At 61.0% G+C, this 113374-nt stretch carries 107 protein-coding genes and 1 tRNA gene (1 of these 108 cut by a window edge); 56 read left to right on the top strand and 52 right to left on the bottom strand.

Annotated features, from left to right (window positions below; genetic code table 11):
• Positions 1–915: the beginning of a DUF1989 domain-containing protein gene (locus ACR0AO_RS17005; protein ID WP_480605930.1), read on the bottom strand. 1401 nt of this gene lie to the left of the window's left edge; only the first 915 of its 2316 coding nucleotides appear in the window; it begins with the start codon at positions 913–915; the stop codon falls past the left edge of the window.
• A gap of 112 nt (positions 916–1027) precedes the next feature.
• Between ACR0AO_RS17005 and ACR0AO_RS17000 the strand changes: the two genes are divergently transcribed.
• Positions 1028–2080, top strand: a complete 1053-nt coding sequence (locus ACR0AO_RS17000) for a substrate-binding domain-containing protein (RefSeq protein WP_480605928.1) — start codon at positions 1028–1030, stop codon at positions 2078–2080.
• A gap of 1292 nt (positions 2081–3372) precedes the next feature.
• On the opposite strand, the gene ACR0AO_RS16995 is transcribed toward ACR0AO_RS17000, so the two are convergent.
• Positions 3373–6570: an ATP-binding protein gene (locus ACR0AO_RS16995; RefSeq protein WP_480605925.1), complete on the bottom strand. Its 3198-nt coding sequence runs from the start codon at positions 6568–6570 to the stop codon at positions 3373–3375.
• Positions 6571–6745: 175 nt separating this feature from the next.
• Here ACR0AO_RS16995 and ACR0AO_RS16990 point away from each other — a divergent pair, with 175 nt between their 5' ends.
• From ACR0AO_RS16990 to ACR0AO_RS16950, 9 genes are all read left to right on the top strand, one after another.
• A complete protein-coding gene (locus ACR0AO_RS16990) occupies positions 6746–7138 on the top strand; it encodes a DUF1348 family protein (protein ID WP_480605923.1) in 393 nt (130 codons plus the stop codon).
• 313 nt (positions 7139–7451) lie between these two features.
• Entirely contained in the window at positions 7452–7913 is a 462-nt protein-coding gene (locus tag ACR0AO_RS16985) for a DUF2946 family protein (protein WP_480605920.1), read from the top strand.
• Positions 7910–10081 (top strand): 4Fe-4S binding protein, encoded by a 2172-nt coding sequence (locus ACR0AO_RS16980; RefSeq protein WP_480606025.1) that lies wholly within the window; start codon positions 7910–7912, stop codon positions 10079–10081. The genes ACR0AO_RS16985 and ACR0AO_RS16980 overlap by 4 nt, the downstream gene beginning before the upstream one ends.
• A gap of 14 nt (positions 10082–10095) precedes the next feature.
• Positions 10096–12003: a TAT-dependent nitrous-oxide reductase gene (nosZ, locus tag ACR0AO_RS16975; protein WP_480605918.1), complete on the top strand. Its 1908-nt coding sequence runs from the start codon at positions 10096–10098 to the stop codon at positions 12001–12003.
• 3 nt (positions 12004–12006) lie between these two features.
• Positions 12007–13263 carry a nitrous oxide reductase family maturation protein NosD gene (locus ACR0AO_RS16970; RefSeq protein ID WP_480605915.1) on the top strand — a complete coding sequence of 419 codons (1257 nt, stop codon included), beginning with the start codon at positions 12007–12009 and terminating at the stop codon, positions 13261–13263.
• Positions 13253–14146, top strand: a complete 894-nt coding sequence (locus tag ACR0AO_RS16965; protein WP_480605913.1) for an ABC transporter ATP-binding protein — start codon at positions 13253–13255, stop codon at positions 14144–14146. The genes ACR0AO_RS16970 and ACR0AO_RS16965 overlap by 11 nt, the downstream gene beginning before the upstream one ends.
• Positions 14143–14964, top strand: coding sequence for an ABC transporter permease (locus tag ACR0AO_RS16960; RefSeq protein ID WP_170495347.1), 822 nt, complete (start codon positions 14143–14145; stop codon positions 14962–14964). The genes ACR0AO_RS16965 and ACR0AO_RS16960 overlap by 4 nt, the downstream gene beginning before the upstream one ends.
• Entirely contained in the window at positions 14961–15476 is a 516-nt protein-coding gene (locus ACR0AO_RS16955; RefSeq protein WP_480605909.1) for a nitrous oxide reductase accessory protein NosL, read from the top strand. Before ACR0AO_RS16960 ends, ACR0AO_RS16955 begins: the two co-directional genes overlap by 4 nt.
• The gene (locus ACR0AO_RS16950; protein ID WP_480605906.1) at positions 15473–16375 is read left to right on the top strand and encodes an FAD:protein FMN transferase; all 903 of its coding nucleotides are present in this window, start codon (positions 15473–15475) and stop codon (positions 16373–16375) included. The genes ACR0AO_RS16955 and ACR0AO_RS16950 overlap by 4 nt, the downstream gene beginning before the upstream one ends.
• A 23-nt stretch (positions 16376–16398) precedes the next feature.
• Here ACR0AO_RS16950 and ACR0AO_RS16945 read toward each other — a convergent pair whose 3' ends face one another.
• Positions 16399–17241: a LysR family transcriptional regulator gene (locus ACR0AO_RS16945; RefSeq protein WP_480605900.1), complete on the bottom strand. Its 843-nt coding sequence runs from the start codon at positions 17239–17241 to the stop codon at positions 16399–16401.
• Between the two features lie 99 nt (positions 17242–17340).
• Between ACR0AO_RS16945 and ACR0AO_RS16940 the strand changes: the two genes are divergently transcribed.
• Positions 17341–17943, top strand: a complete 603-nt coding sequence (locus tag ACR0AO_RS16940) for an HD domain-containing protein (RefSeq protein WP_480605897.1) — start codon at positions 17341–17343, stop codon at positions 17941–17943.
• Positions 17944–17962: 19 nt separating this feature from the next.
• On the opposite strand, the gene speB is transcribed toward ACR0AO_RS16940, so the two are convergent.
• From speB to speA, 4 genes are all read right to left on the bottom strand, one after another.
• Positions 17963–18805 carry an agmatinase gene (speB, locus tag ACR0AO_RS16935; RefSeq protein WP_480605894.1) on the bottom strand — a complete coding sequence of 281 codons (843 nt, stop codon included), beginning with the start codon at positions 18803–18805 and terminating at the stop codon, positions 17963–17965.
• Positions 18802–19971, bottom strand: a complete 1170-nt coding sequence (locus ACR0AO_RS16930) for a carboxynorspermidine decarboxylase (protein ID WP_480605891.1) — start codon at positions 19969–19971, stop codon at positions 18802–18804. The genes speB and ACR0AO_RS16930 overlap by 4 nt, the downstream gene beginning before the upstream one ends.
• A gap of 112 nt (positions 19972–20083) precedes the next feature.
• Positions 20084–21307 (bottom strand): saccharopine dehydrogenase family protein, encoded by a 1224-nt coding sequence (locus tag ACR0AO_RS16925; protein ID WP_480605888.1) that lies wholly within the window; start codon positions 21305–21307, stop codon positions 20084–20086.
• A 22-nt stretch (positions 21308–21329) separates the two neighbouring features.
• Complete coding sequence (gene speA, locus ACR0AO_RS16920; RefSeq protein WP_480605885.1) at positions 21330–23219, bottom strand: biosynthetic arginine decarboxylase; 1890 nt, start codon at positions 23217–23219, stop codon at positions 21330–21332.
• A gap of 407 nt (positions 23220–23626) precedes the next feature.
• Here speA and ACR0AO_RS16915 point away from each other — a divergent pair, with 407 nt between their 5' ends.
• On the top strand, positions 23627–23806 hold the full coding sequence (locus ACR0AO_RS16915) for a hypothetical protein (protein WP_480605882.1): 180 nt from the start codon (positions 23627–23629) through the stop codon (positions 23804–23806).
• Between the two features lie 172 nt (positions 23807–23978).
• On the opposite strand, the gene ACR0AO_RS16910 is transcribed toward ACR0AO_RS16915, so the two are convergent.
• The 14 genes from ACR0AO_RS16910 to ACR0AO_RS16845 form a co-directional block, all read right to left on the bottom strand.
• Entirely contained in the window at positions 23979–24779 is an 801-nt protein-coding gene (locus ACR0AO_RS16910; RefSeq protein ID WP_480605880.1) for an NAD(P)-dependent oxidoreductase, read from the bottom strand.
• Positions 24776–26083 carry an ATPase gene (locus ACR0AO_RS16905; protein WP_480605877.1) on the bottom strand — a complete coding sequence of 436 codons (1308 nt, stop codon included), beginning with the start codon at positions 26081–26083 and terminating at the stop codon, positions 24776–24778. Before ACR0AO_RS16905 ends, ACR0AO_RS16910 begins: the two co-directional genes overlap by 4 nt.
• 118 nt (positions 26084–26201) lie before the next feature.
• The gene (locus tag ACR0AO_RS16900; RefSeq protein ID WP_480605875.1) at positions 26202–26747 is read right to left on the bottom strand and encodes a prepilin peptidase; all 546 of its coding nucleotides are present in this window, start codon (positions 26745–26747) and stop codon (positions 26202–26204) included.
• 3 nt (positions 26748–26750) lie between these two features.
• Positions 26751–27599, bottom strand: a complete 849-nt coding sequence (locus ACR0AO_RS16895) for a tetratricopeptide repeat protein (protein WP_480605872.1) — start codon at positions 27597–27599, stop codon at positions 26751–26753.
• A 30-nt stretch (positions 27600–27629) separates the two neighbouring features.
• Positions 27630–28208, bottom strand: coding sequence for a tetratricopeptide repeat protein (locus ACR0AO_RS16890; protein WP_480605870.1), 579 nt, complete (start codon positions 28206–28208; stop codon positions 27630–27632).
• A gap of 2 nt (positions 28209–28210) precedes the next feature.
• Positions 28211–29197, bottom strand: coding sequence for a type II secretion system F family protein (locus ACR0AO_RS16885; protein ID WP_480605867.1), 987 nt, complete (start codon positions 29195–29197; stop codon positions 28211–28213).
• A 10-nt stretch (positions 29198–29207) separates the two neighbouring features.
• Complete coding sequence (locus tag ACR0AO_RS16880) at positions 29208–30176, bottom strand: type II secretion system F family protein (RefSeq protein ID WP_480605865.1); 969 nt, start codon at positions 30174–30176, stop codon at positions 29208–29210.
• Between the two features lie 10 nt (positions 30177–30186).
• A complete protein-coding gene (locus ACR0AO_RS16875; protein WP_480605862.1) occupies positions 30187–31629 on the bottom strand; it encodes a TadA family conjugal transfer-associated ATPase in 1443 nt (480 codons plus the stop codon).
• A 23-nt stretch (positions 31630–31652) separates the two neighbouring features.
• Entirely contained in the window at positions 31653–32888 is a 1236-nt protein-coding gene (locus ACR0AO_RS16870; RefSeq protein WP_480605859.1) for a CpaE/TadZ family protein, read from the bottom strand.
• A gap of 195 nt (positions 32889–33083) precedes the next feature.
• Complete coding sequence (locus tag ACR0AO_RS16865; RefSeq protein WP_480605855.1) at positions 33084–33716, bottom strand: OmpA family protein; 633 nt, start codon at positions 33714–33716, stop codon at positions 33084–33086.
• Between the two features lie 17 nt (positions 33717–33733).
• The gene (locus tag ACR0AO_RS16860; protein ID WP_480605853.1) at positions 33734–35176 is read right to left on the bottom strand and encodes a type II and III secretion system protein family protein; all 1443 of its coding nucleotides are present in this window, start codon (positions 35174–35176) and stop codon (positions 33734–33736) included.
• A gap of 192 nt (positions 35177–35368) precedes the next feature.
• Positions 35369–36226: a Flp pilus assembly protein CpaB gene (gene cpaB, locus ACR0AO_RS16855; protein ID WP_480605851.1), complete on the bottom strand. Its 858-nt coding sequence runs from the start codon at positions 36224–36226 to the stop codon at positions 35369–35371.
• Between the two features lie 159 nt (positions 36227–36385).
• Complete coding sequence (locus ACR0AO_RS16850; RefSeq protein WP_480605848.1) at positions 36386–36592, bottom strand: hypothetical protein; 207 nt, start codon at positions 36590–36592, stop codon at positions 36386–36388.
• Positions 36593–36674: 82 nt separating this feature from the next.
• Positions 36675–36899 (bottom strand): hypothetical protein, encoded by a 225-nt coding sequence (locus ACR0AO_RS16845; RefSeq protein ID WP_480605846.1) that lies wholly within the window; start codon positions 36897–36899, stop codon positions 36675–36677.
• Between the two features lie 347 nt (positions 36900–37246).
• Between ACR0AO_RS16845 and ACR0AO_RS16840 the strand changes: the two genes are divergently transcribed.
• Entirely contained in the window at positions 37247–38098 is an 852-nt protein-coding gene (locus ACR0AO_RS16840; protein ID WP_480605843.1) for a lytic transglycosylase domain-containing protein, read from the top strand.
• 46 nt (positions 38099–38144) lie between these two features.
• On the opposite strand, the gene ACR0AO_RS16835 is transcribed toward ACR0AO_RS16840, so the two are convergent.
• The 5 genes from ACR0AO_RS16835 to tldD all read right to left on the bottom strand — a co-directional run bounded on the left by ACR0AO_RS16835 (position 38145) and on the right by tldD (position 45224).
• Positions 38145–38771: a 3-oxoacid CoA-transferase subunit B gene (locus ACR0AO_RS16835; RefSeq protein WP_480605840.1), complete on the bottom strand. Its 627-nt coding sequence runs from the start codon at positions 38769–38771 to the stop codon at positions 38145–38147.
• Positions 38771–39475 carry a CoA transferase subunit A gene (locus ACR0AO_RS16830; RefSeq protein WP_480605837.1) on the bottom strand — a complete coding sequence of 235 codons (705 nt, stop codon included), beginning with the start codon at positions 39473–39475 and terminating at the stop codon, positions 38771–38773. The genes ACR0AO_RS16835 and ACR0AO_RS16830 overlap by 1 nt, the downstream gene beginning before the upstream one ends.
• 130 nt (positions 39476–39605) lie before the next feature.
• Positions 39606–42233 carry a type I DNA topoisomerase gene (gene topA, locus ACR0AO_RS16825; protein WP_480605834.1) on the bottom strand — a complete coding sequence of 876 codons (2628 nt, stop codon included), beginning with the start codon at positions 42231–42233 and terminating at the stop codon, positions 39606–39608.
• A 183-nt stretch (positions 42234–42416) separates the two neighbouring features.
• On the bottom strand, positions 42417–43571 hold the full coding sequence (dprA, locus tag ACR0AO_RS16820; protein WP_480605831.1) for a DNA-processing protein DprA: 1155 nt from the start codon (positions 43569–43571) through the stop codon (positions 42417–42419).
• Positions 43572–43802: 231 nt separating this feature from the next.
• Positions 43803–45224 (bottom strand): metalloprotease TldD, encoded by a 1422-nt coding sequence (tldD, locus tag ACR0AO_RS16815; RefSeq protein ID WP_480605828.1) that lies wholly within the window; start codon positions 45222–45224, stop codon positions 43803–43805.
• A 177-nt stretch (positions 45225–45401) separates the two neighbouring features.
• On the opposite strand from tldD, the gene coxB reads away from it, so the two are divergent.
• From coxB to ACR0AO_RS16760, 11 genes are all read left to right on the top strand, one after another.
• A complete protein-coding gene (coxB, locus tag ACR0AO_RS16810) occupies positions 45402–46238 on the top strand; it encodes a cytochrome c oxidase subunit II (protein ID WP_480605826.1) in 837 nt (278 codons plus the stop codon).
• Between the two features lie 89 nt (positions 46239–46327).
• The gene (gene cyoE / locus ACR0AO_RS16805) at positions 46328–47272 is read left to right on the top strand and encodes a heme o synthase (protein ID WP_480605823.1); all 945 of its coding nucleotides are present in this window, start codon (positions 46328–46330) and stop codon (positions 47270–47272) included.
• Positions 47269–47430 (top strand): hypothetical protein, encoded by a 162-nt coding sequence (locus tag ACR0AO_RS16800; RefSeq protein ID WP_480605820.1) that lies wholly within the window; start codon positions 47269–47271, stop codon positions 47428–47430. The genes cyoE and ACR0AO_RS16800 overlap by 4 nt, the downstream gene beginning before the upstream one ends.
• Complete coding sequence (locus tag ACR0AO_RS16795) at positions 47430–48005, top strand: cytochrome c oxidase assembly protein (protein ID WP_480605818.1); 576 nt, start codon at positions 47430–47432, stop codon at positions 48003–48005. The genes ACR0AO_RS16800 and ACR0AO_RS16795 overlap by 1 nt, the downstream gene beginning before the upstream one ends.
• A 22-nt stretch (positions 48006–48027) precedes the next feature.
• On the top strand, positions 48028–48843 hold the full coding sequence (locus ACR0AO_RS16790) for a cytochrome c oxidase subunit 3 (RefSeq protein ID WP_480605815.1): 816 nt from the start codon (positions 48028–48030) through the stop codon (positions 48841–48843).
• Positions 48844–49051: 208 nt separating this feature from the next.
• Positions 49052–49720, top strand: coding sequence for an SURF1 family protein (locus tag ACR0AO_RS16785; RefSeq protein ID WP_480606023.1), 669 nt, complete (start codon positions 49052–49054; stop codon positions 49718–49720).
• Between the two features lie 5 nt (positions 49721–49725).
• A complete protein-coding gene (thrC, locus tag ACR0AO_RS16780) occupies positions 49726–51117 on the top strand; it encodes a threonine synthase (protein ID WP_480605810.1) in 1392 nt (463 codons plus the stop codon).
• Positions 51114–52376: a M16 family metallopeptidase gene (locus ACR0AO_RS16775; RefSeq protein ID WP_480605807.1), complete on the top strand. Its 1263-nt coding sequence runs from the start codon at positions 51114–51116 to the stop codon at positions 52374–52376. The genes thrC and ACR0AO_RS16775 overlap by 4 nt, the downstream gene beginning before the upstream one ends.
• On the top strand, positions 52376–52960 hold the full coding sequence (locus ACR0AO_RS16770; protein ID WP_480606020.1) for a GNAT family N-acetyltransferase: 585 nt from the start codon (positions 52376–52378) through the stop codon (positions 52958–52960). The genes ACR0AO_RS16775 and ACR0AO_RS16770 overlap by 1 nt, the downstream gene beginning before the upstream one ends.
• Before the next feature lie 146 nt (positions 52961–53106).
• Entirely contained in the window at positions 53107–53925 is an 819-nt protein-coding gene (locus ACR0AO_RS16765) for an MBL fold metallo-hydrolase (RefSeq protein ID WP_480606017.1), read from the top strand.
• A 38-nt stretch (positions 53926–53963) separates the two neighbouring features.
• Positions 53964–55382 (top strand): FAD-binding oxidoreductase, encoded by a 1419-nt coding sequence (locus ACR0AO_RS16760; protein ID WP_480605805.1) that lies wholly within the window; start codon positions 53964–53966, stop codon positions 55380–55382.
• A 4-nt stretch (positions 55383–55386) separates the two neighbouring features.
• Here the strand turns inward: ACR0AO_RS16760 and ACR0AO_RS16755 are convergent, their stop codons facing one another.
• From ACR0AO_RS16755 to ACR0AO_RS16745, 3 genes are all read right to left on the bottom strand, one after another.
• Entirely contained in the window at positions 55387–55926 is a 540-nt protein-coding gene (locus ACR0AO_RS16755) for an adenine phosphoribosyltransferase (protein ID WP_480605802.1), read from the bottom strand.
• Between the two features lie 115 nt (positions 55927–56041).
• Positions 56042–56671, bottom strand: a complete 630-nt coding sequence (locus tag ACR0AO_RS16750; protein WP_480605800.1) for a LysE family translocator — start codon at positions 56669–56671, stop codon at positions 56042–56044.
• Between the two features lie 74 nt (positions 56672–56745).
• Entirely contained in the window at positions 56746–57585 is an 840-nt protein-coding gene (locus ACR0AO_RS16745; protein WP_480605797.1) for a hypothetical protein, read from the bottom strand.
• Positions 57586–57940: 355 nt separating this feature from the next.
• On the opposite strand from ACR0AO_RS16745, the gene ACR0AO_RS16740 reads away from it, so the two are divergent.
• Positions 57941–58606, top strand: a complete 666-nt coding sequence (locus tag ACR0AO_RS16740; RefSeq protein WP_480605794.1) for a hypothetical protein — start codon at positions 57941–57943, stop codon at positions 58604–58606.
• 2 nt (positions 58607–58608) lie between these two features.
• Here ACR0AO_RS16740 and ACR0AO_RS16735 read toward each other — a convergent pair whose 3' ends face one another.
• The 3 genes from ACR0AO_RS16735 to ACR0AO_RS16725 form a co-directional block, all read right to left on the bottom strand.
• Positions 58609–59481 carry an S-methyl-5'-thioadenosine phosphorylase gene (locus ACR0AO_RS16735; RefSeq protein ID WP_480605792.1) on the bottom strand — a complete coding sequence of 291 codons (873 nt, stop codon included), beginning with the start codon at positions 59479–59481 and terminating at the stop codon, positions 58609–58611.
• Between the two features lie 126 nt (positions 59482–59607).
• On the bottom strand, positions 59608–60486 hold the full coding sequence (locus ACR0AO_RS16730; protein WP_480605789.1) for a DMT family transporter: 879 nt from the start codon (positions 60484–60486) through the stop codon (positions 59608–59610).
• A 49-nt stretch (positions 60487–60535) separates the two neighbouring features.
• The gene (locus ACR0AO_RS16725) at positions 60536–61096 is read right to left on the bottom strand and encodes an invasion associated locus B family protein (protein WP_480605786.1); all 561 of its coding nucleotides are present in this window, start codon (positions 61094–61096) and stop codon (positions 60536–60538) included.
• A 163-nt stretch (positions 61097–61259) separates the two neighbouring features.
• Between ACR0AO_RS16725 and ACR0AO_RS16720 the strand changes: the two genes are divergently transcribed.
• On the top strand, positions 61260–62894 hold the full coding sequence (locus ACR0AO_RS16720; protein ID WP_480605784.1) for a SulP family inorganic anion transporter: 1635 nt from the start codon (positions 61260–61262) through the stop codon (positions 62892–62894).
• 39 nt (positions 62895–62933) lie between these two features.
• Here ACR0AO_RS16720 and ACR0AO_RS16715 read toward each other — a convergent pair whose 3' ends face one another.
• Positions 62934–63752: a cysteine hydrolase family protein gene (locus ACR0AO_RS16715; protein WP_480605783.1), complete on the bottom strand. Its 819-nt coding sequence runs from the start codon at positions 63750–63752 to the stop codon at positions 62934–62936.
• A gap of 93 nt (positions 63753–63845) precedes the next feature.
• On the opposite strand from ACR0AO_RS16715, the gene ACR0AO_RS16710 reads away from it, so the two are divergent.
• A complete protein-coding gene (locus tag ACR0AO_RS16710; protein ID WP_480605780.1) occupies positions 63846–64793 on the top strand; it encodes a helix-turn-helix domain-containing protein in 948 nt (315 codons plus the stop codon).
• 10 nt (positions 64794–64803) lie between these two features.
• Here the strand turns inward: ACR0AO_RS16710 and ACR0AO_RS16705 are convergent, their stop codons facing one another.
• Positions 64804–65409: a flavin reductase family protein gene (locus tag ACR0AO_RS16705; protein ID WP_480605778.1), complete on the bottom strand. Its 606-nt coding sequence runs from the start codon at positions 65407–65409 to the stop codon at positions 64804–64806.
• Between the two features lie 73 nt (positions 65410–65482).
• On the opposite strand from ACR0AO_RS16705, the gene ACR0AO_RS16700 reads away from it, so the two are divergent.
• The 5 genes from ACR0AO_RS16700 to ACR0AO_RS16680 all read left to right on the top strand — a co-directional run bounded on the left by ACR0AO_RS16700 (position 65483) and on the right by ACR0AO_RS16680 (position 68544).
• Positions 65483–65977 (top strand): GNAT family N-acetyltransferase, encoded by a 495-nt coding sequence (locus tag ACR0AO_RS16700; RefSeq protein WP_480605775.1) that lies wholly within the window; start codon positions 65483–65485, stop codon positions 65975–65977.
• 57 nt (positions 65978–66034) lie between these two features.
• Positions 66035–66784 carry an EcsC family protein gene (locus tag ACR0AO_RS16695; RefSeq protein WP_480605773.1) on the top strand — a complete coding sequence of 250 codons (750 nt, stop codon included), beginning with the start codon at positions 66035–66037 and terminating at the stop codon, positions 66782–66784.
• A 130-nt stretch (positions 66785–66914) separates the two neighbouring features.
• On the top strand, positions 66915–67397 hold the full coding sequence (locus tag ACR0AO_RS16690; protein WP_480605772.1) for an NUDIX hydrolase: 483 nt from the start codon (positions 66915–66917) through the stop codon (positions 67395–67397).
• A 52-nt stretch (positions 67398–67449) separates the two neighbouring features.
• Positions 67450–67902 (top strand): DUF1178 family protein, encoded by a 453-nt coding sequence (locus ACR0AO_RS16685; RefSeq protein ID WP_480605768.1) that lies wholly within the window; start codon positions 67450–67452, stop codon positions 67900–67902.
• A gap of 3 nt (positions 67903–67905) precedes the next feature.
• Positions 67906–68544: an SDR family NAD(P)-dependent oxidoreductase gene (locus ACR0AO_RS16680; protein WP_480605766.1), complete on the top strand. Its 639-nt coding sequence runs from the start codon at positions 67906–67908 to the stop codon at positions 68542–68544.
• Here the strand turns inward: ACR0AO_RS16680 and ACR0AO_RS16675 are convergent.
• Positions 68538–68894, bottom strand: a complete 357-nt coding sequence (locus ACR0AO_RS16675; protein ID WP_480605764.1) for a hypothetical protein — start codon at positions 68892–68894, stop codon at positions 68538–68540. The two genes, ACR0AO_RS16680 and ACR0AO_RS16675, sit on opposite strands and share 7 nt — an antisense overlap.
• A 166-nt stretch (positions 68895–69060) precedes the next feature.
• On the opposite strand from ACR0AO_RS16675, the gene ACR0AO_RS16670 reads away from it, so the two are divergent.
• The 5 genes from ACR0AO_RS16670 (at position 69061) to eda (ending at position 77188) form a co-directional block, all read left to right on the top strand.
• Entirely contained in the window at positions 69061–70296 is a 1236-nt protein-coding gene (locus ACR0AO_RS16670) for an aspartate kinase (protein WP_480605761.1), read from the top strand.
• Between the two features lie 44 nt (positions 70297–70340).
• Positions 70341–72584 (top strand): phosphoenolpyruvate--protein phosphotransferase, encoded by a 2244-nt coding sequence (ptsP, locus tag ACR0AO_RS16665; RefSeq protein WP_480605759.1) that lies wholly within the window; start codon positions 70341–70343, stop codon positions 72582–72584.
• 712 nt (positions 72585–73296) lie between these two features.
• Positions 73297–74742, top strand: coding sequence for a glucose-6-phosphate dehydrogenase (gene zwf, locus ACR0AO_RS16660; protein ID WP_480605756.1), 1446 nt, complete (start codon positions 73297–73299; stop codon positions 74740–74742).
• A gap of 1 nt (position 74743) precedes the next feature.
• On the top strand, positions 74744–76549 hold the full coding sequence (gene edd / locus ACR0AO_RS16655) for a phosphogluconate dehydratase (protein ID WP_480605753.1): 1806 nt from the start codon (positions 74744–74746) through the stop codon (positions 76547–76549).
• A 3-nt stretch (positions 76550–76552) separates the two neighbouring features.
• Entirely contained in the window at positions 76553–77188 is a 636-nt protein-coding gene (gene eda / locus ACR0AO_RS16650) for a bifunctional 4-hydroxy-2-oxoglutarate aldolase/2-dehydro-3-deoxy-phosphogluconate aldolase (RefSeq protein WP_480605750.1), read from the top strand.
• An 11-nt stretch (positions 77189–77199) separates the two neighbouring features.
• Here eda and ACR0AO_RS16645 read toward each other — a convergent pair whose 3' ends face one another.
• Positions 77200–79089 carry an ABC transporter ATP-binding protein gene (locus tag ACR0AO_RS16645; protein WP_480605748.1) on the bottom strand — a complete coding sequence of 630 codons (1890 nt, stop codon included), beginning with the start codon at positions 79087–79089 and terminating at the stop codon, positions 77200–77202.
• Between the two features lie 209 nt (positions 79090–79298).
• Here ACR0AO_RS16645 and ACR0AO_RS16640 point away from each other — a divergent pair, with 209 nt between their 5' ends.
• Positions 79299–80522: a pyridoxal-phosphate-dependent aminotransferase family protein gene (locus ACR0AO_RS16640; RefSeq protein ID WP_480605745.1), complete on the top strand. Its 1224-nt coding sequence runs from the start codon at positions 79299–79301 to the stop codon at positions 80520–80522.
• Here ACR0AO_RS16640 and ACR0AO_RS16635 read toward each other — a convergent pair.
• The 3 genes from ACR0AO_RS16635 to ACR0AO_RS16625 all read right to left on the bottom strand — a co-directional run bounded on the left by ACR0AO_RS16635 (position 80519) and on the right by ACR0AO_RS16625 (position 82284).
• Positions 80519–80698: a hypothetical protein gene (locus tag ACR0AO_RS16635; protein ID WP_480605743.1), complete on the bottom strand. Its 180-nt coding sequence runs from the start codon at positions 80696–80698 to the stop codon at positions 80519–80521. The two genes, ACR0AO_RS16640 and ACR0AO_RS16635, sit on opposite strands and share 4 nt — an antisense overlap.
• A 72-nt stretch (positions 80699–80770) precedes the next feature.
• Positions 80771–81877, bottom strand: coding sequence for a pyridoxal phosphate-dependent aminotransferase (locus tag ACR0AO_RS16630; RefSeq protein ID WP_480605741.1), 1107 nt, complete (start codon positions 81875–81877; stop codon positions 80771–80773).
• A gap of 266 nt (positions 81878–82143) precedes the next feature.
• Complete coding sequence (locus ACR0AO_RS16625; protein ID WP_480605737.1) at positions 82144–82284, bottom strand: hypothetical protein; 141 nt, start codon at positions 82282–82284, stop codon at positions 82144–82146.
• Positions 82285–82685: 401 nt separating this feature from the next.
• Between ACR0AO_RS16625 and ACR0AO_RS16620 the strand changes: the two genes are divergently transcribed.
• Positions 82686–83468 (top strand): crotonase/enoyl-CoA hydratase family protein, encoded by a 783-nt coding sequence (locus ACR0AO_RS16620; protein ID WP_480605734.1) that lies wholly within the window; start codon positions 82686–82688, stop codon positions 83466–83468.
• 11 nt (positions 83469–83479) lie between these two features.
• Here the strand turns inward: ACR0AO_RS16620 and ACR0AO_RS16615 are convergent, their stop codons facing one another.
• The gene (locus ACR0AO_RS16615) at positions 83480–83743 is read right to left on the bottom strand and encodes a YjiS-like domain-containing protein (RefSeq protein ID WP_480605732.1); all 264 of its coding nucleotides are present in this window, start codon (positions 83741–83743) and stop codon (positions 83480–83482) included.
• Positions 83744–83782: 39 nt separating this feature from the next.
• Here ACR0AO_RS16615 and ACR0AO_RS16610 point away from each other — a divergent pair, with 39 nt between their 5' ends.
• Positions 83783–84676, top strand: coding sequence for a winged helix-turn-helix transcriptional regulator (locus ACR0AO_RS16610; RefSeq protein WP_480605729.1), 894 nt, complete (start codon positions 83783–83785; stop codon positions 84674–84676).
• Between the two features lie 58 nt (positions 84677–84734).
• On the opposite strand, the gene ACR0AO_RS16605 is transcribed toward ACR0AO_RS16610, so the two are convergent.
• From ACR0AO_RS16605 to ACR0AO_RS16580, 6 genes are all read right to left on the bottom strand, one after another.
• Positions 84735–85067: a DnaJ family domain-containing protein gene (locus tag ACR0AO_RS16605; protein ID WP_480605725.1), complete on the bottom strand. Its 333-nt coding sequence runs from the start codon at positions 85065–85067 to the stop codon at positions 84735–84737.
• A 38-nt stretch (positions 85068–85105) separates the two neighbouring features.
• On the bottom strand, positions 85106–86269 hold the full coding sequence (locus tag ACR0AO_RS16600; RefSeq protein WP_480605722.1) for a benzoate/H(+) symporter BenE family transporter: 1164 nt from the start codon (positions 86267–86269) through the stop codon (positions 85106–85108).
• A gap of 133 nt (positions 86270–86402) precedes the next feature.
• Positions 86403–89564: a valine--tRNA ligase gene (locus ACR0AO_RS16595; RefSeq protein ID WP_480605719.1), complete on the bottom strand. Its 3162-nt coding sequence runs from the start codon at positions 89562–89564 to the stop codon at positions 86403–86405.
• A gap of 131 nt (positions 89565–89695) precedes the next feature.
• Positions 89696–90586, bottom strand: coding sequence for a phytanoyl-CoA dioxygenase family protein (locus ACR0AO_RS16590; RefSeq protein WP_480605716.1), 891 nt, complete (start codon positions 90584–90586; stop codon positions 89696–89698).
• Between the two features lie 21 nt (positions 90587–90607).
• A complete protein-coding gene (locus ACR0AO_RS16585; protein WP_480605713.1) occupies positions 90608–90757 on the bottom strand; it encodes a hypothetical protein in 150 nt (49 codons plus the stop codon).
• Entirely contained in the window at positions 90754–91752 is a 999-nt protein-coding gene (locus tag ACR0AO_RS16580) for a sterol desaturase family protein (RefSeq protein WP_480605709.1), read from the bottom strand. The genes ACR0AO_RS16585 and ACR0AO_RS16580 overlap by 4 nt, the downstream gene beginning before the upstream one ends.
• Before the next feature lie 121 nt (positions 91753–91873).
• On the opposite strand from ACR0AO_RS16580, the gene ACR0AO_RS16575 reads away from it, so the two are divergent.
• From ACR0AO_RS16575 to ACR0AO_RS16565, 3 genes are all read left to right on the top strand, one after another.
• Complete coding sequence (locus tag ACR0AO_RS16575; protein WP_480605706.1) at positions 91874–92761, top strand: LysR family transcriptional regulator; 888 nt, start codon at positions 91874–91876, stop codon at positions 92759–92761.
• An 82-nt stretch (positions 92762–92843) separates the two neighbouring features.
• Positions 92844–95135 carry a xanthine dehydrogenase family protein molybdopterin-binding subunit gene (locus ACR0AO_RS16570; RefSeq protein WP_480605703.1) on the top strand — a complete coding sequence of 764 codons (2292 nt, stop codon included), beginning with the start codon at positions 92844–92846 and terminating at the stop codon, positions 95133–95135.
• Positions 95113–96189, top strand: coding sequence for a DUF2235 domain-containing protein (locus tag ACR0AO_RS16565; protein ID WP_480605701.1), 1077 nt, complete (start codon positions 95113–95115; stop codon positions 96187–96189). Before ACR0AO_RS16570 ends, ACR0AO_RS16565 begins: the two co-directional genes overlap by 23 nt.
• Before the next feature lie 7 nt (positions 96190–96196).
• Here the strand turns inward: ACR0AO_RS16565 and ACR0AO_RS16560 are convergent, their stop codons facing one another.
• Positions 96197–96682 carry a PaaI family thioesterase gene (locus ACR0AO_RS16560; RefSeq protein ID WP_480605698.1) on the bottom strand — a complete coding sequence of 162 codons (486 nt, stop codon included), beginning with the start codon at positions 96680–96682 and terminating at the stop codon, positions 96197–96199.
• A 61-nt stretch (positions 96683–96743) separates the two neighbouring features.
• On the bottom strand, positions 96744–97610 hold the full coding sequence (gene metF, locus ACR0AO_RS16555) for a methylenetetrahydrofolate reductase [NAD(P)H] (RefSeq protein WP_480605695.1): 867 nt from the start codon (positions 97608–97610) through the stop codon (positions 96744–96746).
• Positions 97611–97707: 97 nt separating this feature from the next.
• Between metF and ACR0AO_RS16550 the strand changes: the two genes are divergently transcribed.
• Both ACR0AO_RS16550 and ACR0AO_RS16545 read left to right on the top strand, forming a co-directional pair.
• The gene (locus ACR0AO_RS16550; RefSeq protein ID WP_480605692.1) at positions 97708–98613 is read left to right on the top strand and encodes a LysR family transcriptional regulator; all 906 of its coding nucleotides are present in this window, start codon (positions 97708–97710) and stop codon (positions 98611–98613) included.
• 97 nt (positions 98614–98710) lie between these two features.
• Positions 98711–99496 carry an inositol monophosphatase family protein gene (locus tag ACR0AO_RS16545; protein WP_480605689.1) on the top strand — a complete coding sequence of 262 codons (786 nt, stop codon included), beginning with the start codon at positions 98711–98713 and terminating at the stop codon, positions 99494–99496.
• A 76-nt stretch (positions 99497–99572) separates the two neighbouring features.
• Here the strand turns inward: ACR0AO_RS16545 and ACR0AO_RS16540 are convergent, their stop codons facing one another.
• From ACR0AO_RS16540 to putA, 3 genes are read right to left on the bottom strand one after another with little or no spacing between them, the layout of a single operon-like run.
• Entirely contained in the window at positions 99573–99938 is a 366-nt protein-coding gene (locus tag ACR0AO_RS16540; RefSeq protein ID WP_480605685.1) for a GFA family protein, read from the bottom strand.
• A complete protein-coding gene (locus ACR0AO_RS16535; RefSeq protein WP_480605682.1) occupies positions 99935–100678 on the bottom strand; it encodes a rhomboid family intramembrane serine protease in 744 nt (247 codons plus the stop codon). Before ACR0AO_RS16535 ends, ACR0AO_RS16540 begins: the two co-directional genes overlap by 4 nt.
• 41 nt (positions 100679–100719) lie before the next feature.
• On the bottom strand, positions 100720–104124 hold the full coding sequence (gene putA, locus ACR0AO_RS16530; RefSeq protein WP_480605677.1) for a bifunctional proline dehydrogenase/L-glutamate gamma-semialdehyde dehydrogenase PutA: 3405 nt from the start codon (positions 104122–104124) through the stop codon (positions 100720–100722).
• Between the two features lie 103 nt (positions 104125–104227).
• On the opposite strand from putA, the gene ACR0AO_RS16525 reads away from it, so the two are divergent.
• The 7 genes from ACR0AO_RS16525 (at position 104228) to ACR0AO_RS16495 (ending at position 110143) form a co-directional block, all read left to right on the top strand.
• The gene (locus tag ACR0AO_RS16525) at positions 104228–104716 is read left to right on the top strand and encodes an Lrp/AsnC family transcriptional regulator (protein ID WP_480605672.1); all 489 of its coding nucleotides are present in this window, start codon (positions 104228–104230) and stop codon (positions 104714–104716) included.
• Between the two features lie 30 nt (positions 104717–104746).
• The gene (locus tag ACR0AO_RS16520; RefSeq protein ID WP_480605668.1) at positions 104747–105313 is read left to right on the top strand and encodes a tetratricopeptide repeat protein; all 567 of its coding nucleotides are present in this window, start codon (positions 104747–104749) and stop codon (positions 105311–105313) included.
• 88 nt (positions 105314–105401) lie between these two features.
• Positions 105402–105487 (top strand) — tRNA-Leu (locus ACR0AO_RS16515).
• A 134-nt stretch (positions 105488–105621) separates the two neighbouring features.
• Complete coding sequence (locus ACR0AO_RS16510) at positions 105622–108120, top strand: hypothetical protein (protein WP_480605665.1); 2499 nt, start codon at positions 105622–105624, stop codon at positions 108118–108120.
• An 88-nt stretch (positions 108121–108208) separates the two neighbouring features.
• Entirely contained in the window at positions 108209–109228 is a 1020-nt protein-coding gene (locus tag ACR0AO_RS16505) for a helix-turn-helix domain-containing protein (protein ID WP_480605662.1), read from the top strand.
• A gap of 258 nt (positions 109229–109486) precedes the next feature.
• Positions 109487–109879, top strand: coding sequence for a rhodanese-like domain-containing protein (locus ACR0AO_RS16500; RefSeq protein ID WP_480605660.1), 393 nt, complete (start codon positions 109487–109489; stop codon positions 109877–109879).
• Between the two features lie 81 nt (positions 109880–109960).
• On the top strand, positions 109961–110143 hold the full coding sequence (locus ACR0AO_RS16495) for a hypothetical protein (RefSeq protein ID WP_480606015.1): 183 nt from the start codon (positions 109961–109963) through the stop codon (positions 110141–110143).
• Positions 110144–110150: 7 nt separating this feature from the next.
• On the opposite strand, the gene ACR0AO_RS16490 is transcribed toward ACR0AO_RS16495, so the two are convergent.
• A complete protein-coding gene (locus tag ACR0AO_RS16490) occupies positions 110151–110951 on the bottom strand; it encodes an alpha/beta fold hydrolase (protein ID WP_480605657.1) in 801 nt (266 codons plus the stop codon).
• A 50-nt stretch (positions 110952–111001) separates the two neighbouring features.
• Here ACR0AO_RS16490 and ACR0AO_RS16485 point away from each other — a divergent pair, with 50 nt between their 5' ends.
• The 4 genes from ACR0AO_RS16485 (at position 111002) to ACR0AO_RS16470 (ending at position 113140) form a co-directional block, all read left to right on the top strand.
• Positions 111002–111376: a hypothetical protein gene (locus ACR0AO_RS16485; protein ID WP_480605655.1), complete on the top strand. Its 375-nt coding sequence runs from the start codon at positions 111002–111004 to the stop codon at positions 111374–111376.
• A gap of 57 nt (positions 111377–111433) precedes the next feature.
• Positions 111434–112024 (top strand): TetR/AcrR family transcriptional regulator, encoded by a 591-nt coding sequence (locus ACR0AO_RS16480; RefSeq protein ID WP_480605652.1) that lies wholly within the window; start codon positions 111434–111436, stop codon positions 112022–112024.
• 90 nt (positions 112025–112114) lie between these two features.
• Positions 112115–112831 carry a PspA/IM30 family protein gene (locus tag ACR0AO_RS16475; RefSeq protein WP_480605649.1) on the top strand — a complete coding sequence of 239 codons (717 nt, stop codon included), beginning with the start codon at positions 112115–112117 and terminating at the stop codon, positions 112829–112831.
• 24 nt (positions 112832–112855) lie between these two features.
• The gene (locus tag ACR0AO_RS16470; RefSeq protein ID WP_480605646.1) at positions 112856–113140 is read left to right on the top strand and encodes a YiaA/YiaB family inner membrane protein; all 285 of its coding nucleotides are present in this window, start codon (positions 112856–112858) and stop codon (positions 113138–113140) included.
• The last annotated feature ends 234 nt before the right edge of the window (positions 113141–113374 follow it).

Here is a 113374-nt window from a genome sequence, read left to right as displayed (position 1 = left end):
CCAGGCCGCCCGCCGAGCCACACCGTAGGGCGCCAGCGCATGGGACATGTTGTCGGAGCAGTTCACATGGCCCGGAAAGCCGCGCTCCTCATAGCCGCGCGCGGTGCAGGCAAGGCCAAAGGTGTCATGCCGCCCGCAGGTGTCCTGGACCACGTTCAGCAAGGGGCGCATGTCGCGGTCAAAGAATTTGTCTAGCAATCCCGGCCCGGGATAGGCACGCCGAACCATCGACCGGGTGGCGGTGCTGTCGATCATCAGCTCCTCGCCCCGGTCCAGCCCATCGGCGCGGAAAGCGGTGAAGTCTGAGCACTGCTGCCCCTCGACATCGATGATCTGGATAATCTCGCCCTTCATAACCTCATAGGCAAACCCGGTGCCGCGGCCGACTGTGAATTCATCGCGGGTATCCCCCAGCATAGGCGGCAGTAGCGGTGCGCGGCTTTCAGCAGGCTGCCACGTGATCTCCATCCCGCCGGAAACAGTGCCGTGCACCAGGTCGTGCGGCAATGCGGTGCGAAAGATCCAGACCGTGACCCTGGCGGCGGCTTTCAGGATCAGCGGCTCATTCGCTGCAGTCAGGGTGCAGGCCGGAATTTTGGCGGCGCTGTTGCCGCCATGGGCATCGATCCAGCCCAGAAGCGCGGCGAGATCGCAGTCCGCCGGGTGCAGCGTGCCGTCTGCCATCAGCCCCAGCGCATTCAGCGCCGGGCCGCCCGCCGCATTCAAGGCTGCGACCTGGCATTCCGACCCGGTCAGCGACAGCAGGTCCCCCGGTCGCATCTCCTGCATTAGGCCTTCGCGCGGAGCAAGGTTGTGCGTCACGCCTTCGCTGGGCTTGGGAAAGCCTGGAAAGGACCGGGCGGGGGTTCTGAACCCCATGTTGTCGAAGTCGCGAAGGACTGCGTAGCGGGTCATTATTTTGCCGAATCTGGTTATGTAACTGGTTACATGATTGATGAAACTAGTTACATGTGTCAAGAATTTCATTTAATACGAACCGGAACTGGCAAAAAGGGAGGCAGGCGGAATGCAAGGGAGCACCAACCGGAAACGTGCCAATCTGCGAGATGTTGCGGCTGCGGCCGGCGTCTCAGTCGCCACGGTCTCCCGCGTCATGAACGCACCGGAAACCGTGGCCGAGGCGACCCGGAAGAAGGTCGAAGAGGCGATGAACAGCCTGCACTGGGTGCCGAGCGCCGCCGCCCGCGCGATCAATAGCGGGCGCACGCGGTTTGTCGGGGCCCTGGTGCCAACGCTGGACAACGCCATCTTTGCCCGGGTTCTGGCCAGCATGGAAAGCCGGCTGGCTACGCACCGGCTGTCGCTGGTGGTGGCCACAACCGACAATGACCCGGATCAGGAGGCGGAGAAGGCCAAGGGGCTGGTTGATATCGGCGCAGAGGGGCTGATCGTCTCTGGCATCACCCACGCGCCACAGTTCTACAGCCTGATCGAGCGCGGCCAACTGCCGGTGGTTTCCACGTCGTTCTATGATCCGGGCTACCGTCTTCCCACCATCGGATATGATAATGCGGCAGCGGCCCGTACCGCCCTCACCCATCTGACGGATCTGGGCCATCGCCAGATCGCGGTGGTGCATGGACCAAGTGCCAACAACGACCGGACGCGGGCGCGTATTTCCGGGCTCGAGGGCCACAGCCCAAAGCCCGATCTGAGTTTCTATGAAGTTCAGTTGTCCATTGCCGGCGGCTGCAAGGCGGGCCTTGCGATCCTGCAGGCGGCGGTGAAGCCAAGCGCCGTTCTGTGCCTGTCGGATGTGTTGGCCTCTGGCGTGCTGTTCGAGTTTCAGCGCCAGGGTGTGTCCGTGCCGCAGGAGAAATCGGTGATGGGTCTCGACGACCTGGCTGGGTCAGCCCATTTGTTTCCTGAACTGACCACCGTTCACCTGCCGGTTTCGCGGATGGGTACGATGGCGGCGGATGCGATTGCTTCCTGGGTCGAAACCCAGAAAGTGCCTGAGCCAAGCCTGTTAAATTCGGATCTCGTTGTCAGGGCATCGACAGCCAGTTCCGGGGCAATTGGGGACAGCGTGTTGCCAGAAGAGCGAGGACGGATTTAGGCAAATAGGCCATTCTATGATCCACCTGACACCTTCGTTCACAGCGGGAACCTGGGTAATCTACTCAATCGACGTCCGGCTATTGTTCACATTGAGACGCCGCTGAGCTTCTAGCGAAGATCTTTCAGGCTGGTGTCTCTCAACACAAGAAAGGTGGGCAAACCTGCCCCCTACTTTCCGTGCCGTCGCGCCAACCGAAGCTTCCCGCAGGGAGATATTCAAGGAATCGCCTCTGCGATGATGCTGTTCGTGCATTCTGCAGCATCCGTCACTTTGGGCTCCAATCAGACCTTTGCTACATTTTGATCGAATGCTTGTTTTGTTCGGAACCGGCGCCACATCGCATCAAGACTTCCACTTTCGAAGGTAGGGTTACTGGAAACAGCTCTTGTGGCGATACCTCCACTGCAAAAGACTTGCGAAAACTTGTGCCTATCTCATGCAGCGGGTAGGGCGAATCAAACTACCAAAACCCAAAACTTCACACGCGGTTCGGGCGCTGACCTTTGAGGATATTTTCAGCGATGGACTGCCAATCGTTGCAGACTTCAATCCCACGAGCGCGGTTGTAGTGTTTCTGGGCCATGTCGAGGGCGCTGTGGCCAAGGATATCCCGAATGATGTTTGCGTGTTCCGGGTCGGCCTCCGCGATGGTCGTAGCCGCAACGTGTCGAAACGCATGCGGGCGCAATTCGACACCACCAGTCGCTTCGGCAATGAAAATTCGCGTGTTTTCTTGTCCTTCATGTCAGATGCGCCAAAGCGAATGTCAAACCCGCCTGACACGTTGATCACAAGTTGGCCCAACCGCATCGCCGGAAAAGCGCGCCGACGCACCGGGCGCGAGATCAGGAAAGCAATCATGAGTGCCTGTCTGTAGTGCACCGCTTGTGCCATGGGCATGAGTTGGACGCGATCCTCAACCTCGATCATGCGTGTGATAGCTCCGCCAGAAAAGCTCTTACGCGTCGCCCGAGTTCGATGGTATCGCATTCGTGTTTCACACGATACGAAGGATCAAAATGAGGACGATGAGTCCATGGACTGTCATCCCCATTCTGAATTAGCTGATCCCGGAAGCAGGTTTTCTTAACGTCTATAAATGTTAATTGTGTCTATTTTTTCTTCCAAAGAGCATGGTGATTTCGCCAAACTCTAAATCCTGCTCCCGCAGCCAAAAAAAACAAAACAGCTACAACACGCTAACGCCCAAGAGGCACTCCCTGCGTTCGAGATCCCAAGTGCCGGTGCTGCGCCGCCAATGACCAGCCGGGTATTCGCAGATGCCGTACCTATCCTGAAAGGCCCGATATTTCCCTGGATTTGCGTGCGCGGGCTTCAAGAACCGGCGCTTTCCGTTCCCGGGCGATCGAGACAGCCCGTTCAAAAGCGCGTTTCGCCCCTTCACCATCGCCCCGGGCCACGCGGATTTCGCCCTTGACCCTGTGCAGTTCCGCTTCCGCCCACCGTTCACCGGTTGCTTCCTGCTCGCAAAACGCGCGTTCGATCGCCTGTTGCGCGGCATTCGGGTCACCGGCCCTCAGCAAGGCTTTGGCCTGTTCAAGCAGGTAGAGCGTGACCCACAACCAGCACCCTTTCGCACGGTATTCCTCCAGCGCATTATCCAGCCTGGCATGGGCGCCTGCCTCGTCGGTCATGCAGGCCAATACCGCGTCGTGGATGACAACGAAATCCTGCCACAATGTCATGTCGTGATCCCCGGAGACCGCGCGCATTTCATCGTTGATCCTGCGCACCCGGGCGATGTCGCCAGCCCAGATGGACAGGGTGACATCGTGAAGACCGGCATAGCAGAGCGTGTTCGCATGCTTCAACTCGCGCGCCCGGGCCATCGCCTTGTCGGCGGTCTCCCTTGCTCCGGCCTCGTCGCCTGTCATCCATTGCGCCAGCAGGATATAGCACCAGATCTGAACACCGGGATCCTGCGCGAACTTGGTTGAGAAATCCACGATGTCAGCGGTCTGATACGCCGCATATGCGGTTCTCAGATCTTCCAGTGCTTCAGGTGCCCGGCCCATCGCGAGCAGCGTCGCCGCCCGCATTCGCCGCGAGATCAACAGTGGGATTGGATCGGCCTCGTCCGCCATCTCCGCAACAAGCCGGGTCACAAGGTCAAACGCGCGGCGCAGGTCGTTTCCGATATATGGCCCGATCCAGGTGCCGTAATAGATCGCGATCTTCAGCTCGGAATCCGAAGTGGCATCGATCCGGTCCAGCGCCTGAGAGAATGCCTTGCTGGCTTTGGCGGAGGCATAGCCTTCTTTCGCGATGTGAATCTGGGCAAGCTGCACGAGCAGCGCCAGTTCCTTTTCCTGCCACTCGGGCCTGTCCAGCAAATGCCGGACCAGCTTCAGCGCCGTTCGCAAGTGGTTGGCCGCCTCGACATAGGCAGGGCGGGCCTGCGCGTTCTTAGCAGCTTGCGCCCACAACAATACGGCCTTTTCCGTCAAACCGGCTTCGGTGGCGTGATGGGCCACAAGTTCAGGCGGCACAGTTGGATCGGCTTCGAAAAGATCCGTGAGGCGATGGTGAATTTCCGCCCTGCGGCGTTTGAGCAAACTTTCATAGGCCACGTCGCGCACCAGCGCGTGTTTGAAAACATAGGTGGCGTCCGGCGGTGTGCCCCGCCGGAACACAAGTTCGCTGCGTTCCAGCTGCTTCATCGCGTCGTCGAGTGCCCGATCATCGACCCGCGCGATTTTCGCCAGCGCGGCGCGGCTGAAGTCGCGACCGATGCAGGCCGCCATCTGGGCAATTTCCTTGATTGGTTGCAGCCGGTCAATGCGCGCCATGAGAGAATCGTGCAAGGTCGAGGGGATGCTCACACGGCTGAGCGGGCCTGCCAGCTCAAAGCCGTTTTCGGTTTCGATCAATTCACCGGATTCGACGATCGTCTTCGTCAGCTCTTCGATGAATAGCGGAATACCGTCGGTCCGGTTGATGATTTCCGCGACAAGCTCGTCCGGCAGGCTCTTGCCGCCGGTAATTTTTTCAAGAATGCCTTCGGTCTGGCCCGTGCCAAGCCGGTTCAGCGTCAGCTTAGAGACGATTGGATGACCGCCAAACCCGTAGGTAAAGCTGGGTCTTCCGGTAATCAGTATCATGACGCGCTCGCCCGAGATCTGATCCAGACAGGCCTCCAGCATTGCAAGCGTCGATGCATCGCTCCAATGCGCATCCTCGACCACCATCAGAACCGGCTTTTCGCGCGACAAAGCCCGCACTTCAGCGGCGGTTTCCTCCATGATCCGAAGCCTGAGTTGCTGTGGGGTCAGTTCCGGCGTGCCATCCGGCGCGGGCACGTCGATCTGCAACAGCCCGGCAATTATTCCGGGATCGGCTGCGCGCAGCTGTTTTTGCAGCTTTGCGAGTTTCTGTTCCGCCGTATCGGTTTCACGAATGTGCATTGCGTGCGAAAGCTGCCGGATGACCGGATAAAAGCTCGAATCCGTGTGGTATGGCGAGCAGTGGTAGCCGATCCGGTAATGATCCTGCGACTTTATCTCGTCCATTATGGCTCGGGAAAGTCTTGATTTTCCGATCCCGGCCTCGCCGGTCAGAACGGTTACCTGTCCCTCGCCCGACAGGGCGCGGTGCCAGCGCTCCATGATCAGCCCCAATTCGTGACTGCGTCCGATCATGGGGGGCACGGGAGCGGTTTCCTGTTCCGCGAACCAGCTTTCCAGACTGCGCTCGGATGCGATGCGCCACGCCGGCACGGGGTTTTCAAGACCCTTGATGTCGAGTTGGCCGAGCGGGGTAAGCTCGAACGCGCCTTGAATGAGTTGTTTCGTGGTGTCGGACACAACGACCTGACCCGGTTCGGCGCCCGCCTGCAAACGGGCGGCCAGGTTGGGTGTGTCGCCGACAACCGTTTCCTCCTGCGCCGTTCCCTCACCGATCAGGTCGCCAACAACGACCATGCCCGTGGCCGCCCCGGCGCGGGCGGCCAGGGGGCTTCCGTCAGGCGCCTGCATTTCGGCCACCGACCGGGTAATTTCCAACGCCGAACGCGCGGCGCGTTTGGCATCATCCTCATGGGCTTCCGGCCATCCGAAATAGCACAGCACGCCATCGCCCATATATTTGGCGATATGTCCGTTATAGCGTGTGACGATGCCGGCGACGGTATTTTGATACCGCTTGATGATGTCGCCCATATCTTCGGGGTCCAGTCCGGCCGACAGGGCCGTTGACCCTGCAAGATCGACGAACAGGGTCGTCAAATGGCGCCTTTCTGCCCCGCGCGCGCCATCGGTTGAACCAGGCACATCGTTTTGGGGCCGATCGGTTTCAAATGCGTTGATCGCAGCGCGCAACCTTTTGCGCGCGCCCAGAGACAGGCCGATTTCGCGTAGGTCGTCATCCGTCAGATCGAACAAAACATCCAGATCGATATCGTTGTCGACAAGGCTTGCCTCGAGGTTTCCGAGGTTCCGTTGCTCCAGCCATTCGCGAATTTCAGACATTGCTGAATGAAACCTTTTTTCCGACCCTACCGCCAATTGTTTTTTCGACCCAGTCAATTTCAATCCGGTCAATTCCGGATCGGGCCTTCAAATTAAGACCCATGCGAATACACGTAGACACCGGGCAAAGTTGCCAACTAGGCTGGCCCGGAACACCAATCACTCGGAGGCAAAAATGGGCATGTGCGCAGCGACATATGAAAAGATGACCGAAGCGTATACTGCGGCGTGGAACTCGGGCAACCCCGAAGCGGTTGCAGATTTTTTTGCTCCCGGCAAAGGCATCACGATCAATCGGGGCGAAAAGCAGTTTGGCCGCGAGGCGATGATCGCCATGGCGGGCGGGTTCATGTCGTCTTTCCCGGACCTGGTCCTCAAACGGGATTTCTTTCGCGTGGCCGGAGATCGCGCGATATTCGGCTGGACGCTTGAAGGCCATCACTCGGATACCGGCAATTTTGTCAGGGCCAGCGGTTGGGAGGAATGGGAACTGGCCGAAAACGGCGCGATTGCAAACTCTCTGGGCTGGTTCGATGCCCAGGATTTCGAACGTCAGGTCACCGGATAGGGGCCGCCGAATTTGACGAGGCAGGCGCATTTTTTCGTGCGTCCATTGCTGCCGGGGTCATTCAAAACTGCGCACTTGGCCGAAACTCGTGATGTTGAACGGCACACATCCGGTATTCACCAAGGCCCCGACGGCCTCTCCCCGGCACTTTTCTCCTGACAACGAGTCCAGCCCTGCTGACGCTTTCTTCGTTCAGGATGCGGCCAATGCGCATCTGCGTGTGTCTCCTCCGTTCACCTGACCTAAGTCAAGTTCCCCATGTTGAAATCGGCGTAGGACTCGGGGCGAATACCAACCCCGAGTCGGATGTTTCATGTTCACCCGTCGCCCTAACCCCTTCCGCACCGCCCGCGCGTTCCAAGCGGTGGCTGGGGTTTTGGGCATCCTCCTGTTGCTGTTGCAACTCATCGCTCCGTCGCTGGCGAGCGCGGAGCAGGGCGAATGGATGGAAATCTGCTCGGAGGCAGGGGCGGTGTGGGTGCAGGTGACTCCTGAAGAAAATGAACCCGACACCGGCCCCTGCCAAGAATGCGCGAGCTGCGCTTTGTGTGCCATAACAGCCACTGCGCCGCTGCCCCGGATGCCGGAAATCGCCCCGCTTTTCTTTGTACGAAACGAACAATTGGCGGGTCCTGACCTTTATAGTTCGGACAAGTCGCTTCGGCTTTGGCCCGCTGGCCGTGGCCCCCCTTGCGCGCCCCAAGACAGAACCGAACGCGCCCCACGCGCGTCCATGGCGTCAATCCAAGTTACCGGAGGTGCGCCGTGGTCCTGAAACGCGCAATCCATTTTTTTCTGGCATTTGTCTTTTCCTGCCTTTGCACGCTGAGCGCGCAGGCCGACAGCCTGGCCAGCTTCCTTCCCGAACTTGAACCCGCCGATCTAGCCCCCGGTGCCGATGCCTTTGGCCCGGTACGGCAGGACGTCAAGGTTGCCCCCGTCTTGAAAGGCGGCGAAACCGTGGCCTGGGCCTTTCTGACCTCAGATTTCGTTGGCACAACCGGCTATTCCGGCAAGCCGATCCATGTGGTGGCGGCCATTGACGCCGATGCGGTTTTGACCGGTGTGCAGTTGGTCAAGCACTCGGAACCCATTGTTCTTATTGGTATTCCCAATTCCCGCATGGTTGAGCTTACAGAAGGCTACGCCGGTCTGGACCTCAAGCGTGAGGTCGAGACCGGGGGCGAAGGGCATGACCTCGACATCATCTCGGGAGCGACCGTGACCATCATGGTGATCGACGACAGCCTTGTGCGCGGCGGCATCAAGGTGGCCCGTGCGCTGGGTCTGGGCGGCCTGTCGCCGTTGCAGGCCGATGGACCCAAGCGCGAAGTCGATATGGCGAAGAATGCCATCTACGACTGGTCGACCCTGTCTGGCGACGGCTCGATCCGGCAGCTGACGCTGGATGTCGGGCAGGTTAATGCCGCCTTCGAGGAAACCGGCGACCAACGCGCCATCAAACGCCCCGAACCCGGTGAGCCGGATGATACGTTCATCGATATGCATGTGGCGCTGGTCTCGGTCCCGTCGATCGGCAAGTCCCTGTTGGGCGAGGCCGAGTATCAGAACCTGACCGAATGGCTGGACGAAGGCGAACAGGCCATTCTGGTGCTGGGTCGCGGGGCTTACAGCTTCAAGGGCTCGGGCTATGTCCGCGGCGGCATTTTTGACCGCATTCAGCTGATCCAGGGCGACAATTCGGTTCGGTTCTTCGACAAGCAGCAAGAGCGTTTGGGCAAGGTCGCGGCTTCGGATGCACCGAGTTTTACCGAATTGGATATCTTCAAAATCCCGGCCGAGGCGGAGTTTAACCCAGCCGAGCCATTCCGCCTGCAACTGCTGGTGCAGCGGGCCGTGGGCGCGGTGGAAAAGACATTCCTGACCTTCGACCTGGGCTATAAACTGCCCGAGCAGTATTTGCTACCCGTTGCCGCCCCGACTGTGGTCGATGATGCCACCGGCGAAGCCGCCGCCAAGGCCGCTTTGTGGAAGCGTATCTGGAAGGACCGCACCGTTGAAATCGGCGTTCTGGGCGTCATGCTGTTGGTATTGACCGCTACCTTCTTCTTCCAGTTCCACGCCACCATGAACGCGCGGGTCTTTTACTGGTTTCGCATCGGGTACCTGACCATGACGCTGTTCTTCATTGGTTGGTACGCGAATGCACAACTGAGCGTGGTGAACCTGATGGCACTGGCCGGTAGCTTGCGCACAGGTTTCTCATGGGATGCCTTCCTGCTGGATCCGCTGGTCTTTATCCAATGGTTCGCCGTTGCTGCGGCCCTGCTGTTCTGGGGACGTGGCGCCTATTGCGGCTGGCTATGTCCGTTTGGTGCTTTGCAGGAGCTGACCAACAAGATTGCCCGCGCGCTGAAAGTGCCGCAATGGACCCTGCCCTGGGGGCTGAACGAACGTCTCTGGCCGGCAAAATACATGATTTTCCTGGGTCTCTTCGGCCTCAGCTTCGTCTCGATCCCGCTGGCCGAGAAATATGCCGAAGTCGAGCCGTTCAAGACCGCCATCATCCTGAAATTCATGCGCGACTGGCCCTTCGTGGTCTTTGCGCTGACCCTGCTCGGGATTGGACTGTTCATCGAACGGTTCTATTGCCGCTATCTCTGCCCGCTTGGCGGAGCGCTGGCAATCCCCGCCCGCATCCGCATGTTCGACTGGTTGCGCCGCTACAAGGATTGCGGTACCCCCTGTCAGACCTGCGCCAACGAATGCCCCGTTCAGGCGATCCACCCCACCGGTGAGATCAATCCGAACGAGTGCGTCACGTGCCTGCATTGTCAGGTGCTCTACCAGTCCGAGACGAAATGTCCCGTCGTTATCCGCCAGTTGAAACGGCGGGCCAAGACAGGGTCGGTCCAGACGAAGACCCCGCTCGGACAACCACCGGCGAACCATCCGAACGCCAAACCGCAAGAAGTTTCCTAAAAGGAGGAACGATCATGTCGGAACACGATAAGAAACTGAATCTCACGCGCCGCGGGATGTTGGGTGCAACAGCAACCGGCGCAGTACTTGCCGGGACCGGTCTGGGCTCGACCTTGATGACCGCGAAGCAAGCCAGCGCTGCGGCAAATGCCAACCTGGAGCCCGGCGAGCTGGACGAATATTACGGCTTCTGGTCCTCGGGTCAGACCGGCGAACTTCGTATTCTGGGCTTCCCGTCCATGCGCGAACTGATGCGGGTACCCGTGTTCAACCGCTGCTCGGCCACCGGCTGGGGTCAGACCAACGAGTCACTGAAGATCATGACCGACGGCCTGCTGCCGGAAACCAAAGAGTTTCTCGCCAAGCGCGGCATGAAAACCTATGACAATGGCGACCTTCACCACCCGCATATGTCGTTCACCGACGGCACCTATGATGGCCGTTACCTGTTCATGAACGACAAGGCCAACACGCGCGTCGCCCGCGTGCGCTGCGATGTGATGAAATGCGACAAGATAATCGAGATCCCGAACGCCAAGGCGATCCACGGTCTGCGCCCGCAGAAATTCCCGCGCACCGGCTATGTCTTTGCCAATGGCGAGGATGAAACTCCGCTGGTCAATGACGGCAGCGTGCTGGATGATCCGTCGCAATACGTGAACATCTTCACCGCGCTGGACGGCGACACAATGGAAGTGGCATGGCAGGTGATCGTGTCGGGCAACCTCGACAACACCGACTGCGACTATCAGGGTAAATATGCCTATTCGACCTCGTACAACTCGGAAATGGGTATGAACCTGGCCGAAATGACCGAGAACGAACTGGACCACGTCGTTGTCTTCAACCTTGCCGAAATCGAAGCGGGTATTGAAGCCGGTGACTATCAGGAGCTGAAAGGCGTCAAGGTTCTGGACGGACGTAAGGGTCAGAACAAGAAGTACACCCGCTACATCCCGATCCCGAACTCGCCGCACGGCATCAACACCGCGCCCGACGGCAAGCACGTCTGCATCAACGGTAAGCTGTCGCCGACCGTATCGATCATGGACGTCACCAAACTGGACGCCCTGTTCGAGAGCGATGCTGATCCGCGGTCCTGCATCGTGGGTGAGCCGCAGCTGGGTCTTGGCCCGCTTCACACTGCCTATGACGGTCAGGGCAACGCGTTCACCACGCTGTTCCTGGACAGCCAGATCGTGAAGTGGAACATCGACAAGGCTATCGAGGCTTACGGTGGTGCCGATGTGGACCCGATCATCTCGAAGGTCGACGTTCACTATCAGCCGGGTCACAACTCGACCTCCATGGGCGAAACCAAGGATGCCGACGGCAAGTGGCTGATTTCGATGAACAAGTTCTCGAAAGACCGGTTCCTGAACGTGGGTCCGCTGAAGCCCGAGAACGAGCAGCTGATCGACATCTCGTCCGACGAGATGAAAGTGGTTCACGACGGCCCGACTTTCGCCGAACCGCATGACTCGATCATCGTGCGCAGCGACATCGTCAACCCGGTCAACGTCTGGGATCGTAACGACGTCACATGGGAAGACGCCCGCAAGCAGGCCGAGGCCGATGGCATCGATCTGGAAGAAGGCGCTGAAGAACCCATCCGGGACGGCAACAAGGTGCGAGTCTATATGACATCGCAGGCCCCGACCTTCAGCCTTGAGAAGTTCACCGTCAAACAAGGTGACGAGGTGACGGTTTACATCACCAACCTGGATGACGTGGACGATGTGACCCACGGCTTCTGCCTGGGCAACTACGGTATCGCGATGGAAGTGGCACCGCTGGCAACCGCCTCGGTCACCTTCACCGCTGACCGTCCTGGTGTGCACTGGTTCTATTGCCAGTGGTTCTGCCACGCGCTGCACATGGAAATGCGCGGCCGGATGTTTGTTGAACCGCAGGGAGCATAACCCATGCGTTGGTCCCTGCTCGTACCGCTCCTGCTCGGCTCGCCCCTTTGGGCGGCGGACTGGGATGTGCCCAACCGGGCGGGGGCCATCAGTGAAATACTGGCACAGGCGGCGGATGGAGACACCCTCCGCCTGAGTCCCGGTGTCTACACCGAATCTCTGATTCTGGACCGGCCCGTCACCATTGACGGGTTGGGACAGGCCACAATCGACGGACAAGGCGCGGGCAGTGTCATCACCGTGACCGGGCCGGGCGTGACAGTGCGCGGGCTGACGGTGATCGGCTCTGGCTCTGATCACGACGGGATCGACAGCGGCATCCAACTGACCAAGACGGCCAAAGCGCCGGTGGTCGAGGACAATGTGTTGCTGGGCAACCTCTATGGCATCGACATTCACGGCGCCAAGGACAGCATCGTACGCGGCAACCGGATCGAAGGGCGGCAGGACCGGCGGATGAACGACCGCGGAAATGGCGTTTATGTCTGGAACGCGCCGGGTGCGGTGGTCGATGGCAATGACATCCAGTACGGGCGTGACGGGATCTTTGTGAACTCGTCCAAGAAAAACACCTTCACCAACAACCTGTTTCGCGATCTGCGTTTTGCCGTGCATTACATGTATGCCGACGACTCGGTCGTCAGCGACAATGTCTCGATCGGCAATGATCTGGGCTATGCGGTGATGTTCACGACCAATGTGACTGTCGCCAACAATGTCTCGATCAGCGACCGCGAACACGGCGTGATGCTGAACTACGCCAACAAGAGCGTTATCACAGGAAATGTGGTGAAAGGCGCCAAGGAAAAATGCACCTTCCTCTATAACTCGAACAAGAACGAATTCACCGACAACTGGTTCCAGGGTTGCGGCATCGGCATCCACTTTACCGCCGGCAGCGAACGCAACCGCATTGTTGGCAACTCTTTCATAGGGAACCGGACACAGGTGAAATACGTCTCGACCAAATGGGTCGAGTGGTCCGAGGAAGGCCGCGGCAATTACTGGTCCGATTTTGCCGCCTACGATGTGGATGGCGATGGCATCGCCGACGCCCCCTATCGCCCCAATGACAGTATGGACCATGTGCTGTGGACCCAACCCTCAGCCAAATTGTTGCTCGGCTCCCCTGCCGTGCAACTGGTGCGCTGGTCGCAATCGGCCTTCCCGGCGCTGCTGCCGGGGGGCGTGATAGACAGCAATCCACTGATGCAAGCCCCTGAACCCCCAGCTATGAAAAAGGTGCCTCATGACGGATAAGGCCCTGTCAATTGACCATGTATTCAAGGACCGGGGAAAGATCCGCGTTCTTGACGATATCACCCTGTCCCTTGCCCCCGGTCAGCGCGTTGCGCTGCTGGGTCATAACGGCGCGGGCAAATCGACCCTGATCAAATCCATCCTCGGCCTGACACCGATCCACGGCGGAGCCATTCGGATCGGAAACGCCACCCCCGGCAGTGCGCAGGCGCGGCGGGAAACGGCATATCTGCCCGAAGCGGTGTCCTTCCACCCGGCCCTGACTGGACGGGAACAGTTGACGCTGTTCGCGCAATTGTCCGGGGCCAAAGCCGACGTGCCCGGCCTGCTGGACCGTGTCGGCCTCAGTGATGCGTTGGATCGCCGGATCGGAGCTTATTCCAAGGGGATGCGGCAACGTCTGGGTCTGGCGCAGGTGCTGCTGGGTCAGCCGAAAGTGGCGCTGTTGGATGAACCCACAAGCGGCCTTGACCCGATCTCGCGGCAGGATCTCTATGCCATCATCGACGAACTGGCCGCGCAGGGTACCGCCGTTCTGATCGCCTCTCATGCGCTGACCGAGGTCGAGGCCCGCACCGACCGCATCGCGATCATGCGCAAGGGGCGGATGGTGGCCGATGACACACTGACCAACCTGTCGGCGCTGGCTGGTTTGCCGATCCGCCTGAAGGTGCGCGCCAGCGCCAATCCGGAGGCCCTGGCCGCGGAACTGGGCGGCAACCGGATCAACGGCGCGTCGGTGGAACTGCTCTGCACCCCCGAAGACAAGATGGAGGCCCTGCGCCGTATCGCCGGATTGGGCGACGCGGTGGCGGATGTGGAAATGACCCCACCCAAGCTGGAAGACCTCTATCGCCACTACGCTCAGGAGGATTTGCAATGACCCGCTTCCTCGCCATCACCCGGACCGAGATGCTGATCCTGCGCCGCAACCGCTGGCTGCTGGTCGCCACGCTGATCATGGTGCTGTTCGCGCTGGCCTTGACCTTTGCAGGCAGCGCACCGACCGGCACGCTGGGGGTCGATATGCTGACCGTCTCCGTTGCCTCGATGACCACACTGTCGGTTTACCTCGCGCCTCTGCTGGCGCTGATGATTTCCTTTGACGCCATCGCCGGCGACGTGGACCGGGGCAGCCTGTCGCTGCTGCTGTCCTACCCGGCGGGGCGTGGAGAAATCCTGTTGGGCAAATTCACCGCCCACCTCGCGGCGCTGGCTTTTGCCATGACCGTGGGCTTTGGCACCGCGGGTGCCGTGGCCGCGTTCTTTGGTGGTGCCGGACCCGAGAGCCTCATGGCGCTGGTCCGCCTCATCCTTACATCCATCCTGCTGGGCGCCGTGTTTCTGGCGCTGGGATACCTGCTGTCTGCTCTGGCACGGGGCGCCACGGCGGCGGCAGGTCTGTCGGCCGGGCTCTGGCTGGTCTTTGTCGTCCTCTATGATCTTGGGCTGTTGGGAGCCGTCGTCATGGACAAGGGCGGCACCTTCACCCAATCCGTCTTTCCCTGGGTGATGGTGGCCAACCCGGCCGACGCATTCCGTTTGTGGAACATCGCGGCGACCGAGGGCGTTGCAATGGCATCGGGCATGACCGGCGCCGCCCAGGCGCTGCCTGTCTGGGCCGCGCCCGCGTCGCTGCTGATTTGGCCGGTGCTGGGTTTTGCCCTGGCGCGCGCCGCATTCCGGAGGGTTGAGCCGTGAAACGTCTCGCCCTGATCGCGCTGATCGCACTTTCAGCCTGTAAGGAAGAGGTAGCGGTTGCCCCCGACCCAATCGACCTGACGCCGGATGCGCTCAGCTTTTTCTGCCAGATGAACGTCGCCGAACATGGAGGCCCCAAGGGTCAGATCCATCTGGAGGGATATCCGGCACCGCTGTTCTTCGCGCAGGTGCGCGACATGGTGGCCTATCTGAAAAGCCCCGAACGCGATGCGGACATTACCGCCATCTATGTCAGTGATATGGGGGTTGCACCCAGTTGGGATCAGCCCGGCATCGGCAACTGGATCGCTGCCGATGGTGCCACATTCGTGGTCGGGGCGAACGTGGCGGGCGGCATGGGAGCGCCGGAAATCGTACCTTTTGCCGATCCGGCTGCGGCATCCGGCTTTATCGATCAATATGGCGGCGACGCTCTGCCGCTGTCCGATATCCCCGAGGCCGATGTTCTTGGCCCCGTTGACCTGGACCTGACCCTGGAGACACCGGCATGACCTGCCTTTCGCGCCGCCGCTTTCTGACCATTTCCGCCGCCTGCGCGGCGCTGCCCACGGTTGCGCTTGCCGCACCGGTTGCCCGGTGGCGCGGAACCGCGCTCGGTGCTGGGGCCAGCCTGCGCCTTGAAGGACTGAACGAGGTGCAGGCTGCGCCCATCATCACGGCGGTTGAGGCGGAACTAGAGCGGCTTGAGCGGATCTTCAGCCTGTATCGCCCGGATTCGCAGCTCAGTCGGCTGAATGCCCGGGGGCATCTGCAAAATCCCGCGCCCGAATTGCTGGATGTCCTTGGCCTTTGTTCCTCACTGAACGAAGCGACCGACGGCGCGTTCGATCCCAGCGTGCAGCCTCTTTGGGTAGCGCTGGCGCTGGGCAAAGGGCAGGCCGATATTGACGCCGCCCGTGCAGTCATCGGCTGGAACACGGTTCACGTCACACCGCATGAGGTACGGCTGGCCCGGCCTGGACTGTCCGGGCTGACGCTCAACGGCATTGCGCAGGGCGCGATCACCGACCGCGTCGCCGATTTGCTGAAGGCGCTCGGGCTGCGCGATGTGCTTGTGGACATGGGGGAAATTGCCGCGCTGGGCGCGCATTCCGACGGTTCGGCCTGGAGTGTCGGGCTGCTGGGCGCGGACAAGACCATCCGCCAGAGGATTACCCTGCGCGACCGGGCCGTGGCGACCTCGGCCCCGAACGGAACCCTGTTGAACGCGGATCGGGGCCATATCCTCGACCCGCGCGGCGGATACCCTGTTCATCAGACGGTCTCGGTCTCGGCACCTCGTGCCGCCGTGGCGGATGGGCTTTCGACCGCACTGTGTTTGTTGCCAAAGGAACAGGCGGTTGCCGTCCTCGGCCGTTTCCCGCAAGCCAAACTGGAATTGATCATCTGAGATCCCGGTCTTATCGCCGGGTTTCAAACCTGACGCAATGCGTTGAGGCAGCTTAGGATTTCGTCAAGTTGCCGCTGTTGCGGCACATCCGGGCGGGTGACGAGATACATGGGCAACAACAGATCGCGGGCTTCTGCAACTTTGGTAAGCCGGCCCGAGCCAAGATGCTCATGGATGACGTAATCGGGAAAATATCCGCGCCCGCCCCGTTTCAGCACATACCGGAGCGCCATTATGCAGTTACCCAGAAAAATCGTCTGTCCTGTCGCCTGACGCGCAGCCGAACGGACATGATGCTGATAAAGATCGCCGAGTTCGAGATTGACGAAAACCGCATCATCGCCTGCCGCGTGACCGGGCGTTTCCACCAGCAGCAATCGTTCGGGCGACAACTCCTCGAAGGCGATCTGTTTGCCGCGAGGTTTTTCATGCGTCACGGCGGCATCGAGCACATTTGACGACACCGCCTCGATCATGTTGAGGTCGTGATCATAGTTCAGCGTCAACAGAAGCTTGCCGAAATTCTGTTCCAGACTGACGGCGAGATCAACCAGAAGCGGATCCCAGATGCTCAGTTGCGCGCCCAGCCGGATCGACAGGCGATCGAGTGTCTGACTGGCGAGGTCCTGCGTTGCGAAATGCCACAGCGCGACCATCTGTTCGGCATATGGACGGAACTGATGGCCGAAATCCGACAGTGCCGTGCCTCCGGCACCGCGTGTAAACAGCTCTTGCCCCAGCGCCTGTTCAAGTGTGCGTATCCTGGCGCTTACGGCGGTCTGTGTGACGTTCAACTTGCGGGCCGCCGCATGAAACCCGCCGGAATCGGCCACAGAAAGAAAGGTTTTCAGTGCATGAATCTGCATCTGAAAACATTTTCGTATCAGCGTGATGAAATCAATTCGTTTTTTTGCTCTCGAAGCTGCTGCTAGAGTGTTTTGGCACTTTAGCATCAGGGAACCGCCATGCTGGACAAAAGCCACAAACCCACCTGGACCAGTTTCGAGAACGCCACCAAGGAAGATTTCCTGGCGGTGATGGATTACGAGGAAGCGTATAACGCGGCCCTGCCGGATCGCATTCTGGAGGCCATCCGCTCGCTCGACGAGGAATGGACGCCTTATCCGATCAATCGCTATCAGCACTGCCTGCAGGCCGCGACCCGGGCCTATGAAGATGGCGCGGACGAAGAAATCGTGATCGCCGCGCTGGTGCATGACGTGGGCGACATCCTCTCCCCCTATAACCATGGCGAGCTGTCGGCGGCGATGATGAAGCCTTACGTCAGCGAGCGGACCTATTGGATTCTCAAGCACCACTGCGTGTTTCAGGGTTATTACTACAATCACTTCCTGGGCGGTGACCGCAACGCGCGCGACAAATATCGCGACAGCCCGTATTGGGAAGATTGCCGCGATTTCTGCCACAAATACGATCAGTGCGCCTTTGATCCGGATTACCCGACCAAACCGCTGGAGTTCTTTGAACCAATGTTGCGACGCCTGCTGAGCAAGGGCGACGGGCATATGGAACTGAACGAAACCGCCGAGGACGGCAAGACTGATTGAAAAATTGGACTGCCTGCGATCAGCAGGCAGCCATCAGGCGATAGACAATCTGTGCCGCCGTGAAATCCCAGGCGGCATTGCCATCGGGGGCCAGTTCGACCACGTCGAACCCCACGCATTTACGCCCTTTCAAGGCGTGTTCGACCAGTCGCAGCGCCTGATAATAACCCAAACCGCCGGGGACGGGCGTGCCGGTTGCTGGCATTTGTGACGGGTCCAGACCATCGACGTCAAAGCTAACATAGACCAGCTCGGGGAAATCCTCGGGCAGGTCGACGGCGTGGATATTGCCGGTGACCAGGTCCTCGGCATCCACGTGGAAGACGTGGTTCTTCAAACGGCTTTTGGCCTCTTCGGTTGAAAAGGCCCGCACACCGAACTGGGCCAGCCGGACGCCTTCCTGAGCCAGCAGATGCATGACAGAAGCGTGGCTGTGTTTCTCGCCCTGATAAGCATCGCGCAGGTCGGCATGCGCGTCGATCTGAACGATACCGATGGGCTGACCCAACGCGCGGGCCACACCCATCACGGCGCCGTAGCTGAGCGAATGCTCGCCGCCCAAAGTGACCGGCACTTTACCCGCGCGGATGGCGGCTTCGGTGCGTTGGGCAAGACGCTCCATGATCTCGGGCAGGGTGGCGTCGCAGTCCAGCGGTACTTCGGTAAAGATGCCTTCGGCGCAGGGTTCGGCATGGCCGGTGATGCGTTCCAGTTCATTGCTGGCCTCGATGATCGCTTCGGGGCCTTTGGCCGTGCCCGAGCCGTAGGACACGGTGCGTTCCAGCGGCACCGGGATCACGCGGAACCGGGCGTCTTCGGTGCGCTCGGATGCGGTCAGTTCACTGTCGAGAAATATGCTCATGAGAGTCTGTCCCTGAAGTCGTCATAGCCGAACTGTTTGATGATTTTCAGTTCGTCCGTTTCGCTGTTCCACAGGGCGATGGTGGGCAGCGGCACGCCGTTGAACGTGTTGGTCTTGACCATCGAATAATGCGCCTGATCGAGGAAAGCAAAGCGCTGGCCGATTTTCAGCGGTTTGTCCCACGTGTAGTCGCCGATCACGTCGCCCGCCAGACAGGATGGCCCGCCCAGACGGTAGGTATGGCCTGTCTCGGCCTCGTCCATAAGGGCGGGGCGATAGGGGGCCTCGATCACGTCGGGCATGTGGCATGTGGCTGAGATATCGGTGATGGCAAGGTTCATGCCATTGGTCGGCAGATCGAGGATTTCGCCGACCAGAATGCCCGCGTCCAACGCCACGGCCTCGCCGGGTTCGAGATAGACGTCGATGCGGTATTTGCTGCGGATGCTCTTGATGAGCTCCACCAGTGCATCGCGGTCGTAATCGTCGCGGGTGATGTGGTGGCCGCCGCCGAAGTTCAGCCATTTGAGGCCGCCGATGAAGGGCGCGAGTTTGGGTTCGACCGACGCCCATGTGCGTTGAAGCGGTTCGAACCCCTGTTCGCAGAGCGTGTGCATGTGCAGGCCGTCGACGCCGTTCAGAGCCTCAGGCGTCAATTGGCTGACCGGGGTGCCGAGGCGCGAACAGGGCGCGCAGGGGTCGTATTTCGGCACCTCGCCTTCGGAGTGTTCGGGGTTGATGCGCAGGCCCACCTGTTTGCCCGTGGCGCGGGCATTGGCGAGGAAGCGGTCTTTTTGCGCGGGGCTGTTGAAGATGATGTGGTCCGACAGGGCGAGGATCTCGTCGATGTCGCTGTCCTTGTAGCCGGCGCAGAAGGTCGCGACCTCGCCGCCATATTCCTCGCGGCCCAGACGTGCCTCGTAGATGCCGCTGGCGCAGGTGCCGCCGAGGTGTTGGCGGATCAGGGGCGCGAGCGCGAACATCGAAAACGCCTTGAGTGCGCTCAGCACATGCGCACCCGAACGATGACCGATATCCGCCAGCACCAAAAGGTTCCGCTCGACCGCCTTTTCATCCACCACGAAACAGGGTGTGGGCACGCGGCTGAGATCGAAGTTGCGGAAGGCTCCGGCATCGCCCGCCTGAGTGGTCATCATGTCTGCCATTTGGTGTTCCCTGTGAGATGCGTTCCGCCCGGCGGCACGCCGGACCGCGCCGGCCCGCCCCCATGGGGCGGCGCGATTGCGCCACCCCGCGGGTCTATGCGGCCCTCATCGCTTAAAACTCGACTGGTCCGTCCAGTTCATGCACCTGCCAGGGCAGGCCATGTTCGTTGAGCATGTCCATGAAGTTGTCGGGGTCGAGCTGTTCCATATTCCACACGCCGGGCTGCACCCAGTTGCCTTTCAGCACCTGAGCCGCACCGATCATCGCGGGCACGCCGGTGGTGTATGACACAGCCTGCGAGCCCACCTCGGCATAACATTCCTCGTGATCGCAGATGTTGTAGATGTAATAGGTCTTTTCGCCCGAGCCGCCCTTGGCCTGACCCGTGGCGATGTCACCAATGCAGGCCTTGCCCTTGGTTTCCTGCCCCAGATCGCCGGGATCGGGCAGCAGGGTTTTCAGGAACTGGATCGGGATGATTTCCTTGCCGTCATGCATGACCGGGTCGATGCGGGTCATGCCGACATTCTGCAGCACCTTGGCGTGGGTGATATAGGCATCCCCGAAGGTCATCCAGAAGCGGGCGCGCTCGATCTCGGGGAAGTGGGTGCTGAGGCTCTCCAGTTCCTCGTGATACATCAGGTACATGTTCTTGGGCCCGATGGCGGGGAAGTCGAATTCGACCTTGTGGGTCATGGCCGGGCTGTGGTGCCATTTGCCACCTTCCCAGTGGCGCACCTCGGCCAGCACTTCACGCAGGTTGATCTCGGGGTTGAAGTTGGTGGCGAATTCCTGATCGTTGGTGCCGCCATTAGCGTCCAGCACGTCGATCTGGCGGATGGTGTCCAGCTTGTGTTTCTTGAGCCAGGTGGCGAAGACGGATGTCACGCCCGGATCGAAGCCGGATCCGAGGATGGCGGTCAGGCCTGCCGCTTTGAACCGCTCCTGGTAGGCCCACTGCCAATGATACTCGAACTTGGCCTCATCTTCGGGCTCGTAATTCGCGGTATCCAGGTAATGAATGCCGGCCTCAAGACAGGCATCCATCAGCACCAGATCCTGATAGGGCAGGGCGAGGTTCACGAGGATTTCGGCCCCGGTGTCCTTGATCAGCTTGACCGTGTCTTCGACCTTGTAGGCGTCCAGTTCCGCTGTGGCGATATCAACGCCCACGCGCTCTTTCACCGCTTTTGCGATGGCATCGCATTTCGACTTGGTGCGGCTGGCCAGAGTGATTTCGGTGAAAATGTCCGAATTCATCGCCATCTTGTGCACGGCGGCGTGGGATACGCCGCCTGCGCCGACAACCAGTGTTTTGCCACTCATAGTTCCCATGGGGGTAATCTCCTCTCTGGGGTTATTCGTAATAGGTGTAGCCGTTGATCGAGTCGCGATAGGCGCTCATCAGGGTTTTGCGGTCCTTGGCTTGCAGAGTACCGGTCGAGATCGCCTCGTCCACCATTTTGCGGAAAGCGGCGACGCAGTCGTTGGGGTCGAACTCCACATAGGACAAGACTTCAGAGATCGTGTCGCCTTCCTGTTCGTGCAGCAGGTCAAAGCCGCCGTCTGGGCGTAGATCGATGGTGACGACATTGGTATCGCCGAACAGGTTGTGCAGATCGCCCAGCGTTTCCTGATAGGCGCCGACAAAGAAGACACCCATATAGTATTCGTCATCTTCGGGCAGCGTATGCACCGGCAGGCTGGGTGAGACGCCGTCGGCCAGAATGAATCGGTCGATCTTGCCGTCGCTATCGCAGGTGATGTCAGACAACACCGCGCGGCGATCGGGGGGCTGGGTCAGGCCCTGCAGCGGAACGATCGGGTGCAGCTGGTCGATGGCCCACACATCGGGCAACGACTGAAACAGAGAGAAGTTGCAGTGGTAGATATCGGCGACCTTCTCAAGCTGGTCGTCCAGATCCGTTTCCAGATCATCGCTGGCGGCCAGCGCCTTGAGGCGGGACATCAGCGACAGATAGATGCGTTCGGCCCGTGCCATCTGGCGCAGGTCCACGTAACCGCGGCGGAACAGGGCGCGCAGCTCGTTGCGATAGAAAGTGGCGTCGTTCCAGCATTCCTGCAACCGGTCGCTGCTCAGATAACCGTGCACGGCGGCCAGGTCCGAGACCAGATGGTGATCGTCCGGTTCCACTTCGGGGCCGTTGGGGGCGTCATAGAGCGTGCTTTCCAGCACGTTGAACAGCAGCATCGAAGAGGTCGCCACCACCGCACGGCCGCTTTCAGTGACAAGGGTCGGGTGGGCGACTTCGGCCTCATCCATCGCGTAGGCGACGGTTTCAACGACGTTGGCGCAGTATTCCTCGACCGTGTAGTTGATCGAGTTCTCGGCGGCCTTTTTCTCACCGGTATAGTCCACGCCCATGCCACCACCGAGGTCCAGATGGGTCAGCGGCACGCCCTCACGGGTCAGTTCGGTGTAATACCTACAGGCCTCGCCCACGGCGCGGCGCACGTCGTTGACGTCCTGCACCTGAGACCCCAGATGCGAATGCTGCAGTCTTAGGCAATGCAGCAACCCCGCCGCTTTCAGCTTGTCCACCGTCGTGACCAGTTGATCCGTGTTCATGCCAAAGGCCGAGCGGTCGCCTGAGCTTTCCTCCCATTTGCCGCTGATCTGGTTGGTCAGCTTCACCCGCACGCCGATCAGTGGCTCGATGCCAAGCTCGTTATAGACCTCTATAACCGTATCGGCCTCCTTCGGGCTTTCCAGCACGATGACGGTGTTGAACCCGATCTTGCGGCTTAGGATCGCCAACTGGATGAATTCGGCATCCTTGACGCCGTTGCAGACGATCAGGGCTTCGCTGGCCAGACGATGGGCCAGCGCGATGACCAGTTCGGGTTTCGATCCTGCCTCAAGCCCATAATTGTACTTCTTGCCGAACTCGACGATCCGGTCGACAACCTGCGCCTGCTGGTTCACCTTGATCGGGAACACGCCGCGATAGTTGCTTTTGTATCCGGTGCGGGCAATCGCCTCGGCAAAACTTTCGTTGATATGCGCGATCTCGTTTTCCAGATATGAGCTGATGCGCAGGATCATCGGTGATTTGATGCCGCGCTGATCAAGATCGTGCAGAATGCCCGGCAGGCTAATGGCGGCCACGTCGGGCGCAAGGGGGTTGCGCAGGCCGATCTCACCGTCCTCTGTCACCTCGATGAGGCCCTTGCCCCATTTCTCAACCCCATAGATGGAATGCGGCGCATCAGACGTCTGTTTCAATCAACCATATCCCCCGTGGTTCGAAACCTTTGGATGTGCGCCGCCCTTTACGGGAGGTGTTTGATTCGTCCAAGCGTAAACTCTTGCCATGACGAATTTTGCTGCAGGAGTACGCGTTTTTCCAGCAGGCTTGACGGTGGTTTGAAGGTATACGCAATCCGCCCTGCCGTTAGTGGAGCTTTGATTGAAACCTCGTGCAATCGGAATGTCAAATCGCCCCGACGAGTTGTGAGATTCCTGAATGTATCCGCAGCAGCAAGGCAACGCCGGTGCGCATGCGGGGAACTTCAGTGATGAAGAATTCACGAACGTGAAGAAAATTTAACCATCAAACCAGATTTCGATCAGACCCGCGCGACATATATCCTTTGTCCAGGGCGCAACTTTTGAAGAGGGTGGATAAGGTCATGAAAGTGAACACCAGGTTCATTTCGGCAATTGTCGCCGCCGCCGTGTCTGTAACTGTAATCACGCAGTCGGTGGGTACCACCCGTTCTCCGGTCGATCAGGCGATCCAGACCTCGGGGATCAAAACCAGCGCCGTCAAATTGCCCGAGGCCAATCCGTATATCCGGGTCAAGCTTTGATTGGAGGGCGTGAACCGGGATACCGCAATTCATGACCGGCCGGGTCAAGCAGCGACAGCCAAACCAACTCCTCTGCGGCTGAACCAAGACTTGCGGAGGGAGGCGCCCTGCGCGTTTCAGGGAGGTCGCGCAGGGCGCTTTTGGCCATGCTGTCAACCAAGCCGGTATTGTGCTAATCGCGCGGTTTTAGATGCAGCAACAACCCCCGGACCGCGCGGAACAATTCGGTTTCCGCTCCTTGCGGTGCGGCGTCCAGCGCACTTTCGACATCCTTAACCAGAATGCCGATCGAGTTGTCGTCGCGATACCCGTCCCGCGCGAATTCGATCTGTTCGAAGCCGGAGGCGAACCAGTTTTGGCCCGAACTTGTGTGAATGAGATCCAGCAGCTTTCGTTCATCCAATCCGTCTTGCCGGGCCCATTCGAGAACAAGACGGGTGACAGTGGTATTGGTCGCGGCCAAAAGATTGTTGAGAACCTTGGCCTGCATTCCCGCGCCATACGGGCCCATCCGGTGAAAGAAACGGCCCATCGCATCAAAGAGCGGCTGCGCCGCGTCCAGATCCCTCGCATCGCCGCCCAGCATGAAGGACAAGCGCGCCTCTTGCGCGGCAATTTGCGCCCCTGACATCGGGGCGTCGATCAGGGTGATCCTGTCGGCGATCCGCGTGCGCAAGTTGCGGACATGGCGGGGGGACAGCGTCGAACAAACGATGATGCGGGACAGGTTCGGCGCACGGGCGAAGCCTTGGGCCTGAAACAGAACGTCCTCGGTTTGCGGCACATCCCGCACCACCGTCAGCAGGGTTTCCAGATCGGCGGCAAAGGCGGTCGGATTATTGGTCACGAAAGGCTGCAAAGCCCCGAATTCGGACGGATCGCAGACATCGAACCCCCGGGCGTTGAACCCGGCGCGTCGCAAGGCGGCCAGCATGGGCGCGCCCATCCGGCCACAGCCAGCCAGGCCGATCATTTGACGATCACTTCGTCCTTCACGAACATGTTGGCCCAGGCCCGGTCGATCAGATCCGGGGACATCTGATAGGGAATGCCCTCGAACTCGCAAATGGCGATCATCTGGTCGATCAAAAAGATCGGCTGATAGTTCGCATAGACATTGTTGATCGTCGGGTACCTGACCTTGAGCAGATGCACCAGCGCCGCCTCGTCCAGCGGCATTCCGCGCTTGCGGGCGACCATGGCAAAGATCTTGAGGAAGTTCTCCTGATCCGGCCCGTCGATCTTGATCTTGAAGAAGATCCGGCGCAACGCCGCCTGGTCGAAGATTTCGTTCGGGTGGAAGTTGGTCGAAAAGATCACCAGCGTGTCAAAGGGAACTTCGAATTTCTCACCTGATTGCAGGGCCAGGATATCCTTGTTTTCTTCCAGTGGAACGATCCAGCGGTTGACCAGCGCCTGCGGCGGTTCGGTCTGGCGGCCAAGGTCGTCCACGATGAAGATGCCGCCCGTGGATTTCAACTGAAGCGGTGCCTGATAGGTGCGCGCCGTCGGGTTATAGACCAGATCCAGCATGCTGAGGGACAATTCACCGCCGGTGATAACCGTCGGCCTTTCACACATCACATAGCGGGTGTCGAAACGCTTGCGGCGGCGCAGTATGTTGGGGTCGTCCGGTTCCTGCTCGATCATGTTGTGTACGATCGGGTCATAGACCGTGATGACCTGTCCGGCATACTCGATCGCGCGCGGAACATAGACGTGATCGCCCAGAGCGTCACGAATTCCGTTTGAAATTGAGGATTTACCGTTGCCCGGCGGACCATACATCAGGATCGAGCGGCCCGCGCTGACCGCGGGGCCGAGGTGATCCAGCAGGCTGTCCGGCAGGACCAGATGCCCCATAGCGCCGGTCAGCTGGTCGCGGGTGACCTGAATGTTGCGGATCGACTGCCGTTTGACCTGCTCGCGATACACTTCCAGCGGCACCGGCATTGCGCCGAAGTATTCCGATTGGCTGAGCGCGTCGAGCGCGCGTGCCTTGCCCGCATCGGTCAGCTGATACCCCATCTCGTTGCCTGCGTTGGCGGTGAGGGTGCCGGTTGCTTCCAGCAGTTTCTGTTCGCGCGCGATGTCCACCAGTTCCTGCGTCACCGAGCCTGGCAGGCAGATCGCCTCGGCAATCTCGCTGACAAGATTGGCGTTTTTGCGAAAGATGGTCTTGAGAAGAATATCCCGCATCATGACCAGCGGAAGCTGCATTTCGGCCAGTCCCTTAGGGGCGGGCGGGGCCATCACGGTGGTGGTCTGCATGTTCATGAGCGGCGCTCGTTCGTTCGGATTCGCTGGTATTGTTTCGCGGTTGGAACCGCACAGGGTCAAACTGGCCCAGCAATGTGGCAGCACAAAGGCAGAGCCGGGGCGCGCAGGTGATCACTCACGCCCCATAAAACACCCCGAGAATCAAGTAGATGGACAGGCTTCCGGCCAAAGTCAGCCCCATTGGGAAAAGCTTTCCCGCCTCCCAGCTTTTCCACCCGGGCGCGATGCGGCGCAGGGCGGTGTATTTGGCCAGCCGATGAGTGCAGAACGCCCCCAACAGCCCGGCGGCCAGAATGGCCAGCACAAGCCTCAGATCCGATGTCCAGACAAACGGCGCGGCAGCGGCGGCAAACTTGGCGTCTCCGGCACCGACCGCTCCGCCAGCGCTCAGCAGAAATCCGATCACCAGCACGACCAGCAGGTGAAGAAACTGCCAGGCATAGATCGGAAGCGACAGGGTGAAGGGGCCGATGGTCCCGGTCGGCCATTCGGTCGACCACGGGGGCAGGGCGACCAGCCCGACGACAAGAAAAATCAGGCACAAGGCCATGTTGGCCTGGTTCTTGATCTTCATCTCGCGCAGATCGGTAAACGCCACATAAAGGCACACCGGCAACACGAATGGCAGGAACCAAAGGGCCGCCGTCGACGGAATCGCCATTCCTCAGGCGCTTTCCAGCGCGTCCAGCGATCTCACGGCTTCCTCGAAATGCTGCGGATGCGTCGAAATCGCGTCCCGCAGAAGGGTCTTGCCGGTTTCCACGTCGCCCTGCTTGATCGCCGACAGCGCCATCGTGTGCAACAGCGTGGCCCGTTCGACCTGATCCATCGGAATGACCGGCAGCGTATAATTGCGCTGCGCGCCGCGGGCCAGAACAAGGTTGTTCTTGGCGGTGAACATCGATTTGTCGTGTTTGATGGCCTCGTTGAACAGGCGCTCGGCATCTGCGAACTGGCCGCGCGTCAGCTTGGAATATCCCCAGTTGTTCATCACGCCGGCCGGGCGTGTGGTCAGACCGATTGCGGTTTCATAGAACGTATCCGCGCGCTTCCAGTCCTTGTTCGCGTCGGCCACCATCGCCTCAAGCCGGTAGCGGCTGAAGGTTTCATGTGTCGGGGGAATGGAATCCAGAACGTCTTCGGCCTTGTTCCAATCGCCCGATCGGATCAGCGCATCGGCATAGCCGACCTTGTCGTCAGTAGTCGAGCCGTTCATCTTCACCAGATTGGACCATGCCACGGCGGCTTCGGTGTTGCGTTTAGCACGGCCCAGAGAAAAGGCGAGACCGCGTTGCAGGTCGGCGCGACCAGGATTGGACGCCGAGGCGCGCTGAAAATATGCGACCGCCTCGTTAGGGTCGGCGACGCTCAGCATGACGTCATTGAGGTTGGTTTCGTCGATGACGTTGATGTCTTGCAGGGTCTTGTCGACGGTCTCTTCGCCCTTATCGGTACAGGCCGACAAGGTCACTCCGCACACAAGCATGGTCGGAATCAGGATTGAGTGGCGCATTTTTTGCGTCCCTTACTGCTCTTGCCTCGATCACGGTGTTCTGCGCAGGACAAAATCGCCCTGTCCACGCTGCACCAGCTTGAATTCTTCTTTTTCCGGGATGGTAGCAGGACTTTCCATTTTTGCGAGAGCTAACTGTAAATTGTCGCGTATTGCGTCACTTTTGCCATTGTCCAGGGCATAGGCCTTTTTGAACACCAGCGCGGCTTCGGGATACTGCCCGGTTTCCACCAGGACCACACCGAGATTGTTCCAGGCCTCGGGCCAGTCAGGAGCTTCCTCGACCGCACGTCTGAGCAGTTTTTCTGATTGCCCAAGCCGCCCGAGTCCCAGATTGGCCGTTCCCATTCCGGTCACGATCTCGGTTGTCATTCCTTCCTTGAGCGCCGCGCGGCTAAAGGCGTTCAGGGCCAGTTCGTATTCACCGGATTCCATGAGCCGATGTGCCACGACAAGCGGATCCACCTCTTCGCCCCACGGATCAAAGCCGGGTGGATAGGGGGAGTCGGGCAGGTCGTTGGACGTGCACGCGGTCATCGCTGTCAAAACGACGACGACCGCGAACATACTTCCAAAATTTCTGGGCCCGTCCACGCCCGTTTCGATCATGTTTAGTTGCCTGCCCCGATATTCTGCAAGTTTGCGATGCCTTGTGCCGAGGGTCCGACCAGGATGACCAGAAGTGGCGGAACCGTCAGCATCATTGTGGCGAGGGTCATTTTGGTTGGCAACTTGTTTGCCGCTTCTTCCGCGCGCATCACGCGTTTATCGCGCATCTCGTCGGAATATACGCGCAGCGCTTCCGCGATCGACGTGCCGAAAGTCGCGGATTGGATCATCACAGTTACGAACGAAGACACGTCCTGCACGCCGCAGCGCGTTCCCATGTCTTTCAGGACCTTGTCTTTTTCTTTGCCGGCTTTCATTTCATGCGCGACAATTTCAAACTCTTCGGCAATGTCGGGATAGGAGGCATGCATCTCGGCGGCAACCCGGACGATGGCCTGATCCAGCGACTGACCAGCTTCGACACAGACCAGCATCATGTCCAGGGCGTCGGGAAAACCGGAAGTAATGTTTTCCTTGCGCGTGGCGACCCGGCGGGTAATCCAGTATTTTGGCAGAAAATATCCCACGAATGCCGGGGCGAGAACACGAATGGCAATCTGTTGACCACTGAATTCCTGCCCATTCGCCAATACCGTCACCAAAGAAGTACCAATCAGCAGGCCAAGGATAGCCAACGCGAACTGGGCGAAATGGAAAAAACGTACCGCGTCTTTCGAGCGATATCCGGCCTGACGCAGCTTGAGCTGCATTGCGGACAGTTCTTCGGCGTCTTTCGGTTCAAGAAAACCGGCGAATTTTTCAAGCTGCTCGTTTCGACCAGCGTGGCGAAGCTGCTCCTTCTTTCCTTTTTTTGGCGCTTTTGGCGATGCGTCGCGCTTGAGCTTGTTGAGGGGGTCCTCTTTCTGGTTCAGCAGAACCGGAATCGTCAGCAGGATCATGAACAATCCAAGCACACCGACGGCGATCAGGGGGCCAAACTCGCCAAGGTGTTCGGTCAGCAGATCATTGATCTTGGTCAGGAATTCCATGTCGATCCCCTTATACTTTGATGTTCGTCAGCGCGCGCATGACCACAAGGTTGAGCGTCAGCATGATACCGACAAAGAAACAGGCCGGAATGAACCACGGATGATCGAGAACCACGTCATAGTAATTCGGGTCTTTCACCATGATGAACATCAGGCAGAACAGTGGAAATGCCGACAGGAATTTGCCTGACCATTGCGCCTCGGCAGTGATTGCCTTGACCCGCCGGAACAGACGGAACCGGGCGCGGATCACCTTGGCCAGACCGGCAAGGATTTCCGCCAGGTTACCGCCGGATTGCTGCTGAATTGCGACGGCCACGGCGAGAAACCTGAGATCCTGCATGTCAAGGCGATGTGCCATCTCTTTCAGGGCATCGCCCACGTCGCGCCCATAGGCGCTTTCGTCCGCAATGATGCCGAACTCGGTTGCGATCGGGTCGCCAACCTCTTTCGCGACGATCTGGATGGCCGAGACGAACGGGTGACCCACCCTCAGCGACCGGACCATCAGTTCAACCGCGTCCGGAAGCTGTTCTTCGATAAGGCCCATCCGTTTTTTGGCTTTGTGGTTCACCCACATGTAAACCCCGCCGACACCGAATGCGACGGAAATTGCGGCGCGAATCGGCGTTTCGGTGTTGGTTCCGACACTGAGGGCGACGAAGGCAAATGCCGACACGAAGACCATGATCATGATCAGTTGCGTTGGGGTGAATGCGATGGCCGCTTTCTGCGCCTTTTCGGACAAAAGCGAATAAAGCGGAATGGATTTGGTCTTCATGTGCTGCTGCATTTCCTTGCGCAGCTGCTCAAGTACCTGTTCGCGCCCCTGGCCTTTGTCGAGCATTTCCAACCGGCGGTTCACACGGCTGTTCTGGCTGATCGACTTGCCGAAGGCCACCAGGTACAGACCTTCTACCAAAAACAGGACGCCTATGAAAATGGCGCCATAGATGAACGGCTCCAGGCTGAGTTGCATGGCGTGATCCTCACATCGTGGTTGGGTCGTAGATGGACGGCGGCAGATCATAGCCCCAAAGGCGGAACCGCTCGGAAAAGTGACTGCGCACGCCCGTCGCCGTGAAATGACCGATGATCTTGTTATCGGGCGTCAGCCCGACACGCTGAAAGCGGAATATTTCCTGCATCGATATCACGTCGCCTTCCATGCCGGTAATCTCGGTGATCGAAATCATCCGGCGCGAGCCGTCCTGCAGACGGCTGGCCTGCACGATCAGGTTCACAGCCGATGAGATCTGGCTGCGCACGGCTTTGATCGGCATCTCGATCCCCGCCATCGCGATCATGTTCTCCAGACGCGAGATGCCATCCCGGGCCGAGTTGGCGTGAATTGTCGTCATCGACCCGTCGTGGCCGGTGTTCATGGCCTGCAGCATGTCGATCACTTCGGCGCCGCGCGTCTCGCCCACGATGATGCGGTCGGGGCGCATGCGCAGAGCGTTTTTCAGACAGTCGCGCGGGCTGACTTCGCCTTTGCCTTCGACGTTGGGCGGGCGGCTTTCCATCCGGCCCACATGGGTCTGCTGCAGTTGGAGTTCTGCCGTATCCTCGATGGTCAGAATACGTTCCGAGTTGTCGATGAAGCTGGACAATGCGTTGAGCGTGGTGGTTTTGCCCGAACCCGTACCCCCCGAAACGATCACGTTCAGTCGGGTGGCGACGGCCGCCTGGAGATAGGCTGCCATCTCTTCGGTGAAAGCGCCGTAACTGACCAGATCGTCGATGTTCAGCTTGTCTTTCTTGAATTTCCGGATTGATACCAGAGAACCGTCAACCGCAATAGGCGGTACCATTGCGTTGAAACGCGAACCGTCCGCAAGGCGGGCGTCGACATAGGGGTTTGATTCATCGACCCGACGGCCCACGGCGGATACGATCTTGTCGATGATCCGCATCAGGTGCTTTTCATCCTTGAACGAAATATCACTCAGTTCAAGTTTGCCAAATCGTTCGACAAACACCTGTTGCGGGCCGTTTACCAGAATATCGTTGACACTGTCGTCCTGCAAAAGCGTCTCAAGCGGGCCAAGCCCGGTGACTTCGTCATAAAGCTCCTTGTTCAGCTGCGTTCGGTCATCGCGATTGAGAACGACGCTTTTTTGTTCAAGAACCTCGGTGGCAATCGAACTGATCTCGGCCCGAAGCTCGGCTTCCGAGGCGCGTTCAAGTGCTGCGAGGTTCAGGTTTTCCAGCAGTTCGCGGTGCAACTCGATCTTGAGTTCACCCAACCGTTCCTTGCGTTTCCGGTCCCGATCCGCGCCTGCCGCAGCGGCGGGGCGCAATTGAACGGGCTTTCGCATTGTGGCGGTCGGGGCGGCCGCCTGCTTTGGATCCTCGACCGCCGCACCGGGGGTTTTTTCTTTCGTGCCGACCGGTACAGCCCCCGGTTGTTTCTTGTACCTGGAAAACACAGTGAATCCCCTTCAGGTTGTGGTCAGGCGGCTTCGGCGTCGTTGCTGCTAAGGGCATGCAAAGACTCAGCCAGTTTCGAGATTTCCTTGCGCAGCGGGTTTTTGGCCGCCGACGAGGCCAGCGGCAGGCCATGATCGCAGCCGTGCATGACCTGCTTGCCGCCGTCCGGCAACTGCAGGTCGATCGAGATGCCCAGGCTCTCTCCCATCCGTTTGACACGGCTTTTGCCGGTCAGATCCGTGAATTTCGGGGCGCGATTGAGAGCGAAACGCAACTTGTTGAAAGGCAGGTCTTCCGCTTGCAGGGCACGTTTCAGGCGCAACGCGTTCTGTGCCGAACGCATGTCCAGCTCGATCAAAGCGAAATACACGTGTGCAGCCTGCAATACGGTTTCAGACCAGTGAACCAACGTGGACGGCATGTCGACGACAACATAGTCGAAATGCGCCCGGGCAATGTTGATTACGCGCTGAACGTCTTCCTGAGTGATAATGTCGAGCGGGACCAGATCCGCCGGGGCGGTCAAAACCTGCAACTTGTCCTCATAGGTTTGCAGCGCCTGGCCAAAGGCGTCTTCGTCCATGGAGGTGGTATCGGAAAGCATCTCGAAAACCGCTTCCCGGCGTGGCAGATCAAGATAGGTCGATGCGGTGCCGAATTGCAGATCCAAATCCAAAAGGCATACGCTTGGCGATTCCTTTTTGGACACTGTGGCCAGTTCCCAGGCCAGATTGACCGCCAGCGTGGTCGCCCCGACGCCGCCCGCGAGGCCGTGAACCACCAAAAGAGCGCCCTCTTTGGAGTTCTGGGAGTCCAGCTGCGGCGATGAACTTTGGGCAACAAGTTTCGGCTCGGGCTTTCTGATTCGGTGAACCGCGTCCTGAAGCTCGTTTTCGGGCAAAGGGTAGGGGACGAATTCATCCGCCCCCTCCCGCAAAAGCTTGTGCAGGGCGGCCGGAGTGACATCTTCGGCAATCAGGATAACCTTGATCCCGCGCGATTTGGCCTGAGCGATGAGTCCGCGCAACTGGTCAAGGTCGTTTTCGTCCTCGCCATCGATGGCGAGCGCAATGAATTCAAGCGTTTCGGCTTCGGGTTGCTCTAGGAAAACCTGTGCCTCGGCAAATCCGAGATCACCCCAGTTTTCGCCCATTGCCCCTTCCATATCTTCGATGAGCAGATCGAAATTCTGAACATCACGGCTGACCGTGCAGGCTTTTAGCGAATTTTCCTCGGAGTGCGGCGAAACGCTGCTCATCATAAAGATCCTTTGTTGCATGAGCGCAGGTCAGAGGATCAGCGTTTTCGCCTATTCTGGCCTGAGATCGCCCGATTGCGGTCGAATCTGCCCGCAGATCACATATTGATGACAAGATTGCCGTGAAGTTGGGCGAGATTGGGGCCGAAACGAATTAATTGTAGGGAATTGGGCGACGATGTCGCCCAATGCCATTTATTGTCCTGCCTCAATGGCGCCCGTGTAGCTGCCGGTCCTCAGCGGGTTCGGCGGGATGGCGCTGCCGATATACTCGCGGTACACGATCCGGGCATATTTACCGTCCAGAACGTTGGCGTGCCGGCTGACAAAGCCGGAAACTTCCGTGACCGTGCGGCGGTTGCGGCGGTCGCGATCCGTAGTTTGTACCAGCGGCTGGGTTTCGCCATAGGAAACAACGGCCTCCAGGCGTGAACGTGAGATACCCTGCCGCGCAAAGAAGTTAACGACAGCTTGCGCGCGGCGCAGGCCCAGGCTTTTGTTATAGGATGGCGAGCCGACCAGATCGGTATGGCCATAGACCCGGAAGCGAACCTCGGGGAATTGTTTGATCCAATCTGCTTGCCTCAGCAGAATCTGCTGCGCCGACGCATCCAGCTGAGCGCTGTCAAAGGCAAAGTTGATTTGGTTCGGCACTTCCTGAGCGAAGCGCTCGGCCAGGATCTGGCCATAGCTGCGCTCACCGTTCATGACCTGAACGTTATTAAGTGTCGCATTTCCGAAAGTGCCGGTGTCGACATCATACCCCGCTTCGCGTCCGCAGGCAGCGACAGCCAGCATCAGACCCAGGGTGAGTACCTTGTTTTGCATTGGTCCCATCCTTCCAATCAATCCAGAACGTAGCCGTAGGAGCCGGTGAAGTCCTGTTTGGCGACCTCCGAGGCAGCGCCGCTTCCGGCGCGCACAGTGCGCGTAGTGTGACCATTCAGGAACAGGTCGGCTTCGCTTGGCGGTTTGACGCGATCCGTCGGCAGGGTCAGGGCCTCTCCGATCGTTGGCGACACAAGATGTGCGGTCACGATGATCACCAGTTCAGTCTGGTTCCGCTGATAGTTGGAGCTGCGGAACAGGCTGCCAAGGATCGGAACATCACCAACCCAGGGAATTTGCGACGCGCTATCCTGGAAATCGTCCGAGATCAGGCCGGCGATTGCAAAGCTTTCGCCATCACGCAGTTCCACCGTGGTCGCGGTCTCGCGTGTGATGAAAGACTGAATGTTGAAGCCGCTGATCGTGATCGAGTTGTTCGGATCCAGCGCCGACACACCAGCCACCATCTCGAGATTGATCAGATCGCCATCCACAACCCGCGGGACGAATTTCATTTCGACACCAAACGGCTTGTATTCGATCGTCGTCACGCCTTCTTCCTGCTGAACGGGGATCGGATATTCGCCGCCTGCAAGAAAGTTGGCCTCTTGCCCGGACAGCGCCGAAAGGTTCGGTTCGGCCAGCGTGCGCACGGCCCCCTTTTGCTCCAGGGCTTCGATCAGAAGCCGGACCTGCGTCGAACCTGCACCAAATCCGAACAGGAAGGCGCCGGTATTCGTCTGTGTTGCCGGAATCTGGCTGCCGAGACCCGGGGTAAAGTTGCCCAGAGCGGCGTTCAATGCGCCGGCTGTATTCAGTGCTCCTGTACCACCGGCCGAATTGCTGGGATTGCCGGCTGTGCCGCCATAGCCCCACGAGACACCAAGCGCCTTGGACACCGAACGCTGCATTTCGGCAAAACGGACTTTCAGCATCACCTGCTGCACACCGCCTACGCTCATCAGGTTGGAAACCCGTTCCGGCGCATAGCGTTCCGCCAGCTCCAGCGCGCGGGCCAGCTTGGCCGAGCTTGAAATCGTACCGGACAGGACGATGCCATCATTGGCGGTCCGAACTTCGATCCGCTCGCCTGGCAGGATCTGCTGCAGACGCTCTTTGAATTCGGTGACATCCGGTGCGACCCGAACTTTAACGTTCGTTATCAGATTGCCGGCCCCATCGAACAGCGACAGTGTCGTCAGACCGGGCGACTTGCCAAGCACATATATCGTGCGGTCGGACAAAGACGAAATATCCGCGATGCCGGCATTGGCAATGCTGAGCTCAGCAAACGGTTCTTCGCTTTCCACCACGATTGCGCGGTTCATCGGAACGTTCAGCGTTTCCGACGTGCCGTTTTTCACCACACGCAAATCTTGCGCCCACGCGGATTCTCCCACGTGGCTCAAAACAAGAGCCAGCCCCAGCAGGGCTGGTTTCATCCAGGAACTAATTTTCATGTGACCTGCCTTTCCGATCACGCCTCGTTTCGGGTCTTATGCCCATGCTTTTAAGTTACTCTGCGTGAGTTCCCGTTTTATTGCAATAATCAATGGTTTCCGGAGTTTTCTTTATGTGGAGAAATGGCAACAACCAAAACGCGAAGACCGCGCAATTGCGCGGCCTTTGTCCGTTAACGATTTGATTTCCGGTCAGTTTGTGCAGGGGATCGGAATGACTGCAACTTCGGCACCACGGCGGGTACGGATCGTGCAAACTTTTTCCTTGACGATTTCGGGTGCGGCTTGAATTTCGCCAAGCCCAAGGAGTTTGCGCTGATTGACCTCCACGGCTGCGGAAACCGTATCGTCGCCGGCTCCGACCAGTGCCAGCGACATGCTGCCGGTGTTTTGAGCTTGCGCGAGTGAGGCAATTTGTTCCGGCGTCGCTGCGACGGTGACGGTTCGCGCAATTGTCGCCCCGGTCAGATCCTTACCGGCAGTCTGGTCCACGGCAATGACCTGGATATTGTTCTGGATCAGGCGGGTTATCTCGCCACGACCACCCTCGACTGCACCATTGAGGCGCCCTGTCCAATACACGTCTACGTTGTCTCCCGGCCGCAAGAACCCGGACACGCCCGAAGCGACGTCCACCCGAATCGCAAAGGCCCGCATTCCCTTCGACAATTGCGACGTCAGGCCTGCATCCTCGCCGGGGTTGGTGACCTTGACGGTCATGACGGCCTCATCCTTTTCCATCGCGCGAAGGACAAACCGATTGTCTTCTGCATTTTCGGGAAACAGGACAGCGGGATCTGTAAAAGCGCCTTCGGGGATCGCATTTTCGGGCCATTTGACGATACGAACGTCATCCTTGTTCAATCGCTGCCCATAACGAAGCGCCTTGTTCGTGACAATGACATCTACGGTTGGAACGATGAGTGCGCGAGCCTGACGCTCTTTCGCGAGTTCAGCCTGATACGCCGTAATATAATTTTTGGCCATCATGACCGCGCCACCTGCGAGTGCCACGCCCACAACAAGGACAAGCCCGAAGACAACCCTCATATCTGCACCTCTTATTCGCTTATCCGGGGATGCAGTGTCGGCGCATCCCAGCTCTCAGTGAAGAACGGTAAATCTTAATTGTGTCGAAAACAGGGACAAAATTTGCGAGATTTCAATTTGTCCCAAAATCGGAAAAAGCCTTGCTTTTGCCCAATTCTTTCATTCCTGCGGGAACGGATTAAGACCGGTGGCAACTTGTTCGTCGGAAAGCGCTTTGCCAATTTTTTCACCGACTGTGCCGGTTGGGCCGGTTACCGCGGAATAGGCAACAGCGGCCAGTGCTACAACAGCTGCGGTTAACACCACCCAGTCGACGGTTACGGCCCCGTCATCTGCGGAACAGAACGCTTTTAATTTGACAAACACGGAGCCATCCCCCGGCTAAAAAAAGACCGCGCCCTCGCTGACGAGGCGCGGTCTGGCAATTCTAGATCAGACGGACTTCAGCTTATTCAGCGGGTGCGGTACCGCTGCCGCCACCGCTGATGCCGCCAGTGGAAACGTTCACGGTCGACAGAGCGGTGCTGATGTTGCCGGCGATGGTGCTGGTGCCGCCCGAAATCTGGTTATATGCGATTGCTGCCAGGGCAACCACGGCCGCGGTCAGCACGACCCAGTCAACGGTTACGGCGCCGTCTTCGTCTTTGCGGAAGTTCTTGATGAACTTGATCATTGTATGTCCCTCCTAAGGATCAAAACTTAAAAACTACCTCGGCGTCGTCTCAGAACCACCTCTCATCGGTTCATGTCCGTCGCGGTATGGGTATATGATTGCCTGTGCCCCATGGCAGGAATTGGGCCAAATCACGGATTTTTTGCCCTGAGGTTAACTTTTCAGTCATTCTTTCCGTAAAGCATTGAAGTGACAGTGAAAAATTTTTGTCCCCCTTGACTGAAACTGGCAGGCACGATGCAATTTGGTATCAAATTGGGCAAAACCGCCCCAATTCATTGAGAATTTCTGGCTTTGACGGCAGGATTCGGCGAGAAATCACTAAAAACAATATGTGAGGCAGGCAGATGATCCTCCGGAGAGCAAGGGCATGCGCCGGCGCGTTGGCGATTCTGGCCTTTGGCGCTATGGCGACCCATGCGAACGAGCCCGCATCGGGTGGTGCGCTCAAAAGAATCAAGGCGCCGCCCCCCGGGGCCCGGCCAAAGGTGACGGTGCAGATCTCGCCCGAGGAACATGCGGCCCGTCCCTTTGCAAAAAGCACGGGCGGGGCCCTGGACATTCCAACGGTCATTGCGCGGGCCGAACCCGCCCCCGATGTGAAACCGCCCGGCAAGGCGGGCCGGTACAGTCGCTTCTGGGAAACGGTGTCCCCGGATATTGCCAAGGCCGGTTCCGGTCGGCTGGACGAAGCCTATCGCGCGCTCAGCAGTATCGGCGCAGGCGGGCCGCGGTTGCAGGCCCTTCAGGACATCGCGAAAGAGCGCGGCATCGACATTCTGCGCTCGACCGTGGGAACCAACGTTTCACCTGCACTCGTGCTGGCGGTGATTTCGGTTGAATCCTCCGGCCGGGCGGACGCGGTCAGCTCGGCCGGGGCACAGGGGCTGATGCAGCTCATGCCTGCGACTGCCAGGCGGTTCGGGGTCAGCGACAGTCTTGTGCCCGGACAGAACATCGCCGGCGGTGTGAAATATCTGAACTGGCTGATGAACGAATTCGGCAATGACCCGATTCTGGTGCTGGCCGGATATAATGCAGGCGAAGGCGCGGTGCGCAAACATCAGGGTGTTCCACCTTATACAGAGACGCGGGACTATGTGCCCAAGGTGCTTGCGGCGTTTCAGGTTGCGCGCGGTTTGTGTTCGACGCCGCCGGAACTCATTTCGGATGGCTGCGTGTTTGCCGCGATGCAATGAAAAAGGCCCGCCGGATCAGGCGGGCCTTTTCAGATCAGAGATCCGATCAGTTAACGATCGTGGCCTGCGTGGCCGCGCGCATCTCTTCGTCCGAGACACCGTCGGCCAGTTCGACGATCTTCAGCCCGCCTTCGACCACGTCCAGAACGCCCAGATTGGTGATGATCCGGTCGACCACGCCCTTGCCGGTCAGCGGCAGGGTGCATTCCTTTAGCACTTTGCTGTCGCCGTGTTTGTTGGTGTGGTCCATCACCACGATCACGCGGCCCACACCGGCCACCAGATCCATGGCGCCGCCCATGCCCTTGACCAGCTTGCCCGGGATCATCCAGTTGGCCAGATCGCCTTTCTCATCCACTTCCATCGCGCCGAGGATGGCCGCGGCGATCTTGCCGCCCCGGATCATCGCAAATGACGTGGCGCTGTCGAAATAGGCAGTGCGGGCCAGTTCGGTGATGGTCTGCTTGCCCGCGTTGATCAGGTCGGGGTCTTCTTCGCCCTCGAACGGGAAGGGGCCCATGCCCAGCATGCCGTTTTCGGATTGCAGGGTGATGTCCTTGTCACCCACATAGTTCGCCACCAGCGTCGGAATACCGATGCCGAGGTTCACATACATGCCGTCTTCCAGCTCTTCCGCCGCGCGGGCGGCCATCTGATTGCGGTTCCAGGGCATTATGCGTCCTCCTTCTTGCGGGTGGTGCGCTGTTCGATGCGCTTTTCGTGCTGGCCCTGAATGATACGGTGCACATAGATGCCGGGCAGGTGGATGCCATCCGGGTCAAGCTCGCCACGCGGGACGATTTCCTCGACCTCGGCAACACAGATCCTGCCGCAGGTGGCGGCGGGCACGTTGAAATTGCGCGCGGTCTTGCGAAAGATCAGGTTGCCGGTGTCGTCGGCCTTCCAGGCCTTGACGATGGCCAGATCGGCAAAGATACCGTTTTCAAGAATATAGGTCTCGCCGTTGAAATCCTTGTGCTCCTTGCCTTCGGCGATCACGGTGCCCACACCGGTCTTGGTGTAGAAGCCGGGAATGCCCGCACCGCCTGCGCGCATACGTTCGGCCAGGGTGCCCTGCGGGTTGAACTCCAGCTCCAGCTCGCCGGAAAGGTACTGGCGCATGAACTCGGCATTCTCGCCCACGTAAGAGCTGATCATCTTTTTGACCTGCCGGGTCTGCAGCAGGATGCCGATGCCGAAATCGTCGACGCCCGCATTGTTGGACGCAAAGGTCAGATCCTTGGCGCCCGACTCTTTGATTGCGTCCAGCAGCAGTTCGGGAATGCCGCACAGGCCGAAACCGCCCGCGGCGATGAACATCCCGTCATGCAGCAGACCGTCCAGTGCCTCGGCGGCATTGGCGTAGACTTTCTTCATGGAAAACTCTCCCAATGACTTGGTGATGGCGCAGGTTGTGCCGTCGCGTCACGGGGAAGTCAATGAATGCATGGGGAAATGGTATTAATACGTAACGAACGGACCCGGCACAGATGCCGGACCCGAAGCACTACTTTGCGCCTGTCTTTTTGGCGGTCTTTTTCTTTGCCGGAGATTTCTTTTTGCCCCCCTTCTTGGCGGCTTTCTCGGCGACCAGTTCAACGGCCATTTCCAGGGTCACATCGGCGGGTTCCACGCCCTTGGGCAGGGTCGCGTTCACCTTCTCCCATTTCACGTACGGGCCATAGCGGCCTTCCATCACGTTGATAAGCCCGCCGTCGGGATGCTCGCCAAGCTCCTTCAGCGGCTTGGCGGCGGTCCTGCCGCGCCCTCCGGGATTGGCGCGTTTTTCGGCCAGCAGCTCGACCGCCCGGTTCATCCCGATTTCAAACACGTCGTTGGGGTCTTTCAGATTGGCATAGACCGGTTTCGCCTCATCCGGCAGTTGATGCATGATGTAGGGTCCGAACCGGCCGAAGTTGGAACTGATCACGCCGCCGTCGGGATGCTCGCCAATCCGGCGCGGCAGGGACAGCAGTGTCAGCGCCTTTTCCAGATCCATGTCATCCTTGCTCCAGCCGCGCGGCAGCGAGGCGCGCGGGGGCTTCTTGTTCTCGGGCGTGGGTTCGCCGCGCTGGACGTAGGGGCCGAAACGGCCGGACTTCAGCCAGATCTCGTCGCCTGCATCCTCTCCCAGCAACTTCTCGTCTCCGTCCGCACCCTCACCCGCGATGGGGCGGGTATAGTTGCATTCGGGATAGTTGCCGCAACCGACGAACCCGCCGGTGCGCGAGGTTTTCAGGTGCAAACGCCCGAGGCCGCATTTCGGGCAAACGCGCGGATCGGACCTGTCCTCGCGGGGCGGGTAGAGCTGCGGGGCCAGCACCTCGTCGAGTTTTTCCAGAACTTCCGAAATCCGCAGTTCCGATGTTTCCCCGATCGCCGCTGAAAAATCCCGCCAGAACCTGCCCAGCAGGTCCCTGTAGTCACGATCGCCAGCACTGACGTCATCCAGTTCCTCCTCCAGATTTGCGGTGAACTCATAGCCCACATACTGGCGAAAGAAGTTCAGCAGGAAGATGGTGACGATCCGGCCCTTTTCCTCGGGGATCAGCCGGTTCTTGTCCTTGCGCACATATTCGCGGTCCTGAATCGTGGTCACGATCGAGGCATAGGTCGAGGGCCGCCCGATACCGAGCTCTTCCATACGTTTGACCAGCGTCGCCTCGGTATAACGTGGCGGCGGCTGGGTGTGGTGCTGCAATGCCAGAACGGATTCGTTTTCGGACAGAATGGCCTCTTTCGCGATCTTGTCGCCGCCATCGCTGGCCGCCTTGACGAACTGGTCGCGCAGCGACGTCTTGGCAAAGCGCGCCGGGTCGCCCTGCATGATCTGCGGCAGGCGCTTTTCGTCATCGTCGGTCACATCATCGCGACCTTCTTCATAGACCCGCATGAAACCGTCGAACATCACCACCTGACCGGTGGCGCGCAGACCGACCTGACCGTCCTCGCTGCCGATCTCGACGGTGGTGCGCTCCAGCCGCGCAGCAGCCATTTGACATGCAATGGTACGTTTCCAGATCAGATCATACAGCTTGCGCTGATCCTCATCCGTGACCTTCAGCGCCTTGGCGTCCCGGGTCATATCCGTGGGGCGGATACATTCATGCGCCTCCTGCGCGTTCTTGGCCTTGTTTTTATAGATGCGTGGGCTGTCCGGAACATATGCCGCGCCATATCGATCAGTGATGGCATCCCGCGTGGCAGCGACAGCTTCGGGTGCCATATCAATGCCGTCGGTCCGCATATAGGTAATGTAGCCGGCTTCATACAGCCGTTGCGCCACCTGCATCGCGTGGCGCGCACCCATGCCGAACTTGCGGCTGGCCTCCTGCTGCAGGGTCGAAGTCATGAAGGGGGCGCTGGGGTTGCGCGCCGCCGGTTTTGCTTCGACCGAAGTCACGCTTAGCGCGCGGCTGATGATGGCTTGAACCGCCAGTTCAGCCTGCGTGGCGTTGGTCAGATCGTGCTTGTCCAGCTTCTTGCCGGCCAGAGTAACAAGACGCGCCTCATAGGTTTGACCGCGCGGCGTTTCGAACAGCGCCTTGACCGACCAGTATTCCACCGGTTTGAACGCCTCGATCTCCATCTCGCGCTCGACGATCAGGCGCAGACAGACGGATTGCACCCGGCCAGCGGATTTTGCACCCGGCAGTTTGCGCCACAGAACGGGCGACAGGTTGAAGCCCACCAGATAATCCAGCGCGCGGCGGGCCAGATAGGCCTCGACCAGCGGCATGTCGACCTGGCGCGGGTTCTGCATCGCCTGCGTCACCGCCTCTTTGGTGATGGCGTTGAAGGTGACGCGGCTGACCGGCGTATCCTTCTTGATCGAACGGCGCTTGGTCAGCGCCTCTTGCAGGTGCCAGCTGATCGCCTCACCCTCGCGATCGGGGTCGGTGGCGAGGATCAGCGCGTTGTCTTCCTTGAGTGCGTCGGCAATGGCCTTGACATGTTTACGGCTGTCATTGCCAACCTCCCATTTCATCGAGAATTCATGGTCGGGATCGACCGATCCGTCCTTGGGAGGCAGGTCACGCACATGCCCGTAAGACGCCAAAACCGTGTAGTCGGGGCCAAGATATTTGTTGATCGTTTTGGCCTTGGCAGGAGATTCTACAACAACTACAGGCATTTAAAGGAAAACCTCTTTTATCGGATGCGGCGCTTTCTATGGCGGTGCAACATGTGGAGTGCAAGGGCGGATTGTCAATCCGTTCCTTTATGACCTGAAATCATGCCATTTTTCGGACACGAGAACCGACCCGCCAAGGGCAGGGTTGCGAGGAATGAAGGACAGGTGAGTCGTTGCGCAATGTCAGCCGATGCGCGACAACAAGCCCCCGGGCTGCCTTTGGATCCGGCCATCCATTTCCAGGTCGATCAAAACCGGGCCAACCTCGCCAGCACTGGCGGAAAGGTCACGGATCAGTTGATCTTCTGCCAGAGGCGAGGGGCCAAGCCGTTCGAGAATCTGCATATGCAGCTTTTCGGGTTCGAGCGGAGTGTGCTTTTGAGGCCGGGCGGGTGGCCGGGCATTCAGGTGGTCCTGCAAGGGTGGGGGCATCTGCGCGTCCTGCGGGGCTGGCAGGGCCTCGATTACATCCTGCGCATTGCGGATCAGATGCGCACCGTCCCGGATCAGCAGGTTGCATCCGGCCGCGCGGGCGTCCAGCGGATGCCCGGGAACGGCCAGCACTTCGCGTCCCTGATCCAGCGCATCACGGGCGGTGATCAGGCTGCCGGATTTCGCTGCCGCCTCGACCACGACCACGGCCTGCGCCAGACCCGATATGATGCGGTTGCGGCGCGGAAAATGCCGCGCCTGCGGTGTGGTGCACAGCGGTTGCTCCGACAGCCGCAGGCCCTTCCTTGCGATATCGGCCGCGAGATGGGCGTTTTCCGCCGGATAGACGACATCGACACCTCCGGCCAGAACCGCGACGGTGCCGGTGTCGAGCGTTGCCAGATGCGCCGCCGCGTCGATGCCGCGCGCCAGCCCCGAGACCACGACATATCCTTCGGTCCCCAGATCACGCGCCAGCGCCCGGGCCATGCGGGTGCCGAGCGAGGAACAGTTGCGGGCCCCGACCAGCGCGATCATGGGCCGTTGCAACAATCCTGTATCGCCCATCGCCCACAGAACCGGAGGCGCATCCGGAATATCCGTCAGCGCTTTGGGATAGGCAGCATCGCCCAGGCACAAAAGCTGCGCTTTGGCGGCTCTCGCGGCCCTAAACTCTGCTTCGATTACCCCGGGTGGGCAGATTTCATAGCCCTCGACCCCCGCGGCACGCGCCACTTCGGGCAGTGCGGCCAGCGCGTTCTGCGCCGTACCATGCTCGTTCAGCAGCCGCCGGAAGGTTGCCGGCCCGACCCTGCGCGAGCGCAAAAGACGAAGCCACGAAAACCGATCCTCTTCCGTGGTGGGTGGGAGTGGGGGGTGAATGGAAGAATGATGCTTCTCGGTCATCCGTCGCTCCGCCTGTTTGCAAAACTGGTTTACGCAACGGCGCCTTAACAGGCGGTGAATCGCGCAGATTTTATTTCACTTTTTCAGGGGTCAATCGGAGCAAAAGGCCATAAGCGATTGAAAAACAAAAGTTTCAAACCGCGCCGCAATGCCGGAAAGCAAAGAGCCGACACGGATGTTATCAGAATCGGACCCGCCTCGTATTAACCCTGAGCCAGGCCCGTTTCTGTCTCAGGCCGCCGATCCGCCCACGGTCAGCCCGTCCATCAGTACGGTGGGCTGGCCGACACCGACCGGCACCCACTGGCCGTCCTTGCCGCAGTTTCCCATTCCGGGGTCCAGTTCCATGTCGTTGCCCAGACCGCGTATCCGCTGCAACGCCGACGGCCCGTCACCGATCAGCGTGGCGCCTTTGACCGGCGCACCGATCCTGCCGTTCTGAACGCGATACGCTTCGGTGCACGAGAACACGAACTTGCCGTTGGTGATGTCCACCTGTCCGCCACCGAATCCGACCGCCCAGATGCCATCCTTGATCTCGGCCACCAGTTCGCCCGGGTCGGCATCACCGCCCAGCATGATCGTGTTGGTCATGCGCGGCATCGGACTGTGGGCATAGCTCTGCCGCCGCCCGTTGCCGGTCGATTCCGTACCCATCAGGCGTGCATTCTGACGGTCCTGCATATAGCCGGTCAGAATGCCATCCTCGATCAGCACCGTACGTGATCCCGGTGTGCCCTCGTCGTCCACCGTGATCGATCCGCGCCGGTCGGGCAGGGTGCCGTCATCCAGCACCGTGACGCCTTTCGAGGCGATCCGCTGACCCATCAGCCCGGCAAAGGCCGAACTGCCCTTGCGATTGAAATCACCCTCCAGGCCGTGTCCGATGGCTTCGTGCAGCAGGATGCCCGGCCAGCCGGGTCCAAGCGCCACTTCCATCACGCCTGCCGGGGCGGCAACGGCATCGAGATTGACCAGCGCGATGCGCAGCGCCTCGCGCACCTTGGCCTGCCAGTCGGCGGGGTCGATCAGCCCGTCCAGCCCGACACGCCCGCCGCCGCCTGCCGAGCCGCTTTCGCGCCGCCCGTCCTTTTCAACGATCACCGACACGTTGAGCCGGGTCATCGGCCGCACGTCGCGGACGTGCACCCCGTCGGGGCGCAGGATCTCGACCTCCTGCACCGACGCCGCCAGGGACGCGCTGACCTGCACGACGCGCGAATCCAGGTCGCGGGCAAATGCATCGATTTCGCGAAGGGTTTCGATCTTGACCGGAAAGCTCGCCGATTCGATTGGATCGTCATCGCCATAGAGCCGCCTGTTCGTGGCCTTTGGCGGTTCGGCGAGCGTTCCGCCGCCATCGCCCACCGCAAGGCGTGCGGTCTCGGCTGCCCGTTTCAGCGCGGGAATCGAGACGTCCGTCGAATGGGCATATCCGGCGACCTCGCCCTTGACCGCCCGCAGCCCAAATCCTTCCGAGGCGTCATAGGACGCACTGCGCAAACGGCCGTCGTCAAAGACCAGCGCCTCGGATTTGCGCCGTTCCACGAACAGCTCTCCGTCATCCGCCCCCAGGGCCGCGGATTGTAAAACCGCAAGCGCTTCATCGTGCGGAATCGCGGTCTCGAAGGGGCGAAACGGGTCTTTGGGCATGGGCCGGAACCTTTCCGATTTGATCCAGATCAAAAATAGCGTCCGTTTGACGCAAGCATTTTGCTTTAACTAGTCTCCGGAATATGGTTTTTAACGCGGTCAAAGACAACGGGAGAGGTGCGACCTGATTCATACCTCCCTGTCAGGGACGCAAAGATCAAACGATCAGGACAGAAAATGAAGAATGCTTTGACGCTTTCGGGGCTTATCGCCGCCCTTTCCAGCCTGCCCGCCATGGCTCAGGAGCTTGAACCCATCGGTAAACCCACACCCGGCGGGCTGGGCTTTCAGCCGGCCGCGACGGAACTTGCCCGTGATCTGCAATCTCTGGACGGGCTGATTCTGGTCATCATCACATTGATTTGCATCCTCGTTGGATGTCTGATGCTCTACAGCTTCGTGCGCTTCAACAAACGCGCGAACCCGACACCGGCAAAATTTTCGCACTACACCCCGGTCGAGATCGCGTGGACAGTCGGCCCGATCATGATCCTGGTTCTGATCGGATCGTTCTCGCTGCCGGTCCTGTTCAAACAGCAGGAAATCCCGGAAGGTGATATCTATATCAAGGTCACCGGCTATCAGTGGTACTGGGGTTACGAATACACCGACGAAGGGTTCGAGTTCGAAAGCTTCCTTCTTGGCAAGGAAGCGCTGGCCGAGAACGGTTACAATCAGGACGAATACCTGCTGGCCACCGACAACGCCGTCGTTGTTCCGGTTGGCAAGATCGTCGTGATGGACGTCACCGGCGCCGACGTGATCCACTCGTGGACCATCCCGGCTTTCGGCGTCAAACAGGATGCGGTTCCCGGCCGTCTGGCGCAACTGTGGTTCCAGGCCGACAAGGAAGGCGTCTATTTCGGCCAGTGTTCCGAACTGTGCGGCAAGGATCACGCCTATATGCCCATCACCGTAAAGGTCGTGAGCGAAGAGGAATACGATCGCTGGCTGACCGGAGCCAAGGAAGAATTCGCGGGTATCCCGCAATCCTATCAGGTCGCCTCGAACTGACGTGACGCGCGGCGGGGGAACCTCCGCCCAACCGAAAATGATGCAGGGTGCGTGGTTTCCACGCGCCTTTCGCCCCCAAAGGACCCGAAATGAGCGACGCAAGCATCAATGCAAGCACAGTCCGCGAGGACGAGGCCAGCTTTGGCGATTATTTCGCCCTGCTGAAGCCGCGAGTTATGTCGCTCGTCGTTTTCACGGCGCTGGTCGGTCTGTTGGCCGCGCCGGTGCCGGTGCATCCTTTCGTCGGCTTCTGCGCGATTCTGTTCATCGCCATCGGCGGCGGCGCTTCGGGCGCGCTGAACATGTGGTGGGATGCCGATATCGACCGCGTGATGAAGCGGACCAAAAAGCGCCCGATCCCCGCCGGCAAGATTCAGGAAGGCGAGGCGCTGGCCTTTGGTCTGACGCTTTCGGGTTTCGCGGTGGTCATGCTGGCGCTGGCGACCAATATCCTGGCCGGGGCCTTTCTGGCCTTCACCATCTTTTTCTACGTTGTGGTTTACACGATGTGGCTCAAGCGCTCGACGCCGCAGAATATCGTGATCGGCGGCGCGGCGGGCGCGTTTCCGCCGGTCATCGGCTGGATTGCGGCCACCGGCACCATGTCGGTCGAGCCCTGGCTGATGTTTGCGCTGACCTTCATGTGGACGCCGCCGCATTTCTGGGCGCTGGCCCTGTTCATGCGCTCGGACTATGACGATGCCGGCGTGCCGATGCTGACGGTGACGCATGGGCGCCGGGCCACACGCGTCCATATTCTGGTCTATACCGCACTGTTGGCGCTGTTGGCGGTCGGTACGGCATTCTCCGATATCGGTGGCCCGGTCTATCTGGCTGTTGCCCTGATCCTCAACGCCCTGTTCCTGCGCGGTGCATGGAAGATCTCGCGCCGTGACGAGGATGTGTCCGAGGCAGACAATTTCAAGGCTGAGCGCGCTTTCTTCAAGCTGTCGCTTCTTTATCTCTTCCTGCACTTCGGTGCGATCCTGGTTGAGTCGCTTCTGAAACCCTATGGGCTGGGAGGCTGGGGATGAGTCTGCGCAAGACGCATGAACTGCACAACCGCCGGTTCGGCCGCAATCTGGGCGTGGCCCTGACACTGGTGGCATTTATCGTCATCATTTTCGGCCTGACCGTCGTCAAGGTCAGCCGGGGCGATTTCGAAGCGCCGCGCGGAGAGGTGCAGAACTGATGGCGCTTCGGGGACCACAAAAAACGGTTCTGCATCTGGTCGGCGTCGTCGTGGTCATGGGCGCGCTCGCATGGGCCGCCGTGCCGTTTTACAACTGGTTCTGCCGGGTCACCGGTTTTGGCGGCACCACCGGCGTGGCCGAGCAAAGTTCGGAAACGATGCTGGACCAGACGGTCACGGTGCGTTTCGACGCCTCGAAAGAACGCGGCATGCCGTGGGAGTTCAAGCCGGTCGAGCGCGAGGTCACCCTTCGTGTCGGCGAGACCGGCCTGGCCTTTTATGAGGCCTACAACCCGACCGACAGGCCCATCGCAGGGCAGGCGTCATATAATGTGGCGCCCTATTCGGCGGGGGGATATTTCCAGAAAATCGCCTGTTTCTGCTTTGACGAACAGGTGCTGCAACCGGGGGAACGGGTTGAAATGCCCGTGACTTTCTTTGTCGATCCGGAAATCGTCAACGATCCGGAGGCACAATACGTGCATACGATTACTCTGTCGTATACATTCTACGAAATCGACCTGCCCGAGGGATACGCAGCCTTCGACGCGCAGGCGGCAACAACAACGAACTAATGCCTGTAGGTGAGGGACGCTGATGGCACACGCTAAGAACCACGACTACCATATTCTGAGCCCGTCGATCTGGCCGCTGATCGGCGCGTTGGGCGGCTTTGTGATGCTGTTTGGCGCAGTGCTGTGGATGCACGGTATCACCGCATACATGTTCTGGGCCGGATTGGTCGCCGTACTCTACACCATGTTCGCATGGTGGTCGGATGTGGTGGCCGAAAGCCGTGCCGGCGATCATACACCGGTGGTGCGGATCGGCCTGCGCTATGGTTTCATCCTGTTCATCACCTCCGAGGTGATGTTCTTCTTCGCCTGGTTTTGGTCCTTCTTCAAGCACCGCATGTACCCGATGCAGGACTATGTCGGCACGGAGTACGTTGCCCCCAGCATCCACGCGGTTGACCCGTTCCACCTGCCGCTCATCAACACTCTGGTGCTGTTGCTGTCGGGGTGCGCCATAACCTGGGCGCACCATGCGCTGGTGCACAACAACGACCGCAAGGCCCTGATTCAGGGTCTCTCCATCGGTATCGTTCTCGGCGTCGCCTTCACTTTCCTGCAGGGCTATGAATATGCCGAGCTTCTGATGCACGAGGGCTGGGAATTCGGCGGCGATCAGTTCTATTCGAACTTCTTCATGGCGACCGGTTTTCATGGTGCGCACGTCATCATCGGAACCATCTTCCTGACCGTCTGCCTGCTGCGCGCATTGCGCGGCGACTTCACGCCTGAAAAGCATATCGGGTTCGAGGCAGCGGCCTGGTACTGGCACTTCGTGGATGTCGTCTGGCTGTTCCTGTTTTTTGCCGTCTATATCTGGGGTCAGGCACCCCTGTTCTGAAACCTGACGTCTCGCGAACAAGGCGTTTGAAAACGCCTTGTTCAAGCGGCTCGGAAGCCGCTTGAAAGCCGCTTCCAAGCGGCTTTTTACGTTCCGTGACCCGTCGGATTGCCCTGCATACAATTGATCGGTTGCAATCCTGCGTCCTGCGGCCTTAACAAGGCACCGGTTCGCGGACATCCCGCAGCCCATGACGACTGGACCCCAAATGCGCCGTATCCTGTTCCTGCTGATATTCGGTCTGACCGGACTGGCGATATTGTTGTCGCTAGGCACCTGGCAGGTCCGGCGTCTGGCCTGGAAAGAGGCGCTGCTGACCGAAATCGACACCCGGATTGCTGGCGAAGCGGGCGGTTTGCCGGACCAGCCCGACGTGCTGACGGACCGTTTCCTGCCGGTTGCGGTTTCTGGTGAAATGCTGACCGGCGAAGTGCATGTTCTGGTGTCGGTCAAACAGGTCGGGCCCGGATACCGCGTGATCTCACCGTTCCGGATCGCAGACCGCACGATATTGGTGGACCGGGGATTCATTCCCACCACCGCCAAGCTGGACACGCGAAAGGGCGGTCCGATGGACGTCATCGGCAACCTGCACTGGCCGGACGAAATCGACGGCTACACGCCCGAGCCGGACCTGAACAGCAATATCTGGTTTGCCCGCGACGTTCCGGCCTTGGCCAACCATCTGGAAGCCGAGCCGGTGCTGCTCATCGCAAGGCAGGCAACCGATCCGGATGTAATGCCTCTGCCCGTCGACGCTGCGGGCATCCCGAACGATCACCTGCAATATGCAGTCACCTGGTTTGGTCTGGCCGCTGTCTGGGCCGCCATGACTGCCTATTTCCTGTGGCGCAGCCGCGCCAAAGACGAAAGCTGAGAGCGATGAAATATATTTCGACCCGCGGGCAGGCGCCCGAACTGACATTCGAAGACGCGATGCTGACAGGTCTCGCTCGCGACGGTGGCCTTTATCTGCCTGCCGAAATCCCGCAGATGACACAGGCAGAGATCGCGGCGCTGGCCGGGCGGCCTTATGAGGAGATCGCATTCCGCGTCATGTGGCCCTATGTCAGCGGCTCCTTTGCCGAGGACGAGTTCAGGGCGATCATCGCACGCGCCTACGACGGTTTCGGCCACGCCGCCCGCGCGCCGTTGAAACAACTGAACGAGAACCACTTCCTGCTCGAACTGTTCCACGGTCCCACACTGGCCTTCAAGGACTTCGCCATGCAGCTGATCGGCCAGCTGTTCCAGGTAGCGCTGAAAAAGCGCGGCGAACGGGTGACCATCGTGGGCGCGACCTCCGGCGATACCGGCTCGGCGGCGATCGAGGCGTTCCGGGGGCTCGACGCGGTGGACGTCTTCATCCTCTTCCCGCATGGCCGCGTCTCCGAGGTCCAGCGCCGCCAGATGACCACGCCCTCCGACAGCAACGTGCATGCGCTGGCGCTCGACGGTGATTTCGACGATTGCCAGGCCGCCGTGAAGGACATGTTCAACGATTTCGACTTCCGCGACGGGGTCAAGCTGGCGGGCGTGAACTCGATCAACTTCGCTCGGGTGCTGGCGCAGGTGGTCTATTATTTCTCGGCCGCCACCAGCCTTGGCGCGCCGCACCGCAAGGTCAGCTTTACCGTGCCCACCGGCAATTTCGGCGACATCTTCGCAGGCTACATCGCCAAGCGCATGGGCCTGCCCATCGACCGGCTGGTGGTGGCAACCAACCAGAACGACATCCTGCACCGCTGTCTTTCAGGCGAGGGGTACTACAAGGGCGACACCATCCCCTCGATCAGCCCGTCGATGGACATTCAGGTCAGCTCCAATTTCGAACGCGCGCTTTACTATGCCTATGGCGAGGATGGCGGCGCCGTGGCGCAGCTGATGGATGAGCTGAAACAGGGCGGCTTTGACGTCAGCCAGGGCGCTATGGAAGCGCTGCGCGAAAGCTTCGATTCCGGCCGCGCCTCGGAAGAGGAAACGCTTGCCGCGATCAAGACGACGCTGGCGACCAGCGGCGAGCTTCTTTGCCCGCATTCGGCGGTCGGCGTGAAAGTGGCCGAAGAGGCCCGCCGGGCCGATGAGGTTCCGATGATCACGCTCGCCACCGCGCACCCGGCAAAATTCCCCGCAGCCGTGGAACAGGCCAGCGGCGTGCATCCGCCTCTTCCCTCGCGCATGTCTGATCTGTATGAACGTCCGGAACGGGTGACCCGCATCGCCAACGATCTGGGCGCCATTCAGGATCATATCAAAGGGCAGATTTCTGCGTGACAGTAATTCAGGACCAACTGGCCAACGGCTTTCGTGTCGTCAGTGAGCACATGCCGGGGCTGCAATCGGCAGCCATTGGCATCTGGGTGGCCGCCGGCGGCCGCCATGAACGCATCGAACAGAACGGCATTGCCCATTTCCTCGAACACATGGCGTTCAAGGGAACCGAGCGGCGCTCGGCGCTTGAAATCGCCGAAGCGATCGAGGATGTGGGCGGCTATATCAATGCCTATACCTCGCGCGAAGTGACGGCGTACTATGCCCGCGTACTCAAGGACGACGTGGCGCTGGCGCTGGATGTGATCGGCGACATCGTGATGAACCCGGTGTTCGATCCGCGCGAAATCGAGGTCGAGCGCGGCGTGATCCTGCAGGAGATCGGACAGGCCCATGACACGCCCGACGACGTGATCTTTGACTGGCTGCAGGAAGAAAGCTATCGCGACCAGCCTCTGGGCCGCACCATCCTGGGCCCGACCGAACGGGTGAGCGCCTTTTCGCGCGAGGATCTGTCCGCCTTTGTCGCCGAACATTACGGCCCGGAACAGATGATCCTGTCCGCGGCCGGGGCCGTCGACCATGACGAACTGATGAGACTGGCCGAACAGATGTTCGGCCACCTGCAATCCCGCAAGGGACTGATTGCCGAACCCGCCCGCTTCATCGGCGGCGAGGCGCGTCACGAAAAAACGCTGGAACAGGCTCATTTCGCGCTGGCTTTCGAAAGTCCGGGCTATCGCGATGACGCCATATATACCGCGCAGATCTATTCTTCGGCGCTGGGCGGCGGCATGTCCTCGCGGCTGTTTCAGGAGATCCGCGAAGTGCGCGGCCTCTGCTATACGATTTTTGCGCAGGCCGGGGCCTATGCCGATACCGGAACCACCACGATCTATGCCGGCACCTCCGCCGCCCAGGTTGCCGAGCTGGCCGGAATCACCATCGACGAGATGAAACGCGCCGCCGAAGATATGACGCCCGAAGAGGTCGCCCGCGCCCGCGCCCAGATGAAGGCGGGGATGCTGATGGGGCTGGAAAGCCCCTCGAACCGGGCAGAACGCCTGGCCCGGCTGGTGCAGATCTGGGGGCGGGTGCCCTCGCTGGAAGAAACCGTGGCCAAGATCGATGCGGTCACCACCGCCGACGTCCGCCGGTTCGCCGAGGACATGGCCGTCAGGGCCCCGGCGGCGCTGGCGCTTTACGGGCCGGTTAATGCGGCGCCCTCACTGGCGGACCTGCAGGAGAGGCGCGCGGCGTGATGCTGCTGGGCAAGCGTAAGCTGAAACTCGAGACCGAGCGGCTCAGCCTGCGCCCGCCCGCGCATTCCGATTTCCACGACTGGGCCGCGCTCCGGCGCGCCTCGAAAGACTATCTGACCCCATGGGAGCCGGTCTGGGCCGAGGATCACCTCAACCGGAAATCCTTTACCAACCGGGTCTATTGGGCACAGCGTTCGATCTCGAACGGCTCGGCCGTTCCGCTGTTCCTGTTCCGTCGGACCGATGAAGCGCTGGTGGGGGCGATCACACTGGACAATATCCGGCGCGGCCCGGCGCAGGCCGGGACGCTTGGGTACTGGACCGGGCAGGCTTTTGCGCGGCAGGGTTTCATGCGCGAGGCCATCGGAGCGGTGGTTCACTATGCCTTTGCCCGCCTTGATCTGAGCCGGATCGAAGCCGCATGCCTGCCCGAAAACACCGCCTCGCGCGGGCTGCTGGAAGGTTCGGGCTTCAAATACGAAGGCGTGGCGCAGTCTTATCTGCAGATCAACGGGCGCTGGCGGACGCATGTTCTCTATGCCAGCCTGCGGTCCGACCGGCGCGGCCGGACGGATGCGGGGTAGGTAACCCTTTAGGAGCGGGCATTGGGGCGCTGCCCTTCACCATCGGGTCTTGAACCGATGGCGTTCCAACAGCGATCCCCGAGCAATTCTGAAAAGTTGAAAATCTGAAACGTGACTTGGCGCAGGAGTGCGCTACACTTGGGCTCATGTTGCGGGTTGTTCTGGCCTTGATTGTGATCGCGGGGGGCGTGGCGGCGCAGGAGCGGCGGCCTAGCCATTGTATCGCGATTGCCGATGCCGCGCCGGGGCTCGAATATGTGCACAAGGCGGCTTGGCAGGATCCGGTGCCGGAATATTCGGTGCGGCTGAGTTATATTGCGCATGCCTCGTTCCTGATCCAGACGCGCGGCGGGCTGAACGCGGTCACCGATTTCACCGGCTTTATCGGCGGTGCCGATCTGATCCCCGATATCGTGACCATGAACCACGCGCATGAAACCCACTGGACACAGTTTCCCGATCCGGCGATTCCCCATGTTCTGGAAGGCTGGGGGCCTTTCGGAGAGGGGATCGAGCATCATCTGGATCTGGGCGAGATGCTGATCCGCAATGTCTCGACCGATATCCGTTCGGTCTATGGCGGGGTCGAGGAGCGCGGCAACTCGATCTTTGTTTTCGAGGTCGAGGGGCTGTGCATCGGCCATCTGGGACACCTGCACCATGTCCCCAGCGACGCGCAGTTTGCGGCCCTTGGGCGGCTTGACGTGGTGATGGCCGCCGTCGATGGCGGCACCACCATGCCGCTGCCCCAGATGATTTCGGTTCTGCAACGCCTGAAAAGCTCGGTCATCGTTCCGATGCACTGGTTTTCTGGCTATTCGCTGGAACGATTTCTTGCAGGCGTCCGCGGCGACTTCGCCATCCGCAGGGACGGGGTGTCCGAGATCGAGGTGTCACTGCGGTCTCTGCCGGATCGGCCCACGGTCGTGGTGCTGGAGCCGCGCTATCTCATTGATCGCGATTAGGACTTGCCCGACGCATGCGAGTTGGGCATGGGTGAGGGATGATCCTGAATCCCGCCGATGACAGCTTTGCCACGCGCCTCGAAAGCGAAGTTCCGCAAGATGTGCTGCGCCCTGTGGAACCGCGCTATCTGGAAGAACCGCGAGGGCGCTATGCCGGACAGGCCGGAGTTCTGGCCATGCCGCGAAACGTGCAGCAGGTCGCCACGCTGGTCCGCTGTGCGGCAGAGGCCCGTGTGCCGGTCATTCCCTATGGCGGCGGTACCGGCCTGGTGGGCGGGCAGGTGATGCCCGAGGGACCGGCGCCACTGGTGATCTCGCTGGAACGGATGACTGCGATCCGGACGGTGCAACCGGCTGAGAACGTCCTGGTGGCCGAGGCCGGCGCCATTCTGGCCGACGTTCAGGCGGCGGCGTGCGCGGCGAACCGTCTGTTTCCCCTGTCGCTGGCTTCAGAGGGGACCTGCCGGATCGGCGGCAACCTGGCGGCCAACGCGGGCGGGGTGAATGTGCTGCGCTACGGAAACGCCCGCGATCTGTGCCTGGGGCTGGAAGCGGTGCTGCCCAGTGGCGAAATCTGGAACGGTCTGACCCGGTTGCGCAAGGACAATACCGGATATGATCTGCGCAACCTGCTGATCGGCTCCGAGGGGACGCTGGGCGTCATTACCGCGGCGGCGCTAAAGCTCTATCCCGTCCCGGCGGGCACCAGCACCGCAATGGTCGTGGTGCCGTCCCCTGAGGCGGCGCTGGAACTGCTGGCCTGCACCCGTGATCGCGTCGGTGAGGCGGTCAGCGCCTTTGAGTTGATCTATGGGCAGGGGCTGGAATTTCTCGCCGAGGTGCTGCCCGGAATTCGCCAGCCCTTCGATCCCAGACCCGAATGGTGCGTCCTGATCGAGCTTGGCTTGCCTCATGGGCTTGACCCCGCAGGGACCATGGAGGCGCTGTTCGAAACGGCGTTGGATCAGGGCTGGGTACTGGATGGTGTCGTGGCGCAGTCCGACGCGCAGCGGCAGGAATTGTGGTCGGTCCGCGAACATATCCCCGAAGCCAACCGGCTGATCGGTTCGGTGTCGAGCCACGACATCTCGCTGCCACTGTCGGTTATTCCTGAGTTCATCCGCCGCGCCACCGGGGTTGTTGCGGAGCTGGGCGAGTTTCGCATCAACTGTTTCGGCCATCTGGGTGACGGCAACCTGCACTACAACCTGTATCCGATGCCGGGCGTCGACCGTTCGGCGTTTGACGGCCAACTCGAAGCCGTCAAGCGGGCCGTGCACGATCTGGTGCGCGAGTATGGCGGATCATTCAGTGCCGAACACGGGATCGGGCGAATGAAGGTCGACGATCTGGAACGTTATGGTGATCCTGTGAAACTGGCGGCCATGCGGGCGATCAAGGCGACGCTGGACCCGGCCGGGATCATGAATCCCGGCGCCGTTCTGCGTGTCGGATGACGCCTCAGAGGCCTTCGAATTCGCACAACGCATGCACATCCATGCCCATGCTTTCCAGCACCTTGCGGCCGCCCAGCTCGGGCAGGTCGATGATGAAGGCGCAGGACACGATATCGCCGCCCAGCCGCTCGATCAGCTTGATGCCGGCTGCCGCCGTTCCGCCGGTGGCCAGCAGGTCGTCGACGACCAGTACCTTTTCGCCCGCCCGGATGGCATCGTCGTGGATTTCGACGATGGCCTCGCCATATTCCAGCTTGTAATCCTGACTGATGGTCGTGCCCGGCAGCTTGCCCTTCTTCCGGATCGGCACGAACCCGACGCTCAACTGATGGGCAATGGCACCGCCGAGGATGAACCCGCGCGCTTCCAGCCCCACCACCTTGTCGATGCGCTCGCCCGCATAGGGGTGCAGCATCTGGTCGATGGCCATGCGAAACCCGCGCGCATCGGCAAACAGCGTGGTCACGTCGCGGAACATGATCCCTTCGTGCGGGAAATCGACGATGGTCCGGATATAGTCCTTGACCGAGGTGCTTTTGGGCATGCGGCCCCCCTTGCTGACATGGTTCACTTGGGGGGTTTGACCCATCGGGCCGCGCCGATCAAGGGGGGGAAATCGACCCCGACGCTTGGGAAGCGAATTCGGCAGGCAGAATAGCTTAGACCGGACGGCGCAGCAGCGCGGTCGCCACCCCCATGCCCATCAATGTCACCCCACCGGCACGGGTGATCCCCGTGATCACCTTCGGACGCGCGATCAGCCGCCGCAACCGGTCCGCGAGCAGGGCGTAGGCGAGCGCGTTGAGCCAGCCGAGACCCACAAAGGTGGCGATGAGAATGGCGAATTGCGGCGTCAGCGCCACATCGGGTTTGATGAATTGAGGCACGAAGGCAATGAAAAACGCGATGGATTTCGGGTTCAGCGCCGTCACCGCCGCCGCATGACCGAATACGTTGCCCGCCGTCACGTTCCGTTCGGTGCGCACGGTTCCCAGCCCCTCCGACGGGGCGCTGCGCAGCAGTTTCCAGCCCAGCCAGATCAGATAGGCGGCCCCGGCCCATTTCAGCACCATGAACATTTCGGCCGAGGCCAGCACCAGTGCCCCCAGCCCCAAAAGCGAGGCGGTCATGGCCACAAGATCCCCCAGGGCCACGCCGGTGGCCGAGGCCACCGCAACGCTGCGCCCCTTGGACAAGGCATAGCTCAGCACCAGCAGCACGGTCGGGCCGGGGATCAGCAGCAGCGCGGTCGAGGCGGCGACAAAGGCAAACCAGAGGTCGAGGGGCATGGAATCACACCAAATCTGAAACGTCCGCGCATCAAACAACGTCTACGCGCAGGCGTCCATAGCCGGAGGGCCAGCTAGGGCAGTTTGATGGCCTGCACATGCATCCAGTCAAAGTTCTTTTCCCGACCAAGCGACACCCAGCCCTCTTCTTCCCAGAAGCGCCAGAAATCCAGACAGTCGGCGCGGGCCAGCCGGGCTTTCTTCCAGCCCCAGTCCAGCTTGTTGCGCGACGGGTCCCAATCGATGGCGGCAGCGAAAGAGTGCGTGGACCATGTCGAGCCATTGCGCTTGCGCCGCACCGCCTTGCACCCGCCATAGATGTCCAGCCCCATATCGACACGGGCATCGTGGTCGTAGCGGGCCGCGATGTTGGCCAGCACCCGTTCGAGGCTCTGCGCCACCTTCGGGTGACAGCCGATCTTGCTGGTCTTGACCGAACGGTCCCAGTCCAGCTTCATCGTCCACGGCACGGTCACGATCGTGGTGGCCGGCTGCCCGCCCGAATTCGGATTGAAGCCGAAGAAACTGAACAACTCGGATTGACCGCTCCTGTCAGTGGGCCAGCCGTTGGGGTTGACGTCCAGCGGCTCGATGTCCCGGAAATCCATCGGCAATTCTCCGGTTTCCCGGAAAAAGCGGAAATCGCTATAGGCCGCTTCCGTCAGGCTTCCCCAAAGGCCGTCTATGACACCCGGATCGATACCGACATCCTTAGTGACAAGCTGGAACGCGGCAACCCGTTTTCGGGCGGTGCTCCATCCATCTGGATCGCCCGACAACTCGCCGGTGCGGGAATGGGTCAGGGATGCGGCCGCCGCGTCCAAAGCGGCATTGATCTGCCCGTCGATCGGACCGGAATATGACCCGGCCGCGCTCAACTCTTCCTGCAGAATGCGGATGGCACCTTGTTTCATGAAAAATCCCCCACGAATTTCTGAAAACAATGGGGGTATTGTACCACATTTCGGCGGAGGTCTCAGCCACCGGCGGCAGATAGCCCTCTTCCTCCCGGAAGGGCCAGAAATCCATGCAGTCGGGGCGGTTCAGGCGAATACTGGCTGTGAACCGGGTTACAGCCAGGATGCTCAACTTTTGGTATAGTTTCTCTACATTTTAAGGAGAGTAGCTATGAAACCATACTTCTTTGCCTTTGCGGTCATTCTCTTGTTGTTGCCTTCAATCAGTCATGCCTGTCCCGACGGGTATTTCAACTGTGGCGGGTCCTTGTGTTGTCCTCTGCCGCAGCAACCCTGAGCCGGAGGTGCCATCATGGTAAAAGTGAACCTGACCTATGTCGCAGTCATAGTGGGCGCTTTGGCGCTTTATGGCACCAGCCGTCAACTTTTGCTGAATGCCGACGACGCGGATCTGCGTTACCAGAAACACAGCGTGTCCGAAGGCGTCGTGCATGGGCCTGAACTGGGCGCGGCGTATGCCTACAATCACCTGGCCCGGGATTTCAAGCCGACCAAAATTTGCAAGCTGATGATCGGTGGTGGCTCGGCAGATCTGTCACTTGTCAGTATTCGCGGTAGAAACTGGTGGGGGGAAGGCTGGAATGGCGCGATGGACTCAGTGACCGAATATGTCGGTGACAAGATCCGCAATACGATGCGTGCTGCCGAGGCTTCACGTGAATGGCAGTTCAATAAACGTTTTTGGGTGGCCGATAATCAGATCACCTTCGATTCCGACTGTCTCGCGAAAGTCGAGGAGTTTGCGCGCGATCCGGACCATTCGGTCTTCATTGTCGAGACACTGTATTTCGACAAGGATGCCGTCGAGAATCTGGAACTCGTTCAATTGTCGCACACATCCATTGTGTTCGATGACGACAGTGCCGATCGGATATCGCCGATCAAGGTCAAATCGGTCCTCAACGCAAGTTGGCTGACGCGCTCCAAGGACAAATGGGGCATCGTGCGGATCGAGTGACTTTAAAGCACCCGTCCCGCCACCGCGTCCAGTTTGGCCAGCAGTTCCGGGTTGCGCTTGTCCGGCGCGGTCAGAATGGCGAAATCCAGCGCCCGGTCGCAGCCATGCGGGCAGGGCGCGCGGTTCGCCCCCAGCAGCGCCGGTAGCCCTTTGACCATTGCGCGGCCCTTGTCGGCGTTGCCGGTGAGCGTGGCGATGATGGCGCTGATATCCACCTCGCCGTGATGCGGGTGCCAGCTGTCGTAATCGGTCACCATGGCGATCGAGGCATAGCAAAGCTCGGCCTCGCGGGCGAGCTTGGCCTCGGGCATGTTGGTCATGCCGATCACGTCACAGCCCCAGACGCCGCGATACATCCTGGATTCCGCCAGCGACGAGAATTGCGGCCCCTCCATGGCCAGATAGGTGCCGCCGCGATGGATGTTGATGCCTGCGGCCTTGCCTGCGGTCTCGCAGGCGTCGCTCAGACGCGGGCAGGTCGGATGCGCAAGGCTCACATGGGCAACGCAGCCGGTTCCGAAAAAGCTTTTTTCGCGCGCGAATGTCCGGTCGATGAACTGATCCACGATCACGAAATCGCCCGGCGCCATATGTTCGCGGAACGACCCGCAGGCCGAAACCGAAATCACGTCGGTCACCCCAAGCCGCTTCAGCGCGTCGATATTGGCGCGATAGGGCACTTCGGTCGGTGAATGCACATGCCCCCGCCCGTGACGCGGCAGAAAGGCCATGCCTACCCCGTCAAGGGATCCGGTCAGGATCTCGTCCGAAGGTGTGCCCCAGGGGGTTTCGACCGTGACCCATTCTGCGTTTTCCAGCCCGTCGATCTCATAAATCCCCGATCCGCCGATCACCGCGATTTTTGTCTGGGTCACTTGTGCTCTCCCTGCGTGTTCATGTCGTTTGGCCGGGATTTTTGAAGGGCTGCGCCGGGAATGGCAAGGGGTGCGTGCCCGTTCCCCGGGCGCAATCGGGTCACATTGCTCGGATATCGGTTTGCGTCAGGCCGTGCTTCCGGTTCGGCGGCGGGGCACCATCAGGGCCGCAAGGTTCGACACCAGAAGCGCACTGATTACCACCACGCCGCCCGCAATCGCCCAGGGGCCGGGATCTTCACCGATCACCGCCCAGACCAGAATGGGCGCCAGCACGGATTCCAGAAGGACCAGAAGCGAAACCTCGGCCGAACTGATATAGCGCGGACCAAGCGAAAGCAGGCACGACGCCGCTCCGATGAATGCGCCATGGGCCAGAAGCAGCGGCCATTGCCGCTCGAACGCCTCGACCGGAGATACGGACATTCCGATCACCAGAGCTGCGCCGATATAGGCAATCGGAATGGCCGGGACCATCGATATGTCCCTGACCTTCCGCACGGCGGTCAGGGCTGCAGCAAAGGCGGCGGACACATACAGGGCCCAGATGTCCCCTTTCCACGACGAAATCTGCGTCTCGCCCGATCCATAGGCGATCATCGCCAGACCGGTCAGGACCACCGACATCGTCACCACCATGCGCCGCCGAATGGGTTCCTTCAGGAATATCCTGCTGAAAATCGCTGCGAAAATCGGCATCGAGGCAAAGATGAACACCACATTCGCAACACTGGTATTGCTGACCGCCAGCACAAAGGCAGGCGCGGTAGAGCCGATCAGAACCGTGTATGTCACGCCGGGCCAGCCGCTCCGCAGCAACGCCCGAAACCCGCTCAGCCCTTGCACGGCCAGCAGCACGATCAGCACCACCCCACCAGCGGTCAGCGCCCGCCAGAACGCCGTTACCATCGGTTCGGCGCCGATCAGCCGCACAAACAGCGAATCCGGCACGATCAGCAGAACGCCCAGCGTCGTAATGACCAGCCCTTTCAAATGATCGCCCATGCCGGAGAGTTAGCGATAAGGCCCGTGCGAAGTAAAGGCCGAACCTCAGCTATTCCCGCCCTCCGGTCAGGCCGCGCTCCGCGGACCGTTCCAGAAAATCCGCCCACGCCGGGCCGAAACCGGTCAGCGGCCAGGTCAGGTCCTGTGCCCGCCCGTGCCGGTCGCGAAAGGCAAAGCGGAACGCGCCGCCGCTTTGCATCGCGTCCACCAGATCGCTCGCCGCACCACCAGTGAACGTGCAGCTCAGACCGATCAGGCATCCCGGGCGTCGCGTACGCCAGATAACTTGTTCGCCGTTTACGATGCGAAATCCCGAAGGGCTGAATAGGGTTCCCGCCTCCATCCCGAAATCAACCCTGACCCCGTCGGGCTCAGGCGTGATGAACAGGAACTGTGCCGCGAAATCCGGACGCGGCGAAAAAACGTCGACCCGGCGGATATAGCAGCGCTGGCGCAGCGCACCGTCCTCCTCACGCTCGTCGCACATGGAATTCCAGATGCCAAAGATCTCGTGATGGGTCACACGCCAGTTTCCCGGCGTGTCATTGCCCTGCAAATCCTGTGCCAATGCAGGCGCGGCGGCGAACAGAAATATCCAAAACCAGCGCATGACACAGCCTTGCGGCCCTCGCCCCAAGGTTCAAGTCACGTTGCCGCGAGACTTCGCCATGCGTGGGGCGCATGGCTGCGTCCCGTCCAGCCCGGTAGCTCGAAGGCGAACAACCGGGTAGAAGGCGCTTTCGCGCGAACAACCCGATCAACAGGACCGTCTCATGCCCCGAGCTTTGCTGGCAAGCTTTGCCAATCGCCTTGCCATACCCGATCTGCGCTGGATGCCGGATGAGGGGCTGACCTTGTCGCGTCTGCGGATCGAACTGTTGTCCGGCCTCACAGTCGCCCTCGCGCTGGTGCCCGAGGCCGTGGCCTTTGCCTTCGTCGCCGGAGTGCACCCGCTGGTCGGCCTTTACGCGGCGTTTCTGGTCGGGCTGATCACCGCCCTGATCGGCGGGCGCCCCGGCATGATCTCGGGCGCGACCGGCGCTCTGGCGGTGGTCATGGTCGCGCTGGTGGCCGAACATGGGGTCGAGTACCTGTTCGCGACGGTTGTCCTGATGGGCATCCTCCAGATCATCGCGGGCGTCATGCAATGGGGCAAGTTCATCCGTCTGGTGCCGCATCCGGTGATGCTGGGTTTTGTGAACGGTCTGGCCATCGTGATCTTTCTGGCGCAGCTGGGCCAGTTCAAGGTGCCGGGCAGTATGGAAAACACCGGTCACGGCATGGGCGGCGGCGAATGGCTGTCGGGGTTGCAGCTTTATACCATGCTGGGTCTCGTGGCGCTGACCATGGCAGTGATCTGGGTCATGCCGCGCGTCACGCGGTTCATTCCGGCGCCTCTGGCAGGCATTTTCGTCGTCGCGGCGCTGGTCATCGGCTTCGGTCTGGACGTGCCGCGCGTGGGCGACCTGGCCTCGATCGAAGGGGGACTGCCTGCATTCCACATCCCGATGGTGCCGCTGACCTGGGAAACCTTCGAGATCATCCTGCCCTATGCCGTCATTCTGGCCGCCATCGGTCTGATCGAATCCCTGTTGACCTTGAATCTGGTGGGTGAAATCACCGGCAAGCGCGGTGGTGCGTCGCAGGAATGCATCGCACAGGGCGCCTCCAACGTCGTTACCGGCTTTTTTGGCGGTATGGGCGGTTGCGCCATGATCGGCCAGTCGATGATCAACGTGAAATCCGGGGGCCGCACCCGTATCGCAGGCATCGCGGCGGCGCTGTTCCTGCTCGTCTTCATCCTGTTCGCGGCACCGCTGATCGAACAGATCCCGCTGGCCGCGCTGGTCGGCGTGATGTTCATGGTGGTGATCGGAACCTTCGCCTGGAACTCGTTCAACATCCTGCGCAAGGTGCCGCTGATGGACGCCTTCGTGATCGTTCTGGTGACCGTCGTGACCGTGATGGAGGACCTTGCTGTCGCCGTGGTGGTGGGCGTTATCGTCTCGGCGCTGGCCTATGCCTGGAACAACGCCAAGCGCATTCACGCGGTCACCCGCGAATCGGCCACCGAGAAGGGTGCCAAGGTTTATGAAATTCAAGGGCCTCTGTTCTTTGGCTCGACAGATGGATTCACCGAACTTTTCGATATCGCGAACGACCCCGAAACCGTGATCGTCGATTTTGCCGAAAGCCGGGTCGTCGACCAGTCCGCCCTGCAGGCAATCGAAGCGGTGGCGGCGAAATACGAGGCCGAAGGCAAACAGGTGATGCTGCGCCACCTCAGCCGCGACTGTCACAAGCTGCTCAAGAAAGCCGGGCATCTGATGATCGACAGCGACGATGACCCGGATTACGCCCTGGCGGTGGATTACCCGGTCCGCACCGGTATTTTGGGCGGTCACTGATCTTGAAAAGGGCGGCCCCACCGGCCGCCTTGCCCTGTATCAGCTCATCATGTTGACGACATCGTCCGTCCACCAGACCGCGTTGGCCATATAGCGGAAATTGGTCAGCGCCGCGGCGTATCCGTCGCCCTCGGGCAGTTTCGCGGCGGCGGTGGCATCGCGCACCACGGCGACCTCGAAGCCGTCCTCCAGCAATTCGCGCAGATGGCTTTCGGTGCACAGATTGGCGCTCATCCCGGCAAGAACCACCTGGTCGACGCCGCGCTTGCGCAGTTGCAGCGACAGGTCGTTGGTGTCGTTGCCGTACATCTTGTGCGGCGAAACGACGACGGTTTCGCCGTCCTCGATATACTGCTTGTATTGCGGCATCCAGTCCGCGCCCGACCCGTCGAACCCGTCCAGCGACAGCGGGCTGGTGCGGTCGAACATGCCGATCTTGTGCATCAGCTTTTCCAGCGCGCCTTCGAACTTCCAACCCTTGTCGGTGGGATAGTAATAGTGCGGCGAGATGGCGACGACAATTCCGGCGGCCTTGGCGGCCTGGAACAGCTTTTCGATGTTTTCGACGGTGCCGTGTTCCTCGACACTGGGGCCGACGACGGCCCAGGTCACGCCGTCGGGATGCAAGAAGTCGACCTGCGGGTCGGTGACCACCAGCGCCGTGCGGCTGAGGTCAAGTTTCATGTCGCTGGGCGGCAGCGCCGGCTCGGCAGGGTCGGCGTACGGGTCGGCTGCCTGCGCCTGCGCGGAAGTCGCAAGGCCTGCGGCGGCGGCCGCCGTGCCGATGGCAAGGCCTCCGCTCAGGGCCTGGCGGCGCGTGAGGCGGTTTTTGTCGTTGGGATCGTGGCAATTGCACATGGAATATCTCCTTTCCCGGTATTGACATGCTCTCATATTGAGGCCGCGCAGGTGCCTTGTCGTCCGGTTCACGTGACATTTCATGGAATATTTATGCCATTTGGCCTGGGCCGGGGGTATTCTCCGGATATGGACAGAAACGAACTGATCCTTGATGCCCTGAAGATCGATGCCGATCCTTTTGCATTATGCGAGCTGCGCGGCGAATGCTCGCTGGGGCTGGGACGGGCGCCCGCCACGAGGCTGCACTACGTGCTGGCTGGGCATGGCCATCTCTCCTATCGCGGCTTGCCCCCGCAAGAGATGGAACCGGGTTGCCTGGTGCTTGTTCCCGCATGCCAGTGGCACGCCCTGCACAGTCATGGCACACCGGGCACGGATATACCGGGTTGCTATCCTGCCGGGTTGAATCTGCAGCACCATATCGCGGGCGAGGGGGCCACCGGCGGCATGAGCGTGTTGTGCAGCGATATTCATGTCAGCTTGCGCGGAACGCATGGGCTGATCGATCTGCTGCGCCAGCCGATGTTCCTGGATATATCCCGGTGCGGTAACGTCGAAACTGCGATGCGTCGTATTCTGGACGAGCTTGCCGCGCCCCGGATGGGCAGCCATGCGATGATCCGCGCGTTGCTGCTGCAATGCCTGATCTCGCTGTTCCGCGAACATATGCTGCGCGATGACCCCGCCATCCGCTGGCTGGTTGCCGTGACCGAGCCGCGCCTGTGGGCCGCGCTGCAGCTGATGTTGGGCGATGACGGTCAGGCCGTGTCGGTCGAGCGTTTGGCGGCGGAGGCCGGGTTGAGCCGGTCGCAATTCGCCCTGCATTTTTCGGATGTGTTCGGGCAGGGGCCGATGTCCTTCATGCGCGAGCTTCGGCTGGCGCGTGCGGCGCAGTTTCTGGCAGACTCAAGTGACCCGATCAAACGGATCGCGGACCGGTCCGGGTTCAAAAGCCGCAGCGCCTTCAGCCGCGCCTTTTCGGTCAGCTTTGGGATGTCGCCGCAGCAGTTCAGGTCGAACGCCCGAAACGGGGGGTAGGGGCTGCCGGTCAGTCGTCGGGTCGGGCAAGGCTGAAGACCTCGCGCACCACCGAATAATCCCGGTACCCCAGCCGCGCCAGAGGCTGAAAGGTGGTCACGTCGAATATGCCCTCCCGCAGGCAGTCGTCACGCAGGTGGATGCCGGTGACCTCACCCAGAACCATCTGGTTGGCCTCTCCGGGCAGGGTCACGATCTGGGTCAGCTTGCATTCCAGTGCAGCGGGCGCACCCTCGACGCGGGCACAGCTGATTGTTTCGCACTCGACCGGTGTAAGCCCGGCATGGGCGAACTCGTCCACGTCCTTTCCCAGCGTCGCGGAACTGGCGTTCATCGCGTCGCGATGGGCGTGGGCCACGATGTTGACGCAGAACACACCCCGGGCGCGAATATTGGCCAGGCTGTCCTTGGTGCCGTCCTGGTCCGGTTTCGCCCCGGTGGTGGCAAACATGACCTGCGGCGGGGTATAGGCGACTCCGTTGAAAAACGAATAGGGTGCCAGGTTGTTCGTTCCGTCCGCATCCCGGGTTGAAATCCAGCCGATCGGGCGCGGCGTGATAATCGCGTTGAACGGATTGTGCGGCAGCCCGTGGCCATCTTCGGGGCGATAAAACATTCTGATCTCCAAGCGTTTGATCCAGACCTAGCGAAGTGCTAGGGCGATTGCCACAGGTGAAAAGAGGGCCAGGGTGCAGCAATTCGGAATCAGGCCGGAACAGCCGGATGACTGGTGGGAGGTCGAGGCCCTCTATGACCTGTGCTTCGCGCCCGGGCGCGAGGCGCTGTCCTCCTATCGCCTGCGGGACGAGGTTCCGCCCGTACCCGGCCTGTCGATGGTTGTGCGAGACAGCACCGATGTTATGGCCGGGGCGATTCGGTTCTGGCCCGTTCATGTCGGGGCGCATGACGCGCTGCTGCTGGGGCCGGTGGCCGTCCATCCCACCCATCAGGGCGAAGGTCTGGGCGCTTTCCTGATCCGCGAAGGGGTCGAGGCCGGGCGCGAACAAGGCTGGCGCCGGGTGATGCTGGTCGGCGACGCGCCCTATTATTCGCGCTTCGGTTTCTCGCGTCTTGAAGGTGTCGAAATGCCGCCGCCCACCAACCCGGAGCGGGTTCTGGGCATGGAACTCGTGTCCGGTGGCTGGGCGGGAATCTGCGGGCCCGTCACCCGCTGGACGAAATGAACCATTGAAACCTGCCGCGCGGACACCGATCTTTTCCAGGAAAAGGAGTGGTTGCGGATGCACGACATCGTGATCGTCGAACCCGTCGATGCCGAGGCGGAACTGGATCGGCTTGCCGCCGAGTACCGCGCGGCGGGCGGTATTGGTATCCGGCTGCTCAACCGGTTGGGCGGCAAGGCGGAAAACCTGCTCGACCAACTTCCACCCAACATTCGCGGCGGTCTGACCGAAGCCACTGAGCGCGCCTTGTGGGTCGCGATGCGCGCGGCCCAGGGGTCGCGCCGCGCCGTGCCCGACCAGAAGGCCTGGGTAAATACCGCCGTAACCACCGCAATGGGCGCCGCCGGCGGGTTTGGCGGCCTGCCCACGGCCCTGGTCGAACTGCCGGTCACCACGACCATGCTGCTGCGTGCCATTCAGGGCGAGGCGGCGCGGCAGGGCTTTGATCCGGCGTCGGAAAACGTGATGTTTGACTGCGTGCGCGTGCTGGCCTCCGCCGGGCCTCTGGCGCAGGATGATGGGGCTGATCTGGGGTTTTTCTCGATCCGGTTGACCCTGACAGGGGCAACCATGCAAAAGCTGATCGCGAGCGTCGCGCCGCGTTTGGCCGCCGCGCTGGGCCAAAAGCTCGCTGCGCAATCCGTTCCGGTTCTCGGCGCGGTCGCGGGCGGGGGTGCGAACTATGTCTATACCCGTTATTACCAGCAGGTTGCGGGTGTCCATTTCGGCCTGAGACGCCTTGCCATCAATGCCGACATTCCGCAGGACGAGTTGCTGACAAGGCTGACGGCAAAGATGCTGAAATAGCCGCCAGTCACTTTTCAGGGCCGAAGGTTTCGTGGTCAGCCGTGTCATTGCTACAATATCTGGCGAATTCCGGTTTTGTGCTGCCTGACAACGAAAGGATTTCCTGCTAGGCTGCGGGGCAGGAGGATTGATGAACGTAAAAATATCCAGCAAATTATTGAATACGCAGGACAAAGAGCCGGTCGGCATACAATATGGCGCCTTGTGTTATCGGGTTCACGAAGGCAAGCCGGAAATCCTTTTGGTGACTTCTCGCGGAAGCGGGCGGTGGCTGATACCCAAGGGCTGGCCGATCCGTGCGCGCGACGCTGCCGGAACCGCAACAATCGAAGCCTGGGAGGAGGCGGGCGTGATCGGGCTTTGTCAGTCGGACAGCATTGGCAGCTTCACCTATACCAAGATGCGGCCCAGCAAGGGAAATTTGTCCTGCTTGGTCAAGGTTTTTCCGATCCGGGTCTGCAGGCTTGCCTCAAACTTTCCCGAACGCGACCAGCGCCGCCGGAAATGGTTCCGGCCGCACAAGGCGGCGTCCTGCGTGCAGGAGCCTGAACTGGCCCGGATGCTATTCGGATTTTGTCCACAACATTTGCGCCGGACACAGATCAAGTCTTGATCTTGACGGGTGGCCGGATATCTATTCATAGACCTGTTGAATTGAGTGAAAGATGATTCAGTACGCTCTGAAATGCAGTGAAGGCCACAGCTTCGACAGCTGGTTTCAGTCTGCGGACGCTTATGACAAGCTCGCGGCGGCTGGGATGGTGACCTGCGCGGTTTGCGGCGGCGGCGGGGTCGAAAAGGCGATCATGACGCCCCGGGTGCGCCCGGCGCGGGCCATGGCGGACACTACGTTGGGTAAAGCGGCCGAAGCCGAAAAGCCTTTGTCCGCACCGGCCACTGCGGCGGAACAGGCGTTGGCCGAAATGCGCCGCCGGATCGAGAAAAACTCCGACTACGTGGGTCAGGAATTCGTCACCGAAGCCCGCAAGATCCATCTCGGCGAAGCGCCGGAACGGTCGATCTACGGCGAAGCCAGGATGGAAGATGCCAAGGCGTTGGTGGATGAAGGGGTACCGGTGACGCCATTGCCCTTCATGCCCAACCGCAAGACCAACTGACCCATGCATGTTGTCATCACCGGGGCGAACCGGGGCATCGGCAAGGCCCTGGCAGAGCGATACCGGCAAGCGGGGCATGATGTCACCGGTGCGGCTCGCGACGGCAGCCTCCAGATCCTGCTGGATGTGACGGACCCAAATCATCACCGCGCAATGGCTGACACGCTGCACGGTGATCCGGTCGATCTGCTTGTCTGCAACGCGGGCGTCTATCTGGACAAGGGCCAGACCATCGACGGGTATCCCTGCGAGATGTGGGATCAAACCTTTGCCGCCAACGTCACTGGTGTGTTCCTGTCCATCCAGGCACTGCTGCCCAACCTGCGCGCAGCACATGGCAAGGTAGCGATCATCTCGTCGCAGATGGCCTCGCACGAACACGCGCCCGGCGGCAGCTATGCCTATCGCGCGTCCAAGGCGGCGGCGCTCAATCTCGGGCGCAATCTGGCCACCGATCTGAAACGCGATGGTATTGCGGTCGGCATCTATCACCCTGGCTGGGTGCAGACCGACCTGGGCGGGGCCGCCGCCGCCATCACCACTGACGAGGCCGCCGATGGCCTCGTGCAGCGGTTCGACGCGCTGTCTCTGGCGTCAACGGGCTGTTTCGAGACCTGGGATGGGCGCGCGCACCCTTACTGAGAAGTCAGTGCCCTGCGCGGCAGTTCATAAACCTCGCCCGGCTCGATAAAGATCATCAGCACATCGTCCCGCGTTTCCGTGGACAGGGCCGAGGTGGAACTGGACGAGACCGCCTCTGCCCCCTCGAAGTAAATCCGCCGCACCTCTCCCGTTTTCAGCTGAACCGCCAGCGTGGCCGTGCCATCATCATTGCGGCGCAGTTCCGCGTGGCAGTTCTCTATCTGCTGTCCGGGAACGGCGGCACAGGGAATTGTTCCCAGCGCGCTCTGGCCATCGGTCCCCGATACGGTTGCCTCTTGTGCAGCGGCCTGGGTGGACAGCATGGTGAAAGCCAAAAGAAACGCTCGCATCAAAAACCTCTTGCGCTTTGGGAACAGCGTCAAGCTGGCACTCGCCGGCGGCAATGTAAAGCGATGCCTTGCCGCAGCCGAAACGCCTTTGTCCACTTGCCCTTGGCTGCCCCCTCGCATATGAGGCACGGAACCGGAATTCCTAGGCGCGGAGACTTTTGGCCCCATGCCCGTACTCGTGATGAAATTTGGTGGCACCTCGGTTGCCAATCTCGACCGTATCCGCCGCGCGGCCAAGCGTGTGGGCGTCGAAGTCGCCAAGGGCTATGACGTGATCGTCATCGTGTCGGCCATGTCCGGCAAGACCAACGAACTGGTCGGATGGGTCGACGAAATCTCGCCGCTCTACGATGCGCGCGAATACGATGCCGTGGTGTCCTCGGGCGAGAACGTGACCGCCGGCCTGATGGCGCTGACCCTGCAGGAAATGGACATCCCCGCGCGCAGCTGGCAGGGCTGGCAAGTGCCGCTGATCACCACCTCGGCCCACTCCGCCGCCCGGATCGAGGAAATCCCGACCGACAATCTGAACCAGAAATTCGGCGAGGGCATGAGGGTCGCGGTGATCGCGGGTTTCCAGGGCATCAGCCCCGAAGGCCGCATCACCACGCTTGGCCGGGGCGGGTCCGACACCACCGCCGTGGCCTTCGCCGCAGCGTTCGGGGCCGAACGCTGTGACATCTACACGGATGTGGACGGCGTCTATACCACCGATCCCCGGATCTGCGGCAAGGCGCGGAAACTGGACCGGATCTCGTTCGAGGAAATGCTCGAGCTGGCCTCACTCGGGGCCAAGGTGCTGCAGACCCGGTCGGTTGAACTGGCGATGCGCTACAAGGTAAAACTGCGCGTCCTTTCGAGTTTCGAGGAACAATCCGACGAGGCGGGCACGCTGGTCGTCGATGAGGAGGAAATCATGGAATCCAATGTTGTCTCCGGTGTGGCCTATTCCCGCGACGAAGCCCAGATGACCCTGCTCTCGGTGGCTGACCGCCCGGGTATCGCCGCCACCATCTTCGGGGCCCTGTCGGATGCGGGTGTGAACGTGGACATGATCGTACAGGACATCTCGGAAGAGGGCCGCACGAACATGACCTTCAGCCTGCCGAACGATCAGACCAAACGCGCCGAAAGAGCCATGAACGACATCAAGGGCGTCGCGCTGAACTTTGACATTTTGCAGATCGAACCGGATGTGGCAAAAGTCTCGGTCGTGGGAATCGGTATGCGTTCGCAATCCGGCGTTGCCGCCAAAATGTTCAAGGTGCTCTCGGATGAGGGGATTAACATCAAGGTTATTACAACCTCCGAGATAAAAATTTCCGTGCTTGTGGATCGGAAATACATGGAACTTGCCGTTCAGGCGCTGCATGATGCGTTTGAACTGGACAAGGCAGCCTGAGTTTTTTCGACTGGGGCGCCTGACACCGAAAAGTGATGGGGCCCATGGCCGACGGCACCGAAACAGAATCCCGCAAGCTGCTGGTGCGGCTGCGCGAAGCGATGGCCAGCGAAACCGCCGGTCAGGAGCGCCTTAATCAGATCACTCATCTGATCGCGGACAGCATGCGCAGCGAAGTGTGCTCGATCTACCTGTTCCGCGACGAGGACACGCTGGAATTGTGCGCCACCGAAGGGCTTGCGCCGGAATCGGTGCACAAGACCCGCATGCGCATGGGCGAGGGGCTGGTGGGCCGCGTCGCCAACACCGGAAAGGTGGTCAACACCCCGAACGCGCCGTCGGAAAAAGGGTTCCGCTATATGCCCGAAACCGGGGAAGAGCGGTTTTCGTCTTTCCTCGGCGTGCCGGTCCAGCGTCTGGGCGAAAAGCTGGGCGTTCTCGTGGTCCAGTCCCGCGAGGCACGCGAATTCACCGCCGACGAGGTCTATGCGCTGGAAGTCGTCGCCATGGTTCTGGCCGAGATGGCCGAATTGGGCGCTTTCATCGGCGAGGGCGCGGCACTGTCGCCCCTGCACCAGCAATCCGTCGTTCTCAAGGGCGGCCCGGCGCAGGAAGGCTCGGCCGAAGGACATGTCTGGCTGCACGAGCCGCGCGTGGTGGTCACCAACCCCATCGCCGACGATCCGCAGCGCGAGCTTGAGCGCCTGAATGAATCCGTCGAGGAATTGCGCGTCGGCGTCGACAAGATGCTGGAAATCTCGCAGGGCGGCGACAAGGAACAGTTGCAGGTTCTCGAAGCCTACCGGATGTTCGCCAATTCCAAGGGCTGGATGCGCCGCATGGAAGAGGACATCGCCCGCGGCCTCAGCGCCGAGGCGGCGGTCGAAAAGGAACAATCCCAGGCCCGCGCCCGGATGGAGCAGGTGAACGACCCCTATCTGCGCGAACGCCTTGCAGATCTTGATGACCTCAGCAACCGCCTGTTGCGGATTCTGACCGGGCAGGGGAACAATACCGGGCTGGAACTGCCTCCCGATCCCATCCTCGTGGCCCGCAATATCGGCCCCGGCGATCTGCTGGAATATGGCCGTTCGCTCAGAGGCATCGTGCTTGAGGAAGGTTCGGTCGGCAGCCACGCGACGATCGTCGCCCGCGCGCTGGCGATCCCGCTGGTGGTGCATGTCGGTCGAATTACGACCGAAGCGCTGAATGGTGACCATATTCTGGTCGACGGCGATCAGGGTGTGGTCCACCTGCGCCCCGAGGAAACCGTCGTCGGCGCGTTCCGCGACAAGATCGCCATGCAGGCCAAGGCGCAGGAACGCTACGGCTCGATCCGCGACAAGCCCGCGGTCACGCTGGACGGGCACAAGATCGATCTGGTGATGAATGCCGGGCTGATGGCCGACCTGCCGTCGCTGCCCTCCTCGGGGGCCGAGGGCGTTGGCCTGTTCCGTACTGAGCTGCAGTTCCTGATCCGCAATCAGATGCCGAAACGGTCAGAGCTGGTGGCGCAATATGCCCGGGTTCTGGACGCCGCGCAGGGCAAGCGCGTGGTGTTCCGGACGCTGGATATCGGATCGGACAAGGTGCTGCCCTACATGAAGCACGTGGCCGAACCGAACCCGGCGCTGGGCTGGCGCGCGATCCGCGTCGGCCTCGACAAGCGCGGCGTCATGCGGATGCAGCTTCAGGCGCTCATTCGTGCCGCCAATGGCCGCCCGCTGACCATCATGTTCCCCTTTGTCGCCCAGGCCGAGGAATTCTATGCCGCCCGCTGGGAGATCGAGAAAACCATCGCGCGCGAAAAACGGCTGGGCCACCCGCTGCCGGAAACGCTCGAAATAGGGGCGATGCTGGAAACACCTTCGCTGGCCTTTGCACCTCAGAAATTCTTTGATGAGGTGGATTTCATTTCCATTGGCGGCAACGACCTGAAACAGTTCTTCTTTGCCGCCGACCGCGAAAACGAACTGGTGCGCCGCCGCTATGACACGCTGAATGTCAGCTTTCTGACCTTCATCGAACGCATCGTCGAGCGCTGCAATCCTTCCAACACCCCGCTCAGCTTTTGCGGTGAGGATGCGGGCCGCCCGGTCGAGGCGATCTGCCTTGCCGCCATGGGCATCCGCAGCCTGTCCATGCGCCCGGCCTCGATCGGCCCGGTCAAAAGCCTGCTGTTGCGCGCCAACCTGCAGGACCTGCGCAAGATCATCTCCGACGCCCGCCATCGCGGCGACCAGACGGTGCGCCCGGCAGTGATGGAGTGGCTGCGCAATCAGGTCTGACATCTGCTCGTCGCTCAACCAGAAAAGATCAGACAGGTTCACCGCTTATTTTGGGCACGGTGAAGCATGCTGAATAACCGAAATCAATGGGCCCTGACCCCTACTGTGTCGATTTACTTCCTGTTCGCTAATTTGCTTAATATTTTGGCAATTGTTGGAAAGAAAATGATTGCTAGCAAAAGCAGAATCATCCCAACTGTCTCAATTTTACTTTGGAAGAAATCCTCTCTGTTTATCCAGCCGGATACAAATGCCAAAGTGAATATGGTTCTTCCCCAGTAATTTTTATCCCAATCTTCCTGCATTCTTTTCTATGAGCAGCAATCGCTCACCCTGCGCATAGGGTAGTGCTGATATCTTGTCAAATATTCGTCTTTGAGCTGTGACAAATGAACGGAACTGACCCTAACTGAGAAGCTATATAATCTCTTAGCCCTTGGTGCGCTTGATAATTCGGGCCAAGAATATCAAGTGTGAATTACCTTAGGGTAGCAAGGGGCGTGCCCCTCAGGAAGAGCAAGTATGAAATTACTACAGCACGGGTCGAGCGTTGGAAAGCTGTACAAGTGTGAGCGGCAAACCTCATCTTGCATTTGAGGGCAGATAGGATATGAAGCGAACAGAAATGTTAACGCTAACAGATTCACTTTGAAGCCCGGACCTGCCCGCTATATCATAAATACCGGGCAAACTTTCAGTAGGAGCCTCGAACATGGTTTCACGCGTGATACCGGTCGACCCGTTCGATCTGGTGCTGTTCGGCGCCACCGGCGATCTGGCGCAGCGCAAGATCTTGCCCGGTCTCTATCACCGGTTCGAGGTCGGGCAGATGCCGGACGAGGCCCGGATCATCGGCACGGCACGCACGGACATGGATAGTGCGGCGTTCCGGGGACTTGTACAATCCGGCATAATGCAGTCCGCACCCGAGTACAAACCGGACATCCTGGCCCGTTTTCTGGAACGTGTGGAGTACATTCCCGTCGATGCAATGGGAGACGCTGGCTGGCCCGATCTGGCCCGCGCTCTCCGTCCTGACGTGGTGCGGGCCTTTTACCTGTCGGTCGGCCCCTCGCTCTTTTCCGGTATCGCACAACGCCTGCACGATCACGGTCTGGCCACTCCGGAAAGCCGCATCGTGGTCGAAAAACCCTTTGGCCATGACCTGATTTCGGCGGAGGCCCTGAACAGGGAACTGCGCGCCTGTTTCGAAGAACACCAGATCTATCGCATCGACCACTATCTGGGCAAAGAGACCGTGCAGAACCTGATGGCCCTGCGCTTTGCCAATTCCCTGTTTGAACCGCTGTGGAACTCGACCCATATCGACCATGTGCAGATCACCGTCGCCGAAACCGTGGGCATCGAGGGGCGCGAGGTCTATTATGACAAATCGGGCGCGATGCGGGACATGATCCAGAACCATCTGGTTCAGCTTCTCTGCCTCATCGCGATGGAGCCGCCGTCAAAATTCAATCCCAACGCTGTTAGGGACGAAAAAGTCAAAGTAATCGAGGCGCTTGAACCCGTAGGTCCCGGTGACATCGCGCGCGGGCAATACCGGGCGGACAAAGGCGGAAACGGTTATCTTGATCATGTGGGAAATCCGGACAGCCGCACAGAAAGCTTCATCGCGCTCAAGATGCACGTCAGTAACTGGCGCTGGGCCGGGGTGCCGTTCTATTTGCGTACGGGAAAGCGCCTGCGCGCGCGGGAATCCGAAATTGCCGTCTATTTCCGCGACCCGCCACACACCATTTTCCCGAATGTGGGTCACTTGCACGGCAACGTTCTGGTGATCCGTTTGCAGCCGGACGAAGGCATCACGTTGCGCACCACCATCAAGGATCCGGGGCCGGGTGGATTCCGGCTGGCGGATGTGTCGCTGGACATGAGCTTTGCCGAGGCGCTGGGCGCGGAGGTGCGCACCCAGGATGCCTATGAGCGGCTGGTGATGGATGTCATTCGGGGCGACCAGACACTGTTCATGCGCGGTGACGAGGTCGAGGCCGCCTGGGCCTGGGTCGATCCGGTCATCCAAAGCTGGGAGGAAAGCCGCGACCGCCCCTCGCCCTATGATCAGGGCAGTTCCGGGCCGGAAGACGCGCTCATGCTGATGCATCGCGACGGCCGCCGCTGGCGGCAGATCGGAGAATAGGATGGTGCACAAGGTCATAGAACATGTCACGCAGCGTATCATCGACCGCAGCGCCGGCCCGCGTGCCGCGCATCTGGAGCGTATGGAACAGGCCCGTGTGTCAGGGCCCGCGCGGGCGCATCTGTCCTGCAGCGGTCAGGCGCATGCCTATGCCGGGGCGGGCGGGGATCAGGAGGCGCTGGCCATCGGCAGTGCCGGGCATCTGGGCATCGTCACCAGCTACAATGACATGCTGTCGGCGCATCAGCCCTTTGAACGTTATCCCGAGTTGATCCGTCAGGCGGCCCGCGCCGCTGGCGGCACCGCGCAGGTGGCGGGCGGCGTTCCGGCGATGTGTGACGGGGTCACGCAGGGCGCAGCGGGGATGGAGCTGTCGCTGTTCTCCCGCGACGTGATCGCGATGGCCGCAGGCGTGGCGCTCAGCCACAATACCTTTGACGCCGCTGTCTTTCTGGGCGTCTGTGACAAGATCGTGCCGGGACTGGTGATCGCCGCGCAGGCCTTTGGCCATCTGCCGGCGGTCTTTCTGCCGGCGGGACCGATGGCCAGCGGTTTGGCCAATGATGAAAAGGCTAGGGTCCGCCAACAGTTTGCGGCGGGGGAATGCGGGCGGGCCGAGTTGATGGCCGCCGAGATGGCGGCCTATCACGGGCCGGGTACCTGCACGTTCTACGGAACCGCCAATACAAACCAGATGCTCATGGAATTCATGGGGTTGCACCTGCCGGGCTCCAGTTTCGTGACACCCAACACCGCCCTGCGAGATGCCCTGACCGAAGAGGGCGCGCGCCGCGCCCTGTCGCTTAGCGCATTGGGCAACGACTATACTCCTGTCTGCCGGATCCTGGACGAGCGGGCGTTCGTGAACGGGATCGTGGGTCTGATGGCGACCGGCGGCTCGACCAACCTGCTGATCCATCTGGTCGCGATGGCGCGCGCGGGCGGGATCGTTCTGGACTGGCACGATTTCTCCGATATCTCGCAGGCAGTGCCCCTGGTTGCGAAGGTCTATCCCAACGGACTGGCCGACGTGAACCACTTTCACGCGGCGGGCGGGCTTGGCTATACCATCGGTACGCTGCTGGAAGCGGGGCTGTTGCATCCCAACACGCTGACCGTGGCCGGGCAGGGACTGCACCACTATACGCAGGAGCCCCGCCTGATCGACGGCGAACTGGTCTGGCGGGACGGTGCGGGGCGCAGCCTCAATGAAAAAATCCTGCGACCGGCTTCGGACCCATTCCAGCCCTCCGGCGGGCTTTCACGGTTGAGCGGGTCATTGGGAACGGCGGTGATGAAAATCTCGGCCGTTGCGCCCGAGCACCGGCAGGTCGAGGCCCCCGTGCGCGTTTTCCACGATCAGGATGCCGTGAAGACCGCGTTCAAGGCGGGTGAACTGACCGGTGATGTGGTTGTCGTCGTGCGGTTTCAGGGGCCGAAAGCCAACGGCATGCCGGAATTGCATTCCCTCACCCCGATCCTGTCGATCCTGCAGGGGCGCGGGCAAAAGGTGGCGCTGGTCACCGACGGACGCATGTCGGGGGCCTCGGGCAAGGTGCCCGCCGCGATTCATGTCTGCCCCGAGGCGCTGGATGGCGGCCCGATCGCCCGCCTGCGCGACGGGGATATTGTCCGCGTGGACGCCGTCAGCGGCGTTCTGGACATCCTGACCGAAGGTGTTGTGGATCGAACGCCGGTGACGGCGGATTTGTCGGCGCATCACTTCGGTGTCGGTCGCGAGCTGTTCGCGACATTCCGGTCGGTGGTTGGGTCTGCGGATGCGGGCGCAAGCGTTTTCGGAGGATAGGACATGGCATCGAAATCAGCGCGCACCCGCGAGATATGCGGACTGGCTCCCGTCATCCCCGTGCTGGTCGTCGGGGATGCGGCGCGGGCGCGGCCCCTGGCTGAGGCGCTGGTCGCCGGCGGGTTACCTGCGCTGGAAGTCACGTTGCGGACGCTCGCCGCGCTGGAGGCGATCCGGGCGATGGCCGAGGTGCCGGGTGGCGTTGTCGGGGCCGGAACGCTGATCACGCCCGAAGACGTGCGCGCCGCGAAACAGGCCGGGGCACAGTTCGGCGTATCGCCCGGCGCGACGGACCGGCTGATTGCCGCCTGCGAGGCCGAAGGCCTGCCCCTGCTGCCCGGAGCCGCCACGGCGAGCGAGGCGATGCGCCTGTTGGAGCAAGGCTATGACATGCTCAAGTTCTTTCCCGCTGAGGCGTCGGGCGGTGCGCCGGCCCTTCAGGCGCTTGGCGCGCCATTGCCGCAGATATCTTTCTGTCCGACCGGGGGCGTTTCGCCCGCCAACGCCGCCAGCTATCTGAGCCTTCCGAACGTGATCTGTGCCGGAGGCAGTTGGGTTGCGCCCAAAGACATGGTCGTATCGGGAGACTGGGCCGGGATCGAAGAACTGGCGCAGAACGCGGCGGCGCTGAAAGGGTGACCGCGCCGCGGCTACTTCGCGCCGACCGAATTCTGCCCGGGTTTCGCACCCAGCATCCGCGTCACCACCCTGCGTAGCCAGCCCTGATCCGGCGTATCGGTGTCGACCGTTCGCCGGGTCTGCGCCGCGATGCCTTCGGGGTCGACAACGGTCAATCCGTCCTGAAATTGCAGGCGGTACAGATCGGCATAGATGCCGCCGCGCGCCAGCAACTCTGCATGGCTGCCCTCGTCGACGACCCGGCCGCGATCCATCACCACGATCTTGTGGGCGTTGCGGATCGTCGACAGCCGGTGCGCGATCACGATGGTGGTCCGCCCCCCCGACAGCTTGTCCAGCGCGGCCTGCACCACCTTTTCCGATTGCGCGTCCAGCGCCGAGGTCGCCTCGTCCAGCAGCAGGATCGGTGTGTTGCGCAGCAGCGCGCGGGCGATCACCACCCGCTGCCGCTGCCCACCCGACAGGGCCGAGCCGCGCGGACCGACCAGCGTGTCCAGCCCGTTTTCAAGTTTGGGCAGAAAGTCGGACACATGCGCGGCGTCCAGAACCTCTTTCAACTTCTCGTCCGGCACATCCGTGCGGCCCAAAAGGATATTCTCGCGCAGGGTTTCGTCGAACAGCAACGCATCTTGCGTCACCACGGAAAACAGATTTCGCAGATCGGGCAGCGCAATGTCCCCGACCGCTTTACCGGCAATCTCGACCGAGCCGGTTTTGGGATCCACGAGGCGTGTCAAAAGGTTGAACACGGTCGATTTCCCGGCCCCCGACGCGCCCACGAGTGCCGTTGTCTTTCCCGCCTCTGCGGTTACCGTCAGGCCGCGCAAAACCTTGGCGTCGCCATAGGACAGGGTGACATCCTTAAGCTGGACTTCGGGTAGACCTTCGGGCGCGGCGACCGGATTGGCCGGCGATTTCAGCTGGATCGGGGATTCAATCAGTTCCTTGATCCGCTCCATCGCTGCCGCCGCAACCTGCCATGTGCCCGAGATAGACGCGAGCCGGCGCATCGGATCAAAGGCCAAACCGATGGCCGTGAAAAAGCTCATGAACTGGCCGACGGTCTTTTCGCCCGAGATGATTTCGGCACCCCCATAGAGCAGCACGCCCATGAACCCCAGACCGGCCATCACGTCGATCAGACCGGTGATCGACGCGGTGCCGAACGAGGCCCGAATTTCAGAACGCACGAATCCGTTCATGTGCTTGCCGAAACGGTCCGCCTGATACTGTTCCAGATTGTTCAGTTTGATAGGAACGATGCCGTGAAATATCTCGTCCAGCCGCGTCGAAAGTGTCGCCCCGAGGTCGCGGGCCGAAGATGCCTTTTTGCGGACATATCGCTGTGCCGCGCCAATCGGCAGGAACATCAGCGGCACACCGATCAGCATGATCGCGGTCCAGGCCCAGTCCACGTTGATCGCTACGCCCATCAGGACCACAAGCGAAACAAGGTCCTTGCCCGCCCCCCGGATGATGATCTGCCAGACGTTGTTCACCGCGCTGACATCCGATTGCACGCGCTGGATCAGGAACCCCGGCGGATGCACCTGATGAAAAGAGGTATCCTGCCGGATCAGATGGTTCAGCAGATCGGTCCTGAGGTGCGCGGCGGTTTCCTGCGAGATGCGGGTCAGGATCACCTTTTGGATGACACCCGCCAGGCCCCGAACCGAAAAGATCACGAAAAACGCGATGCTGACCCAGACGAGCGCGCTGGAATTGCCCTGAACGAAGATATTGTCGAACATCGGTTGCATCATGTAGCTGATCGCGCCGACCATCGAGCCTTCGATGATCATGAAGAAAGCCGCAATCGCCAGCAGCCCCATACGCGGACGCAGGTACTTCTCCCACAGCCAGCCGAACAGTTCGCCCGAAGATTTGGGTTTGACACTCATCGTCTGGCTTTCTTTTGGGGGGAGGAGGGCAGTTTATCTGTCATGACGCGCCCATTTAAGCACCTCGGCCGCACGGCGCAAGCTGAGCGGGATTTTTTCATGGACTTGCGGGCCTTTGCCGATGCGAGGCCCGGACAATTTGCGGGTACCGGCCTTGACGCTATTTGCGCGGAAAATAGTGTAAGCAGGAAATACATTGGGCAGGTCGCATGTCGCAAACCACGAACGTATCGCAAGGGCGGGAATATCTGGCCATTCCGGGGCCATCGGTCATTCCCGATACGGTCCTGCAGGCCATGCACCGCCCCGCACCCAACATCTATGCGGGCGAACTGGTCGACATGGTGCCCGGGATCGCCGATGGTTTGCGCCGTGTTGCACGAACCCGGCATCAGGTGGCGATGTATGTCGGCAACGGCCACGGCGCGTGGGAAGCGGCGCTGGCCAATGTCATAGCCCCGGACGAGACGGTTCTTGCGCCCGCTTCGGGCATATTCACCTATGGATGGGCGGAAATCGCCCGCAGTCTGGGCGCGCGGGTCAGGACGATCGATTTCGGCAAATCCTCGTCCTGGGATATGGATCGGATCGCCGAAGCTCTGCGCGAGGATACGAAACACAGGATCAAGGCGGTGCTTGCGGTGCATGTCGATACGTCAAGTTCGGTCCGCAACGACATTCCCGCGCTGCGAAACCTGCTGGACGAACTGCGCCACCCCGCGCTGCTGATGGCCGATTGCATCGCTTCGCTGGCCTGCGAACGGTTCGAGATGGATGACTGGGGTGTCGATGTCATGGTTTCGGCCTGCCAAAAAGGATTGATGGTTCCGCCGGGGCTGGGTTTTGTCTTTTTCAATGACAAGGCTCAGGCAAAACGTCAGGCCATGCCGCGTGTGTCTTGGTACTGGGACTGGCTGCCCCGCGCCAATCCGGACGAGTTCTACCAGTATTTTGGAGGAACCGCGCCGACCCATCACATTTATGGGCTAGGGGCAGCGCTTGAGATGATCGAGGCCGAGGGCCTTGAAAAAGTCTGGGCACGGCACCAACGGCTGGCGCGCGCGATCTGGGCCGCAAGCGAGATCTGGGCCCAGGGCGGAAGCTTTGGAATGAATGTCGCCGACCCGCGACACCGCAGCCACGCCGTCACGGCGCTGCGGCTGCCCGGCGGCAAGGGCACAGCGCTCAGGCAATGGGTCGAGGCCAATCTGGGGCTGACATTGGGGGTCGGGCTGGGCATGGCCGCGCCCGACGGAACAGGCCGCGATGACTATTTCCGGTTCGGTCACATGGGCCACGTAAACGGGCAAATGGTGATGGGATTGCTGGGCGGGGTCCAAACGGGGCTTTTGGCGCTGGATATCCCGCATGGTTCGGGAGCACTGGACGCGGCGGCCAGTGTTCTTTCCGGCCTGGATCGGACCAATGCCTAATGCGTCCGGCGTGACAGCAATGTGATGCCATGGTTGAGGGCCAGGGCCAGCAACACCGCCGCCGGAAATCCCCAGACTGCCCAGATCGCAACAAGAATCCACATCAGGTTCACACCCAGCATGGCAAGCGCAGCAACGGTGTAATCCGGTGCTCGTCCGATCTTGTGGTCGCGCATCCGCGCCTCCTGATCCGATCTTCCTCTTCATTCTAGGGGATTTGAACAGGATGTCAGGTAAATCCCGCGCGACTAGCCTTGCGCGGCGGCGAGAGCCCGTGGAAGCGCCTCTGCAAAGGCGGCCAGATCGGCCTCGGGTCCGCAACTGACCCGGATGCAGCGGTCTTGTGGCGAAACAAAGGGCATCCGGACAAATATCCTCTGTTCGATCAATGAGGCGAGCACCGCCTTGGCGAAATCTCCGTCCGCGCCGCAGTCGATAGCGACGAAGTTGGTGGCCGAAGGCAGCGGCACCAGCCCGTTTTCGCGTGCGATCTGCCCGATCCGGTCGCGAGCCGTTTCGATTCGGCCCCGTACATGAGCAAGCCACTCGCCGTCGCGCAACGCTTCAAGCGCGCCGACCTGTGCCGCCCGGTTCATGCCGAAATGGTTTCTGACCTTGTTGAAGGCCGAGATTTGCTCGGGTGCTCCGATTGCGTAGCCGACGCGTGCGCCTGCCATGCCATAGGCCTTGGAAAATGTCCGCATGCGGATCACGCGCGGATCATCGGCAGCGATCTGCGAGGCTGTCCCTTCGGGCGCGCATTCGACATAAGCCTCGTCCAGTATCAGCAATGTGCCGTCGGGCAGGTGATCCAGCGCCTCGACGATCCCGGCGCCGCTGTGCCACGTGCCCATCGGGTTGTCCGGATTGGCCAGATAGACCAGCTTGGCATCCACCTCGGCGGCCTTGGCAAACAGCGCGACGGGGTCTTCGCGATCGTCTAGATAGGGCACAGCATGCAGCGCGCCGGCAAAACCCGCGACGTGATAGTTGAAGGTCGGATAGGCCCCCTCGGACGTCACGACAGCGTCACCGGGGGCAACCATCAACCGGACCAGATAGCCGAGCAAACCGTCGATCCCTTCGCCCACGACGATGTTTTCGGGTTGAACCCCGTGATGCGCGGCCAGTTCCGTGCGCAGGTCATGGTTTTCGGGATCGCCATACATCCAGATATCTTCGGCGGCCTTGCGCATCGCCTCGACCGCGCGGGGCGATGGGCCAAAGATATTTTCGTTCGCGCCAAGGCGCGCGGCAAAGGGTGCACCGCGCTGACGCTCCTGCGTTTCCGGTCCGACAAAGGGCACGGTGGCGGGCAGGGATTGGGCAAGCGGAGTAAGCAGAGGACGGGTCATGCGGATAGAAAAGCGCAAGCGGTCATGGCTGACAAGCCCGCTTACGCCCTTCGGATCAGAAGAAGATCAGATAGTTCAGGCCTGCGTACATCCCGTATTGGATCAGATAGTAAACCGGCTTGCTCCACTGTTTGATGCGTTTGCCAAAGGCCCGCACCGGGGGGGGGTGGTGCGGCGAACATCGCGCCTTTGAACGAAGGGATCTGTTCGACCATCTGCGTTGCTATCGGGCAAAGCTCTTTTGCCGAACTCAGCGACGAGCCGTATCATTTGAGGTAAAACCGAGCCCAACCGGTTTTGAAGAACAAGTTGAAGCCGATATCGTCCAGATCGCCCGAAGCCTTGATTGCGCCCTGATCGTTCAGGCTCTGCGCTTCGTGCCGGATGGCTTCCCGGTTGTCCTGCAATGGTTTGAGTTTCGGAAACAGCCGCGGATCGATGTACGGAGTCGTCGGAACCTTTGAAAAGGCGTAAAACAAGCAGTTCAGTGGCGCGAACAGGTTTGCATGGTCCGTGATACGACGCGCAGCAGATCATGGCGCAGAGTTCCGCGTGTCTGAACGTGGATCGAACAGACAACAAAAAGGAGCAGGACGGAAATTCCCATGGAGCTACCATTGTTTTCGGCAGGCTGGATTGTTGTGTGGACTATTTTCCCTGAAATATTGGCACAACGCCAATGCTAAGGTTTCTCCGGTCGCATTTCGGCGACGTAGCGGGATTTTGCGCACTCCACTGCCCCCACGTTCATGTGGAACTGGCGCGGACATACGGGCAATGTAGCGGCAGCTGAATGCCGGAGGATCGAATGGCGCGTGTTTCCGTCGAATACAAAGATCATATCGCTCATGTCACCTTGACCCGTGGCGACAAGATGAACGCGCTCGACGATGCGATGATCAAGGCGATCCTCGCCGCCGGGCAGGAAGTTGCCGCCTCGGACGTGCGGGCGGTGGTTTTGTCGGGTGAGGGCAAGAGTTTTTGCGCCGGGCTGGATATGGCGAGTTTCGCCACGATGGCGCATACCGACCCGACCGAATGGCTGATGAGCCGTAGCCACGATGATGCTAACGAAATGCAGGAACTGGCGCTGATTTGGCGCCGCGTCCCCGTTCCGGTCATCTGTGCCATCCAGGGTGTTGCCTATGGTGGTGGCCTGCAGATTGCTTTGGGTGCCGATATCCGCATCGCCCATCCGGACGCAAAACTCGCGGTGATGGAGATGAAATGGGGCATCATCCCTGATATGGGCGGCATGGTCCTGTTGCCGGAACTTGTGCGCTCGGACGTGCTGCGCCTGCTGACCTACACGGCCCGCCCCATTGGTGCAGCGCAGGCCGCTGATTGGGGGCTGGTCACAAAACTCTCGGATGATCCTCTGACCGAGGCAGTCGCTTTGGCCGAGGACATTGCAGGCAAAAGCCCTTCGGCCATGCGTTCCGCCAAGCGTCTGATTGGCGTCGCCGAAACTGGATCGCGCGCAGAAATACTGATGGAAGAATCCGCCGAGCAGGCCGCGTTGATCGGCAAGCCCGACCAGATCGAGGTTATTGCCGCCCAGATGCAAGGCCGTTTGCCAAGGTTTGACTGATCAGAAACCGATCACCAGTTTCCCAACCGCAGCCGTATTCTGGACCGGAGCCCGAGTGCGGCATTTTGCGACAGCGGTGCCGACAGCGTGGACTCTACGTCGTGTTGCGTAAGGCCGATGTCGCGCAAAGCCCGGTCTCCAAGCCGTCCGATCTCCTTGCGAGCGGCGCGGCGGTTGAGGATTTCACGACAGGCGGCCGCACACCATTCACGGAGGTGGACAGCTAGGCTTTTCCATTGTGTGCCGCCGATCTGCCTGGTTTGCATCTGTGACATGTGTTGACCCTCCTGCGATCAATATTCGAGCGAAATGCAATGTGCACGCAGGATCGCCGGTTTGGCTCCGACGCGGCTAGTGCGGATCCTGTAGCAACGCCGGTACTGTTTCTGAACTGGAAAGGTCGGTGCCTCGTTGGTACTCTTGTGGCAGGAAAGGTGGAACCGATGCCCGGCAGAAGATACGGGGCGATTTGCCCGATTTCACATGCTTGCAAGATACTTGAACCGCGGTGGACCATTCATGTGCTGACCGAAATGTGGGCCGGCTCGACACGGTTCAACGAGATACGTCGGGGTGTGGGGAACATATCTCCGGGGTTGCTGTCAAAGCGGTTGAAGGAACTGGAGCTTGCAGGAATGGTCCAGCGGGTCGAAGACAGCGCCACCGGGTCTGTCGACTATTTTCGAACCCAGAAAGCCATAGATCTTGAGCCCGCGCTGAATGCGCTGGGTGTTTGGGCCCAGCAGAATATCGCCGCCGAGGTCGCCTTGTGCGACACGGATGTTTCAGCACTGATGTGGAAGCTGCGCCGCGACATTGACGGCAGCAATTTCCCCGCGCGACGGATCATCATGCAGTTCCACTTTCACGACACGGACCTGGTCCGCGATATGTTCTGGATCGTTTTTTATCCTTCGGGTGAACGGGATCTGTGCGTCACGAAGCCGGATTACGAAGTTGACCTTTTCGTCGAAACCGAACTGGTCTCGATTGGTGGGATCCTGACCGGCCGCACCAGCATTGCGCGCGAGCTCGAGAATGGTGGGTTGTTCGTGAGCGGCGACAACAGACTGGCGCGCACGATGAAGGACTGGTTGCCGTTTTCCTACTATATCGACGTCGAGGGGATTATTCCCCTGCGCGCGGATGAACGGGCAGGGCCATTGGCATCGGGGATTCCGGTTCGGCCCGTTGCCGCTACCCGGTGAGTCATCGAATTTGGCGTTTGGTACCTGGCGGGGATGGCGCTGGCCACTATATCGCTACTTACCGCATGAAAGCGCGCCGCGCGTCGCGGGCCATATTGTATCGCATCTCAAGATCGGCCAGCCGCGCCATCGCGGCCTTGCGTTCCTCGGGGCTACTGAGGGACGCATAGTGCTTTCTGGCCGCATCCAGTTCCTTCTTGATCCGGAATTCCTCGGGCAGAACTCCGGCCTGCGCCATGATCCTGTGACCGGCGGCCAGAGCCGGATCGGTCTGGGCCTCGGCCGACTTGTCGGGCAGCGGCTTGCCCTCGCCCTCCAACCCTTCCAACTGGCCTTCGGCCTGCGCCTTTTTGATCTGGCGTTCGATAAGTTTGTCAAAAGCTTTGCGCATGCGCGCATTCTAGGCCGATTGCGGTGAAGGCAAAAGGGCTATCGGATCCGGTTCGAGACCAGATAGGCAAGACCGCCCGCCAGCAGGCCCCACACTGCGGCGCCAAGCCCAAATACCGTGATGCCCGATGCGGTGATCGCAAATGTCAGAATGGCGGCCTCTCTCTCGGCGGGCACTTCCAGGGCTGCGAATGTCGCGTTCGCCATGACACCGATCAGCGCGATACCCGTCAGTGTTCCCATGAGCAACGGGTCCGCGTGCACGGCAAATCCGGTGATGGCCACCGCAAAGACGCCGAACAGGCAATAGAAAACCCCGGCCATGACCGCCGACCAATAGCGCTGGGCCGGGTCCGGATGGCTGTCCGGGTTTGAACACATGGCTGCGGTGATCGCCGCAAGGCAGGTCGCCGGTGCACCAACTGTGGCACTCAGAAGGCTCGCCGCGCCCACCGAAGAAAACAGAGGCCCGGGTTTGGGGTCGTAGCCATAACTGCGCAACACAGCAACGCCCGGAATGTTCTGCGTGGCCATGGTGACAATGAACAGTGGCACTCCGATCCCCAGCGCGGATGCGACAGAAAAACTTGGGTTCGTCCAAACCGGTGCGGCGACGAACTGCTGGGGGATCACAGAGGTATCGCCAGCGTTGATCACCACAACGACAGCAGAGGCCACTACGGCGGCCGGAACCGCGAACAGCCGGTTCAGGCGCCCCGCCACGAACCAGACCAGGATGACGGGCAAGGCCTGCCAGGGCAGTTCGACTGCGGCCTTGAATGGGAGGATGCAGAGCGGCAGCAGGACACCGCCCAGCATCGCCTGCGCCAGCGTCGGAGGGATCGCCGCGGCCAGCCGGCCCAATGGCCGCCAGAGCCCGGCCAGAACGGTCAATGCGCCCGCGCACAGAAAGGCACCGACCGCGCCGGAGAACCCTTCCGCGGGCGTTGCGGAAACGGCCAGCAGCGCCGCGCCGGGTGTTGACCAGGCCACGCTGACCGGCTGGCGATACCAAAGGCTCAGAACCACCGCTGCCAGCCCCATCGCGATGGCCGCGCTCATGAGGCCCGAGGCCGACTGTTGCGGCGACGCGCCCATGGCCGAAAGCCCCTGCAGGACGATGGGAAATGAGCTGAAGAACCCGACCACTGCCACCACGAGGCCGGTCGATACGGTCTGCATCGGGGGAAGGGTGCGCGTCATCGAAACCTCTGATCAGATGCTTCGTGATAGCAACCGCAAAGGTCGTCAGGCAAGGTTAAACCTTGGTGATAAAACAATAATCCCCCGCTGGCGGTGAGCGGGGGATTGAAGTGGTTTTGAAAAGAAGAGGAGATCAGGCGATTTCGGACAGACGGGCGAGCGCCTCGTTCAGTTTCGCCTCTTCCTCTTCGCGCGCGGCGAGGTTGGCTTTGGCCTCTTCCACCACCTCTTCCGGGGCCGAGGCCACGAATTTGGGGTTGTTCAGGCGTCCGCGCAGGCCGCCCAGTTCTTTGGCCAGCTTGCCCTTTGCTTTCTCCAGCCGTTCCTTTTCCGCGCCAATGTCGATGATGTCGGCCAGCGGCAGGCCAAAGGAGGCACCGGGGGCGGCGATCGAGATGGTGCCTTTGGGCAGATCGTCCGCTTTGGTCAGGCTGTCGATCCTTGCCAGACGTTTGATCAACGCTTCATTGCGGTCCCAGGCGGCTTGTCCGTTCCCGTCGATCTCAGTGACCAGCATTGGCACATAGAGGCCCGCCGGAACCCGCATCTGGGCACGGGCCGAGCGGGTGTTCTCGATCACCGAAATGACCCAGTTCATCTCGCGCTCGGCGGGTTCGTCGATCAGATCGGCGGCTTTGTAGGCAGGCCAGTCGGCATGCACCAGCATCTTGGAGCGTTCGGCGGTGAGGCCCCAAAGCTCTTCGGTGACGAAAGGCATGATCGGGTGCAGCAGGACCATGCACTGATCCATCACCCAACGCATGGTGGCTCGGGTTTCGTCCTGTGCGGCGCTGTCTTCGCCCTGCAAAAGAGGTTTGGAGAGTTCCACATACCAGTCGCAGACCTTGCCCCAGACGAAGGCGTACAAGGCATTCGCGGCGTCGTTGAAGCGGTAGGTTTCGAGGGCGGCGTCGACCTCTTCCCGCACGCGGGCGGTTTCGCCGATGATCCAGCGGTTCACCGCGAATTGTGCATTTTGTACCTGTTCCAGAGAGCCTACTGTACGAATTGTACCATCGTAGACGCCATTCATCTCGGCAAAGCGGACGGCGTTCCAAAGCTTGGTGCCGAAGTTGCGGTAACCGGTGATGCGTTCGCGGGACAGTTTCAGAACACCGCCAATCGCCGCCATCGACGCGTTGGTAAAGCGCAGCGCGTCGGCACCGAATTCGTCCACGATCTCCAGCGGGTCGATGACGTTGCCCGTGGTCTTGGACATCTTCTTGCCCTTCTCGTCGCGGACGAGCTGGTGCAGGTAGACGGTGTGGAACGGGATTTCGTTCACCACGGCCAGCTGCATCATCATCATCCGCGCCACCCAGAAGAACAGGATGTCGAAGCCGGTGATCAGAACGTCTGTCGGGAAGTAGCGTTCCAGCTCCTCGGTCTGCTCGGGCCAGCCCAGCGTGCCGATGGGCCAGAGACCGGAGGAGAACCAGGTGTCAAGGACGTCGGGGTCGCGCCAGACCGGATAGATCAGTTTGGTCGGGTCCTGTTCGAGGGCATATTGCGCAAGGCTTTCCGCGAATTGATGAATCGCCTCGTGCTTGTCGGCGACCTCGACAACGGTTGCGTGGCTCAGCGGGCTGGGGATGTTGGCGTTGTCGTCCAGAAACCGATCGACAACAGCGTCGAAGCTTGACGCACATTCCATGACATTGCCACGGTGCAGCATGCCGCCTTCGTTCAGCAGACGACCGAGCTCGACCAGATCCAGATCGCCGTCATTCTCGTCATCCCTGAAATCGTCCGCCGACAGATCCAGCCCATACCAGACCGGAATCTGGTGCCCCCACCACAGCTGGCGCGAGATGCACCAGGGCTCGATGTTTTCCAGCCAGTGGTAGTAGGTCTTTTCACCCGACTCGGGGATGATCTTGACCGTGCCGTCGCGAACCGCGTCCAGCGCCGGGCCGACGACCTTATCGGCGTCGACGAACCACTGGTCGGTCAGCATCGGTTCGATCACGACTTTCGAGCGGTCGCCAAAAGGCTGCATGATCGGCTTGGACTCGACCAGCGGGGCGAGTGCCGCCGGGTCGTCATCCTCGCCCAGCTTCGTGCCCAGAATCGGGTTGTCAGCGCGGGTCATGACGGCGAGGCCTTCGGCGGTGATCTCCTCCACGACTTTGGCACGCGCTTCGAACCGGTCCAGCCCGCGCAGGTGGTCGGGAACCAGGTTGATGGCGTCGATCTCGCCTTCGGTGAAGGACTGACCGCGTGCGTATTGGCCTGCTTTATAGGCCTCGTTCGCATAGGGTGCGCCGTCGATCCGCATATGGCCGCGCGTGTCCATCAGGCGATAGCAGGGGATGTTGCCGCGCTTGGCCACCGCATAGTCGTTGAAATCATGCGCGCCGGTGATTTTCACCGCACCCGATCCGAAACCGGGGTCAGGGTATTCATCCAAAATGATCGGGATCTGACGGCGATGCTCTTTCGGGCCAACCGGGATTTCGCAGAGCTTGCCGACGATTGGTGCGTAACGCTCGTCCGAGGGATGAACCGCCACCGCGCCGTCCCCCAGCATGGTTTCGGGCCGGGTCGTGGCGATCGAGATGTAATCGCGTTCCTCTTCAAGGATGACGTTCCCGTCTTCGTCCTTTTCCACGTAAGTGTAGGTTGCGCCACCCGCGAGCGGGTATTTGAAATGCCACATGTGGCCCGCGACCTCGATATTCTCGACCTCCAGGTCCGAGATCGCGGTTTCGAAATGCGGGTCCCAGTTCACCAGCCGCTTGCCGCGGTAGATGTAGCCCTTTTCATACATGTCCACGAAGACCTTGATGACGGCATCGTGGAAGTTGGGCGAGTTTTCATGGCCCGTGCGCGGATCGCCCGGGGCGCCTGCCATGGTGAAGGCGTTGCGCGACCAGTCGCAGGAGGAGCCGAGGCGTTTGAGCTGTTCGACGATGGTGCCGCCGTACTGGCCTTTCCATTCCCAGACTTTTTCCAGGAACTTCTCGCGGCCCAGTTCCCGGCGGCCTTCGTTGCCGGTGGCGGCCAGCATCTTTTCGACCTGCAACTGGGTGGCGATGCCCGCGTGGTCCTGACCGGGCTGCCACAGTGTGTCGAAGCCGCGCATCCGGTGCCAGCGGATCAGAATGTCCTGCAGGGTGTTGTTGAAGGCATGGCCAACATGCAGCGCTCCGGTGACGTTGGGCGGCGGGATCATGATGGTGAAGCTTTCGTCGCGCGATTTGTTTGCGCCGGCCTTGAAGGCACCGGCCTCTTCCCAGGTCTTGTAGATGCGGGCCTCGGCCTCGGCCGCGTTGAACGTCTTTTCCATCGCCATGCGTCTTGAATCCTGCAAAGGGGTTTTCGGGTTGCCGCCTCCCATAGCGAATGGGCGGGCAAAGGAAAAGGGACCGCGTTCGGCGGCGCTTGCAGAAAGGCGGGATTTTGTGGATCAGGACCCGCCGACGGTCAAATGGCCCGGTACATGGAATTCCGCGCGTCCACCCCTTGTGAAAACGCCTTGGCCTGGGCTTTGCGGATGGTTGCGTACAGGGCCAGGGCCGCCGGGTCGAACAGGTTTTGCGGCGCCGGGATATGCTGAAAGTTGCTGATCTCGTCGCGGCCACGCACCAGCATCGCGAAATCGCGATCCGCGACCTGTTGCCGGGCTTTCGGGTTCAGGTACCGAATGGCCAGGCCGATCCGTCGGTCGTCTGACATGTTCGGTCCCGATCCGTGGATCGTCAGCCCGTGATGCAGCGACATCTGACCGGGCTGCAACACGATGCGGGTTTTGTCTTCATCGGCCACCTCCACGGCGATCTCCTGCCCGCGCGACAGCAAGTTGTTGTCGGAAAAGGTGTCGTTGTGCGGCAGGATCGGGTTTTTGTGGCTTCCGGCGACGAATTCCATACAGCCGCTTTCCGGTGTCGAAGGGGAAAGTGCCAGCCAGGCCGTTACCTGATCCGGCGTTTCGCCCAGCCCCCAATAGGTCAGGTCCTGATGCATCCCGACGATGTGGTGGGTGCCGGGTTCCTTGATGAAGAGTTCTGCCGACCACAACAGGATATCCGGGCCGAGGATGCCTTCGACCAGATCCAGAATGCGGGGGTCGCCGGCCAACCGGGCGACCAGCGGAATCACCACATGGGCGTTCACCCGCTTGTAGGTATTGAGCGGGTGCGGAAGATCGGCGTCGAGGTAGTCTCGTTCGATTGTCTCCAATTCGGCCCGGGCTGCCGCGGCCTCGGCGGGGGACAGGATGTCGAGCGGAAACAGATAGCCCTGTTTCCAGTAGGTCTCCTGCTGGTCCGCGGTCAGGTACCGGCCGGGCCGGGGGTCGGAAAGTTCAGACGTCATCGTGGTGCCTCCGGCAGCGGGTTACAGCATATCCAGGGCTTCGCGCAGTTTTTCCATTTCGCCCTCATGCTTGGGGATGGATTGTGCCGGATGGGGGAAGTTTCCGGCGCGGATTTCGGGCAGAAACTCCTGCAGTGCTTCAACCCGCTCGTGATACATCCGCCTGTTCACGCGGCCCAGATCTTGCGGCGGCGTTCCTTGACCATGTCGTTGCCCTCGTCGGTGCCGTCATGGAAGGTGTCGAACCACTCATCCCACGGGGTCTCCCACGTGCCATAGTTGCAGTCGAAGAACCTGTGGTGCAACTGGTGGAAGAAATCGCCGATCAGGAACCTGCGCGTTTTCCCGATCCTGAGGTTTTCGAACCCGGCATGACTGGTCGGTGCGCCGATACCGTGATGGAACAGCAGAAAGATGGCGTGAACCGGGTGCGAGGGCAGCAGGAAAAAGATCATCGTGTCGAACATCAGAAAGAAGCTTTCGACAGGGTGCATGGCCAGGCCGGACCAGGGGCCGGTGTTGATGTTGCGGTGATGCCAGGCATGGACCCAGGTATAGAGCTTGCCCACATGCAGCAGGCGGTGCAGCCAGTAGAAGTGAAAGCCTGCCCAGACCGGGATGAACACCACCATGGCGACAAACCAGACCGGGTTGCCGTCAAAAGTGATCATCCGCACCCAGCCGTTGGCATAGGCATAGAGGATGAAACATTCCCAGAATGTCCAGAAGGTCAGCGCCGGCCCGAGGCTCCAGAACATATTGTCCCAGACCTGGTTTTTGAAGGTGAAGGCGCGCGCGCCCTTCATCATCGGGCGCATGTCATAGCGATAGTCGTCCTGTTGCACCCGGAATTTCCACAGGGCCAGATGCAGGCCTCCGGCGATGACCAGCAGGATGGCCAGGTTGCGAATCCAGATCTCGAACACCCAGTCCCAGCTGAAGGTGGCGATGCGGTCCAGAGAGGGGGTCAGGAAATTCCATGTGAAGACCGCGAACAGGAACATCAGCGCGCGCAGGGCGACCGGGTTCCAGCTGCGCAGCAGATAGCGAAGCGATGCCAGCGGCTTCATCGGCCAGTCCCAATAGGGCGAGGTCTGAATCGGCAGGTGCGGGGTATAGTTCCAGATCTTGCGCTTTGGGCGCGGGGGCAGGGCGGGACTGGTCATGGTCCGGATTCTCGTCATTGAGTTGATTTTCTGTTCGCTGACTGGGAAACTAAACCGGATGCGGAAAAGGTCAGAACGGTATGTCTTGCTTGTCAGGGTAAGTTTTGCTTAGCCTGATTTCATGACCACCCGTGTCCCCTCGCTCAACTGGCTGCGTGTATTCGAAGCCGCCGCGCGCACCGAAAGCTTTGCCCGCGCGGCGGCGCAACTGAACATGTCGGCGGCGGCGGTCAGTCAGCAGGTCAAGGCGCTGGAGACGCAACTGGGCACGCCGCTGTTCCTGCGCCATGCCCATTCGGTGACACTGACCGAGGCGGGGCGCGCCTATCTGCCCAGCGTGCAGCAATCGCTGCTGATGCTGGAAACCGCCACGTCCGGGCTGTTCGGCGACAGCCGCGAGACCCGGCTGTACGTGCAATCGGTGCTGCTGTTCGCGCAAGGCATTCTGGCCCCCGCACTGGAAGATTTCATGCGCGCCCATCCGGCGGTCAACCTGGTGTTAAGCACCGGCGGCGGCGCGGTCGATTTTACCAATCAATTCGCCGATCTGCGGATTGTCTTTGGCAACCCGGCACAATTCGGCAATGAGAGCGATTTTCTGCTGTCCGAACTGATCTATCCGGTTGCGCTTCCCGGGATTGCCGATGCGGTTGGCCGGCCCGAGGACCTGCTGCGGTATCCGCTGATCGACGTCTCGGCGCACCGGGCGGGTTGGCCGCAATTGTTCGAGGCGCTGCGCCTGTCGCCCCCGGCGGGGCAGTTCATCTTTGTCGACGACACCATCATGGCGGCGTCGCTGGCCGCCGAAGGCGTGGGGATCGCGCTGGCCCGTGCCCCGGCAAGCAACAAGATCGTGCAGAGATCGGGCCTGACCCGGTGTCTGCCCGAGATCGAGGTGCCGGGCCGGGAAGGGTACCATCTGGTCTATGAGGACCGCGCCCTGCTGCGCGCGCCGTCAAAAGCGTTTCGCGCATGGTTGCTGGATTTTCTGTCCCGCGCTGCCGCCTGAGGGGCGCAAACCCGCCTGCGCACTGGACACCGGGGGATTGCGGGCTAGGCTCGCGGTTTGAATTGTTCGTATGGGGTGCGTTATGGAAAAATTCGGCAAGAGCCAGCCGGTCAGGCGGGTCGAAGACATCCGCTTTCTGACCGGGGATGGCGCATATATGGAGGACGCGGTTCCCGAACACGCGCTGTTTGCGGCCTTTTTTCGAAGCCCGGTTGCCCATGCGGTCATCACATCGCTTGATCTGGATGCGGCGCGGGAGATGGAGGGGGTCCGTCTGGTGATGGCCCTGCCGGATTTGAAAGCGGCGGGTGTGAACACTGTCATGAGCGCCACCGTCGTGCCCAATCGGGACGGTGCCAAGGGTGCTGCGCCCGAGCGGCACATGCTGGCGTCCGGGCGGGTGCGTTTCGTGGGCGAGCCGGTGGCCGTCGTGATCGCCGAAACCCCCGAACAGGCGCGCGATGCGGTCGAGGCGATCTGGATGGAGACCGAGGATCTGCCTGCGAAAATGGATGTGGCGCCGGGGGGCGAGGTCATCCACGCGGAGGCGCCCGACAACCGGGCGTTCGACTGGGGCACGGGGGATGAGGCCGCCACCGAGGCCGCGTTCCGGGAGGCGGCGCACAGGGTTTCGCTGAGCGTTCACGACAACCGGGTGATCGTGAATTCGCTGGAGCCGCGCGGCTGTCATGCCGAATGGCGGGACGGGCGGCTGCACTTTGCCTTTGGCGGGCAGGGTGTCTGGGGGATGAAGACGCAACTGGCCGAAAAGCTGGGGCTTGAGAGCGAGGCGGTGCATGTCACCATCCCCGATGTCGGTGGCGGGTTCGGGATGAAGGCGATGCCTTATCCGGAGTATTTCGTGGTGGCGACGGCGGCCCGGCTGGCCGGGCGGCCGGTGTTCTGGATCTCGGACCGGACCGAGGCGATGCTGAGCGACAATCACGGGCGCGATCTGACCTCATTGGCGGAACTGGCCTTTGACGCGGATTACAGGATTACCGCGTACCGGGTGCATACGCGCTGCAATCTGGGTGCCTATAACAGCCATTTCGCGCAGGCGATCCAGACCAACCTGTTCAGCCGCGTGATGATGGGCGTCTACGATGTGCAGACGGCATGGCTGCGGGTCGAGGGTTATTATACCAACACCACGCAGGTGGACGCCTATCGCGGTGCGGGGCGGCCCGAGGCGATCTATGTGCTGGAACGCGTCATGGACCGGGCAGCGCGCGAACTGGGCGTCGATCCGTGGGAGCTGCGGCGCAGGAACTTCATCCGGCCTGAGGCCTTTCCCTACAGGACCGCCATGGGCGAGACCTATGATGTGGGCGACTTTGGCATGGTGCTGGGCCGGGCGCAGGAGCAGGTCGTGGGGTTCAGTGCGCGCCGGGCGGTGGACCGGGAGCGTGGCCTGCTGCGAGGGCAGGGGATTTGTTACTATATCGAAAGCATACTGGGGGACCCTTCGGAAGGCGCGAAGGTTGAATTCAACGGCGACGGAACGGTGAGCCTTTATGTCGGCACGCAATCGAACGGGCAGGGGCACGAGACGGTCTATGCGCAGTTCCTGTCGGATCAGACCGGCATTCCGGCGGATCGGATCACGGTGGTGCAGGGTGACAGCGACCTGATCGAGCAGGGCGGCGGTACCGGCGGGTCACGCTCGGTGACGACACAAAGCCATGCAACACTTGCCACGGTCGATCAGATGGTCGCCGCATTCATGCCCTATCTGGCCGATAAGATGGGGGTGAAGGAGGACGAGGTGAGCTTTGATCACGAAACCTTCCGTGCGCCGGGGTCGAATCTGACGCCGACGCTGTTGGAAGCCGCCGGGATGGCACGAGAGGATGGGCGCGACGACCTGCTGCAGCACGCGGCGCGGGCCAAACTGCCGGGGCGCAGCTATCCCAACGGGGCGCATGTTGCCGAGATCGTGATCGATTCCTACACCGGCGCCGTGACCGTCGACCGCTATGTGATCGTTGATGATTTCGGCAATCTGATCAATCCGATGCTGGCCGAGGGGCAGGTGCATGGCGGAGTGGCGCAGGGGATCGGGCAGGCCCTGAGCGAGCATGTGGTGCATGATGCGGATGGGCAACTGCTCACGGCAACGTTCATGGACTATGCCTTGCCACGAGCCATCGACGTCCCCATGATTCAGTTTACCTCGGCTCCGGTGCCGTCGACGGCCAACCCGATGGGGATGAAAGGCTGTGGCGAGGCCGGAACGGTGGGTGCGCTGGCCGCAGTGGCGAACGCGGTTCAGGATGCGCTCTGGGACTGCGGGGTGAAACAGGCCGACATGCCGTTCACTCCGCACAAGGTATGGGAACTGCTGACACATGGTTCTGTCGCGGCTGAGTAGGAAAATTCTGGGATGGCTTGGACGGCCGCTGCAGTCCGAGCATTCCAAGGAGTCGCGGCACCGCGAACCTCTGTCGCATGTGATCATTCTGGACGGCACCATGTCGACGCTGGAACCGGGGCAGGAAACCCATGCCGGTCAGACCTATCGGCTGTGCTGCGAGATGGGCGCGCGGGTGTCGGTGTTCTATGAGTCGGGGGTGCAGTGGAAAAGCTGGAAGACCACGCCCGACGTGCTGATGGGGCGGGGCATCAACCGGCAGATCCGGCGCGCCTATGGCTATCTCGCCTCGCGCTACAAGCCCGGTGACAAGATTTTCCTGATCGGATATTCGCGCGGCGCCTATGGGGTGCGCAGCCTTGCGGGCGTCATCGGGTCGATCGGGCTGCTCAGGGCGGAACACGCGACCGAGCGCAATATCAAGCTTGCTTACCGACACTATGAATGCAACGCCCTTGGCACCCATGCCGCCGAATTCCGGCACCGGTTCTGTCACGAAGACGTGGCCATCGAGATGATCGGGGTCTGGGACACGGTCAAGGCGCTGGGCATGCGCCTGCCGCTGCTGTGGCGCTGGGCTGAGGATCGGCATGCCTTTCACAACCATCAGCTGGGGACGGGCGTGCGCCACGGCTATCACGCGCTGGCGCTGGACGAAACTCGCGAGGTTTTCATGCCGGTGCTGTGGGATACGTCGGCGGATTTCGAAGGGCATGTCGAACAGGTCTGGTTCCGCGGTACGCATGGGGATATCGGCGGCCAGCTTGGAGGATACGAAGAGGCCCGCCCGTTGGCCAATATTCCGCTGATCTGGATGCTGGAGCGGGCGGAACAGCACGGGTTGCCGTTGCCCGAGAACTGGAGTGAGCGGTTTCCGGCCGATCCGGCTGCGCCCTCGGCCGGTACCTGGCGCGGCTGGGGCAAGATTTTCCTGCTGCGCAGCCATCGCACGGTCGGGGTGGACCGGTCGGAGCGGATGCATGAAAGCGTCCCATCCGAAGAGCTACCGAACTGGGTGCAGGTGCCCGAGGCCCGGTCGCACCCGGCGCAGTAGGGCCGGCTTAGCCGCGCGGCAGGCTCAGGACGATGCAGGTGGTGGTGCCGGTGGCGTAGAGCCGTCCGTCTTCGACGCCGCGGATTTCTCCATGTGCAACCCCGGTGGAGCGGCCGACATGGTCGGTCTCGCCGATGCAATCAACTTCGGTCCCAAGCGGGACGCCGCGCAGGATATTGATCTTGTATTCCAGCGTCGTATAAGCCGCACCACGCGGCACGCAGGACTGGACAGCGCAGGCCATGGCGCTGTCCAGCAACGTGCCATACCAGCCGCCATGCACCGAGCCGAGCGGGTTGCACATTTCCAGCGTGGGGGTGCCGCGAAAGATCACGCGGCCCTCTTCGACGGCATGAAGTTCGTATCCCAGCGTTCTGGCTATGGGCGGGGCGGGCAGTTTGCCGTCCAGAATGCCCTGCAGAAATTCCAGCCCTGACATGGAGGCCATGTCTGCCGGTCTCAGAAGCTCGCTGAAATCGCTGGCGTAATACATGGGCGCGTTCCTCCGGATGTGTGTGGAGGAACGCTAGCAGTCAGAGTTGCCGGGGCAAGATTTACGCCACGTTCTGCAGTTCAACCTTCGGTGCGACGCCAAGCGCGTGACAGACATCGCGGGTCAGTTCGGGGCGGTTGAGCGTATAGAAATGCAGCTTGTCGACGCCGCCCTCGATCAGATCGGTGCAAAGTTCGGTGCACAGCACAGTGGCCAGCAGATCTTCGCGGTCGTCGCGCATTGCCTTTTCGAAGGCATCCTCGACCCAGGCCGGTATATTGGTGCCGCAGCGGCGGGCGAAGTTGCGCGCGCCCTTCCAGTTCTCGATCGGCAGGATGCCCGGCGTGATCTGTTTGTCGATGCCCGCCTTGGCGCAGGCGTCACGGAAGCGGAAAAAGGTTTCGGCCTCGAAGAAGAACTGGGTCAGCGCCTCGTCCGCGCCCGCATCCAGCTTGGCCTTGAGCCAGTCCACGTTGGCGGCATAGCTGCCGGCCTCTGGGTGCTTGTCGGGATAGGCGCCGACGCGGATGGTGAATTTGCCGGTATCGGCCAGTGCCTCGATCAGCTCGACTGAATGAGCGAAACCGCCGGGATGGGGTTCGAACCGGCCTTCGCCCGCGGGCGGGTCGCCGCGCAGGGCGACGATGTCGGTCACGCCCACCTCGGCAAAGCTGTCGGCGATGGCCAGAGTTTCCTCTTTGGTCGCGCGCACGCAGGTCAGATGCGCGGCAACGTTCAGGCCGGAAGTCTTGTGCAGCGTCGCCACGGCCTCGCGGGTCAGTTCGCGGGTGGTGCCGCAGGCGCCGTAGGTCACCGAAACGAAACGCGGATCAAGCGGGGCGAGCGTGTGCACTGTATCCCAGAGCCGGAAGGAGGCTTCGAGGGTTTTGGGCGGAAAGAACTCAAAGGAAATTTCAGGCGCGGTCATGGGCTTTCTCATCGCTTAGGCATTGATCACTTGTCGCATGGCCTGCATTGTGAGACAAACTCATATTATTCAAGAACAATATGAGTCATCCTTGGTCATGCATATCGAATTCCGTCATCTTCGCACCATCAAGGCCATCCACGAATGCGGCGGGCTGGCCCGCGCGGCGGATCAGCTGAACATCACCCAGTCGGCATTGAGCCATCAGATCAAGGGGTTGGAGGATCAGGCCGGGGTCGAGCTGTTCCTGCGCCGGTCGAAGCCGATGAAGCTGTCGGCGGCCGGGCTGCGGCTGCTCAGGCTGGCCGAACAGATTCTGCCGCAGGTCGAGGCGATGCAGGCCGAGTTTTCTTCGCTGCGCGACGGACGCGCAGGGCGGATGCATATCGCCATCGAGTGCCACGCCTGTTTCGAGTGGCTGTTCCCGGTGCTGGAGGCGTTCCGCAAGTCCTGGCCGGATGTGGATGTCGATATCCGCCCCGGCCTGGCCTTCGACGCTCTGCCGGCGCTGCAGAAGGAAGAGGTCGATCTGGTGGTGTCCTCGGACCCCGAGGATCTGCCGGGTGTCGAGTTCGTGGAACTGTTCGACTATAACGCGGTGTTCGTGGCGGCCTCGTCGCATCCGCTGGCGCAGAAGGAATTCATCGAGGCCGAGGATTTCCGCGGCCAGACGCTGATCACCTATCCGGTGGAACGCACACGGTTGGATGTGTTCAGCCAGTTGCTGATCCCGGCACGGGTGGAACCGGCGGCGATCCGGCAGGTGGAACTGACGGCGGTGATCCTGCTGCTGGTGGCGTCGAACCGGGGGATTTCGGTGTTGCCGGACTGGGTGGTGCGCGAGGTCAAGTACAATTCGGACTATGTGACGCGGCCCCTGACCAATGAGGGGATCACCCGCAGGCTCTATGCGGCGGTGCGCAGCGAGGACCTTGAAAAACCCTATGTGCAGGAACTGGTCGGGCTGGCCCGCACCGAGGCGCGCAAGCTGCAGGCGCAATAGGGCGAAAACCGGGGGGCGGCTTTGCGCATCATGCCCCTTGGCAAGCCCGCGTTGCATCAGTATACGCGCGGCTTGACCGGACAGGAGCCTTTGGAAAATGGTTGGCAGTGCAAATCTCAACATCATGATCAAGGCCGCGCGCAAGGCGGGGCGTTCTCTGGTCAAGGATTTTCGTGAGGTCGAGAATCTGCAGGTGTCGATGAAGGGTGCCGGCGATTTCGTATCCAAGGCGGACATCGCTGCGGAAAACATCCTGAAAGAGGAATTGCTGGGCGCGCGTCCGACCTATGGCTGGCTGGCCGAAGAGGGCGGCGCGATTGACGGCGAGGACCCGACCCGGCGCTGGATCGTCGATCCGCTGGACGGCACCACCAACTTTCTGCACGGGCTGCCGCACTGGGCGATTTCCATCGCGCTGGAGCACAAGGGCAAGATCGTCGCCGGCGTGATCAATGACGCCGCCAAGGACGAGATGTTCTTTGCCGAAAAGGGCGAGGGCGCCTGGATGAACGACATGCGCATCCGCGTGTCGGGCCGGCACCGGATGATCGAATCGATCTTCGCCACCGGCCTGCCCTTTGGCGGCCGATCGGACCTGCCCGCGACGTTGCAGGATCTGGCCCGGCTGATGCCGGTCTGCGCCGGGGTTCGGCGCTGGGGTTCGGCGGCGCTGGACATGGCTTATGTGGCGGCGGGCCGCTACGAGGGGTTCTGGGAACGCCGCCTGAACGCTTGGGACCTGGCGGCGGGCGTCATCATCGTGAAAGAGGCCGGCGGATTGTGCGAGCCGCTCAATCCCGAAGGCTCGATCCTGTCGGATGGCGAGGTGGTCTGCGCCAACGAGCCGATCTTTGACGGGTTTGCCAAGGTAATCCGGAGCTGATCCGGCAAAAACCGATGCTGCGCATCGGTGCCTCCGGCAGGCGTATTTTAGCATAGACGAAGTGGCGGGGCGTGCCTTAGCGGTCCGACGGGTGGTTGACGCCGTCATTCCACGGGATTTCGCCGTGGGTGCGGGGGTTGGCGCCTTCGATGCATCCCAGATTGACACCGCATTCGGCGGGGTCCGAGCGGCGCTGGTGATAGGCGTAGATGCCGCAGGTCTTGCAGAAGTGGTGCATTGCCGTGTGGGTACCCCAGCTATAAAGCGTCAGGTTCTCCGCGCCTTTCAGGATGGTCAGGGACGCGGTCGTGGCGGTGACGGCAGCGGCGCCCCGGCGGATGCAGAGCGAACAGTCGCAGCGGGCGGCCGAGGCGAGGCCCTGCGGAAAATCGGCCTCGATTTCTACAGCACCGCAATGGCAGGTGGCTTTCAGGCGGGTCATCGGCGCGGCACTTTCGGAATGCGGGACTGCGAGAGCTTATACCTGTGCTCGGGATGCGGCGGGTGGCCTTGCGTGCGCCCCCAGAAGCGCCGCCCGCCGCGCCGCAGCCAAAGGGGGACGCTGAACAGCAGCCCGATCACGAAGCCGCCCGAATGCGCCCAGTAGGCGACGCCGCCCTGTTCGGGGTCGGAAGCGAGGCTGCCGATGAACTGCATCCCCAGCCAGACGCCCAGCATGATGAAGGCGGGGATGGAAATGATGCGGACATATACGATGAGAAGCAGCAGGATATCGACGCGCGCGCGGGGAAACATCAGCAGGTAGCCGCCCATGACGCCCGCGATGGCGCCCGAGGCACCGACAGTGGGCACCGGCGAGCCCGGAGCCGAGATCACATGCGCCAGCCCCGCCGCGATGCCGCAGGCCAGGTAGAAGATCAGAAACGGGACATGGCCCATCTCGTCTTCGAGGTTGTCGCCGAAGATCCACAGAAACAGCATGTTGCCTGCCAGATGCATCCATCCGGCATGCAGGAACATCGAGGTGACCAGTGTCTGCAGACCGTAGCCATCGGCGATCCGCGCCGGAATGACAGCATAGTCGAAGAAAAAGCGGGCGAGCAGCCGGTCGTCGCTCATGATCCCGACATAGCTCAGGAAAATCAGGATATTGGCTGCCATCAGGGCGTAGACGACATAAGGTGTACGCCCTGACGGGTTGTGGTCGCGTATCGGTATCATGGCGCGACGCTGGGCCTTTCGCGGCCCGGCGTCAAGGCAGGTTATGCCGCACCGCCCAACAGGGCCGCGTTGCCGCCCGCCGCCGTGGTATCGACGCAGACATGGCGTTCACCGATCACCCTGGCGCGGTCGGGTTTGCCGGGGATCAGCGGCAGGATCGGGCCGGTGCGCCGGGCCAGATGGCGTTCGATTTCGCGCCCGGTGTCCTCGTCCCCCCACCACAGCACGCCCGAGATGCCCGGCAGGTTCTCCAGCTTGTGCGGATCGAGCGCCCCTGTGGCGCAGATCGCGGTGCCGCCGTGGGCAAAAACAGCCTCTGCCTGCATGCGTACCGTGTCGGCATCGGGACCGAGACACAAAAGCGGCTCGCGCGGGAACTCGCTGAGGCGGTTCGATTCGCCGGTGGGGCCGGGCAGGGTGCGCGTCCTGATTGCGGCGGGTGTGCCGGTCGGTACGGGCAGGTCCGCCATGGTGGTGCTCCAGGCGGTGCCGGTGCTCTGGCGATCGGGGGCGCAGAAGCGGGCCAGATAGTTCGGGCCGCCCGCCTTGGGGCCGGTGCCCGACAGGCCCTCGCCGCCGAAGGGCTGGCTGCCGACGATGGCGCCGATCTGGTTGCGGTTGACATAGACGTTGCCCGCATGCACCGCCTCGGTCACGTGCTGGACCCGGTCGTCGATGCGGGTTTGCAGGCCGAAGGTCAGACCATAGCCGGTGGCGTTGATATCGGCGATGACCTTGTCGATCTCGTGCGACTTGAAGCGGGCCACGTGCAGGACGGGGCCAAATATTTCCTCCTCCAGCGCGCCGATGCCGGGAATTTCGATCATCGTTGGGGCGATGAAGGTGCCCTCGGGCGGGGTGTTCAGTTCTTTCAGCACCCGGCCTTCGGCGCGGGCCTTGGCAATGTGGGAGGCGATATCGGCGCGCGCGCCTTCGTCGATCACCGGGCCGCAATCGGTGGACAGATGCCACGGGTTGCCGACCCTGAGGGCGTCCATCGCGCCCTGCAGCATGGTCAGCACGCCCTCGGCGATGTCCTCCTGCAGGTAGAGGCAGCGCAGGGCCGAGCAGCGCTGGCCGGCCGACTGGAAGGCGCTTTCGATCACCGCCTGAACGGCCTGTTCGGGCAGGGCGGTGCTGTCGACGATCATCGCGTTCAGGCCGCCGGTTTCGGCAATCAGGGGCGTGCCGGGACGCAGGTTTTCGGCCATTGCCTTGCGGATGCGCAGCGCGGTGGCGGTGGAACCGGTGAAGGCCACGCCGTTCACGCGCGGGTCCGAGGTGATTGCCGCGCCGACGATACTGCCGCGGCCGGGGGTCAGTTGCAGGCTGGCGCGGGGCACGCCCGCCTCGTGCAGCAGTTGCACGGCGCGGTGGGCGATGAGCGGGGTCTGGTCGGCGGGTTTGGCCAGAACGGCGTTACCGGCGGCAAGCGCCGCCGCGACCTGACCGGTGAAGATGGCCAGCGGGAAGTTCCACGGGCTGATGCAGGTGAACACCCCGGCGGATTCGGCCTCGGGCGCGTTGGCGCCGTAGTAGCGCAGGAAATCCACCGCTTCGCGCAGTTCGGCCACGGCGTCAGGGATAGATTTGCCGGCCTCGCGGGCGAGGATGGCGAAGATTTCACCGAAGTTTTCTTCGTAGAGGTCCGCGGCCCGGTTCAGAACCGCGCCGCGTTCGGCAGGCGTGGCCTGCCACGGGCTGGCCGAGGCCAGCGCCAGTTCGACATCTTCGGGGCTGCACATGGCGACCGAGCCGATGGTGCCGCCGTCGTTGGGGTTGGTAACATCCCTGGCGGCGTCGGGCGCGGCATCTTTGGCCAGCAAAGGTCCGGCGGTCCAGCTGTGCGACAGCCATGGCGCGCGCGCGGCTTCGATCCGGGCCAGAGTCGGCATGTGGTGCAAGTCGAAGCCCCTGGAGTTCACCCGTTCGGGCGCGAAGAGTTCGGGACCGGTCGGCAGCTTCCGGGCGGGCCGTTGTGCGATTTCGAAAGGATCGGCGGCGACCTCTTCGGGGGGGACGTTTTCGTCTACGATCTGGTTCACGAATGAGCTGTTGGCGCCGTTTTCAAGCAGGCGGCGCACCAGATAGGCCAGCAGGTCCCGATGGGCGCCGACCGGAGCATAGATGCGGCAGCGGGCGTTCTGCTGGTCCTTGACCAGAGCGTGCAGGGTTTCGCCCATGCCGTGCAGGCGCTGGAACTCGAACGGCTGCCCGTCCTGCGCCATGTGCAGGATGGCGCTGACCGTATGGGCGTTGTGGGTGGCGAATTGCGGGTAGATGCGGTCGGTCATGCGCAGCAGTTTGCGGGCATTGGCGATATAGGAAATATCGGTGGCCGCCTTATGCGTGAAAACCGGGAAGCCATCGACGCCTTCGACCTGCGCGCGCTTGATCTCGGTATCCCAATAGGCGCCCTTGACCAGCCGCACCATCAGCTTGCGGTCGTGGCGTTCCGCCATCTCGTACAGCGTGTCCAGCACCAGCCCGGCGCGCGGGCCATAGGCCTGCACCACGATGCCGAACCCGTCCCAGCCTGCCAATGCCGGTTCGGCCATGACCTCTTCGATCACCTGCAGCGACAGCGACAGTCGGTCGGCCTCTTCGGCGTCCACGTTCAGGCCCATTCCGGCCGCCTTCGCCAGCAGCGCCAGTGCGCGCAGGCGGGGAACAAGCTCATTCATCACGCGCTGTTCCTGCGCCACCTCATAGCGCGGGTGCAGGGCCGAGAGCTTGACCGAGATGCCGGGATTTTCGCGAATGTCCTTGTGGATGCAGGCTTCGGCGATAGCGGTGATGGCGCGTGAATAGGCCAGATGATAGCGGGCGGCGTCGGCCTCGGTGCGGGCGGCCTCGCCCAGCATGTCGTAGGAATAGGTGTAGCCCTTGTCCTCCATGCCCTTGGCGCGGTCCATGGCCGAACGGATGGTTTCGCCCAGCACGAACTGGCGGCCCATTTCCTTCATCGCGCGGCCCACGGCGGTTCGGATCACCGGCTCGCCCAAACGCTTGATCGCGCCGCGCAGGGCGCCGACGGGCGAGGCCTTGCGTTCGTCGAGCACCTTGCCGGTCAGCATCAGCGCCCAGGTCGAGGCATTGACCAGTGAGGAAGAGGAATGGCCCAGATGCCTGCCCCAGTCCGACGGTGCGATCTTGTCCTCGATCAGCGCATCGATGGTGTCCGCGTCGGGCACCCGCAGCAGCGCCTCGGCCAGGCACATCAGCGCCACGCCTTCGTCGGTGGAAAGGCCGTATTCGGCCAGAAACACCTCCATCAGCCCCGGCGTGGTGCTGGAACGGATGTCGCGGACAAGCTGTGCGGCGGACCCGCAGATTGCGGCCCGTTCGGCGGAGCTAAGGGCTGCCTGTTTGGTCAGGGCGGCCAGAATGTCGGACTGGTCGGCGTAGGTCTGGCTGTCGATCAGCATGCGCAGGTCGTGTTTCATGGTCTCTCCGGGCTTTTTGAGCAGTATATTGCGGAAAATGCGGGACAATCGCCGGAAATTGTCATAACTTTGGGCAAATGTCCTGAATTTTCGACCCACAGCAATGCAAAACGACTTTCCCGATCTGGATCGCTTCGACCGTGCCATTCTCAAGGCGCTGGCCGAGGACGGGCGGTTGCCGGTCGCCGATCTGGCGCGGCGGATCGGCCTGTCGAAATCCCCCACACAGGCGCGGCTGAAGAAACTGGAAGCAGAGGGCATCATCACCGGCTATCGGGCGCTGATCGATCCGATCCGACTGGGGCTGGATCATGTGGCATTCGTCGAGGTGCGCCTGACCGACACCCGCGAAAAGGCCCTGGCCGCGTTCAACGCGGCGGTGCGCAGGATCGCGGAGGTCGAGCAGGCCCATATGATCGCAAGCAATTTCGACTATCTGCTCAAGGTGCGCACGCGTTCGATGTCGGAGTATCGCGCGGTGATGGCCGAGAAGATCTCGTCGCTGCCGCATGTGGCCAGCACGTCGACTTTCGTTGCGATGGAGGCGGTGAAAGAGGCGGGTTTGCTCGGCTCGCTCGAAAACGTGAGTTGACCCGTGTCTCGCTTGCGCCAGCATTGGGGGATGAAACATCTCATTCCCCTGCTTGTTGCGCCCGTCCTTGCCGCCAGCGCCGCGCTGGCCGATACCTGCCCCGCCGCGCCCGATCATTCCGAGGGGCTGGATCGGCTGATCTCCGAGATACAACAGGCGCAGGACGAGGCCGAGGCACGGAACATTTCCAACCGGATGTGGGATTACTGGGCGGATGCGCCGAACGAGCAGTCCCAGGCGATTCTGGACCGTGGCATGTCAAAGCGCCGGGCCTGGGATCTGCTGGGCGCGCGCGAGGATTTCGACCGGCTGATCGAATATTGTCCGGAATATGCTGAAGGGTACAACCAGCGCGCCTTTGTCAATTTCCTGCGGCAGGATTTCCCGGCAGCGCTTGTCGATCTGGACCGCGCCATTGAATTGTCACCCCGCCATATTGCGGCAATCAGCGGGCGGGCGCTGACGCTGATGGGGTTGCAACGGTTGGACGAGGCGCGCGACGCCATGGCCGAGGCACTGGCGCTGAACCCCTGGCTGCCCGAGCGCGGTCTGGCCGCCCCCGGCGGACCGCTGGCGCCGAAGGGGCAGGATATTTGAGGTGGCGAAAAAAAACTCGATGCCCGGCGCGATATCAAGTTGAGCATTTTTTCATGACTGAGTAGAGCTTGTGTCACCATCCGGCGTTGCGGGCGTGATGGAATGGTAGACATATCGGACTTAAAATCCGAAGGCCTTAGTGCCGTGTGGGTTCGAGTCCCACCGCCCGCACCACGTTACATCTTCGATCCCAATTAGGCGCGCGCGGCAATGCAGGCTGTGCGATGCGGTCTTTGCCTGCTAAACTTGCCGCACGGCTGAACTATTCGCGACCGGCTTGGGGGGAGGCGGAGGTGCAGAACGCGGGAATGCCAGCAAAGAGTGATACATCCGGGGCCGATCATGTCGGGTTGCCCTGGCCAGAGGGGTATCAGGATTTCCGCCACGTGCTGCAAGAGCAATGGGGGATCAGCGACGACATATACCTGCACCATAAGCTGAGCGGGAAATCCGGGGCCTATGTATACGCGGCTGACGTTGATTGTGCCGATTTCAGCGGGCAGGCGATTCTGAAATTCGATCGTGCACCCGATCCTGCGTGGAATGAACTGTCGGAGGCCGAACGCCATGACATAGCATTCCACGCGGCGCCCGAATTTGCGGGAGTGCACCTGCCGGAACTTCTGAAGGCGAGCACGGTTGATGACAGGATTGCGATCTTGTCGTCGATTGCCGGCCGGGGGCTGGAATACGCCAAACCCTGGGCGGAATGCTCGCATGACGAACAGGTCGAGGCGGTGAAACTGCTGTCGACCGGATTGCTGGAAGACTGGAACCGCGATTGCCAACTGACGGCTGGGCTGGTGTCGGTCGGCGATATCCTGAGAGGATGGCTCGACTATCGGCTCGACCCCGAGCAGGGGCGGATTTTCGAGTTCGTTCAGAATGAATGCGGGCTTTCCGGGGACGATCAAAGCCTGGTCTTCGATGGCCGCTGGTATCCGAACCCGCTGCATCTGGTGGCGGGCGCATCAAACGGGTTGGCCGATCAGAAGCTGCGCGCCGTCATCGGCAACATACATGGTGATCTGCATGGGTATAACGTGCTGGTCAGCAGATCGGGGCGCACGGGCCTGACCTATTATCTGATTGATCTGGCGCTTTATCAGGACAAGCAGTTCCTGTTTTACGATCACGCCTATTTCGAACTCAGTCACCTTCTGCTGGCGCGCGACAAGGCGGATACGGAAAACTGGAGCGCGCTGATGGGGCACCTCGGCGCATTTGACCATGCCGGGTCCGAAGTGAAGCTGAAGGGGGACGATCTGGGCCTTGTTCAGCTGATTGCGACGCTCCGCCGGAATGTCATGGAGTGGGTGGACCGCAATCAGTCAAGCAGGCTTTCCTATATGGAAATGCAATACATGCTGGCACGGGTCGCGGTGGGCCTGAACTTTGTCAACAAACCGATTTCGGACAAGGCTCGCAGGATGGCGTTTTTGTATGCGGCGGCCAACCTCAAGGATATTCTGATTTTTTCCGGGGTGGATTGGGCAAAACACGGGCCTTTGTTCGTGATTTCCGAGGCGGAGGGCGTTGAAGCGGCCGAAAGGGTGTCGGGCAGAAGCAGCGGCAACGTGCGGCTCACCGCTTCGGACCCCACCCGTGTTTCGCCTGAGGACAGGCCGACAGTCGCCGTGCTGGCCTTTGAGAATCTGAGCGGTGACTCCGACCAGGAATACTTCTCGGACGGGTTCAGTCAGGAATTGCTGACCTGCCTGTCCTATGTTGATTGGCTGATGGTGATTTCGCGGGGATCGTCCTTTGCCTACAAAGGGCAACCCGTCGATGTGAAACGGATCGGGCGTGAACTGGGTGTTGATTACCTTGTCGAAGGCAGCGTTCGGCGGGCAGAGTCGCGGGTGCGGATTTCCGTTCAGTTGATCGACGCCAGTACAAGTCATCACCTGTGGGCAGAGCGATTCGACAGAGATATTCAGGACATCTTCGATTTGCAGGAGGAAATTGCTCAGGCGATCGCGATGAATGTCGATTCACGGCTGAAGATCGTTGAACGCGAGCGGGCCGGTACCGCAGACGGTTTTTTGGGGGCGTGGCACGGTTTTCAGCGGGCCATGTGGCATTTCTTCAAATTCTCGGACGATCACAGCCAGACGGCGCGGAACCTTTTGGAAACGCTGATCGAAACCACGCCGCAATTTGCCGAAGCGCACGCCCTGTTGTCTTTTCTGGACGTGCGGCGAATCATGTTTTGCGAGACCGACGCGCCGGAAGAGGTGCTGGAGCGGGCCCGTCGCCAGGCCAGCCTTGCGGTGTCGCTGGACGACAGGAACAGCATGGGCAAGGCCGCGCTGAGCCGGGTGCTGACCTTGCAGGGCAATTGCCAGAGGGCCACCGTTCAGGCGGAGCTTGCGGTTGCGCTGAACCCCAGTTCGACTGCCGCGTATATTTGTCTGGCGAATTCGCATTTCTGGAGCGGCCACGCCGAGACCGCCTTGCCGATCATCGATACGTCCATCCGGCTCAGTCCGAAGGGGCCTTTCCTTGATGTGAAGAAGTGTTTCAAAGCGGCCTGTCTATATGTCTCGGGGCGCACGGCAGAGGCGGAGGATCTGGCGAGGCCGGTCGCTCATGGTCAGCTTGTCGGTCCGATGGGCTTGGTGGTTTTGAGTTCAGTGCTGATGCGAAATGGCAAGTCGGAAGAGGCAAGGAGCACCGTTCAGGAGTTGTTGGTGGAACGGCCGGACTTCACTTTGCGCCGTTTTCATCGGTGCTGGAGCGGGCTTGCGCCGGACTACATGGCGATGATGACGGAGGACCTGCGCGAGGCAGGGTTGCCCGAGTAAATTGGCGCCCGGAGCGATTGCATCTTTGTCGAAACCGACGGGTGGCAATATGCTGGGGACACTGGTTTTTTTGTATTGGGTCTGAGCTATGGAAGTGCATGTCGCCCGCATCCGGCATTTGATTGATTGCCTGCAAAAATCCGGAGCCTCGCCGGAGGATATTGCCGGTATCATGGCGCAAAGCGGGCTGACGGCGGCCGATATCGACCCTCCGGCCGAGTTTTGCGATGTCCGGAACGAGGCCGGGTTCGTCAGGGCGGCGTGCGACATGCAGAAGGAAATCACTTTCGGGGCCAGGGCCGGGCTGACCTTCATGCATTCTTCCACTCTGAATGCGTATATCAGCAAATACTCCCGCAACTTGCGGGAAGCCATCGAATATTCGTCCCGTTTTCACGACATCATTGATCCGGCGATTGCTTTCAGTTTGCGGATTTCGGGCAATGTCGCCTCGTTCGAGGCGGACTGGAAGAATGCGGGTTATGCCAGGTATCACCGGCGGACCGAATTTTTGATGTTTGCGGCGGTTGCGCGGATACGGGCCGTGACCCAGACCGGATTTTTCCCGATCGAGGTGCGGTTTCAGCATCAGGTGGGGCAGGCCGCGCCGGCCTTTCGGAAGGTCGCAGGGTTTCCCGTGATCTTTGGCGCGGAAAGGATGGAGATCCTGCTGTCGCATTCCAGCCTCGACCTGCCTATTCCGACCTATGATTTCACGCTGCGCGATCATCTGGTCGAGTATGGCAATCGGCTGTTGGCCGAGCGGTGTGCGCCGAAACAGCCGCTCAGGGCCAGGGTCGAGGGATTGATCACCGCCTCGCTGCCGGGGCGGGTTATCCCGGCCGAAGAGGCTGCGGCCAGCCTCGGGATGAGCCCGCGCACCTTTACCCGCCGGCTGCGGGAGGAGGGCGCGAGCTATCGCGCAATCGTCGAAGACCTGAGATGCGATTTGGCGCAAACCTTCATCAAGACCGGAATGCATTTGTCCGAGGTTTCCTTTGCGCTGGGCTATTCGGATCAGGCCGCGTTTTCCACCGCATTCCGACGGTGGACGGGGGAATCGCCAAGCGCGTTCCGCGAGCGGGCGTCTTTCTCGGATGACGCATGAGCCGGACGGACGGAAACGGTGGCCGGGGGTCATCGGCGTTTCCACCTCGCCCCGGCCTGTCCGTGAGTGGACACAAAGCAGATGGAAAGGTCTCGGCGGGGTTTCTTTTGATTTTCGGCCAAATACATGATCGGTTCCGCCAAATTCGAAATCCGCCAACCGGCATTGACGAAAAAATGAGTTTTCGAATTGCAACTTGGGTCTACATCTTCGAAAACTCGCATATTAACCTCCGCCAACCACTCAGGGAGCAAACGGATGGCATTGACGGTCAAGGAAATGTTGCAGGCTGCGAATGCGGTTATCGAGCGGATCGACGCCGCGCAGGCAAAACAGATGATGGATCAGGGCGCATTGCTGCTGGATATCCGTGACGCACCGGAACTGGAACGGACCGGGCGCGCGGTCGGGTCGCATCATATTCCGCGCGGCATGCTCGAATTCCGTGCTGATCCTGAAACACAGTTTCATGACCCCGAATTGCAAAAGGACCGGGTGATTGTGCTGCATTGCGCCTCGGGGGGGAGAGCCGCGCTGGCCGGCAAGCTGCTCCGGGAGATGGGATATTCCCAGGTCTATAATCTTGGCGGCCTGAGCGATTGGCAGCAGGGTGGCGGCGATGTGATCGAGCCGGTCGACCTGGGAATGTGAGCGGCCTGATTCAGGTCAAAGCGAGCCACATTCAAAAAGTTGCATCATATGGCTGGACGGACAGGAAAGGACGACCCGGTCATGATGCGGCTTGCAACTATTCTGTATTCATTGATTTCCACGGCTCTGGCGGGATCGGCGGTGATCGCCGTCCTGACTGCGGGATTGGTGTCGCTGACGGCCATCCTGTCGGCGGCGGCGCTGGGATTTGTCGCGGCCGCGCCGGTGTCGTGGCTGGTGGCGCGGCGGCTTTACCAGGGCTGAGCCGGGATCACGCGTTCAGAAAGGTGCGGGCGGCGGCCTCGAATTCGCGGGGTTTTTCCGCATGCAGCCAATGTCCCGCACCGGGGATTTTGGCAAAGCGCGCGCGCGGGAACAGCGCGCGGATCAGATCGCGATGCTCAGGCTTGACATAGTCCGAGGCGGCGCCCGACAGAAACAGGGTGGGGCCATCCCAGGTCGCGTCGATGTCGGGAAAGCCCATGATTTCGGGCATCGCGTTGGCCAGCCCGTCGAGGTTCAGTCGCCACCGCCTTTCGTTCAGGTCCAGCGATTGGGTGAAAAAGCTTTGCAACGCCTTTTCGACCCCAAGGGCGGCAAGCTGTACCTCGACATCCGAACGCCGTTCGACCGTGGACATGTCGACCGCCCGCATCGCCTCGATAAAGGGCATCTGACTGTGGCCATAGGTCACCGGGGCAATGTCGGCGACGACCAGCTTGCGCACCAGTACGCTGTGCTGCAGCGTCAGCGTCATGGCCGCCTTGCCGCCCATCGAATGGCCGATCACATCCGCCGGTCCGCCGACGCGTTCGATGACTTCGGCCAGATCACTGGCCATGGACGGATAGTCATGCACATCTGTCCATTGGCTGTGGGCATGGTTTCGCATGTCCACCGCAATGACCTGCCGCTCATCGGACAGGCGTTTGGCGATGACTCCCCAGTTCCGGGCCGAGCCGTAAAGGCCATGCGCAATCAGCAGCGGGGGCAGGGCAGTGGGCGTGCCGTGAATGATCGTGTTCAACATGCCACGGTGATAGCCGTGCCGGTGCGAAACGACCAGCCCCATTGAGACCGGTGGACCCCGCGGATAAGTTGAACCGTTAGAAGGATGCGAGCGTGAGTCACGGCAGGCAGATACAGGACCAGATCGCCGAAACCATCGGTTTGCTGCAGGCCAAGCTGGGCGTGCGGGGTAAAACGCTGTCCGCATCGCTCCGGCGCGCCAGACACCGCCTGCCGCGCCGGATCTATGGTCAGGCGATGGTGCTGGCGCGAGCCGAGCCGATGGCGGGCCATCCCAAGCTGCGTCTGACGCTGGACACGCCGGCACTGGCGTCGGCGGCGCAGGAAGTGCAGGCGCATTTGCAGGCCATCGACCTGGCCGATCGCAGATGGGGCCGGTTTCTGGGCATTCTGGGCGCGCTTGCGTTCAACCTGCTATTGCTGGCCGCGCTGATTGCCGCGTTTCTGTGGTGGCGGGGCGCGATCTGATCTTTTCGTTCCGGATTGGGTGGCATACTGTGAACGCGGTTCAAAATTCGGGGCGCCATGGCGACGAAATCCCAGGCCCGCAGGGCTGAATTGCGCGAAAAGCTTGTCGAGGCGGCAGAGGTTCGGATTGCCCGCGACGGGGTGGCCGAGTTGCGCGCGCGAGATCTCGCCAGGGATGCGGGCTGTGCGCTGGGCGCGATTTACAACGCTTTTGACGATCTCAATGCGATCATCATGGCGGTGAACGGGCGGACATTTCAGCGTCTCGGGCAAGCCGTTGCCAGGTCGTTTGATGGCGGCGAGGAACCGGTCCGGCGCCTGATCGACATGAGCACCGCCTATCTGAGATTTGCCGAGGCCAACACCAATCTCTGGCGCGCGCTGTTCGACCTGAGGATGGTTGATGATGGCGCTGTGCCCGAGTGGTATCGGCAGGCGTTGTACGACCTGTTTGCGTTCATTGCCGAGCCGGTATCACAGCTGTTTCCCGATGACACGGAAGAGGAATTGCAACTGATGACCCGCGCCCTGTTCTCATCTGTGCATGGGATCGTGGCGCTGGGTCTGGAAAACAGGATATCCGGTGTCCCGCCTGAACAGATTGAGCGCATGATTGCCCGCATTCTTTTCCGTATTGGAAACAGATAGTTTCCTGAACGGTGTTCATAAAAAGTTTGAACGTCGTTCAAGGAGTTGCTATCTCCGATTTGTGAACGCCGTTCATAATTGGAGGAGCCCATGTTCAGCACGTTGAAGACCTTGTTCATTGGTGCAAACGCCCGTGCCGAGGATCGTTTGCGCGACACTTATTCCATCGAACTGATCGACCAGAAAATCCGCGAGGCGGAGCAGAACCTGAAAGCGGCGAAACTGACGCTGGCCAGCATGATCCAGCGACGGCGCAGCGAGCAGCGCCAGGCTGACAGCTTGCAGGCCCGCATTCGCGACCTGACTGATCGCGCCGCTCTGGCGCTGGCGGATGGGCGCGAAGACATGGCGCAAACGGCGGCGCAGGCCATCGCCGATCTGGAAAATGAGACGACTCTGCGGCAACAGACGCTGGCACGTCTGGACACGCGTATCCTGCAACTGCGGCAAACGGTTGAAACCGCAAACCGTCGCATCATCGACCTCAAACAAGGCGCGGTATCGGCACGGGCGATCCGGCGCGAGCAGGGCCTGCAAAAGCGGCTGAACCGGCATCTGGGCGGGGACAGCCCGATCGAAGAGGCCGAGGCGCTGATCAACCGGGTGATGCAGCAGGACGACCCGTTCGAGCAGGCCGAGATATTGCGCGACATAGACGGGGATCTCGACCATTCGGCGCTGGCCGCGCGGATGGAGGAGGCGGGCTATGGTCCGGGGACTCGCTCAACCGCGGCGAGTGTGTTGCGACGTCTGGAGCAGCATTCGAAGGCGGGCGCTGGACCAGATGCCCAGGGCAATAAGAGTTAACCAAAAAAGAATTGGAGACTAAAGATGAATAACCGCAGTGAAAACTCTCTCATCATGATGCTGAACGGGGCCGGTGTGGCGCTGGCCTATGGCTTGCTGGCGATCTCCCTGTACCTGTCCACGGATGTTCCGCTTGCAACCAAGGGATATTGGGGCATGGGCATTCTGTTGCTGACGCTCAGCCTGATCAATGTGGTCAAATACCGGTTCGACACCCGCTCTGCCGAGGACCGGCTGAACCGGATCGAGGAAGCCCGCAACGAAAAGCTGCTGGAAGAGGCGCTGAATGATCCCAAGGACGATATCTGAGCGACCGCGCCGCGCCATTCGGCGCGGCGCCCGGCCCAACGCTTTCAGCGTATCCCGGATACGCACGAAAGGGGCGGGAGAGCTTCGGTCAAAAAAAACGGCGCCGCTCGGGCGCCGTTTCCTGTCCTGAACGATCCGGTCGGTCAGAGGTTAGGATATAGGGGGAATCGGGCGCAGAGTTCTGCGACTTCGGCGCGGACCTTGGCTTCGACCTCGCCGTTGCCGTCGGGGCCG

This window comes from Ruegeria sp. AF8, from assembly GCF_056541825.1.
This window is presented reverse-complemented; position numbering and strand designations above follow the sequence as displayed.

Coding starts and splice junctions, on each gene's coding strand:
- ACR0AO_RS16845 (WP_480605846.1), bottom strand. CDS start 36,899: ATGATCAAGTTCATCAAGAACTTCCGCAAAGACGAAGACGGCGCCGTA.
- ACR0AO_RS16940 (WP_480605897.1), top strand. CDS start 17,341: ATGCTGGACAAAAGCCACAAACCCACCTGGACCAGTTTCGAGAACGCC.
- ACR0AO_RS16905 (WP_480605877.1), bottom strand. CDS start 26,083: ATGAACATGCAGACCACCACCGTGATGGCCCCGCCCGCCCCTAAGGGA.
- ACR0AO_RS16840 (WP_480605843.1), top strand. CDS start 37,247: ATGATCCTCCGGAGAGCAAGGGCATGCGCCGGCGCGTTGGCGATTCTG.
- ACR0AO_RS16540 (WP_480605685.1), bottom strand. CDS start 99,938: ATGACCCGCCTGAAAGCCACCTGCCATTGCGGTGCTGTAGAAATCGAG.
- ACR0AO_RS16525 (WP_480605672.1), top strand. CDS start 104,228: ATGCAAAACGACTTTCCCGATCTGGATCGCTTCGACCGTGCCATTCTC.
- ACR0AO_RS16760 (WP_480605805.1), top strand. CDS start 53,964: ATGATCCTGAATCCCGCCGATGACAGCTTTGCCACGCGCCTCGAAAGC.
- ACR0AO_RS16740 (WP_480605794.1), top strand. CDS start 57,941: ATGGTAAAAGTGAACCTGACCTATGTCGCAGTCATAGTGGGCGCTTTG.
- ACR0AO_RS16510 (WP_480605665.1), top strand. CDS start 105,622: ATGCCAGCAAAGAGTGATACATCCGGGGCCGATCATGTCGGGTTGCCC.
- ACR0AO_RS16960 (WP_170495347.1), top strand. CDS start 14,143: ATGACCCGCTTCCTCGCCATCACCCGGACCGAGATGCTGATCCTGCGC.
- zwf (WP_480605756.1), top strand. CDS start 73,297: ATGGTTTCACGCGTGATACCGGTCGACCCGTTCGATCTGGTGCTGTTC.
- ACR0AO_RS16495 (WP_480606015.1), top strand. CDS start 109,961: ATGATGCGGCTTGCAACTATTCTGTATTCATTGATTTCCACGGCTCTG.
- ACR0AO_RS16865 (WP_480605855.1), bottom strand. CDS start 33,716: ATGCAAAACAAGGTACTCACCCTGGGTCTGATGCTGGCTGTCGCTGCC.
- ACR0AO_RS16925 (WP_480605888.1), bottom strand. CDS start 21,307: ATGGGAACTATGAGTGGCAAAACACTGGTTGTCGGCGCAGGCGGCGTA.
- ACR0AO_RS16610 (WP_480605729.1), top strand. CDS start 83,783: ATGTGCACGCAGGATCGCCGGTTTGGCTCCGACGCGGCTAGTGCGGAT.
- ACR0AO_RS16885 (WP_480605867.1), bottom strand. CDS start 29,197: ATGGAATTCCTGACCAAGATCAATGATCTGCTGACCGAACACCTTGGC.
- ACR0AO_RS16550 (WP_480605692.1), top strand. CDS start 97,708: ATGCATATCGAATTCCGTCATCTTCGCACCATCAAGGCCATCCACGAA.
- ACR0AO_RS16570 (WP_480605703.1), top strand. CDS start 92,844: ATGGAAAAATTCGGCAAGAGCCAGCCGGTCAGGCGGGTCGAAGACATC.
- ACR0AO_RS16505 (WP_480605662.1), top strand. CDS start 108,209: ATGGAAGTGCATGTCGCCCGCATCCGGCATTTGATTGATTGCCTGCAA.
- metF (WP_480605695.1), bottom strand. CDS start 97,610: ATGACCGCGCCTGAAATTTCCTTTGAGTTCTTTCCGCCCAAAACCCTC.
- ACR0AO_RS16985 (WP_480605920.1), top strand. CDS start 7,452: ATGTTCACCCGTCGCCCTAACCCCTTCCGCACCGCCCGCGCGTTCCAA.
- ACR0AO_RS16680 (WP_480605766.1), top strand. CDS start 67,906: ATGCATGTTGTCATCACCGGGGCGAACCGGGGCATCGGCAAGGCCCTG.
- ACR0AO_RS16635 (WP_480605743.1), bottom strand. CDS start 80,698: ATGCGCGACCACAAGATCGGACGAGCACCGGATTACACCGTTGCTGCG.
- ACR0AO_RS16990 (WP_480605923.1), top strand. CDS start 6,746: ATGGGCATGTGCGCAGCGACATATGAAAAGATGACCGAAGCGTATACT.
- ACR0AO_RS16470 (WP_480605646.1), top strand. CDS start 112,856: ATGAATAACCGCAGTGAAAACTCTCTCATCATGATGCTGAACGGGGCC.
- ACR0AO_RS16640 (WP_480605745.1), top strand. CDS start 79,299: ATGTCGCAAACCACGAACGTATCGCAAGGGCGGGAATATCTGGCCATT.
- cyoE (WP_480605823.1), top strand. CDS start 46,328: ATGAGCGACGCAAGCATCAATGCAAGCACAGTCCGCGAGGACGAGGCC.
- ACR0AO_RS16835 (WP_480605840.1), bottom strand. CDS start 38,771: ATGCCCTGGAACCGCAATCAGATGGCCGCCCGCGCGGCGGAAGAGCTG.
- ACR0AO_RS16945 (WP_480605900.1), bottom strand. CDS start 17,241: ATGCAGATTCATGCACTGAAAACCTTTCTTTCTGTGGCCGATTCCGGC.
- ACR0AO_RS16480 (WP_480605652.1), top strand. CDS start 111,434: ATGGCGACGAAATCCCAGGCCCGCAGGGCTGAATTGCGCGAAAAGCTT.
- ACR0AO_RS16615 (WP_480605732.1), bottom strand. CDS start 83,743: ATGTCACAGATGCAAACCAGGCAGATCGGCGGCACACAATGGAAAAGC.
- ACR0AO_RS16490 (WP_480605657.1), bottom strand. CDS start 110,951: ATGGGGCTGGTCGTTTCGCACCGGCACGGCTATCACCGTGGCATGTTG.
- ACR0AO_RS16575 (WP_480605706.1), top strand. CDS start 91,874: ATGACCACCCGTGTCCCCTCGCTCAACTGGCTGCGTGTATTCGAAGCC.
- nosZ (WP_480605918.1), top strand. CDS start 10,096: ATGTCGGAACACGATAAGAAACTGAATCTCACGCGCCGCGGGATGTTG.
- tldD (WP_480605828.1), bottom strand. CDS start 45,224: ATGCCCAAAGACCCGTTTCGCCCCTTCGAGACCGCGATTCCGCACGAT.
- cpaB (WP_480605851.1), bottom strand. CDS start 36,226: ATGAGGGTTGTCTTCGGGCTTGTCCTTGTTGTGGGCGTGGCACTCGCA.
- ACR0AO_RS16745 (WP_480605797.1), bottom strand. CDS start 57,585: ATGAAACAAGGTGCCATCCGCATTCTGCAGGAAGAGTTGAGCGCGGCC.
- ACR0AO_RS16755 (WP_480605802.1), bottom strand. CDS start 55,926: ATGCCCAAAAGCACCTCGGTCAAGGACTATATCCGGACCATCGTCGAT.
- ACR0AO_RS16930 (WP_480605891.1), bottom strand. CDS start 19,971: ATGGCAGACATGATGACCACTCAGGCGGGCGATGCCGGAGCCTTCCGC.
- ACR0AO_RS16670 (WP_480605761.1), top strand. CDS start 69,061: ATGCCCGTACTCGTGATGAAATTTGGTGGCACCTCGGTTGCCAATCTC.
- ACR0AO_RS16965 (WP_480605913.1), top strand. CDS start 13,253: ATGACGGATAAGGCCCTGTCAATTGACCATGTATTCAAGGACCGGGGA.
- ACR0AO_RS16800 (WP_480605820.1), top strand. CDS start 47,269: ATGAGTCTGCGCAAGACGCATGAACTGCACAACCGCCGGTTCGGCCGC.
- ACR0AO_RS16870 (WP_480605859.1), bottom strand. CDS start 32,888: ATGAGCAGCGTTTCGCCGCACTCCGAGGAAAATTCGCTAAAAGCCTGC.
- ACR0AO_RS16725 (WP_480605786.1), bottom strand. CDS start 61,096: ATGCGCTGGTTTTGGATATTTCTGTTCGCCGCCGCGCCTGCATTGGCA.
- ACR0AO_RS16695 (WP_480605773.1), top strand. CDS start 66,035: ATGCACGACATCGTGATCGTCGAACCCGTCGATGCCGAGGCGGAACTG.
- ptsP (WP_480605759.1), top strand. CDS start 70,341: ATGGCCGACGGCACCGAAACAGAATCCCGCAAGCTGCTGGTGCGGCTG.
- ACR0AO_RS16605 (WP_480605725.1), bottom strand. CDS start 85,067: ATGCGCAAAGCTTTTGACAAACTTATCGAACGCCAGATCAAAAAGGCG.
- ACR0AO_RS16645 (WP_480605748.1), bottom strand. CDS start 79,089: ATGAGTGTCAAACCCAAATCTTCGGGCGAACTGTTCGGCTGGCTGTGG.
- putA (WP_480605677.1), bottom strand. CDS start 104,124: ATGAAACACGACCTGCGCATGCTGATCGACAGCCAGACCTACGCCGAC.
- ACR0AO_RS16860 (WP_480605853.1), bottom strand. CDS start 35,176: ATGAAAATTAGTTCCTGGATGAAACCAGCCCTGCTGGGGCTGGCTCTT.
- ACR0AO_RS16950 (WP_480605906.1), top strand. CDS start 15,473: ATGACCTGCCTTTCGCGCCGCCGCTTTCTGACCATTTCCGCCGCCTGC.
- eda (WP_480605750.1), top strand. CDS start 76,553: ATGGCATCGAAATCAGCGCGCACCCGCGAGATATGCGGACTGGCTCCC.
- coxB (WP_480605826.1), top strand. CDS start 45,402: ATGAAGAATGCTTTGACGCTTTCGGGGCTTATCGCCGCCCTTTCCAGC.
- ACR0AO_RS16565 (WP_480605701.1), top strand. CDS start 95,113: ATGGTTCTGTCGCGGCTGAGTAGGAAAATTCTGGGATGGCTTGGACGG.
- ACR0AO_RS16785 (WP_480606023.1), top strand. CDS start 49,052: ATGCGCCGTATCCTGTTCCTGCTGATATTCGGTCTGACCGGACTGGCG.
- topA (WP_480605834.1), bottom strand. CDS start 42,233: ATGCCTGTAGTTGTTGTAGAATCTCCTGCCAAGGCCAAAACGATCAAC.
- ACR0AO_RS16620 (WP_480605734.1), top strand. CDS start 82,686: ATGGCGCGTGTTTCCGTCGAATACAAAGATCATATCGCTCATGTCACC.
- ACR0AO_RS16910 (WP_480605880.1), bottom strand. CDS start 24,779: ATGATCGGCCTGGCTGGCTGTGGCCGGATGGGCGCGCCCATGCTGGCC.
- ACR0AO_RS16600 (WP_480605722.1), bottom strand. CDS start 86,269: ATGACGCGCACCCTTCCCCCGATGCAGACCGTATCGACCGGCCTCGTG.
- thrC (WP_480605810.1), top strand. CDS start 49,726: ATGAAATATATTTCGACCCGCGGGCAGGCGCCCGAACTGACATTCGAA.
- ACR0AO_RS16730 (WP_480605789.1), bottom strand. CDS start 60,486: ATGGGCGATCATTTGAAAGGGCTGGTCATTACGACGCTGGGCGTTCTG.
- ACR0AO_RS16590 (WP_480605716.1), bottom strand. CDS start 90,586: ATGACGTCTGAACTTTCCGACCCCCGGCCCGGCCGGTACCTGACCGCG.
- ACR0AO_RS16880 (WP_480605865.1), bottom strand. CDS start 30,176: ATGCAACTCAGCCTGGAGCCGTTCATCTATGGCGCCATTTTCATAGGC.
- ACR0AO_RS16500 (WP_480605660.1), top strand. CDS start 109,487: ATGGCATTGACGGTCAAGGAAATGTTGCAGGCTGCGAATGCGGTTATC.
- ACR0AO_RS16970 (WP_480605915.1), top strand. CDS start 12,007: ATGCGTTGGTCCCTGCTCGTACCGCTCCTGCTCGGCTCGCCCCTTTGG.
- ACR0AO_RS16890 (WP_480605870.1), bottom strand. CDS start 28,208: ATGATCGAAACGGGCGTGGACGGGCCCAGAAATTTTGGAAGTATGTTC.
- ACR0AO_RS16560 (WP_480605698.1), bottom strand. CDS start 96,682: ATGTATTACGCCAGCGATTTCAGCGAGCTTCTGAGACCGGCAGACATG.
- ACR0AO_RS16715 (WP_480605783.1), bottom strand. CDS start 63,752: ATGTGCAATTGCCACGATCCCAACGACAAAAACCGCCTCACGCGCCGC.
- ACR0AO_RS16710 (WP_480605780.1), top strand. CDS start 63,846: ATGCCATTTGGCCTGGGCCGGGGGTATTCTCCGGATATGGACAGAAAC.
- ACR0AO_RS16830 (WP_480605837.1), bottom strand. CDS start 39,475: ATGAAGAAAGTCTACGCCAATGCCGCCGAGGCACTGGACGGTCTGCTG.
- ACR0AO_RS16580 (WP_480605709.1), bottom strand. CDS start 91,752: ATGACCAGTCCCGCCCTGCCCCCGCGCCCAAAGCGCAAGATCTGGAAC.
- ACR0AO_RS16545 (WP_480605689.1), top strand. CDS start 98,711: ATGGTTGGCAGTGCAAATCTCAACATCATGATCAAGGCCGCGCGCAAG.
- ACR0AO_RS16895 (WP_480605872.1), bottom strand. CDS start 27,599: ATGCGCCACTCAATCCTGATTCCGACCATGCTTGTGTGCGGAGTGACC.
- ACR0AO_RS16790 (WP_480605815.1), top strand. CDS start 48,028: ATGGCACACGCTAAGAACCACGACTACCATATTCTGAGCCCGTCGATC.
- ACR0AO_RS16705 (WP_480605778.1), bottom strand. CDS start 65,409: ATGTTTTATCGCCCCGAAGATGGCCACGGGCTGCCGCACAATCCGTTC.
- ACR0AO_RS16915 (WP_480605882.1), top strand. CDS start 23,627: ATGAAAGTGAACACCAGGTTCATTTCGGCAATTGTCGCCGCCGCCGTG.
- ACR0AO_RS16675 (WP_480605764.1), bottom strand. CDS start 68,894: ATGCGAGCGTTTCTTTTGGCTTTCACCATGCTGTCCACCCAGGCCGCT.
- ACR0AO_RS16765 (WP_480606017.1), top strand. CDS start 53,107: ATGTTGCGGGTTGTTCTGGCCTTGATTGTGATCGCGGGGGGCGTGGCG.
- ACR0AO_RS16535 (WP_480605682.1), bottom strand. CDS start 100,678: ATGATACCGATACGCGACCACAACCCGTCAGGGCGTACACCTTATGTC.
- ACR0AO_RS16690 (WP_480605772.1), top strand. CDS start 66,915: ATGAACGTAAAAATATCCAGCAAATTATTGAATACGCAGGACAAAGAG.
- ACR0AO_RS16475 (WP_480605649.1), top strand. CDS start 112,115: ATGTTCAGCACGTTGAAGACCTTGTTCATTGGTGCAAACGCCCGTGCC.
- ACR0AO_RS16685 (WP_480605768.1), top strand. CDS start 67,450: ATGATTCAGTACGCTCTGAAATGCAGTGAAGGCCACAGCTTCGACAGC.
- edd (WP_480605753.1), top strand. CDS start 74,744: ATGGTGCACAAGGTCATAGAACATGTCACGCAGCGTATCATCGACCGC.
- ACR0AO_RS16770 (WP_480606020.1), top strand. CDS start 52,376: ATGCTGCTGGGCAAGCGTAAGCTGAAACTCGAGACCGAGCGGCTCAGC.
- ACR0AO_RS16630 (WP_480605741.1), bottom strand. CDS start 81,877: ATGACCCGTCCTCTGCTTACTCCGCTTGCCCAATCCCTGCCCGCCACC.
- ACR0AO_RS16795 (WP_480605818.1), top strand. CDS start 47,430: ATGGCGCTTCGGGGACCACAAAAAACGGTTCTGCATCTGGTCGGCGTC.
- dprA (WP_480605831.1), bottom strand. CDS start 43,571: ATGACCGAGAAGCATCATTCTTCCATTCACCCCCCACTCCCACCCACC.
- ACR0AO_RS16595 (WP_480605719.1), bottom strand. CDS start 89,564: ATGGCGATGGAAAAGACGTTCAACGCGGCCGAGGCCGAGGCCCGCATC.
- ACR0AO_RS16720 (WP_480605784.1), top strand. CDS start 61,260: ATGCCCCGAGCTTTGCTGGCAAGCTTTGCCAATCGCCTTGCCATACCC.
- ACR0AO_RS17000 (WP_480605928.1), top strand. CDS start 1,028: ATGCAAGGGAGCACCAACCGGAAACGTGCCAATCTGCGAGATGTTGCG.
- ACR0AO_RS16750 (WP_480605800.1), bottom strand. CDS start 56,671: ATGCCCCTCGACCTCTGGTTTGCCTTTGTCGCCGCCTCGACCGCGCTG.
- ACR0AO_RS16520 (WP_480605668.1), top strand. CDS start 104,747: ATGAAACATCTCATTCCCCTGCTTGTTGCGCCCGTCCTTGCCGCCAGC.
- ACR0AO_RS16900 (WP_480605875.1), bottom strand. CDS start 26,747: ATGGCGATTCCGTCGACGGCGGCCCTTTGGTTCCTGCCATTCGTGTTG.
- ACR0AO_RS16995 (WP_480605925.1), bottom strand. CDS start 6,570: ATGTCTGAAATTCGCGAATGGCTGGAGCAACGGAACCTCGGAAACCTC.
- speB (WP_480605894.1), bottom strand. CDS start 18,805: ATGAGCATATTTCTCGACAGTGAACTGACCGCATCCGAGCGCACCGAA.